The sequence below is a fragment of the Novosphingobium sp. LASN5T genome (assembly GCF_003856955.1).
In the GTDB taxonomy this organism is placed as follows: Bacteria; Pseudomonadota; Alphaproteobacteria; order Sphingomonadales; family Sphingomonadaceae; genus Novosphingobium.
This window is the reverse complement of sequence record NZ_RQSI01000015.1, coordinates 1-114,794: the sequence shown is the minus strand read 5'-3', so window position 1 is coordinate 114,794 and position 114,794 is coordinate 1. Positions and strand designations below refer to the sequence as shown.

Annotated in this window: 96 protein-coding genes and 1 pseudogene (1 of these 97 running past the window's edge); 48 read left to right on the top strand and 49 right to left on the bottom strand. The window is 66.2% G+C overall.

The window, feature by feature from the left end:
• Positions 1-1,238: the 3' portion of a mannitol dehydrogenase family protein gene (locus tag EH199_RS12115; protein ID WP_124809534.1), read on the top strand. 133 nt of this gene lie to the left of the window's left edge; only the last 1,238 of its 1,371 coding nucleotides appear in the window; the start codon falls outside the window, past its left edge; it ends in the stop codon at positions 1,236-1,238.
• 17 nt (positions 1,239-1,255) lie between these two features.
• On the opposite strand, the gene EH199_RS12110 is transcribed toward EH199_RS12115, so the two are convergent.
• The 3 genes from EH199_RS12110 to EH199_RS12100 all read right to left on the bottom strand — a co-directional run bounded on the left by EH199_RS12110 (position 1,256) and on the right by EH199_RS12100 (position 4,279).
• Positions 1,256-2,341 (bottom strand): LLM class flavin-dependent oxidoreductase, encoded by a 1,086-nt coding sequence (locus EH199_RS12110; RefSeq protein WP_124809533.1) that lies wholly within the window; start codon positions 2,339-2,341, stop codon positions 1,256-1,258.
• Between the two features lie 25 nt (positions 2,342-2,366).
• Positions 2,367-3,281: an aldo/keto reductase family oxidoreductase gene (locus EH199_RS12105; protein WP_124809531.1), complete on the bottom strand. Its 915-nt coding sequence runs from the start codon at positions 3,279-3,281 to the stop codon at positions 2,367-2,369.
• A gap of 233 nt (positions 3,282-3,514) precedes the next feature.
• Complete coding sequence (locus tag EH199_RS12100) at positions 3,515-4,279, bottom strand: phytanoyl-CoA dioxygenase family protein (RefSeq protein ID WP_124809529.1); 765 nt, start codon at positions 4,277-4,279, stop codon at positions 3,515-3,517.
• Positions 4,280-4,386: 107 nt separating this feature from the next.
• Between EH199_RS12100 and EH199_RS12095 the strand changes: the two genes are divergently transcribed.
• The 5 genes from EH199_RS12095 to EH199_RS12075 all read left to right on the top strand — a co-directional run bounded on the left by EH199_RS12095 (position 4,387) and on the right by EH199_RS12075 (position 12,779).
• Positions 4,387-5,304: a LysR substrate-binding domain-containing protein gene (locus tag EH199_RS12095; protein WP_158453873.1), complete on the top strand. Its 918-nt coding sequence runs from the start codon at positions 4,387-4,389 to the stop codon at positions 5,302-5,304.
• A gap of 174 nt (positions 5,305-5,478) precedes the next feature.
• Positions 5,479-7,800 carry a TonB-dependent receptor gene (locus tag EH199_RS12090; protein WP_124809525.1) on the top strand — a complete coding sequence of 774 codons (2,322 nt, stop codon included), beginning with the start codon at positions 5,479-5,481 and terminating at the stop codon, positions 7,798-7,800.
• 84 nt (positions 7,801-7,884) lie between these two features.
• The gene (locus tag EH199_RS12085; protein ID WP_124809523.1) at positions 7,885-9,528 is read left to right on the top strand and encodes a long-chain-fatty-acid--CoA ligase; all 1,644 of its coding nucleotides are present in this window, start codon (positions 7,885-7,887) and stop codon (positions 9,526-9,528) included.
• A complete protein-coding gene (locus EH199_RS12080; RefSeq protein ID WP_124809521.1) occupies positions 9,518-11,527 on the top strand; it encodes an alpha-glucosidase in 2,010 nt (669 codons plus the stop codon). The genes EH199_RS12085 and EH199_RS12080 overlap by 11 nt, the downstream gene beginning before the upstream one ends.
• A 694-nt stretch (positions 11,528-12,221) precedes the next feature.
• Entirely contained in the window at positions 12,222-12,779 is a 558-nt protein-coding gene (locus EH199_RS12075; RefSeq protein WP_124809519.1) for a hypothetical protein, read from the top strand.
• Here the strand turns inward: EH199_RS12075 and EH199_RS12070 are convergent.
• Positions 12,770-13,396: a TetR/AcrR family transcriptional regulator gene (locus EH199_RS12070; protein WP_190287245.1), complete on the bottom strand. Its 627-nt coding sequence runs from the start codon at positions 13,394-13,396 to the stop codon at positions 12,770-12,772. The two genes, EH199_RS12075 and EH199_RS12070, sit on opposite strands and share 10 nt — an antisense overlap.
• Before the next feature lie 111 nt (positions 13,397-13,507).
• Here EH199_RS12070 and EH199_RS12065 point away from each other — a divergent pair, with 111 nt between their 5' ends.
• Positions 13,508-14,779 carry a cytochrome P450 gene (locus EH199_RS12065; protein WP_124809515.1) on the top strand — a complete coding sequence of 424 codons (1,272 nt, stop codon included), beginning with the start codon at positions 13,508-13,510 and terminating at the stop codon, positions 14,777-14,779.
• Between the two features lie 15 nt (positions 14,780-14,794).
• Entirely contained in the window at positions 14,795-14,974 is a 180-nt protein-coding gene (locus tag EH199_RS12060; RefSeq protein ID WP_124809513.1) for a rubredoxin, read from the top strand.
• Positions 14,975-15,015: 41 nt separating this feature from the next.
• Here the strand turns inward: EH199_RS12060 and EH199_RS12055 are convergent, their stop codons facing one another.
• Positions 15,016-15,918: a LysR family transcriptional regulator gene (locus EH199_RS12055; protein WP_124809511.1), complete on the bottom strand. Its 903-nt coding sequence runs from the start codon at positions 15,916-15,918 to the stop codon at positions 15,016-15,018.
• Positions 15,919-16,024: 106 nt separating this feature from the next.
• Between EH199_RS12055 and EH199_RS12050 the strand changes: the two genes are divergently transcribed.
• Together EH199_RS12050 and EH199_RS12045 are read left to right on the top strand one after the other, a co-directional pair.
• Positions 16,025-17,044: an alpha/beta fold hydrolase gene (locus EH199_RS12050; protein WP_124809509.1), complete on the top strand. Its 1,020-nt coding sequence runs from the start codon at positions 16,025-16,027 to the stop codon at positions 17,042-17,044.
• A gap of 89 nt (positions 17,045-17,133) precedes the next feature.
• Positions 17,134-17,928: a haloacid dehalogenase type II gene (locus tag EH199_RS12045; protein ID WP_124809508.1), complete on the top strand. Its 795-nt coding sequence runs from the start codon at positions 17,134-17,136 to the stop codon at positions 17,926-17,928.
• 167 nt (positions 17,929-18,095) lie between these two features.
• Here EH199_RS12045 and EH199_RS12040 read toward each other — a convergent pair whose 3' ends face one another.
• Positions 18,096-19,289, bottom strand: coding sequence for a cytochrome P450 (locus tag EH199_RS12040; RefSeq protein WP_206694949.1), 1,194 nt, complete (start codon positions 19,287-19,289; stop codon positions 18,096-18,098).
• A gap of 149 nt (positions 19,290-19,438) precedes the next feature.
• On the opposite strand from EH199_RS12040, the gene EH199_RS12035 reads away from it, so the two are divergent.
• On the top strand, positions 19,439-20,335 hold the full coding sequence (locus EH199_RS12035; RefSeq protein ID WP_124809506.1) for a helix-turn-helix domain-containing protein: 897 nt from the start codon (positions 19,439-19,441) through the stop codon (positions 20,333-20,335).
• Positions 20,336-20,356: 21 nt separating this feature from the next.
• Here EH199_RS12035 and EH199_RS12030 read toward each other — a convergent pair whose 3' ends face one another.
• From EH199_RS12030 to EH199_RS11990, 9 genes are all read right to left on the bottom strand, one after another.
• On the bottom strand, positions 20,357-21,580 hold the full coding sequence (locus tag EH199_RS12030) for a DUF1501 domain-containing protein (RefSeq protein WP_124809505.1): 1,224 nt from the start codon (positions 21,578-21,580) through the stop codon (positions 20,357-20,359).
• Positions 21,581-21,584: 4 nt separating this feature from the next.
• Complete coding sequence (locus EH199_RS12025) at positions 21,585-23,198, bottom strand: DUF1800 domain-containing protein (protein ID WP_124809503.1); 1,614 nt, start codon at positions 23,196-23,198, stop codon at positions 21,585-21,587.
• 196 nt (positions 23,199-23,394) lie between these two features.
• Positions 23,395-24,975, bottom strand: a complete 1,581-nt coding sequence (locus EH199_RS12020) for a serine hydrolase (RefSeq protein WP_124809501.1) — start codon at positions 24,973-24,975, stop codon at positions 23,395-23,397.
• The gene (locus EH199_RS12015) at positions 24,972-26,105 is read right to left on the bottom strand and encodes a hypothetical protein (RefSeq protein WP_124809499.1); all 1,134 of its coding nucleotides are present in this window, start codon (positions 26,103-26,105) and stop codon (positions 24,972-24,974) included. The genes EH199_RS12020 and EH199_RS12015 overlap by 4 nt, the downstream gene beginning before the upstream one ends.
• Positions 26,102-27,166 (bottom strand): DUF1611 domain-containing protein, encoded by a 1,065-nt coding sequence (locus EH199_RS12010; protein ID WP_370449686.1) that lies wholly within the window; start codon positions 27,164-27,166, stop codon positions 26,102-26,104. The genes EH199_RS12015 and EH199_RS12010 overlap by 4 nt, the downstream gene beginning before the upstream one ends.
• The gene (locus EH199_RS12005; protein ID WP_124809497.1) at positions 27,153-29,423 is read right to left on the bottom strand and encodes a TonB-dependent receptor; all 2,271 of its coding nucleotides are present in this window, start codon (positions 29,421-29,423) and stop codon (positions 27,153-27,155) included. Before EH199_RS12005 ends, EH199_RS12010 begins: the two co-directional genes overlap by 14 nt.
• Before the next feature lie 133 nt (positions 29,424-29,556).
• Positions 29,557-30,846, bottom strand: a complete 1,290-nt coding sequence (locus tag EH199_RS12000) for a peptide MFS transporter (protein WP_124809495.1) — start codon at positions 30,844-30,846, stop codon at positions 29,557-29,559.
• Positions 30,843-31,853 (bottom strand): dipeptide epimerase, encoded by a 1,011-nt coding sequence (locus EH199_RS11995; RefSeq protein WP_124809493.1) that lies wholly within the window; start codon positions 31,851-31,853, stop codon positions 30,843-30,845. The genes EH199_RS12000 and EH199_RS11995 overlap by 4 nt, the downstream gene beginning before the upstream one ends.
• Positions 31,853-33,850 carry a serine hydrolase gene (locus tag EH199_RS11990; protein WP_124809491.1) on the bottom strand — a complete coding sequence of 666 codons (1,998 nt, stop codon included), beginning with the start codon at positions 33,848-33,850 and terminating at the stop codon, positions 31,853-31,855. Before EH199_RS11990 ends, EH199_RS11995 begins: the two co-directional genes overlap by 1 nt.
• A gap of 128 nt (positions 33,851-33,978) precedes the next feature.
• On the opposite strand from EH199_RS11990, the gene EH199_RS11985 reads away from it, so the two are divergent.
• A complete protein-coding gene (locus tag EH199_RS11985; RefSeq protein WP_124809489.1) occupies positions 33,979-34,665 on the top strand; it encodes a helix-turn-helix domain-containing protein in 687 nt (228 codons plus the stop codon).
• 227 nt (positions 34,666-34,892) lie between these two features.
• Positions 34,893-35,672: an enoyl-CoA hydratase/isomerase family protein gene (locus EH199_RS11980; RefSeq protein WP_124809487.1), complete on the top strand. Its 780-nt coding sequence runs from the start codon at positions 34,893-34,895 to the stop codon at positions 35,670-35,672.
• 48 nt (positions 35,673-35,720) lie between these two features.
• Here EH199_RS11980 and EH199_RS11975 read toward each other — a convergent pair whose 3' ends face one another.
• From EH199_RS11975 to EH199_RS11955, 5 genes are all read right to left on the bottom strand, one after another.
• Entirely contained in the window at positions 35,721-37,145 is a 1,425-nt protein-coding gene (locus EH199_RS11975) for an efflux transporter outer membrane subunit (protein WP_124809545.1), read from the bottom strand.
• Between the two features lie 12 nt (positions 37,146-37,157).
• Positions 37,158-40,346 (bottom strand): efflux RND transporter permease subunit, encoded by a 3,189-nt coding sequence (locus EH199_RS11970; protein WP_124809486.1) that lies wholly within the window; start codon positions 40,344-40,346, stop codon positions 37,158-37,160.
• A 40-nt stretch (positions 40,347-40,386) separates the two neighbouring features.
• On the bottom strand, positions 40,387-41,670 hold the full coding sequence (locus EH199_RS11965; RefSeq protein WP_124809485.1) for an efflux RND transporter periplasmic adaptor subunit: 1,284 nt from the start codon (positions 41,668-41,670) through the stop codon (positions 40,387-40,389).
• Positions 41,671-42,149: 479 nt separating this feature from the next.
• Positions 42,150-42,758 carry a TetR/AcrR family transcriptional regulator gene (locus EH199_RS11960; RefSeq protein WP_124809484.1) on the bottom strand — a complete coding sequence of 203 codons (609 nt, stop codon included), beginning with the start codon at positions 42,756-42,758 and terminating at the stop codon, positions 42,150-42,152.
• Positions 42,759-42,811: 53 nt separating this feature from the next.
• Positions 42,812-43,312 (bottom strand): DUF159 family protein, encoded by a 501-nt coding sequence (locus EH199_RS11955; protein ID WP_124809483.1) that lies wholly within the window; start codon positions 43,310-43,312, stop codon positions 42,812-42,814.
• 168 nt (positions 43,313-43,480) lie between these two features.
• Here EH199_RS11955 and EH199_RS11950 point away from each other — a divergent pair, with 168 nt between their 5' ends.
• Complete coding sequence (locus EH199_RS11950) at positions 43,481-45,088, top strand: hypothetical protein (RefSeq protein ID WP_124809482.1); 1,608 nt, start codon at positions 43,481-43,483, stop codon at positions 45,086-45,088.
• Here the strand turns inward: EH199_RS11950 and EH199_RS11945 are convergent.
• The 3 genes from EH199_RS11945 to EH199_RS11935 are packed head-to-tail and all read right to left on the bottom strand — an operon-like array spanning position 45,063 to position 49,287.
• A complete protein-coding gene (locus tag EH199_RS11945) occupies positions 45,063-46,469 on the bottom strand; it encodes an efflux transporter outer membrane subunit (RefSeq protein WP_124809481.1) in 1,407 nt (468 codons plus the stop codon). The genes EH199_RS11950 and EH199_RS11945 overlap by 26 nt on opposite strands.
• Positions 46,469-47,590: an HlyD family secretion protein gene (locus EH199_RS11940; protein WP_124809480.1), complete on the bottom strand. Its 1,122-nt coding sequence runs from the start codon at positions 47,588-47,590 to the stop codon at positions 46,469-46,471. The genes EH199_RS11945 and EH199_RS11940 overlap by 1 nt, the downstream gene beginning before the upstream one ends.
• A complete protein-coding gene (locus EH199_RS11935) occupies positions 47,587-49,287 on the bottom strand; it encodes an MFS transporter (RefSeq protein ID WP_223806633.1) in 1,701 nt (566 codons plus the stop codon). Before EH199_RS11935 ends, EH199_RS11940 begins: the two co-directional genes overlap by 4 nt.
• A gap of 200 nt (positions 49,288-49,487) precedes the next feature.
• On the opposite strand from EH199_RS11935, the pseudogene EH199_RS11930 reads away from it, so the two are divergent.
• The 9 genes and pseudogenes from EH199_RS11930 to alr all read left to right on the top strand — a co-directional run.
• Positions 49,488-49,640, top strand: a pseudogene (locus EH199_RS11930) (DUF1427 family protein); the annotation flags it as partial.
• 77 nt (positions 49,641-49,717) lie between these two features.
• Entirely contained in the window at positions 49,718-51,565 is a 1,848-nt protein-coding gene (locus EH199_RS11925) for an amidohydrolase (RefSeq protein WP_124809478.1), read from the top strand.
• A gap of 24 nt (positions 51,566-51,589) precedes the next feature.
• Positions 51,590-52,486, top strand: a complete 897-nt coding sequence (locus EH199_RS11920; protein WP_124809477.1) for a glyoxalase — start codon at positions 51,590-51,592, stop codon at positions 52,484-52,486.
• A gap of 1 nt (position 52,487) precedes the next feature.
• Complete coding sequence (locus tag EH199_RS11915; RefSeq protein WP_124809476.1) at positions 52,488-52,907, top strand: DoxX family protein; 420 nt, start codon at positions 52,488-52,490, stop codon at positions 52,905-52,907.
• Position 52,908: 1 nt separating this feature from the next.
• Entirely contained in the window at positions 52,909-54,279 is a 1,371-nt protein-coding gene (locus EH199_RS11910) for an alginate export family protein (RefSeq protein WP_124809475.1), read from the top strand.
• Positions 54,280-54,298: 19 nt separating this feature from the next.
• Complete coding sequence (locus EH199_RS11905) at positions 54,299-55,006, top strand: YoaK family protein (RefSeq protein WP_124809474.1); 708 nt, start codon at positions 54,299-54,301, stop codon at positions 55,004-55,006.
• Positions 55,007-55,149: 143 nt separating this feature from the next.
• Positions 55,150-56,418, top strand: a complete 1,269-nt coding sequence (locus tag EH199_RS11900; protein ID WP_124809473.1) for an MFS transporter — start codon at positions 55,150-55,152, stop codon at positions 56,416-56,418.
• A 137-nt stretch (positions 56,419-56,555) separates the two neighbouring features.
• Positions 56,556-58,094 (top strand): amidohydrolase family protein, encoded by a 1,539-nt coding sequence (locus tag EH199_RS11895; RefSeq protein WP_124809472.1) that lies wholly within the window; start codon positions 56,556-56,558, stop codon positions 58,092-58,094.
• Positions 58,094-59,368: an alanine racemase gene (alr, locus tag EH199_RS11890; protein WP_124809471.1), complete on the top strand. Its 1,275-nt coding sequence runs from the start codon at positions 58,094-58,096 to the stop codon at positions 59,366-59,368. Before EH199_RS11895 ends, alr begins: the two co-directional genes overlap by 1 nt.
• 2 nt (positions 59,369-59,370) lie before the next feature.
• On the opposite strand, the gene EH199_RS11885 is transcribed toward alr, so the two are convergent.
• Positions 59,371-59,955, bottom strand: coding sequence for a TetR/AcrR family transcriptional regulator (locus EH199_RS11885; RefSeq protein ID WP_124809470.1), 585 nt, complete (start codon positions 59,953-59,955; stop codon positions 59,371-59,373).
• Between the two features lie 29 nt (positions 59,956-59,984).
• A complete protein-coding gene (locus EH199_RS11880) occupies positions 59,985-61,127 on the bottom strand; it encodes a sterol desaturase family protein (protein ID WP_124809469.1) in 1,143 nt (380 codons plus the stop codon).
• Between the two features lie 136 nt (positions 61,128-61,263).
• Between EH199_RS11880 and EH199_RS11875 the strand changes: the two genes are divergently transcribed.
• Positions 61,264-64,620: a DUF2339 domain-containing protein gene (locus EH199_RS11875; RefSeq protein WP_124809468.1), complete on the top strand. Its 3,357-nt coding sequence runs from the start codon at positions 61,264-61,266 to the stop codon at positions 64,618-64,620.
• A 2-nt stretch (positions 64,621-64,622) separates the two neighbouring features.
• On the opposite strand, the gene EH199_RS11870 is transcribed toward EH199_RS11875, so the two are convergent.
• Both EH199_RS11870 and gabT read right to left on the bottom strand, forming a co-directional pair.
• Entirely contained in the window at positions 64,623-66,104 is a 1,482-nt protein-coding gene (locus tag EH199_RS11870) for an NAD-dependent succinate-semialdehyde dehydrogenase (RefSeq protein ID WP_124809467.1), read from the bottom strand.
• A complete protein-coding gene (gene gabT / locus EH199_RS11865; protein ID WP_124809466.1) occupies positions 66,104-67,387 on the bottom strand; it encodes a 4-aminobutyrate--2-oxoglutarate transaminase in 1,284 nt (427 codons plus the stop codon). Before gabT ends, EH199_RS11870 begins: the two co-directional genes overlap by 1 nt.
• A 137-nt stretch (positions 67,388-67,524) precedes the next feature.
• On the opposite strand from gabT, the gene EH199_RS11860 reads away from it, so the two are divergent.
• The 3 genes from EH199_RS11860 to EH199_RS11850 all read left to right on the top strand — a co-directional run bounded on the left by EH199_RS11860 (position 67,525) and on the right by EH199_RS11850 (position 69,503).
• Complete coding sequence (locus EH199_RS11860; RefSeq protein WP_124809465.1) at positions 67,525-68,481, top strand: LysR substrate-binding domain-containing protein; 957 nt, start codon at positions 67,525-67,527, stop codon at positions 68,479-68,481.
• Between the two features lie 133 nt (positions 68,482-68,614).
• A complete protein-coding gene (locus EH199_RS11855) occupies positions 68,615-69,067 on the top strand; it encodes a MarR family winged helix-turn-helix transcriptional regulator (protein ID WP_124809464.1) in 453 nt (150 codons plus the stop codon).
• Positions 69,068-69,101: 34 nt separating this feature from the next.
• A complete protein-coding gene (locus tag EH199_RS11850; protein ID WP_124809463.1) occupies positions 69,102-69,503 on the top strand; it encodes a DUF1398 domain-containing protein in 402 nt (133 codons plus the stop codon).
• Positions 69,504-69,593: 90 nt separating this feature from the next.
• On the opposite strand, the gene EH199_RS11845 is transcribed toward EH199_RS11850, so the two are convergent.
• Genes EH199_RS11845 through EH199_RS11830 form a run of 4 tightly spaced genes read right to left on the bottom strand, consistent with a single transcriptional unit; the run spans position 69,594 to position 74,179 of the window.
• The gene (locus EH199_RS11845) at positions 69,594-70,865 is read right to left on the bottom strand and encodes an MFS transporter (protein ID WP_124809462.1); all 1,272 of its coding nucleotides are present in this window, start codon (positions 70,863-70,865) and stop codon (positions 69,594-69,596) included.
• Entirely contained in the window at positions 70,862-71,908 is a 1,047-nt protein-coding gene (locus EH199_RS11840) for an amidohydrolase family protein (protein ID WP_124809461.1), read from the bottom strand. Before EH199_RS11840 ends, EH199_RS11845 begins: the two co-directional genes overlap by 4 nt.
• Positions 71,905-73,206 (bottom strand): fumarylacetoacetate hydrolase family protein, encoded by a 1,302-nt coding sequence (locus EH199_RS11835; protein ID WP_124809460.1) that lies wholly within the window; start codon positions 73,204-73,206, stop codon positions 71,905-71,907. The genes EH199_RS11840 and EH199_RS11835 overlap by 4 nt, the downstream gene beginning before the upstream one ends.
• The gene (locus EH199_RS11830) at positions 73,196-74,179 is read right to left on the bottom strand and encodes an MBL fold metallo-hydrolase (protein WP_124809459.1); all 984 of its coding nucleotides are present in this window, start codon (positions 74,177-74,179) and stop codon (positions 73,196-73,198) included. The genes EH199_RS11835 and EH199_RS11830 overlap by 11 nt, the downstream gene beginning before the upstream one ends.
• A 79-nt stretch (positions 74,180-74,258) precedes the next feature.
• Between EH199_RS11830 and EH199_RS11825 the strand changes: the two genes are divergently transcribed.
• On the top strand, positions 74,259-74,900 hold the full coding sequence (locus tag EH199_RS11825; protein ID WP_124809458.1) for a TetR/AcrR family transcriptional regulator: 642 nt from the start codon (positions 74,259-74,261) through the stop codon (positions 74,898-74,900).
• Here the strand turns inward: EH199_RS11825 and EH199_RS11820 are convergent.
• The 4 genes from EH199_RS11820 to EH199_RS11805 are packed head-to-tail and all read right to left on the bottom strand — an operon-like array spanning position 74,897 to position 80,395.
• Positions 74,897-75,865, bottom strand: a complete 969-nt coding sequence (locus EH199_RS11820) for a fumarylacetoacetate hydrolase family protein (RefSeq protein ID WP_124809457.1) — start codon at positions 75,863-75,865, stop codon at positions 74,897-74,899. The two genes, EH199_RS11825 and EH199_RS11820, sit on opposite strands and share 4 nt — an antisense overlap.
• A 34-nt stretch (positions 75,866-75,899) precedes the next feature.
• Positions 75,900-77,015 (bottom strand): FAD-dependent oxidoreductase, encoded by a 1,116-nt coding sequence (locus EH199_RS11815; RefSeq protein WP_124809456.1) that lies wholly within the window; start codon positions 77,013-77,015, stop codon positions 75,900-75,902.
• Positions 77,012-77,920 carry a VOC family protein gene (locus EH199_RS11810; RefSeq protein WP_124809455.1) on the bottom strand — a complete coding sequence of 303 codons (909 nt, stop codon included), beginning with the start codon at positions 77,918-77,920 and terminating at the stop codon, positions 77,012-77,014. Before EH199_RS11810 ends, EH199_RS11815 begins: the two co-directional genes overlap by 4 nt.
• A 36-nt stretch (positions 77,921-77,956) precedes the next feature.
• Positions 77,957-80,395, bottom strand: a complete 2,439-nt coding sequence (locus EH199_RS11805) for a TonB-dependent receptor (protein ID WP_124809454.1) — start codon at positions 80,393-80,395, stop codon at positions 77,957-77,959.
• A 214-nt stretch (positions 80,396-80,609) separates the two neighbouring features.
• Between EH199_RS11805 and EH199_RS11800 the strand changes: the two genes are divergently transcribed.
• Positions 80,610-81,881, top strand: a complete 1,272-nt coding sequence (locus EH199_RS11800) for a Rieske 2Fe-2S domain-containing protein (RefSeq protein WP_190287244.1) — start codon at positions 80,610-80,612, stop codon at positions 81,879-81,881.
• Positions 81,882-81,991: 110 nt separating this feature from the next.
• On the opposite strand, the gene EH199_RS11795 is transcribed toward EH199_RS11800, so the two are convergent.
• Together EH199_RS11795 and EH199_RS11790 are read right to left on the bottom strand one after the other, a co-directional pair.
• On the bottom strand, positions 81,992-82,438 hold the full coding sequence (locus EH199_RS11795; RefSeq protein WP_124809452.1) for a DoxX family protein: 447 nt from the start codon (positions 82,436-82,438) through the stop codon (positions 81,992-81,994).
• A 74-nt stretch (positions 82,439-82,512) separates the two neighbouring features.
• Positions 82,513-82,776, bottom strand: a complete 264-nt coding sequence (locus EH199_RS11790; RefSeq protein ID WP_124809451.1) for a DUF2282 domain-containing protein — start codon at positions 82,774-82,776, stop codon at positions 82,513-82,515.
• Between the two features lie 175 nt (positions 82,777-82,951).
• On the opposite strand from EH199_RS11790, the gene EH199_RS11785 reads away from it, so the two are divergent.
• The 6 genes from EH199_RS11785 (at position 82,952) to EH199_RS11760 (ending at position 87,587) form a co-directional block, all read left to right on the top strand.
• Positions 82,952-83,491: a sigma-70 family RNA polymerase sigma factor gene (locus EH199_RS11785; protein WP_124809450.1), complete on the top strand. Its 540-nt coding sequence runs from the start codon at positions 82,952-82,954 to the stop codon at positions 83,489-83,491.
• A complete protein-coding gene (locus EH199_RS11780; protein WP_124809449.1) occupies positions 83,488-84,129 on the top strand; it encodes a DUF1109 domain-containing protein in 642 nt (213 codons plus the stop codon). Before EH199_RS11785 ends, EH199_RS11780 begins: the two co-directional genes overlap by 4 nt.
• 77 nt (positions 84,130-84,206) lie before the next feature.
• Positions 84,207-84,476: a hypothetical protein gene (locus tag EH199_RS11775; protein ID WP_124809448.1), complete on the top strand. Its 270-nt coding sequence runs from the start codon at positions 84,207-84,209 to the stop codon at positions 84,474-84,476.
• Between the two features lie 72 nt (positions 84,477-84,548).
• A complete protein-coding gene (locus EH199_RS11770; RefSeq protein WP_124809447.1) occupies positions 84,549-85,385 on the top strand; it encodes a DUF692 domain-containing protein in 837 nt (278 codons plus the stop codon).
• On the top strand, positions 85,376-86,155 hold the full coding sequence (locus EH199_RS11765; RefSeq protein WP_124809446.1) for a DNA-binding domain-containing protein: 780 nt from the start codon (positions 85,376-85,378) through the stop codon (positions 86,153-86,155). The genes EH199_RS11770 and EH199_RS11765 overlap by 10 nt, the downstream gene beginning before the upstream one ends.
• 133 nt (positions 86,156-86,288) lie before the next feature.
• On the top strand, positions 86,289-87,587 hold the full coding sequence (locus tag EH199_RS11760; protein WP_370449685.1) for a chloride channel protein: 1,299 nt from the start codon (positions 86,289-86,291) through the stop codon (positions 87,585-87,587).
• Here the strand turns inward: EH199_RS11760 and EH199_RS11755 are convergent.
• The 3 genes from EH199_RS11755 to EH199_RS11745 are packed head-to-tail and all read right to left on the bottom strand — an operon-like array spanning position 87,584 to position 90,251.
• Positions 87,584-87,901 (bottom strand): 2Fe-2S iron-sulfur cluster-binding protein, encoded by a 318-nt coding sequence (locus EH199_RS11755; RefSeq protein WP_124809444.1) that lies wholly within the window; start codon positions 87,899-87,901, stop codon positions 87,584-87,586. The genes EH199_RS11760 and EH199_RS11755 overlap by 4 nt on opposite strands.
• A gap of 27 nt (positions 87,902-87,928) precedes the next feature.
• Positions 87,929-89,353, bottom strand: coding sequence for an aldehyde dehydrogenase family protein (locus EH199_RS11750; protein ID WP_124809443.1), 1,425 nt, complete (start codon positions 89,351-89,353; stop codon positions 87,929-87,931).
• A 7-nt stretch (positions 89,354-89,360) separates the two neighbouring features.
• Complete coding sequence (locus EH199_RS11745; RefSeq protein WP_124809442.1) at positions 89,361-90,251, bottom strand: fumarylacetoacetate hydrolase family protein; 891 nt, start codon at positions 90,249-90,251, stop codon at positions 89,361-89,363.
• Between the two features lie 123 nt (positions 90,252-90,374).
• On the opposite strand from EH199_RS11745, the gene EH199_RS11740 reads away from it, so the two are divergent.
• The 7 genes from EH199_RS11740 (at position 90,375) to EH199_RS11710 (ending at position 100,507) form a co-directional block, all read left to right on the top strand.
• On the top strand, positions 90,375-91,178 hold the full coding sequence (locus tag EH199_RS11740) for an acetoacetate decarboxylase family protein (RefSeq protein WP_124809441.1): 804 nt from the start codon (positions 90,375-90,377) through the stop codon (positions 91,176-91,178).
• 456 nt (positions 91,179-91,634) lie between these two features.
• Complete coding sequence (locus EH199_RS11735; protein ID WP_124809440.1) at positions 91,635-94,448, top strand: TonB-dependent receptor domain-containing protein; 2,814 nt, start codon at positions 91,635-91,637, stop codon at positions 94,446-94,448.
• Entirely contained in the window at positions 94,435-95,973 is a 1,539-nt protein-coding gene (locus tag EH199_RS11730) for an MmgE/PrpD family protein (RefSeq protein ID WP_190287243.1), read from the top strand. The genes EH199_RS11735 and EH199_RS11730 overlap by 14 nt, the downstream gene beginning before the upstream one ends.
• 67 nt (positions 95,974-96,040) lie before the next feature.
• A complete protein-coding gene (locus EH199_RS11725) occupies positions 96,041-97,501 on the top strand; it encodes a carotenoid oxygenase family protein (protein ID WP_124809438.1) in 1,461 nt (486 codons plus the stop codon).
• Positions 97,491-98,819 carry an MFS transporter gene (locus EH199_RS11720; RefSeq protein WP_190287242.1) on the top strand — a complete coding sequence of 443 codons (1,329 nt, stop codon included), beginning with the start codon at positions 97,491-97,493 and terminating at the stop codon, positions 98,817-98,819. Before EH199_RS11725 ends, EH199_RS11720 begins: the two co-directional genes overlap by 11 nt.
• A complete protein-coding gene (locus EH199_RS11715) occupies positions 98,816-99,673 on the top strand; it encodes a hypothetical protein (RefSeq protein WP_124809436.1) in 858 nt (285 codons plus the stop codon). The genes EH199_RS11720 and EH199_RS11715 overlap by 4 nt, the downstream gene beginning before the upstream one ends.
• Before the next feature lie 27 nt (positions 99,674-99,700).
• Complete coding sequence (locus EH199_RS11710; protein ID WP_124809435.1) at positions 99,701-100,507, top strand: alpha/beta fold hydrolase; 807 nt, start codon at positions 99,701-99,703, stop codon at positions 100,505-100,507.
• On the opposite strand, the gene EH199_RS11705 is transcribed toward EH199_RS11710, so the two are convergent.
• On the bottom strand, positions 100,492-101,010 hold the full coding sequence (locus EH199_RS11705; protein WP_124809434.1) for a MarR family winged helix-turn-helix transcriptional regulator: 519 nt from the start codon (positions 101,008-101,010) through the stop codon (positions 100,492-100,494). The genes EH199_RS11710 and EH199_RS11705 overlap by 16 nt on opposite strands.
• A gap of 112 nt (positions 101,011-101,122) precedes the next feature.
• On the opposite strand from EH199_RS11705, the gene EH199_RS11700 reads away from it, so the two are divergent.
• Together EH199_RS11700 and EH199_RS11695 are read left to right on the top strand one after the other, a co-directional pair.
• Positions 101,123-101,671, top strand: coding sequence for a DUF3237 domain-containing protein (locus EH199_RS11700; RefSeq protein ID WP_190287241.1), 549 nt, complete (start codon positions 101,123-101,125; stop codon positions 101,669-101,671).
• Positions 101,671-102,123, top strand: coding sequence for a DUF3237 family protein (locus EH199_RS11695; protein ID WP_124809432.1), 453 nt, complete (start codon positions 101,671-101,673; stop codon positions 102,121-102,123). Before EH199_RS11700 ends, EH199_RS11695 begins: the two co-directional genes overlap by 1 nt.
• Positions 102,124-102,155: 32 nt before the next feature.
• Here EH199_RS11695 and EH199_RS11690 read toward each other — a convergent pair whose 3' ends face one another.
• The 3 genes from EH199_RS11690 to EH199_RS11680 are packed head-to-tail and all read right to left on the bottom strand — an operon-like array spanning position 102,156 to position 106,235.
• On the bottom strand, positions 102,156-103,613 hold the full coding sequence (locus tag EH199_RS11690; RefSeq protein WP_124809431.1) for an aldehyde dehydrogenase: 1,458 nt from the start codon (positions 103,611-103,613) through the stop codon (positions 102,156-102,158).
• A gap of 14 nt (positions 103,614-103,627) precedes the next feature.
• A complete protein-coding gene (locus EH199_RS11685; RefSeq protein WP_124809430.1) occupies positions 103,628-104,923 on the bottom strand; it encodes a glutamine synthetase family protein in 1,296 nt (431 codons plus the stop codon).
• 43 nt (positions 104,924-104,966) lie between these two features.
• Complete coding sequence (locus tag EH199_RS11680) at positions 104,967-106,235, bottom strand: cytochrome P450 (RefSeq protein ID WP_124809429.1); 1,269 nt, start codon at positions 106,233-106,235, stop codon at positions 104,967-104,969.
• 131 nt (positions 106,236-106,366) lie between these two features.
• Here EH199_RS11680 and EH199_RS11675 point away from each other — a divergent pair, with 131 nt between their 5' ends.
• Entirely contained in the window at positions 106,367-107,224 is an 858-nt protein-coding gene (locus EH199_RS11675) for a catechol 1,2-dioxygenase (protein WP_124809428.1), read from the top strand.
• A gap of 66 nt (positions 107,225-107,290) precedes the next feature.
• On the opposite strand, the gene EH199_RS11670 is transcribed toward EH199_RS11675, so the two are convergent.
• Positions 107,291-107,602 (bottom strand): hypothetical protein, encoded by a 312-nt coding sequence (locus EH199_RS11670; RefSeq protein ID WP_223806632.1) that lies wholly within the window; start codon positions 107,600-107,602, stop codon positions 107,291-107,293.
• Between the two features lie 103 nt (positions 107,603-107,705).
• Entirely contained in the window at positions 107,706-108,212 is a 507-nt protein-coding gene (locus tag EH199_RS11665; protein WP_124809427.1) for a MarR family winged helix-turn-helix transcriptional regulator, read from the bottom strand.
• A gap of 114 nt (positions 108,213-108,326) precedes the next feature.
• Between EH199_RS11665 and EH199_RS24400 the strand changes: the two genes are divergently transcribed.
• A complete protein-coding gene (locus EH199_RS24400; protein WP_190287240.1) occupies positions 108,327-108,500 on the top strand; it encodes a hypothetical protein in 174 nt (57 codons plus the stop codon).
• 2 nt (positions 108,501-108,502) lie between these two features.
• Complete coding sequence (locus EH199_RS11660) at positions 108,503-110,176, top strand: CocE/NonD family hydrolase (RefSeq protein ID WP_124809426.1); 1,674 nt, start codon at positions 108,503-108,505, stop codon at positions 110,174-110,176.
• A 156-nt stretch (positions 110,177-110,332) separates the two neighbouring features.
• On the opposite strand, the gene EH199_RS11655 is transcribed toward EH199_RS11660, so the two are convergent.
• Both EH199_RS11655 and EH199_RS11650 read right to left on the bottom strand, forming a co-directional pair.
• Positions 110,333-112,702 (bottom strand): TonB-dependent receptor, encoded by a 2,370-nt coding sequence (locus EH199_RS11655; protein WP_124809425.1) that lies wholly within the window; start codon positions 112,700-112,702, stop codon positions 110,333-110,335.
• A gap of 246 nt (positions 112,703-112,948) precedes the next feature.
• On the bottom strand, positions 112,949-113,452 hold the full coding sequence (locus EH199_RS11650) for a MarR family winged helix-turn-helix transcriptional regulator (protein ID WP_190287239.1): 504 nt from the start codon (positions 113,450-113,452) through the stop codon (positions 112,949-112,951).
• A gap of 180 nt (positions 113,453-113,632) precedes the next feature.
• Between EH199_RS11650 and EH199_RS11645 the strand changes: the two genes are divergently transcribed.
• Positions 113,633-114,739 (top strand): cytochrome P450, encoded by a 1,107-nt coding sequence (locus EH199_RS11645; protein WP_190287238.1) that lies wholly within the window; start codon positions 113,633-113,635, stop codon positions 114,737-114,739.
• On the opposite strand, the gene EH199_RS25060 is transcribed toward EH199_RS11645, so the two are convergent.
• Positions 114,696-114,794, bottom strand: a 99-nt coding sequence (locus tag EH199_RS25060; RefSeq protein ID WP_143560298.1) for a Tn3 family transposase, incomplete at its 5' end; no start/stop codon positions are given. The genes EH199_RS11645 and EH199_RS25060 overlap by 44 nt on opposite strands.

The window sequence follows — 114,794 nt, the reverse complement described above, 5'->3', positions numbered from 1 at the left end:
ACACCGACCGTGCCATGGGGCAGGGCGATCGCGACTGGATGATCACCGGTGTTTCGCTGCGTTCGGCCGATGTCGCCACGCAGATGAATCCGCAGGATGGCCTTTACACGCTGAGCGAACGGTCCGCCGCAGGCATCGGGGTGCGACTGGTCGGATCGGTGCGGCGCGTGCTGGTGGCCAGCGAGCAGCCGGAGGCGGTGATTGCCGAACTGGCCGCGCCGTCCACGCGGATCGCCAGCTTCACCGTGACGGAGAAGGGCTATTGCCGCGCGGCGGACGGGTCGCTCGACTTCAACCTCGCCCATTCGCAGAGCCTCTATTACTTCGTGACGCAGGGGCTGCGCCGCCGCCGCGATGCCGGATTGCCGGGGCTGACGCTTCTTTCCTGCGACAATCTTGCCGACAACGGGCGTCAGCTGGAGGCGCTCATGCAAGCCTATATCGCGCGGCACGAACCGGACATGGCCGCCTGGTTCGCGGACAACTGCACCTGCCCGGCGACGATGATCGACCGGATCGTGCCCGCCACGACCGACGCCGACCGCAAGGCGGTGGCGGGGGTGTCTGGGCTCGACGATGCCGCCGCCGTCGTCACCGAGCCGTTCAGCCAGTGGGTGATCGAAGACCGCTTCGCCGGGGCGCGTCCGCGCTGGCACGTGGTGGGCGCGGAACTGGTGGCCGATGTCGCCCCCTACGAAACGGCCAAGCTGCGTATGCTCAACGGCGCGCATTCGGCCCTCGCCTATCGCGGGCTTATGGCGGGTTACAGCTATGTCCACGAGGCGATCGGCGATCCCGACCTGCGCGCCATGGTCACGCGCCTGATGCTGGAGGAAGCCGCGCCCACGATCGCCGCAGCGCCGGGGCAGGATTTGTCCGCCTATGCCGCCGCCCTGATCGAGCGCTTCGCCAATCCGGCGCTCAACCACCGGCTGATCCAGATCGCGATGGATGGCAGCCAGAAGATTCCGCAACGCTGGCTGGAAACGCTGGCCGCGAACCAGCGGCAGGGCCGGTCCTGCCCGGCGATCCTGTCCGCGATCAACGCCTGGATGAACCATGTGCGCGGCGACAATGTCGCCGCCTGGGGGCCGGTGGACGATCCGATGGCCGATCGCCTGCGCGCCGTGTGGCAGGCAGGCGATCGCTCCGCTGTCGCGCGGGCGCTGTTCGGCGCGGGCGGACTGTTCGCGCAGACCTGGACCGCCACCGACAACGATCTCGCGGCCCTTTCGTAGACGATCCCTTCCCGACTTCAGATCGCCAGCGGGCCGTGTGCGATATGCGGCAGGACATGGCGCGCGAACAGGTCGGCTTCCTGCGCGTGCGGATAGCCCGAAAGGATGAAGGCCTCGATCCCTTCGGCCTGATAGGCGCGCAGCTTGGCCAGCACCTGATCGGGCGTGCCGACGATGGCCGCGCCGCAACCCGATCGCGCCCGGCCGATCCCGGTCCACAGGTTGTCTTCCACGAAGCCATCGCCGCCGGCCGCGCCGCGCAGCTCGCTTTGGCGCTGGACGCCGTAGTTCGCGGCATCAAGCGACTTTTCACGGATCGCCTTGCCGGCATCGTCATCCAGCTTCGAGAGCAGGCGATCGGCATAGGCGCGCGCCTCTTCCTCCGTCTCGCGCACGACCACATGCGCGCGATAGCCGAAGCGCAGAGTGCGCCCGAAACGGGTTGCGCGCGTCTTCATGTCGGCAATGGTTTCGCGCACCTTGTCCATGGTATCGGGCCACATCAGGTAGACGTCGCAGCCTTCGGCCGCGCATTCGCGCGCGTCTTCGCTCAGTCCGCCGAAATAGAAGGCTGGGCAGCGGCCGGAAAGCGTCGCGATGCGCGGTGGATCGAGCTTGAGCTTGTAGAACTCGCCGTCGAAATCCAGATGCTCCCCGTTCAGCAGGGTGCGGACGATCTTCATCACCTCGGTCGCGCGGCGATAGCGCGGACCCGACGCCAGCGTTTCGCCGGGCATGTCGGACGAGATGATATTGACGTTCAGCCGTCCGCCCGTGCCGGCCGCGTTGGGGCCGAGGATGCGATCGAGCGTGGCGATGCGGCGCGCAAGCTGCGGCGGCCAGTCTTCGCCGATACGGGTCGCCCAGAGCAGCTTGATCTTGCGGACTTGCGTGGCCACCGCGGCGGCAAAGGCGGTCGTGTCCAGCCCGAGCTGATAGCCGGAGGGCAGGAGGATGTTGTCGAAGCCGCCTTCCTCCGCCCGCAACACGATGTTGCGGCAGTGTTCCCAGCTCGATTGCAGATAGGGATCGGGAACGCCCAGGAACTCGTAGTCATCATCGCAAAGGGCGGAAAACCAGGCGATTTCGCATTGCTGGGTCATTGTCTTGCCTCCTCAGCGCTGCCCTTCAGGGCAGTCTCTCTCCACGCGCGGCAACCAGCACCGCGTACCATTCCTCGCGCGTCCAGCGCACATGCGCCGCCTGCGCGGCTTCCCTGATCCGGTCGGCCTGCTGCGATCCCACGATCGGCACGATTCCGGCGGGATGGGCCATCAACCAGGCAAAGGCCGCGACCGTGCGCGACACGCCTTGCGCCTTGGCGACCTTGTCGAGTGCGGCGGCGACGGCGTGCGCGCGTTCGTCGGCCGGCGCGGCCAGGCGTCCCCCGCCCAGTGGCGACCAGGCGAGCGGCACCAGCCCCATCGTCATCGCCTGATCCAGCTCGCCGTTCTCGAAGCAGGCGATGCGCAGGGGGCTGATTTCGGGCTGGGTCGCGACCAGCTTGTGGCCGAGGAAGTGCTGCAGCGCGGCGATCTGGTGGATGGTGAAATTCGATACGCCCAGCGTCCGGATCTTGCCCGCGGCCACGGCGTCGTCCAGCACGCGCGCCACTTCCAGCGGATGGGCGAGGATGTCGGGCCGGTGGACCTGCCACAGATCGATCACATCGGTGCGCAGGCGGCGCAGCGAGGCATCGATCGCCGCGTTCAGGTAGGCCGCGCTCTGGTCATAGGGCAGCGGCGGCAGGATTCCGCCCTTGGTGGCGAGCACCATCCGCGCGCGCAGGCCGGGTTCGGCCGCAAGCACTTCGCCCAGCAGCGCTTCGGCATCGCCGAAACCGCCGGTCCCGTCGAAGCCATAGATGTCCGCCGTGTCCAGCAGGGTGATGCCGGCATCGAGCGCGGCATGGACCAGCCGGGCGGCGTCGGCCGCAGTGCGGCCATCCTCGGCCAGCCGCCACATGCCCCATGCCAGTGGAGAGATGGAAAGGCCGCTATCGCCCAGCGGGCGTGATGCGGCGGGAAGGGGAAGCTGGCTCATGCAGATGTCCTGGGTGCTGCTGCGTCAGGGATGCCGGGACCGGGCCGCGCCCGATCCTCCTCTCGGTATCGATTATTCGATATGACAACGTGAGCCATATACGGACGAATGCGATCGCGCAAGGGGCAGGCTGCCGGATGCCGTGATCGCTCGAACGTTAGACATGCGATTCCGGTTCAAGGTGGCGCCAGACCTAATCGATCTGGCGCCTTGAGCGTCGGTGCGTCGGCGGCTCAGTTGAAAGTGACCTGACGCCCGCCGCGCAGGAACGCGATGGCGTTGCGGCGCAGATGGTTGGAGCCGGGATTGATGATCGGCTCGGGCGAATATTGCGCCAGATAGACGCGGCGCATGTTCGGCGTGGAGTTGGAGCCCGTCGCATGAAGCGCCAGACTGGAGAACGCCACGACGCTGCCCGCCGGCACTTCCAGGGTCACGCCTTCGGCATCGCCGGCGTAGCCAACCAAGTCGTTGCTGCCTTCCTGGCGGATATGCGGCACGATGCCGTCGCGCGTTTCCGGCGCCTGCGAGAACGGCAGGATGCGTACAGTGCCGTTGGCGACGGTGGTGTCGTCCAGCGTGCACCAGCAGGTGAGGTACGGCTTGTGGTCCGCCGGGCCGCCGTTGCCGACGACATAGCCCGAATCCTGGTGCCAGCTGAACGGCATGCCCTTGGAAGCGCCCTTCACGACATACTGGTCATAGAAGAAGTAGGCATCGTCACCCAGCGTCGCGCGACAGATGTCGGCCATGGTTTCGCTGAACAGCATGTCGCGCAGTTCGGGCTGCACGCGCTGGCATTCGCCGGCGAAATAGCGTTTGCCCTTGTGGCTGATGCCATCGACTTCGACGCCAAGCGCATCGAGCCGGGCATCCTCGCGTTCGATCACGCGGGCGCATTCGTTGCGCAGCAGGTCCAGCAGCGGTCCTTCCAGAACCCGCTCGAACACGGCGTATCCCTCGCGCTCGAATTGGGCGCGTTGCTCGGCAAACCTCATTGGACTCTCCCGGTGTCGTGTGGTTGACCCGTTCGTAGAGCGCGATCGGCCATCGCATCCAATCAAATTGCGCTAGCTAATCATACGCCTATACTATGACCATGCGTATGCGACAGGTTGAGGCGTTCCGCGCCGTGATGATGAGCGGGGGCATTACAGCCGCCGCGCAGATGCTCAATGTCAGCCAGCCGTCGGTTAGCCGGCTGATCGCCGATCTGGAGCGGGCGGTGGGATTCCGCCTGTTTGACCGGCGCGGCGCGCGCGTACACCCCACCGAGCAGGCGCAGATGCTGTTCGAGGCGGTGCGGCGCAGCTACACCGGTCTCGACCTGCTGGATCAGGCGGCGCGGCGCATCCGCGCGCATCCCGTCGGCACGGTGCGGATTGCCGCGCTGGCAGCGATCGCGATGTCGATTCTGCCGGCGGTGATCCAGCGCTTTCGTATCCTTTATCCCGACATCAAGGTCACGGTGGAGTCGCTGGGGCAGCGCGGCATCGAGGAACGCGTGTTTCTGGGGCAGGCCGACCTCGGCGTGGGCGTGGACATTCCCCCGCGCGAAGGCATCCGCACGACCAGCGTGGCGCGGGCGGAATATGTCTGCATCCTGCCTTCGGGGCATCCGCTGGCGCAGCGCGGCAGCCTGGCTGTGGCGGATCTTGCCGGCGAGGAATTCATCGGCCCGATGCATGAGGCTGATGCCTTGTGGAATGGCATCGACGCGGCGCTCGCCTCTTCGGGCGTCGCGGTTTCCCGCCGGCTCGAAACGCAGCATTCGCAGATTCTCTATGCCTTTGTCGAAGCGGGCCTGGGCATCTCCATCGCCGAGCCGTTCAGCGCACCCCTGTTTCACCGGGTGGGGGTGGCGATCCGCCCGATCACGCCGCCGGTCTATCTCGATTTCGCCTTGCTCGAGCCGGATATCGGGCCGACACCCGAGATCGTGAGCTGGCTGCATGTTGAAATCATGCGCGAAACGGCGGCCTGTCTCGATCATGTCCACAAGCTCATCGCCACAAGGCCATAGCATTTGGACATAGCATACCGATTTTTCTCGATTGGACTGCAATGACCAAATTGCGCACTCCATGACGTAGACGGTCGACATGCACGCCATCCGACAACGGAGCGGGTGTCGATCTCCAGCCTGCGTCGCTTAATCGGGCGCGGTCCGCTGGATGACTGTTGGGGAGGATTGAGTATGCAAACGAAAGCGAAGCTGTGCCTTGCGTTGTCGACCGCGCTGGGCATGTCCTTGTTCGCCGCGCCGGCTATTGCCGCCGAGGCGCAGTCGCCGGCCGGTGAAGAGAACGGCGGCATCGGCACTGGCGAAATCATCGTTACCGCGCAGAAGCGCGCGCAGAACCTGCAGGATGTGCCGCTGGCGATCTCGGTGGTTTCGGGCGCGCAGCTCGAACGCGCCAACGTCAATTCTGCGGAGCAGCTGTTCCAGCGCGTGCCGACGCTCACCTTCCGCAAGGGCAACACCAACAAGGATTCGGCGCTGTCGATCCGCGGCGTTGGCACCATCTCGTTCGCTTCGGGCGTCGAGCCTTCGGTTTCGACCGTGATCGACGGCGTGGTTTTCGCGCGTACCGGCCAGCAGACCTCTGACTTCCTCGACGTCGAACGCATCGAAGTGCTGCGCGGCCCGCAGGGCAGCCTGTTCGGCAAGAACGCTTCGGCCGGCGTCATCAACATCATCACGCGTGATCCGCCGAAGGCGTTCGGCGGCTATCTGGATGCGGCCTGGTACGAAGGTAACGAATTCCGCGTGCGCGGCAGCGTCGGCGGGGCGCTGGGCGAAGGACTGACGGCCTCGCTGACCGGCTTCTACGCCAAGTATGACGGCAACGGCGTGAACGTGTTCAACGGGCACAAGATCAACGGCTACGAACACTGGGGGCTGCGCGGCAAGGTCGTCTATCAGCCCAACGACACGTTCAAGCTGACCGTGATCGGCGACTACGCGCAGAACAACGACAACGGTTATGCCGACAGCATCGGCCAGGTCTTCCCCGGTGCCTACACCACGGGCGTGTTCATTCCGTCGCTGGCGCCGCTGACGCTGAACGACCGCAACAAGAACATCGACAACGATCTCGATCCGCTAACCAGGGACCGCAACAGCGGCGTTTCCGCGCAGATGGACATCGATCTGGGCAGTGCCACGCTGACCTCGATCACCGCCTACCGCCACTGGTACAACTATCAGCAGCGTGACGGCGATTTCCGTTCGGATGCGCCGAAGTATGTGGCCGCCGGCGCCGCCGCGAGCGACGTGTTGTCGCACGACCGCGGCGATCTGAAGTTCGACCAGTTCACGCAGGAACTGCGCGTCGCCTCGTCGGGCAAGCAGTTCCTCGAATACGTGGCCGGGCTCTATTACTACCACACCAAGGAAGTCGATTTCTTCAATCGCACGGTCAAGGCCTGCACGGCCTCGACACTGGCGCCGGTGAACGGCCTGACGCCATGCGATGCAAGTTCGACCTACCTGACGCAGCAGGGCAACGCGGATTTCACCACCAAGCTGACCAGCTATTCGGCCTTCGGCCAGGCGACCGCCAACTTCACGCCCACGTTCCGCGGCATCATCGGATCGCGCTATACGCATGACAAGGTGGCGTTCGACTTCAGCCGCCGTTCCACTTCCGCCACGGCCTTCCCCGGCGTGAACCCAGCCTTTGCCTCGACCGGGGCCACCGCAAAGGATGGCTGGTCGGGCAATGTCGGCCTGCAGTACGACGTGGACAAGGATGTCATGGCCTATGGCACCTATACCCGAGGGTACAAGGGGCCGGCGATCAACGTGTTCTTCAACATGCTGGCGCGCGATACCGGGCCGATCGCTCCGGAAAAGTCAGACGCCTATGAAATCGGCCTCAAGACGCGGCTGTTCGACCGCCGCCTGACGTTCAACATCGCGGCGTTCTACGCCAAGTACAACAACTACCAGGCGAACTTCCTCGATCTGGTGGCGGGCCAGGTGGTTACGCGCCTGACCAATGCGGGCAGCGTTTCGACGCGCGGTGTGGAAGTCGATTTCAATGCCTCGCTGACCGACAACTTCTCGCTCAACGGTGGTTTCAATTATACCGACGCGCACATCAACAAGTTCAACTGCCCGACTGGCGCGGCAGTGACGTGCGCCGATGCCATCAACGGCAAGCCGCTGCCCTTCGCGCCGAAGTACAAGGGCACCGTCACCGCCGACTGGCGCCTGCCGCTGGGCCTGGAAGCGTTCAACGTCGATCTGAACACGTCGGTGGTCTATCAGAGCAAGACCAGCTTCGACATCAACCAGAACCCCTATGCCATCCAGACCGCCTATGCGCTGTGGGACTTGGGCGTGACGGTGCGGACCAAGGACGACAAGTACAGCGTCTCGTTCATCGCCAAGAACCTGACCGACAAGCACTTTGTCATCCAGCGCATTCCGAACGGCACGGCGTTCATGCGCCAGATCACGCCGCGCGATGCGCAGCGCTATTTCGGCGTCTCGGCGCGCATGAACTTCTGATCGGGTCGCAGAGCCGCCCCGGTTTCGCGCCGGGGCGGCACACCCGTTACGCAAAAGACCGCAACCTCGCGAAAGGCCCATGCGATGCGCGGGTTGATGCAGGACTGGCCGTTGACGGTCGACCGGATCGTCGACCATGCTGCCGACTGGGACGGGGATCGCCCCGTCGTCAGCCGCCAGGCCGACGGCTCTCTCGAACGTACCGACTATGCCGCGATCCGCGCGCGGGCACGGCGCTTGTCCGCCGCGCTCACCGCCCTGGGCATCGGGCGCGGCGACCGGGTCGCCACCATGGCCTGGAACAATGCGCGCCATCTCGAAGCGTGGTTCGCGATCATGGGCATGGGCGCGGTGTGCCACACGCTCAATCCGCGCCTGTTCGCCGACCAGCTCCGCTATATCGTCGACCATGCGGATGACCGTGCGATTCTGGTCGATCCCTGTTTTCAGCCGCTTCTGGCCGAGTTCCTGAACGGAACGGCCTTCAACGGCGCGGTCATCGTGCTGGGCGATGCCGCTGCCGTCGATGCCGGGGTGCTGCCCGGTGCGGTCCCGGTCGAAGCCCTGATCGCGGAAACCCCGGACGACGGGCGCTGGGGCGATTTCGACGAAGAGACCGCCTGCGCGCTCTGCTACACCAGTGGCACCACGGGCAACCCGAAAGGCGTGCTCTATTCGCACCGTTCAACGGTGCTGCACATGCTGCTGACCCTGCAGCCGGACGTGTTCGGCCTTTCGATCAACGACGTGGCCATGCCGATCGTGCCGATGTACCACGCCAATGCCTGGGGCATGCCGCTGTCGACGGCGGCCGTCGGCTGCAAGCTGGTGCTGCCCGGCGCGCAGCTTGATGGCGCGTCGCTTCACGCCCTGATCGAAAGCGAGGGCGTGACGTTCTCCGCCGCCGTGCCGACCGTGTGGCAAGGCCTGCTCCACCATCTCGATACCACCGGCGGCCGTCTGACCAGCCTGCGCCGGGTCATTATCGGTGGCGCCGCGCTACCCGAAAGCCTGGTCCGCCGCCTGCGCGAACACGGGGTGGAGACGGCGCAGGGCTGGGGCATGACCGAAACCTCGCCCATCGGCACGCATGGCAAGCTGACGCCCGAAGTCGCGGCCCTTCCGTTCGAGGAGCAGCTGCCGATCCGGCTCAGGCAGGGCCGCCCGCCCTTCGGCATCGAACTGAAGATCGTGGACGATGCCGGCGCGCACCTGCCGCACGATGGGGTGACGCCGGGCAGGCTGCATGTGCGCGGCCCGACGGTGGCGTCCGGCTATCTCGGCGGCGCGGCGGGCGAGATCCTGGACGGCGAGGGCTTCTTCGATACTGGCGATATCGCGACGATCGACGCGCAAGGCTACATGGCCATCGTCGACCGCGCCAAGGACGTCATCAAGTCCGGCGGCGAATGGATCAGCTCGATCGAGATCGAGAACATTGCGGCCGGCCACCCCAAGGTGGCGCTTTGTGCGGTAATCGGCGTTCCGCATCCGCGCTGGGATGAACGTCCGCTGCTGGTCGCGGCGTTGCATCCCGGCGAAGAGGCGACGGCGGAAGAGCTGCTCGCTACGCTCGAAGGCCGTATCGCCCGCTGGTGGATGCCGGATACGGTGGCCTTCATCGACGCGATGCCGCTGGGGGCGACGGGCAAGATCGACAAGAAGGCATTGCGCGCGCGCTTTGCCGCGATGACAGATAGCAAAAGGACTGCAAACCATGGCGCCTGACGCGCTCGATACCGGCTTCGCGATCCGCCTCGGCGGAACCACCATCCTGTCGCACGCGGCGGGGGCGCCCTGCATCGCGGTGGGGCGGGGGCATGCGCATGTTGCCGCGCGCCGGGGGCATTTCGATGTTTCGCAGAGCGATGTCGAACGGATCGCGCTGACCCACGCCGAGGCCGATGGCGACTGCATCCGGTTGGCGGAGCACGCGGGTGGCCCGTGGCTGCTCGAACTTACCGTTTCCATCACCGGCGACGATGCGGTGATCATGCCCAGGGCGCTCGATCCCACGCTCAACCGGCTGTGGCTGCGCGTGCCGGCCGAAGCGGACGAGCACGTGTGGGGCGGTGGCGAGCAGTTTTCCTATTTCGACCTGCGCGGCCGCCATTTTCCGCTGTGGAGTTCCGAACCCGGCGTCGGCCGCGACCCCGAAGCGACGCTGTTCCAGCAGGTGGAGGTGCTCGCCAAGGGTGGCGGCGGTACCTCTGCCCACACCAACTATCCGCAGCCGACTTACATCAGCTCGCGCCGCTATGCGCTGCACATCGACAGCTATGCCTATGCTGCGTTCGATTTTCGCGATGCTGCCTTCCACGAGGTCGAGGTCTGGGAGATTCCGGCCCGGATCGAACTGTGGGCGCGCCCGCGCTTTGCGGACATAGTAACCGCACTGGCGGATCGCTTCGGCAAGCAGCCGCCCTTGCCCGAATGGCTCTACAAGGGCGCGGTGATCGGGCTGAAGGACGGCGCGGAAAGTTTCACGCGGCTCAAGCGCTATGAGGAGGCCGGCGTCGCCGTCTCGGGCCTGTGGTGCGAGGACTGGGTGGGGCTGCGCATCACCAGCTTCGGCAACCGACTGTTCTGGGACTGGAAGTGGAACACCGAACGCCATCCCGATCTGCCTCGCCATATCGCGGAACTCCGGGAACGTGGCATCCGCTTCCTGGGCTACGTAAATCCTTATCTGGCGGTCGACGGTGAACTTTACGCTCACGCGGCGGAGCACGGCTATCTCGTCATGCGGCCCGATGCGGACGAACCCTATGTCATCGACTTCGGCGAGTTCGATTGCGGCCATGTCGATTTCACCAACCCGGCGGCGGCCGACTGGTTCGCCGAGGCCGTGATCGGCCGCAACATGCTCGATTTCGGGCTGTCGGGCTGGATGGCCGATTTCGGCGAATACCTGCCCGTCGACGTCCGTCTGGCCAATGGCGAAAGCGGGATGACCGCGCACAACCGCTGGCCCGCGCTGTGGGGCGAAGTCAACGCCAAGGGCGTCGCCGGGCGCGGCAGGACCGGCGATGTGATGTTCTTCATGCGATCGGGCGCGGCGGGCGTGCAAAGGCATTGCCCGATGCTGTGGGCCGGGGACCAGGCGGTGGACTTCAGCCGGCATGACGGGATCGGCACGGTGATCTGCGCCGCACTCTCGGCCGGTCTGCTGGGCAACGCGCACCATCACAGCGACACCGGCGGCTATACCAGCCTGTTCGATACCACGCGTTCGCCGGAACTGGCGATGCGCTGGGCGGAAATGGCGGCCTTCACATCGATGATCCGCACGCACGAAGGCAACCGGCCGCGCGCCAATACGCAATACGACGACAGCCCCGAACTGCTCGCCCATTTCGCGCGGATGACGCGCATCTACGCGCATCTCGCGCCCTATCTGCGCACGTTATCGCACGAGGCGGCGGACACGGGCCTGCCAATCCAGCGCCCGCTGTTCCTGCATTTCGAGGACGATCCGAAAACCTATGCCATCCAGACGGCCTATCTGCTCGGCCCCGACCTGCTGGTCGCGCCGGTGATCGAGCAGGGGAGGATGGACTGGACCACCTATCTGCCCGCCGGCACCCGCTGGGTGCATGTGTGGAGCGGCGAACAGTATGAAGGGGGAAGGGACGTGACCGTGCCCGCGCCTTTCGGCCAGCCGCCGGTATTCTATCGTGCGGGCGCGGCAGAGGCCGATCTGTTCGGGGCTCTGGCCGGGCTCTGACTTCACGGAGCTATAGAGAGCATAGGGGTGCGGATTGCCAAATCCCATCCGTTCGTCCTTCGACAGGCTCAGGACGAACGGGGTTTCCGTAAGCTCAACGTTCGCAATCGCATCGTGTCCGGAAAGGCGCGTTCGGCCGGAATGGTGGATTTCCAAACCTTGCAAATCCTCCTCGCCCATCTAAGCTTCTCGGGTGTCACTCTACCGCAGATCGTGGCTATTCATGCTGTGGACCGTGCTGGTCTTCTTCACCTCAGGTTGGTGGCTTTTCGGTCCTTTCATCAAGTGGGGGCCGTTGGCCGCACTGCCCGGCATGGCCTTTTGGCTTGCCCATGGTGTTGCGACTGTATGGGTCTCCGCTGTCCCGAATGCGGATGTTCCGCATTTGCGAGCGGCAAGGGTTGGTTCGCAGTCTACACACCCTGGCCGCACAAGACGTGCCATAACTGCGGCTTAGATCTCCGCGAGGCAAACGTCCGCTAGATTGTCGAATCCGGAAAGACCGTTCTTCAAAAAAGCGTCGGATAGCGGCCGGGCCGTCCGAGCCGAAGTCTGTCCAAGCCGCTAAAGTACCAACAATGTCACTTTACCAAGGTGCTTCGGTAAAGTGACACAGATGGAAAAAGTGCAGTTGTTACAAGGCGCCTGCACTTTCACGATTCACACGGAGTCCGCTTTGTGCTTGATTCGTTCCATGTTGGAATTGCCTTTCAGTTCGGTGCCCAAACCCGTTGCCGTCGCCAGCGAGCGGCCGCTTGACCTGCCCGGCATCATGCGCGCCATCGCCGATCATTCGGCGCGGCCACGTTATACCTTCATGGTGCTCGACTTGATCGCCCGCGCCGCCGGGCGGGGTGGCGCGGCTGGCCCTTATGTGCGCGAAGGGGAGCAGCTCGTGCCGATCCGCGAATGGCTGTCCGCCGCGATCGCACCCACCGCCGCGCGGCACCACTATCGCCGCGTCACGGTGGGCAAGGTGCGCCAGGCGCTGGAGGAGCAGGGGCAGTTGCCCGATGACGCGGCCGCATGCGAGCGCGTGGTGGAGGAGGAAATCGCCAACCGCCTGCGCGCGTCAGGCATGACGGCGGTCAGCCGCGCGGTGTCGGAACTGGTCAAGGCCGGCCTCGTCAAGCGCCACTATCAGGGGTATCGCGTCGATCACGAAAACCGGGGCGCGCAGCGGCTAGCGGTCTATACCGTGCCGCCGTTCGTCCGCGCCGTCCTCGACCGTGGCTATGCTGTTCAGCCCTGATCGCGCGCAACGCCCAGCGCGCCCTTGAGCATTACCGCCAGGTGCGTGCGGATCGGACCGCTCTCCATCTCGGTACCCATCGCCGCCTCGATCGCCAGCCCGGCCTGAAGGCTGCCCACCACATAGGCCGCCGTCAGCGGGTCCAGTGCTGCACTTATTTCGCCGGCCGCCTGGCCTTCGGCGATCATGGCCTGAAGCCTCTCGGCATAGCGGTCCTGCACCTCCTGAAACACCACCCGCGTTTCCAGCCGGTTGGCCAGCATGGCGCTGAACAGTACGAAATAGGCGCGGACGGAGATGTCGGTGGACATCAGGTCGGTGAACCGGTCGATCATCGTCAGCAGTCGGTCGAGCGGGCGGGAGACATCGGCCACGGCCAGATCGAGCTGGGCATGAACATGATCGGACACGCGCCGGATAACGGCTTCGATCAGGCCATCCTTCGATCCGTACTTGCGGCTGGCGAGCGCGCGGCTGAAGCCGGCCCGATCGCCCACGCGCTCCAGCGTGGCGGCCGTATAGCCATCCTCGGCGATGATCGCCGCCGCCGCTGCCAGCAGGCGGTTTTCCGAATCCTCGCTGCGTTCGCGCTGCGTCCGGCGCGCGGGACGTTCCACGTCGTGACTCTCCAATTTATTTGTTGACCAACAACCAACATAAAAATAGCTTCCCGGTCAAGATATACGAGTCTCCGCCCCGACGCGGAAAGGCAAGAGGAGAGGATAGCCATGGCGCTGGAACAGACGCTCGCGGAAACGGTCATCAACGCGCAGGCCTATGCCGACGGAGACAGGGTGGATGCCGCGTTCCGGCGTATCCGCGCCGAAGCGCCGCTCGACGTGGCGGAACTGGAAGGCTTCGATCCGTTCTGGGTGGTCAGCCGCCATGCCGACATCAAGGATATCGAGCGCCAGCCCGACCTGTTCCACAACGGCGATCGGTCAACTTTCATGTCCAGCCGGGAGAACGAGGCCAAGGTCAAGGCGCTGACCGGTGGCGATCCCAACCTGATCCGCAGCCTCGTTTCGCTGGACGGGCAGGAACACAAGGACCTGCGCGGCATCCTGTTTCCGCACCTGACGCCCCGCGCGATCCGCCCGCTGGAGGAACAGGTCCGCAAGATCGCGCGCGAATTCGTCGATCACATGCTGGCGAAGGGCAGCGAATGCGACTTCGCGATGGATGTCGCCTTCCTTTATCCGTTGCGCGTGATCATGACGGTGCTGGGCGTGCCGCAGGAAGACGAACCGTTCATGCTCAAGCTGACGCAGGAGCTGTTCTCGAACGCCGATCCCGAACTGAACCGTTCCGGCAAGGAGCAGACGCCGGAGGAAATCCTCAAGTCGCTGTGGGAAACCACGATGGAGCTGGAAGCCTATTTCGGCGCCGTGACCAAGCGGTTCCGCGAAAGCCCCAGCACGGAAGTGAACAGCCTGATCGCCAACGCGAAAGTGAACGGCGAATACCTCAACCACCGGCAGATCATGGGCTATTACATCATCGCCGCCACGGCGGGGCACGACACCACCTCCAACACCACGGCGGGGGCGATGTGGGCGCTGGCCGAACGGCCGGAACTGCTTGGGCAGATGCAGGCGGATCCCTCGCTCATTCCCGCGTTCGTCGAGGAATCGATCCGCTGGGTCGTCCCGGTAAAGCACTTCATGCGGTCGGCCGTGGCGGATTGCGAGATCGGCGGGAAGCGGATCGCCAAGGGCGACTGGCTGATGCTGTGCTACCAGTCCGGCAACCGCGACGAGACGGTGTTCGACGATCCCTTCGATTTCCGGCTGGACCGCGGCACCAACCCGCAGATCGCCTTCGGTTATGGCGTCCACGTCTGCCTTGGCCAACACCTCGCGCGGATGGAAATGCGCATCCTGTGGGAAGAGCTGTTCACGCGGCTCAAGGCCGTGGAAATGGCCGGCACGCCCTCGCGCACGATTTCCAATTTCGTGTGCGGGCCAAAGCACGTGCCGATCCGCTTCACCGCGCAGTAAGGGAAGGGCAGGCGCATGGGCACCCCTTCACGCCGCTGGCGCTGCCGGAGCTGCGGCTACATCTACGACGAAGCGCTGGGCCTTCCCGAACAGGACATCGCGCCCGGCACGCGGTTCGAGGACGTGCCGGAGGATGCGTTCTACTGCCCCGACTGCGGCACCGAGAAGCAGGACTTCGAACTGATGGATTACTGAGGCGGGCACGCCTCCCCGCTCGGGCCTGCCGAGGATTATCCTTACGTATCCTGCGGTATCCTTGCCCGCAGGCGTGGCGCGGCGAAATCCCAGAACGCGCGCAGCTTCAAGGGCAGGATCGCCTGACCGGTGTGGACCAGGTGAACCGGCGAAGGTTCCGGCTCGAACGCGCCCAGCAGGCGTACCAGCTGCCCGGCCTCTATCGCCTCGCGCACCTGATAGCTCAGCAGCCGGATGATCCCCAGCGCGCCGCACGCCGACGCGATCGCCGCTTCGGCCGAATTGACCGAGAGGCGGGGCTTTACCGTCACGGTCTGAGCATCCTTGCCCCGGCCAAAGCGCCACACGTTCGTTCCATATATGCCGTCAAACAGCACGCAATCGTGCTGTGATACATCCTCGGGCGCGACAGGCGCGCCCCGCGCGGCAATGCAGGCAGGGCTGGCGCAGACCCGCCAGACCACCTCGCCCAGCCGCGTCGCCACCATCGTGCTGTCGGGCAGCGCGCCGATGCGCACGGCGGCATCGACGCGATCATCAATCAGGTTCACCACATAGTCGGCCAGCACCAGCCGCACGTCGATTTCGGGATAGGCCTGCAGGAATTCGCGCACCACGGGTTCGACATGGAGCCGTCCGAACATCAGCGGGGCGGTGATGGTCAGGTGCCCGCGCGGCGCGCGGTATTCGCCCATGGCCAGGCGCTCCGCTTCCTCGACGTCATCGAGAATGCGGCGGGCGCTGGCGACGTAATGCGCCCCGGCCTCGGTAAGCTGCAACCGCCGCGTCGTGCGTACCACCAGGCGCGTGCCGAGATGGCTTTCCAGATCGGAAATCTTGCGGCTGACCGTGGCCAGCGGCATGCCGAGGGCGCGGGACGCGGCGGTCAGGCTCCCGCCTTCGATGGCGGCCAGCAGCGTTCGCATGGCATCGAACCGGTCCATCAAACTCTTCCATAATTTAGAACAATGCTTCCTGAATTGGCAGGATACTCCATCATATCGGGATTACATAGATCATTCCCATCGCCCCTAGCCGATGAGGAATTCCATGTCTGATACTTCCCCGACAGCGTCCCGGATCGCCGGACGCATCGCTGGCGTCGCACTGACCGGCGCGGTTGCCGTGGCCGGCCTTGCCGCGCCCGCGCTGGCCGCCGGAACGCTCGAACACCCGATTACCACCGTCGCCGATCCGGCACAGGTACGCTACGGCACGGTCCCCGTGGACGGGCTGAACATCGCTTACCGCGAAGCCGGAGACGCCAGCCTTCCCAATCTGGTTCTGCTGCATGGCTGGCCGTCGTCCTCGCACCAGTTCCGCGATATGATCCCGCTGCTTGCACGCCGCTTCCATGTAATCGCTCCCGACTACCAGGGCTTCGGCAACAGCGACGCCCCCGATCCCGTGAGCTATGCCTACTCGTTCGAGGGCATTTCCCGCACGATCGAAAAGTTCCTGGCGGCCAAGGGCTTCGACCACTACGGCCTGTTCGTGCAGGATTATGGCGGCCCGGTGGGCTTCCGCATCGTTTCGCGCAATCCGGCGGCGCTGGACTGGCTCGTGGTCCAGAATTCAAACGCTTACGAGGAAGGCTTCTCGCCCGCGTGGGACGGCTTCCGCAATGCGCTGTGGGTCAACCGCAATGCCGAAACAGAAAAGCCGCTCGCCGCGTTCAACACGCCGGAGGGGATCAAGGGCGTCTATCTCGCTGGCGCGGGCCACCCGGAGCTGGTCAGTCCCGATGCCTGGCTCAGTGACAGCGCCTTCGTCGCCCGCCCCAACAACCTGCGTATCCAGCTCGACCTGTTCTACGATTACCGGACGAACCCGCCGCTCTACCCGGCGTGGCAGAAGCTGCTGCGCGACCGCCAGCCGAAGACGGTGATCTTCTGGGGCCAGCACGATCCGTTCTTCCTGCCTGCCGGCGGCGAAGCCTTCCTGCGCGATTTGCCCAAGGCGGAAATGCACCGGCTGAACGCGGGGCATTTCGCGACCGAGGACAACCTCCCCTACATCGCGGGGCACATGATCGATTTCTACGATCGGCAGGTCGCCAAGGCCCGCTGAGGCATCGTCCGGCCTTCGGGCCGGTGGCAGCCGGTGCTCCCCCTCCGCACCGGCTGCCCTGTACCATGCGGAGCGGAGCAGGTCCCGAGATGAGCGATTTCCAACGGTTTCCGAAGCGCCGCCATTTCCTGAGCCTTGCGCTTGGCGGCATGGCCGCCTTTTCCGCCGTGCGCAGGGCCGTCGCGTCTCCCTTGCGAGGCGCGCCCAATGGGGAGGCGCGACCGATCCGTGCCCTTGCATTCGATGGTTTCACGATATTCGACCCGCGCGCCGTCTCCGCGGCGGTGGTGTCGGCCGTGCCGGACCGGGGCGCGGCTTTGGCTGCGGCATGGACGAACAAGCTGTTCGCGCTGTCATGGCTGGAAACGGCGGCAGGCCGCTACAGCGGGTTCGGTCGGTTGGCCGATGCCGCGCTGGATTTCAGCGCGCAAGCCATGGGCATCCCGCTGACGCCAGCGATCCGGCGCGATCTGGTGGCGGTGTTCGGGCAGCTTCCGGCCTGGCCCGATGCGGCAGCCGCGCTTGAACGGTGGCGCAGCGCCGGCATCCGTCTTGCCTTCCTGTCCAATCTCGAAGCCGAAGTGCTGATCGCGAACACGCGCCGGAACGGATTGGGCGGTCTGTTCGAGACGCCATTGAGCACCGACCGGGTCCGGGCATTCAAGCCATCGCCCTGCGCCTATGCGATGGGGCCGGCGCATTTCGGCCTGACGGCGCAGGAGATCGGCTTCGTCGCGTTCGGAGGGTGGGATGCCTTGGGCGCGAGCTGGTTCGGCTACCGTACCGCCTGGATCAACCGCCTGAGCGTGCCGGAAGAAACGCTCTCGCCGCATCCCGACAGCGCCGGACCGGATCTTGAGGCTGTCGACCGGCTCGTCCGATAGCCGAAGTTATCGCTTGCGAAAAAAGAAAGGCCAGCACGAAGGCTGGCCTTGGAAAGTTTGGGAGAGGATGCCTGAAAGGCCCGTTCTCTAAAGCGGTCTGACCACCTTCCTGCAAGTGCGAAGAACGGGGTTCGGCTTGCATGAATTGCAAGTTGCTGACAACGGCGTCAGCCGCGCGTCAGCGGCAGGGCCTTGGGGCTGCGGAAATTGGACGAGGGCACCCAGTCCAGCACGGCTTGCGTCCGGGCAAATTCCGGTATCCGCGCCAGCAGTTCCTCGTAGGCGATCTGCGTCGCCAGGCGGCCGATCATCGAGCCGAGGCAGGCGTGAACGCCGCCGCCGAAACCCAGATGCCGCTTTGCGCGCCGGGCGATGTCATAGACATCGGGGTTATCGAACATGCGTTCGTCGCGGTTGGCGGCGCCATAGGCCAGGATTACGAAATCTCCGGCCTTCATCGTCTGGCCATGCAGATCCACATCGCGCGTCAGGCACCGCTTGAACCGCTGGGCCGATGTATTGAACCGCAGCGATTCCTCGATCGCATCGGGGATCAGCGCCGGATCGGCGACCAGCGCGCGCCGCGCTTCGGGATAGTCCGCCAGGTTCAGCCCGAACATCGCCATGAAGCCGGAAAGGCTTTCGATCCCGGCCATGATCAGCGTCGTCACCGTCAACTGCACTTCCCGGTCGAGCAGCTTCTCGCCGTCGATTTCGGCGGTGATGAAGTTCGACAGCAGATCCTCGCCCGGTGCCTTCTTGCGCGCCTGCACCAGCCGTTCGGCATAGTCGGCCATCCAGCGGAACGCCGAGAGGTGCGCCTCGGTCTTCTGCCGGGTGACGGGATCGGTCTGCACCATCAGCACCGCATTGTCGCGGACCTGGTCCGCCCCTTCGGCCGGAAGCGCGAAAAGGTGGAACAGGAGATCGACCGTTACCTTCCCGGTATAATCGTTGACCAGATCGAACACCGGCCTGCCTTCCAGCGCGGCTAGGTGCTTGCGGCACGAGGCGCGCGTCGGTTCGATGATGTGCTCAAGCGCCCGTTTCGTCACGGCGGACTGGATCAGCGCGCGCAGCCGGTCATGGCGCGGCGGATCGCTGCTGCCCAGCGTGGCCCCGGCACGGCCGGGAAACTCGTTGACCAGGTTTCCCTTGGCCGAACTGTAGGTGCGCCAGTCCTGCAGGGCGTTCAAGACGTCCTGATAGCGCGACAGCACCCACATTCCCGCCTCTTCCGACCAGAAGCAGGGGTATTCGTCGCGCAGCGTCTTGTAGGCGGGAAATGGATCGGCATCGATCGCGGGAGAATAAGGGTCGAAACGGAACGCCGCGCGCTCCATCACCGGGGCATCGTTCATCGCGCTATCCTCTCTCGGCAACTTCTCTCGTGCCTTGTGGCACAGGCCCGCATCATGCCCCGCGCGGATCGCCGCTGCCACGCAGCTTTACGGCAATTTCTTGCACTTTTCGCGCACTCTGGCCATCTTGGTGAAGGAAGGGGCCTGTCATGCGCGGCAAGGAAGTGAAGCGGTTTACGCTCTATGGCGAGGATGGCCGCACCATCGGTCCGGAGTTTGTCCATATCGAGAGGATTGCCGATCGCTCCAGCCTGCACGATTGGACTATCGCGCCGCACAGCCATCCCGGCATGGCGCAAGTGCTGATGATCGAAACCGGAACTGTCGATGTCGCCAGCGATGGTTCGGCGCGCAAGATCGCGGCGCCGGCCTGCATGATCGTGCCCAGCGGCTGTGTTCACGCCTTTCGCTTTGCTGTCGCGGCTGAAGGCTGGGTCCTTTCCATGGCCATCGCGCTTTTGCACGATCCGCGCATCGCCGGTCTGCTGGAAGGACTGGGGCTCGATGGCGGCGGCCTGCGCGTGATCCCGCTGGAGACGGAAGACCGGCAACGCGCCCGGCTGAGCTGGCTGCTCGCGGATATGGCAGATCGGCTGGAGCAGGGGCTTCGCGCCACCCCGGCGCTGATCGCGCAGCTTGGCCTTGTGCTGGCCACGCTGGGCGAAACGCTGGCCGCATCCCTGCCACAGGATGCCGGAAAGGACCGCCGCGCGGTTCTGGTGGCCCGCTATCGTGGAATGATCGAAGCGCAGTATCGCGATCACTGGCCGATCGAGCGGTACGCCCACGCCCTTGGCGTCACCTCATCGACCCTGACGCGAGCGTGCAGGGCTGTCGTGGACAAGTCCCCGGGCGATATCCTGCACGATCGCCTGGCATTGGAAGCGATGCGCTTTCTGGCCTTTACCGGAATGGGCATGGCGCAGATCGCGCATCGTCTGGGCTTCGAAGATCCCGCCTATTTCGCCCGGTTCTTCAAGAATCGCACCGGCGAAACGGCCAGCGCATTCCGCGCGCAACGGGCGTGGGAAGGGTTGGAACGGTGATGGAATGGCACGGAATGTCGGTCAAACGAGGCCCAGGTCCACCGGCGGCATTTCCGGAAAAACCGCTGCCACCTGCCGGGCGCTGAGACCATAGAGCCGCGCGAAAATGCCGCCGAGCATCGCCCGGTAATCCGTCAGGACGGGGAAATCGCGCTGCTGGTTGAGCGTGTCGGCCGAAACGCGCACTTGCGGGCCGACCATGCGTCCGCCCCGCACATTGCCGCCCAGCACCCAATAGGTGCTGCCATGCCCGTGATCGGTGCCCTTGTTGCCGTTTTCGCGAAAGGTGCGGCCGAATTCGGAAATGACGATCACCGTGGTATTGGTCCATTGCGGCCCGCTGGCCTCAGCGAAAGCGGCCAGGCCCCGCCCCAGATCGCCGATCCGGTTGGCCAGTGCGCCATCGGCCGCGCCCTGGTTGGTGTGCGTGTCCCACCCGCCGACATCGAGGAACGCGAGGTTGAAGCGGTCCAGCATTAGCGCGGCGATGCGCCGGGCCTGCGCCTCGAAGCCGCGCGGGTTGATCGCTCCGCGACTGGCCTTGGCCATTTCGTCCTGCAACGCGCCATAGGCGTCTTCGCGCACGCTGAACCCTTCGGTCACCGCGACTTGCGGGGCCAGGGCCTGTGCCGTTGGCGTGGCATACATCGCCTCGATCAGCTTTTGCTGCCGCGCGTCGAAGCTGGGCTTGGTGACGGTGTTCACCGCCAGGTTCGGCACTTGGAGACTGGCCGAGTGGAACGCGATGGGCACCTGGTTGCTAAACGCGATCGGATGGCATCCTGCTACCGTGGCCGCAAGCCGCCCGAGAAAGCCCGAACGATAGTCCCGGCTGCCCGCAAGGGGCTGGCCAAGCTCGATGGTATCCTGCGTCTCGAAGTGGCTGCGGCTCATGTCGTCGGTGCCGGCGAAGGGTACGAACGCCAGCTGGCGCTTCTGCCAGAGCGGGTAGAGGCTCTCCGCCAGTGCGGGATGCAGGCCCCAGTCGCCATCGAGCGGCAGTGCGGCCTTGGGATTGGCCGGATCGGGACGGGCGATCGCGATCGTGGGTCGCGCGGCGTAGTAGAAATCGCTCGACACGGGAACGACGATATTGGCGGCATCGTAAGCGCCGCGCAGAAACACCACGAGCAGGCGTTGCGATCCCAGCGCGGGCACCGCCAGAACGCGCGAACTGGCTGCGAGCGCTCCGCCGGCCAGACCGGCAGCGAGCAACGCGCGGCGGGAGAACGGGAATGCGGTCATGGTGCTATCTCCCCATGAAGTCGGGCGAGGCAAGGAACAGGATATTCCATTCCTGCGGGCTGGCGGCCTGATCCAGCGCGGTACGCGTGGCTGGCGACAACTGCTTGTCCAGCCCGCCGTAATAAAGCGCGCCCTGCAGCACCGGAAAGGCCTGGCGCGGGGCGCTCGACGGCGCCTCGCCCTTGAACAGCCCGGCGGAGCCGTTGCCGATCGCCTGCGCGATCTCGAACCGTTGTTCGATCTGCCCCGGGCCGTTCCACGCGGTACGTTCCAGCGGATAGCCGTCCGGGGTGAGATGACCGTAGAAGGGTTGGCCCAGCCGGTTCAGCCAGTTCACGATCGGCTGCGTATTGGCGATCAACCGGTCGTCGTAGGCCATCCGCACCGCCGAGAGCACGAAGTGCTGCGGGTCCTTTAGCAGCGGTCGGGATAGCGAGGCCTGAAATTCGGGGCTGTGGAACAGCAGGTCCAGCACCGCCGCGATGTCGCCCCCGCTTTGCGCCCAGCGCGCCGCCATCCGCTCGATCAGCGCCGGGGGAGGGTTGTCGGCGACGAAATACTGCGCCAGCTGGCGCGAGACATGCCGGGCGGTGGCGGGCTGGGCGCACAGGATATCGAGCGCCTGGCGCACCTCGTCATAGCCCGATCCCTTGATGACATGGCCGAGGAAGACCTTGTCGCCCATGTCGTGGCGGCCGGGATAGAAGGCGAACATTCCATCGCGGATCGCCGCGGGGTTGGTGGGGCTCGGTCGCTCCGGCCGTTCGGGGTTGACGATGCCCACCCCGGTCAGAATGCGCGCGAGTTCCTGCACGTCCTTCTGGGTATAGCCCGAGCCCACGCCCATGGTGTGCAGTTCCATGATTTCGCGCGCGTAGTTCTCGTTGATGCGGCCCTTGGCGTTCTGGGCGTTGTCGAGATATTGCAGCATGGCCGGGGAGCGCAGCGTCGCCTCCAGCAGATCGCGGAAGCGCCCAAGGGCGTGCGGGCGGATGGCCTGATCCTCGTAATCCCGCACGAACAGCCGGATTTCAGCCTTGTCGGTATAGACGTTGAAGTGGTTGAGCCAGAACGCGGTGAGCTGCTCGCGCAGCTGATTGGGCGAATAGAGCGCTCGCAGAATCAGCCTAGTCTGGTCCTGCTTTAAGGCCTCGCCGAGAAAGTCGCGGCGTACGTCCTGCGGGGTGGGCGCAGGCGGTGTCGCCGCGGCACCCAATGGCCCGGCCTGCATCGGGTTCGGAGCGGCCGGACCGTCGGAGGCAACGCCTTGACCCGGCGGCGACATTGTCGCCTGCGCCGCCTTCGCCGCTGTTACCTGTTCGCGGAAATCGCGCACCAGAGCGACGGTGCTTTGGCCGCGCATCGGCAAGGCATCGACCATGGCCTGGGCTGCGGGGGGCAATCGTTCTGAAGCGGGTGGATGCAGCTCCGCCTGCAACCAGGCTTCCGCACCCATCGCCCGCATGCGCTGCACTTCGGCTGAGGTTGCCCCCCAGGTCAGCCGGTTGACCAGGGCCAGGTCGAAATCGGGGGACGGCTTGTCCTCGGCGAGCGCCGGTCTTGCGACCAGCGCCAGGGCAAGGGCGGCCAAATTCTGTCCGAGCAGCGAGCGACGCATCGGGTGGCTCCGTTCCGTATCGTCACGGTTCCATGATCCGTGCGCCCTTGCGCGGAGATGAATAGTGCGGAACGGTCATACCGATGACCGATATTTCATCAAATAGATAATATATTACAATTTGTTACCGCAGCATCTTGAGGTCCGGTCGCCGGTGGGCTAACCGGCTCCGCAGCGACGGAACCGGCTTGTCCGATCACTTGCGCGGTTCGGGCGCGGGGGTGAACAGCAGGTCTTTGTAGTCGAAGCTGAAATCGGCAATCGGCGAGACTGGCTTCGCGGAAATGGACGATACCTTGCCGTCGGCATCGAGCTGGAAGGTGAGATAGGCCTTTTCGATCCCCGGATCGTCGAACTGGGCGATGAACGTATCGTACTGGTAGTGGACGAGGCGCCCGCTCATACCGGCCGTGGGCACGAAGCTGACCGTCAGCCCCTTGGCGTCCGAACCCACCGCGAGCTTGCCATACCAGGGATCGCTGTAGGTCCCGGCATAGCGATCGAGCGGCAGCGAAGGGCCAACCTGCGCCGGCGTGGCCGCCGCCTGCTTCATCGCCGCAACGGCATCGACGATGCGCTTGGCGCGATAGTCGTGGAAGCGCTGCGGCCAGTCCTGCCGGGGCAGGCCCAGGTAATGATCGATCAGTTCGTACATCAGCCCGTGGCGCGGCTCGCTCTCCTCGGCATTCACCTCGATGGCAAAGCCGACGTTCTTTTCGGGAATGAGGCACACGATCGAGGTGAAGCCGAGCAGCCCGCCGGCGTGCCAGACGATGCGCGTGCCGTGGTAGTCACGCACTTCCCAGCCCAGCGCATAGGCATCGAACGTCGGCGTGGTCGCCGCGATCGGTTGGGGCGCCGGGGTGATCGGGATCGGCGTGACCGGCGACCACATCTCCTTGCCGGCCGCCGCGCTGAACAGGCGGCCGCCTTCGGGCAGCGCGCCGCCGGCGAGCTGGATCTGCAACCAGCGCGCCATGTCGTTGGCGCTCATCGCGATCAGGCCCGCCGGGGCCATCGCCCGACCCAGCTGGTCGCGCTCGTCGAGCACCACTTGCGGGCCATCGCCGCGCACCATGCCGACCCGGCCATGCGGCTGCGCGCGATTGGGCGCGGAGGTCTGCGTCCTGAAGTCGGCCGCCGCATCGCGCATCCCGGCCGGCGCGAAGATATGCGCCTTCATGTAATCTTCCCAGGTCTGCCCACTGACGCGCTCGATCAGCAGCCCCGCCACGCCGTAGAGGATGTTGTCGTAGGCATAGCCGCTGCGAAAGCTCGTTGCCGGCTTGATGTAGCGCAGCCGGCGCATCAGGTCGTCGCGCGAGATCGCGCCGCGCGGCACGGTGAGCAGGTCTCCCGCTCCCAGCCCCAGCCCGCTGCGATGCACCAGAAGGTCGCGGATCGTCATCTCGCGCGTGACCCAGGCGTCAAACATCTGGAAATCGGGGATGTGGTCGATGACCTTGTCGTCCCAGCCGATCTTGCCGGCATCGACCAGCGTGGCGAGCGCGGCGGCGGTCAGGGCCTTGCCGGTCGAACCGATCATGAAAATCGTGTCCGCGTCCACTTTCGCGGGCGCGCCAAGCCGGCGTTCGCCATAACCCCTGGCGAGCACGACCTTGCCGTTCTCGACGATGGCGACGGCCATGCCCGGCGTGCCCGAGGACTGGCGGATTGCCTCGATCCGCGCGTCGATGTCTGCCGGTGGCGCGGCAAGGGCAGCGTGGGGAACGGAAGCGGCAAGGCAAAGCCCTGCCAGCAGGGACAGACGTTTCATCGGGCTTCTCCTGGGGCGAGCTGGCCATTGCGGAACCGCCAGAGACCGATCGTCAGCAGCGGCAGGATGTAAAGGGCAAGGAGCACGAAGGCGAGCGCGCGATAGCCGTTGGCAATCAGCGCGATCAGTCCGACGCGGTCGGCCACCACCATGCACAGGACCAGCAGCGCGATCGTGATCGCGGCCCGCCACGGCACCGTCGGCGGGGCGCCGCGGTTGTGCCGCCAGGCTGCGGCGATGCGCTCGTTGATCGCATGGACGGCACCCGTGCCGCTTTCGAGCAGCGCGGAGAAGATCATCAGCTGGAACAGCACATGGAACAGGGGCTGGCCAAGCTGGCGCAGCAGAAAGTCCGAAGGCAGCGCCTCGCCGGCGATGCCGGGCAGGAAGGCGGCCATGCACACGAAGAACATCAACGCGGGCAGCATCGCCAGCGGCCCGGCGATCGCCCCGGCAATCACCGCGTCGCGGTTGCTGGCGAGGTGGCGGGTGACCGGCAGGATCACGATCGCGCCGATGATGTTGTAGCTGGCATATGTCAGCCCGCCCCCGAACCAATCGGCAAACCAGCCGTGACCGGCCGGCGCGCCTTGGGCAAAGGCGGCGGCGATGCGGTCTCCGAAGCTCGACAGCGCGAGGACGAGGAACACCGCATAGACGCCGTAGAGCAGCACCGAAACCCAGGTGAACAGCCGCTCGACCGCCGTGTTGCCGAAGGCGGCGAAGCCGGCGATGCCGGCCATCAGCGCAACCGTGCCGGCCATCGGCGGTAGGCCGGTGGTGTGAACGATCTCGCCCGCCGCCGCGCCGAACACAGCGAGCAGCAGCATCACGAACAGCGCATAGGCGATCTCGAACAGGATCCAGCCACGGCCCAGCAGCACTTTGAAGAAGGCGCGATAATCGCGCGCCCGCGCCGCACGGGCGACAAGGAAGGTCGCCACGCAGACCGCGCTCCAGATCGCCGTTGCCAGCGCGATCGCGGCGATCCCGCCCCAGGCGCCGGCCGGCAGGAAGAACTCGGCGATCTCGCGCCCGGTGGCATAGCCGCCGCCGATCACGACGGCCTTGAACGATAGCCCCGGCAGGAGGAGCCGCTTGAACCAGCTCTCCGGAGCGGCTTGGCTCATCCGGTGCAGGCGTCGAGCAGGCGCTCGAACGCCATGCCGCCGCGGATCGGATCGGCAACGGGCAGGCCTAGACGCGCGGCCACGGCGGCGATTTCCGCTGCCGCCGCGTCCTCGCTCATGCCCGCAGTGTTGAGGCTGACACCGGCGCAGCGGATCGCCGGATTGGTCAGCCGGCCCAGCGCGATCGTCTGCGCGATGACATCCTCGATCGCCGGAACGGCATAGTCGGGCATGCCGAGGATGCGTTCGCGACCAGGCTGGTGGCAGACGACGAAGAGATCGGGTTGGCTGCCGTGAAGCAGGCCGAGCGATACTGCCGCATAGGCGGGGTGATAGAGCGAACCCTGGCCCTCGATGACGTCGATATGCGCCGGATCGGCCGCGGGAGTCAGCGCCTCGGCGGCACCGGCGACGAAATCGGCCACGACCGCGTCGATCGGGATACCCGATCCCGCGATCATGATCCCGGTCTGCCCGGTCGCCCGGAACGTGGCATCCAGCCCGCGCTCCTGCAGCCCCCGGGCGATGGCCAGCGCCGTGTATTTCTTGCCGAGCGCGCAATCAGTGCCAACGGTCAGCAGGCGCCTGCCCGAACGCTTGCGGCCGGTCGCCACACTAACGCCCTCTGGCGGGGTGCGGACATCGACGAGCCGGCGGCCGTTGTTTTCGGCCAGGCTGCGCAGTTCGGGAATGGCGTTCAGCTTCACATGCATGCCGGCGACGATGTCGAGCCCGGCATCCAGCGCGGCGAGCAAGCTCGGCACCCAGTGCGGCGGGATTGCCCCGCCGGGACTGGCGACGCCGATCAGCAATGCACGGGCGCCACGGGCATAGGCCTGCTCCAGCTCGAGCCGTGGAAGGCCGGTGGATACTGCCGCACCCGGCAGCACGAATTCCCCGACGCAGCGGTCTGGCGCCCAGTCACGCAATCCGAACGCGGTCTTGGCAAATCCCGGTTCGGTCGTGTCACCGAGAAAGAGCAGGTAAGGGCCGGGCAGCGTCAGGCTGCCCGACGCCTTGGCGGCCGGTTCGGCGGCCAGTGGAAAATCAGTATTGAGCACTGAGCGAAAGTCCGAATGTGCGCGGGCGGATAACGCCGGTGATGATCGCCCCGCCCGGGTTCAATGGCAAGCCATTCGCGGTCAGCGCGCCGGTCGAGGTCTTGCCTTCCGCATCGGTCAGGTTGCGGACGTAGGCCTCGATGCCGAACTTACCGAAATCCAGGCCCGCGCGCAGATCGACGGTGGCGTAGGAAGGAAGCTGGCGCTGCCGGCCGTTGGCGGCGCGGAAGGCGGCGTCGAAGCTGCCGCTCTGCTTGGAGAGATAGCGCAGCGAACCGCCGATGAAGGCCTTGGTGGTTCCGCCCAGATCCCAGTCGTAATCGCTGTTGAGCGAGATGGCATACTTCGGCGTGAACGGCAGTTGATCGCCCTTGCGGCCGCCCACCAGCGCCGGCGCGTCCGCCTTCAGCTTGGCGTCGGTATAGGCGCCGTTGAACGAAACCACGAAGCCCTTGGTTGGCCGCATGGTCAGGGTGAATTCGGCGCCCTGACTCTTTGCGCCGGCGCCATTGATGTTCACGCCGAAGCCGTTGACCACCGTCAGGAGCTGGATCTTGTCCCAGTCGATATGGAACACCGCCAGGTCCAGCCCGAGGCTGCGATCTGCCGTCTCTCCCTTGAAGCCTGCTTCGTAGCTGACGGCCGTGTCCGGATCGAAGCTGGACGGGGTTCCCGCCGGGGCGTTCGGCGCGATCACGTTGGGGCCGCCCGGACGATAGCCCTTGGCGACGCGGGCATAGAGCGTCGCGCGGTCGCTGATCTTGAACTTGGGCGCCACCGAATAGGTGAAGACGTTGTCGGACGAGCGCAGGTTGCTGTTGACCGGCACATTGCCGGCAAGGACGCCGCTCGCCGCCTGGCTGGCGACCTGCTTGTTGTGGCTATAGCGCCCGCCGAAATCGATATCGAACATGGTGCCGAGATGCAGGGTCAGGTTGGCGAAGCCCGCATATTCCTTGTACTTGGATTGCAGGTCGACATGGCCCAGCACGAAGGGGAAGACGATCGGCGTCGTCGTGCCCGGCGTATAGGCGGCGTAGTCCTGCAGCAGCAGGCCCTTTTCATCGTTGTAATAGCCGCCGATCAACCAATCGAGGCTGTTCCCGACCGCACCGGCGAGCCGCAATTCCTGCGTCCACTTGCGCGTGTTGACCTTCTGGTTGAGCACGAAATCGTTGGCCGGCGCGCCCAGCAATGCCTGCACGATGCCGCTGAGATTGAACGTCGCGTCGTCGCGGAAGGTCTGCTTCTGCGTCGCGTAGCTGGTTGCGCTGGTCAGGGTGGCGAAACCGAGGTCGGCAGTGATCGTGCCGCTGTAGACCCGATAATTGACATTGGTGAATTCGGGCGAGAACTGCGACTGGGTGGGGCGGCCATAGAGCGTGCGCAGCGTGGCCGGATCGCTCTCCACCGAAGAATCGGCATTGGCGCGGATGTTCTGGAGATAGGCTGTCAGACGGACGTCGAACATCTCGTTCGGCTTGAACAGCAGCGAAGCGCGGCCGCCATAGACCTTGGAATCGTTGATGTTGCTGGCGACGTCTGAGGTGACCGGGCTGGCGAACGACGTGCCCGATGTGCCGATGGAATCGATCCAGCCGCCGTTCTTGTGGTAGAAGCCCGATGCGCGGAACGCGAGCGTCTCGCCCAGTGGCAGGTTGATCATGGCGTTGCCGTGGTACGACATCGCGCCGCCCTTGGTCGCCTCAGCCGCGCCGCGCACCGCGCCTTCGGTGGCGCCGAGCTTGGGCGCGTTGGTGACGTACTTGATCAGGCCGCCCAGCGTGGAGGCGCCATAGAGCGTGCCCTGCGGCCCGCGCAGCACTTCGACGCGCGCGATGTCGAAAGTATCGAAATCGCCGGCCAGCACCGCGCCGTTGGCGAGGGCCGTCGACGAGCCGAACGGCGTTTCGTCGACATAGACACCCACCGTCGAGGCGACGCCGCCGGTGTTGAGGCCACGCAGCACCAGACGGCCCGCGCCGGGTGTGGCCTGATTGAGCTGAAGGCCCGGGACGTGGTTGAGAAAGTCCTGGAAGTTGTTGGCCTGCGATCGTTCGAGAAGATCGCCAGAAACGACCGAGATCGATTGCGGCACGTCGATCAAGGTCTGTTCTCGCTTCTGCGCGGTCACGACGATTTCATCGTCGCCGAACGTGCCCTTGTCGGAATCGGTCGCCGACTGTGCCAGGGCTGGGCCGGATGCGATGGCCGCCAGGCAAGCGGTCATCAGCAAGGTGGTGCGAGCTCGTCTCATGGTATTCCTCCCGAATTCGGGTCCGTTGGGACAAGGCGTGCCGGAAGGGCCCTATGTGAACCCCAAACCCGTCCAGAACGCCGCGTGACATTATTATCCTGATAAGGACGTTATTGTCTCAATAAGAAAACTGTCAATCCATTTCGGCCGATTTGCGCACATTCTGCGCTGTCCGTTGTTCGATCGTCTCTGTCGGGGCGCTCAGAAGGCGGAGGAGCAGAGCGGACAGGCAGGCCAGCCCGGCAAGGACGAGAAAGAACGGCGCGGGAGCGAGGCGGCTCCACAACGTGCCGACCACGCCGGCGCTGAGGCTGCCGGTGAAGGTGATGAAAAACCACGCCGCGACGGTGGTCGCGCCAAGGCTCAGGGGCGCCAGGCGCGCGAACAGGCCCAGACCGGTCGGCAGGATGAACAGTTCGCCGAAGGTGAAAATCAGGAAGAACGCGGCAAGCCACATCCAGTTGGCCCGCGCCGGTCCGGTCGTCCAGGCGATGGTGGCAAGCATCGCGTAGGCACCGGCGACGATCAATGCGCCCATCGCCATGCGGTGCAGCGGCGCGGTATCGCCCGCGGTTTCCGCCCGGCGGCGCCAGAAGTGGAGAAGGGGCGGGGTCAGCAGCATGACGAACAGCGGATTGAGCGACTGGAACCACGTCATCGGTATGGCAAGGCTGCCCGCGCTCCGATCGATCCCGCTATCGGCCCACAGGGCCACGGTATTGCCCACCTGTTCGTAGGCGGAGCGAAACAGCGTTACCGCCAGACCGATGCCGAGCAGGACGGCGGCCACTTTCGGATCGAATGCGAGCGGCCGTGTCTCGGTGGCGCGGGCGGGCTTGTGTTCGGGGGGCAGGTGGCGCTGGCCGGACAGGTAGATCACCAGCCCCAGACCCATCCCGATCCCGGCCACGCCGAAACCGTAATGCCAGCCATAGACCTCGCCCAGCGTGCCGCAGATCAGCGGCGCCAGGAAGCCGCCGATGTTGATGCCCACGTAATAGACGTTGTACGCCCAGCCACGGCGTTGATCGTCGGGCTTGTAGAGATCGCCAACCTGGCTTGGCAGGCAGGGCAGAAACAGGCCGTTGCCGATCGCGATCGTGGCGAGCGCGGCATAGAACAGCGGCTCGAAGGTCATCATGAAGTGCCCGGCGCACATGATCGCGCCGCCCAGCACGATGGCCCGTCGCTTGCCGAGCACACGGTCGGCGATCAACCCGCCAAGGATCGGGGTGAAATAGGCGCCCGCCGTATAGGCGCCGTAGATGAACGACGCGTGCGCCTGGCCCAGCAGGAGCTGCTTGGTCATGTAATAGACCAGCAGCGCCCGCATCCCGTAGTACGAGAACTGCTCCCACATGTTGGTCAGGAACAAGACTGTCAGCCCGCGCGGCTGCCCGAACCAGGTCTGTTCCGGCATCATGCGGCGACGGGCGCGCCCGATCCCCACACGGCCGGGTCGGCGAAGATATCGCCGTTGGCATAGGTGACGCCCGGCACCCGGTCGCGGGCGAGGAAGGTCGGTCCGTCGAGGTCGACGACATCGCAAAGCTGGCCCAGGACGAAGCCCGGCGCCATCGCCAGGCTGGTGCCGACCATGTTGCCCACCATCACGTCGAGACCGAGGGCGCGCGCCTTTTCGGCCATGAGCAGGCCTTCGGTAAGCCCGCCGCACTTGTCGAGCTTGATGTTCACGACCTGATAGCGCCCGACGGCGCCCGGGATGTCCTCGAGCGAGAGGATGCTCTCGTCGCCAGCGATGGGAACCGGCGAGGCGAGCCCCTCCAGATCGCGCTCGTATCCGCGCGCCACCGGCTGTTCGAGCAGCGAAACCCCTTCGGCGACCAGCACTTCGATCAGCGGTCCGAGATCGGCCGCCGCAAAGCCCTGGTTCCCGTCCACTCCCAGCCAGACATCAGGCCGCGCGGCGCGGATGGCCCGTACCCGCGCGCTATCGAGGTCCAGATCGCCGGTGAGCTTGACCTTGATCGCGCGCGCTTCCGCATAGTTCACCGCGCCTTGCGCCATGACCGCGGGCGTATCCGCGCCGAGCGTGAAGGTCGTCCGCAAGGCCCGCGGGCTGGACTGCCCGGCAAGCTGCCACACCGGCACGCCCGCCCGGTTCGCTTCGAGTTCCCACAGCGCGCAATCCACCGCGTTGCGCGCGCCGCCCGGTGGCATGATCGTGCGCAGTTCCTCGCGCCCGATCCCGCTTTCGATAGCGGACCGCGCCGCCGCGATTCCGGCAAGCATATGAGGAACGTCATCGCCCAGGAAGAACACGCCGCCGCCTTCGCCGCGCCCGGTGTGATCGCCATCGTCCAGGGTTACGACAATCACCTCGGAACATTCGAACACGTGGCCCGCAATGCGGAAAGGTTGCGCCAGCCGCAGCGTCTCCGTCGCGACCGTGAGTGTGAGGGCGGCCATCAGTAGGCCACCGTCATCGCCACCAGCCCGAAGGTGACCGCGAAGTAGAGCACCATCAGCGAGGCCAGCAGCAGCAGCACCGCCCACAGCCTGCTGAACCAGCCGCGTTTGCCCTTCCACGCTTGCCAGGCATTCCAGGCGGCGATCGGCACCGCGCCGAAGAACGCGATCAGGCCAAGGATCTGCAATACCCACAGCCAGGGATCGAGCCCGCCCGCCAGGAAACTGGCGCTTTCCAGCAGGAGCGAGAAGGCCACGACCCAGCCGATCAGCACGGCAACGGATATGGCACTGACGACGCGCACCGCCCGGTATGCCTTGAGAGCACCGCGTTCGAGGCCAAAGGCCGCCTTGTAGCGCCGCCGCGTGAACCAGCCCCATGGCCAGGCGATCAGCGTCAGCACAAGTACGCCAAGGCTGGCGTAGAGCGCCGGCAAGACCCACGTGGCCGACCGGCTGGCGGGCACGCGATCGAACACTTCGAACGGGGAAAAGAAGTCCATCGACCAGCGGACGACCTTGCCGTCCACCACCTTGGCGGCCAGACGATCATGGCCGAACTTGTCGCGCCACAGGAAGGGCGCGATCTCGACCCATTCGCGCGGGCGGCCGTTCGGCCCTTTCAGGCCGGGGATGACCAGCTCGCCCTTGTCATCGGTGGCGACCTTGAACTGGCCGAGCAGGTTCACCACGGAGAAATAGTTGGTCTGCCACCGGCGGCTCGCATCCCAGCTGCCCGTCATCATCTTCGCGTGTTCTTTCGCCGTTGCGGCATCGACGCGTCCGTCGGCCGGGCCGGCATAGGGCAGGTAGCGATCGGCGAAATCCATGAACAGCGCGTTGCGCAGGTCGCCCGAAGCGCCCTGCCGCCCGCCGCTGTTGAACGAGACGTAGAAGCCGATCCCGTCCTTCATGAACAGGTGCAGCGAGGTGTGGAAGGCCTCGGTATCGCCCAGATGCCCGATGACCTCGCGCCCGTTGACGTTGGTTTCGAAGAACCCGAGTTCCATGCGGTTGAGCGGCGGGACCAGCGAGAAGGGGTCCACCTTGGCGAGCGGGCTGTTGTGCATCATGTCCGCCGTTTCCGGTTTCAGGACGCGCTGGCCGTCGATCTCGCCACGCTGCAGGTGGGCGATCATGAAGCGGCCCATGTCGGTGCCCGATGCGGACAGGGAACCCGCCGGCCACGGCCCCAGAATCTCGAAGCCCTCGGTCGGTTTGCCGTCCTTGTACCCGACCGACATGTCGGGCACGAGCCGCTGGGGCAGGGGCTGGCGCATCGACGACTGGCGCATCCCGATCGGACCCAGCACATGCTTTTCTGTATAGGCGAAGAAGTCCTCGCCCGAGGTGCGCTGCACGATATAGCCGGCAAGGGCGGTGCCCCAGTTGGAATAGGCCGGCGTCGAACCGGGCGCGAAGATGCGCACGGGGATGGCGCGCTTCAGGTAATCCCCCAGCGGCATGTCCCACTTCTTGTCGTAGAAGATGATGCCCTTGCCGGTTTCCTCGAAGCCGCCGGTGTGGGTCATCAGCTGGCGCATCGTCACCGGCTTGCCCTGGTACGGCGGAATCCGGAAATCGAGATAGGCGTTGACGTCGCGATCCAGGTCGATCTTGCCCTGTTCGACCTGCTGCATCACCGCGGTCCAGGTCACCAGCTTCGATACCGAGCCGGGCCGGAACAGCGTGCGTTTGGGATCGACCGGCTTGCGCGTGGCGACATCGGCATAGCCGAACCCGCGCGCGGTCAGGATTTTGCCGTCCTTGACCACGGTGACCACCGCGCCGGGAATATCCCCGCTGCGCAGCGCTTGCGGCATATAGCCATCGAGCCAGGTATCCACATCCGATTTGGTGAGCACGGCCGGCGCCGGCTGCGCCGTGGGTTGGGGTGCCGCGCCAGCGACAGTGGGAGAGGGGGCCTGTCCCTGGATCAACCCACCGCCGCACAGCAACAAAAGTCCGCCGACGATGGCCTTGCGCCATGTTCGCATGATCCTGAACTCCCTTGATGCTCACCGGGATTGCTCTGGCCACGCCAGACCAGTACAGTGTGCAAATGCTCCAATTGGGATTACTTTATCCTGATTGGAAAATCAGTCAACGAATAAGGATCGTCCGGATGTCCGCAGCTACTCCCACACTCGGCGCGCTGGTACGCGGATTGCGCAGCCGTAACGGGTGGACGCTCAAGCAAATGAGCGAGAAGGCGGGCATTCCGGTCTCCACCTTGTCGAAGGTCGAACACGATCGGCTTACGCTGACCTACGACAAGCTGCAGCAGATCAGCCAGCGGCTTGGCTTGCGGATGTCCGAACTGTTCGCCGAAAGCAGCCGCGAGGAAACGCCGGCCGCGCAGGTCACCGCCCGGCGCAGCAAAGGTCTCCTGAACGAAGCGCTGCGCGTCGAAACGCCCAATTACGACTATTACTACCTCTGCACCGAACTGCGGCGGAAGCGCATGATTCCGGCGATCACCAAGATCCGCGCCAAGACGCTGGAACAGTTCGGCGATCTCGTGCGCCACGCGGGCGAAGAGTTCGTCTATGTGGTCCGTGGCAGCGTGGTGGTCGTGACGGAGTTCTATGACGCGATGGTGCTTAATGAGGGGGAATCGCTCTACATCGATTCCAGCATGGGCCATGCCTATCTCGCCGCGGAAGGCTGTGATGAGGCCGAGGTGCTTGGCGTGATGTCGAGCAGCGATGCCGAGCTGCTGGATTCCCTGCTCGACATTCACGAGGAACAGCTCGGTGGCGCGCCCGAGAAGCGGCAATCCCGCAAGGCCATGGCTTTGCCGCGCCTCTAGAGGTTTCGGCTGGATGGAAACGGGCCTTGGCGCCGGTCCCGGACGGCGTCCATTACGGTGATAATAGAGATTATGTAAAATCTCCATCCGCGCGAGTGCGTGCCTGTCATTGCGCGATACGCTTGTATCCGCCATCGTTGCCGGCAACGGACGAAGGCCGCGCGGTTTGCGGTGGCCAGGATCCGCAGAAGTCCGGCCACCACGCCTGGAAAGCGAGAGGAAAACGCATGAAGACCGTGTTCGATGGCGTCACCATCACCAGGCAGGATGCCGTCGCGATCGTCAGCTTTTCGCGCCCGCCGCTCAACTATTTCGATGTCGATCTGATCAATGCGCTGGCCGATGCGCTGGAAGAAATCGATCGTACCGACGATCTGCGCGCGGTCCTGCTGCGTTCCGAAGGCAAGGTCTTCTGCGCCGGCGCGAGCTTTTCCGGCCGCGAAGGGTCTGGCCAGGGCGAACTGGCCGATCCGGGCGACCTCTATCGTCAGGCGGTCCGCTTGTTCCGGACGCGCAAACCCATCGTTGTCGCGGTTCAGGGCGCCGCCATTGGCGGAGGGCTTGGCCTCGCCATGGTGGGTGACTTCCGGATCGCCGCGGAAGACGCCCGGTTCGCGGGGAATTTCGTCAAGATCGGCATCCATCCCGGCTTCGGGCTGACCCATATCCTGCCGCGCGTGATCGGCCATCAGAACACCGCGAAGCTGTTCTACACCGGCCGCCGATACACCGGAGCCGAAGCCGCGGCCATGGGCCTGGTGGACGAGGTGGTGCCCGCCGAGCACCTGGCGCAAGCCGCCCTCGCCTTTGCCACCGAGATCGCCGAAGGCGCGCCTCTCGCGGTCGAAGCCACGCGCGCCACGCTGCGCCACGGGCTTGCCGATGCGGTGGCCGCGCAGACGGAACGGGAATGCCGCGAACAGATCGCGCTGTTCGCCAGCGCGGACTTCAAGGAAGGCGTACAGGCGGTCGCCGAACGCCGGCCGGGGCGCTGGCAGCGGCGTTAGGGGCCTGACCCCAAAGCCGCAGTGTCGGCGCTGTCCGGATTGCCTGTCTCAAGCGCGGGGCGGTGAAGCCGCTTCCCAGCCACCGCCCAGAGCGCGGAACACGTCCACTTGCGCGAAGGCCACAGCGCGCTTGGCCGCTGCGAGATCGGCGTCGGCGCTTGCGAGTGTGCGCTGCGCATCGAGCAGCGTCAGGAAATCGATCCGCCCTTCCCGCTGCCGCGCGACGCTGATCGCCGCCGCGCGGGCCGCCGCATCGCGCGCCGCTGTCAGGGTTTGTTCGCGTTCCAGCGCGTGGCTGTAGGATGCCAGCGCCCGCTCGGTTTCCTCCAGCGCGCGCAGCACGGTGCCATCGAATTGCGCCAGCGAGGCCGCGCTGTCGGCCTTGGCCGCCGCGATCCGCGCCCGCACCGGTTCCTGGTTGGGGAACGACCAGTTGATCAGCGGCCCCAGCAGCCAGCGGAACGGTCCGCCGGTGAACGGGTTCGCGCTGCCCAGCGCCGTCGCGCCGATCGATCCGCCCAGCGTGATCCGGGGATAGAGGTCGGCGGTGGCTACGCCCACACGCGCCGCATCGGCCGACAACCGCCGTTCCGCCGCCTTGACGTCGGGCCGGCGCGCCAGCAGCGCCGCGCCGTCGCCCACCGGGATCGGCTGCGCCAATGCAGGCGTGACCGTGCCGGCATTGGCGATCTCGGTCGGCAGCGCCTGCGGCGTCCGGCCGGTCAGCGTCGCCAGCCGGAACAGCGCGGCATCGCGGTCCGCCTGAAGCGCAGGAATCTGCGCCTGCTGCTGATCGCGCAGCGCGGTCACGCGGATCACGTCGAGCCGGTCCGACCGGCCCACCTCGAACCGTGCGGAGGTGATGCGGATCGACCGATCGAGCAGCGCGACGGTCTGCTGCGCCACGGCCAGCCGCTCGGCGGACGTGGTCACATCGAAATAGGCGCGCACCGTATCCGCGATCACCGCCACGCGCACGGCGGCGGCATCCGCTTCGGCGGCTTCCAGATCGCCGCGCGCGGCGGTGATCCCGCTTTTCACGCGGCCGAAGAGATCGACTTCGTAGGAGACATCGAGACCGCCATCGAACGTCCAGCTTTCGCGGTCCACGCCAACGGGCGTCTGCGCGGCGGCCGAGCGGCCATAGTCGGCCGAGGTGGTGACGCCGGTTTGCGGCAGCCTTTGCGAGCGCGCGCCGCGCAGCTGCGCCCGCGCCCGCTCGATCCGTGCCACGGCCACGCGCACGTCGGTATTCTGCGCCAGCGTATCCTCGACCAGGCGATCCAGCCGGGCATCATGATACAGCGTCCACCAGCGGTCCGCCGTCGCCGTCGTGCTGACGGTTGGCGAGGCGCTGCCCAGGAACGGCCCGGCGGCCGCCTGCGGCGCGGCGGGGGGCGTGTAGGCCGGCACCGTGGCGCAGGCGCTGAGCGCCGTGGCGCCCAGCAACAGGGGGAGAAGTTTCCGGATCATCATCGCAGTTCCTTATTCGGCCGGCTGCGGCGCATAGGCGGCAGCGGCGCGGCGGCCACGGCCCAGGCGTTCGCCCAGGCCCCGGCAGACCACGTAGAAAGTGGGCGTGAACAGCAGCCCGAACGCGGTGACCCCGGTCATGCCGAAGAATACCGCCGTGCCCAGCGCCTGCCGCAGTTCCGCCCCTGCCCCGCTCGCCACCACCAGCGGCACCGCGCCGAGGATGAAGGCGAAGCTCGTCATCAGGATCGGGCGCAGCCGCGCGCGGGCGGCGTGGACCGCCGCTTCCACGGGCGACAAGCCGCGTTCCTCTTCCGCCTGCTTGGCGAACTCGACCACCAGGATCGCGTTCTTGGCGGCCAGCGCGATCAGCACGACAAGGCCGATCTGGGTCAGGATGTTGTTGTCCATCCCCCGCAGGTTCACGCCCAGCATCGCCGCGAACAGGCACATCGGCACGATCAGGATGATCGCCAGCGGCAGCGTCAGGCTTTCATACTGCGCCGCGAGCACGAGGAAGACAAAGAACACGGCCATGGCGAAGACCACGCCGGCGGTATTCCCGGCGGTCTTCTGCTGAAAGGCGATGTCGGTCCATTCGCCGCCATAGCCGGCGGGCACGGTCGATGCGGCGAGCTTCTCCATCGTCGTCAGCGATTGCCCGGTCGAATAGCCCGGCGCGGTGCTGCCGTCGATTTCGACCGCCGGCATCAGGTTGTAACGGACCACGCGATAGGGTCCGGTCTTGTCGCGGAAGGTGGAGACCGATCCGATCGGCACCATCTGCCCGGAGTTCGAACGGGTCTTGAGGTTGGCGATGTCCGCCACCGAGCCGCGATGGTCCGCATCAGCCTGAGCCGTTACGCGATAAGTCCGCCCCAGAAGATTGAAATCGTTGACGAATGCGGAGCCGAGATAGACCTGCATCGCTTCGAACACCCGTTCGGGCGGCACGCCCAGCAGATCGGCCTTGCGGCGGTCGACATCCGCGAACACGCGCGGGGTGCCGACATCGAACAGCGTATAGACCTCGCTGAGGCCGGGCTTCTGATTGGCCTTGGCGATCACGTCGCCGGCCACCTTGTTCAGCGCGTCGTAGCCCCGGCCTTCGCGATCCTGCAGCATGTAGCGATAGCCGCCGGCCGCGCCGATGCCCTGGATGACCGGCGGCGGCACCAGCAGGATGCGCGCCTTGTCATAGCCTTCGACGGCCTTGCCCGCCTGCTCCATGATGCCGGCATAAGTCACGCCTTCCGCGCCGCGTTCGGCAAAGCTCTTGAACGGGAAGTAGATCGCGGCCGAATTGGGAGCGGACGTCTGCGACGGGCCGTGGAAGCCGGCGAACATCACCGCGCCGCGCAGGCCCTTGATCGGCAGGATCTTGGCCGCGACCTCGCGCGTCACCGCGTCGGTGCGCTCCAGCGAGGCTCCGGGGGGCAGTTGCACCACCGCCAGGAAGTAGCCCTGATCCTGCGCCGGAATGAACCCGCCGGGCGTCGCCCAGAACAGGCCGATCGTGGCGACGATCAGCGCGGCATAGGTCGCGAGCACCTTCTTGCGGCGGGCCAGCAGCCAGCGCGTGAGGCGGCCATAGCGATCGGACAGGCGATCGAAGCCGGCGTTGAAGCGATCGCCGGCTTGGGCCAGCACGCGCTTCCACTTGGGGGCGGTGGGATCGTCGGCGGCAGACCCGTGCTTGGGGCGCAGCAGCAGCGCGGCGGCGGCCGGAGACAGGGTCAGCGACAGCAGCAGCGAGATCACCGTCGCGGTAGAGATCGTCACGGCGAACTGCTGGTAGAACGCGCCCGAAATGCCGGTGATGAACAGCGTCGGCACGAACACGGCGCACAGCACCAGCACGATCGCGACCAGCGCGGCCGCGACCTCGTCCATCGAGGTGCGCGCGGCCTCCAGCGGGCTCATGCCGTGCTCGATGTTGCGTTCCACGTTCTCCACCACGACGATGGCATCGTCGACGACGATGCCGATCGCCAGGACGAGCCCGAACAGCGAGAGGGAATTGAGCGAATAGCCCACGGCGGCCAGCATCGTTGCCGTGCCGATCAGCGAGACCGGGATGGCGATGATCGGGATGACCGCCGCGCGCCAGTTCTGCAGGAACACCAGGATGACGATGACGACCAGGATCACCGCTTCGAACAGCGTGTGATAGACCGCGTCGATCGACTGGCTGATGAACTCGGTGGGGTTGTAGATCACGCTGTATTCCAGCCCCTTGGGGAACTGCTTGGACAGCGTGTCCATCTCCGCCTTGACCTTGTTGGCGGCATCCAGCGCGTTGGAGCCGGGGCGCTGCATCACCGCCACAACGACGGTGGGCTTGTTCGACAGGTAGGTGTTGATGCCATAGTCCTGCGCGCCAAGCTCCACGCGCGCCACATCACGCACGCGGACCTGATGGCCATCGGCGTCGCTGCGGATGACGACATCGGCGAACTGCTGCGGATCGGTGAGCCGGCCCTGCATCTCCACGCCGATCTGGAAGGCTTCACCACGATTGTAGGGCGGCTGGCCGATAGAACCGGAGGAAACCTGCACGTTCTGCGCGCGCAGCGCCGCGACGATCTCGCCAGCCGTCAGATTGAGTTCGGCCGCGCGACCGGGATCGATCCAGATCCGCATGGCATAGTCGCGCGCGCCGAAAAGCTGCACGTCGCCCACGCCGTCCAGCCGGGCCAGCCGGTCGCGCACTTGAGTCAGCGCATAGTTCGACAGGTAATCGCGGTCGAACGTGCCGTCGGGCGACTGAAGGTTGACCACCATCAGGAAGTTCGGCGTGGTCTTGCGCGTCACCACGCCCAGCCGCTGCACTTCCTCGGGCAGGCGCGGCGTCGCCACGGCGACGCGGTTCTGCACGAGCACCTGCGCGGCATCGAGATCGGTGCCGATCTTGAACGTGACGGTGATCGTAACCTTGCCGTCGCCGGTCGACTGGCTGCTCATGTAGAGCATGTTGTCGACGCCGTTGATCTCCTGCTCGATTGGCGCGGCCACGGTCTGGGCGACGGTTTCGGCGGAGGCGCCGGGGTACTGCGCCGCGACGGTCACCGTCGGCGGCACGATGTCGGGATACTGGCTGACGGGCAGGCCGATGAAAGCCAGCGCGCCGACGACCGAGATGATCACCGCGATCACCGCCGCGAAGATCGGCCGGTCGATGAAGAAGCGCGAGAAACGCATGGAATGGGATTCCTGGGAAAGGAGAAACGGGGCGCGCGGATCAGCGGGCGAACGTCGCCTGCGACGCGGCCGGCGGCGGCGAGCCCCCGGCCTGTGCGGCGGGCGCTTTCGCGGCCTTGATCGGCGCGGCACGGGTCAGGACCTTGGTGCCCGTCGCGGCCGCCTGGGTGTTGGAAACGATCACCCGGTCGGTAGGCGCCAAGCCGGAACGGATCACGCGCAGGCCATCGACCACGGGGCCGAGTTCCACCGGCTTGGCCGCCACGACGCCGTCGGTTCCAGCCACCAGCACGACCTTGCGCGCCTGATCGGACTGGATCGCCTCGTCGGGGACCAGCAGGGCATCGACCTCACCCCCGTTCGACAGGCGCATGTTGCCGAACATGCCGGCGGTCAGGAACAGGTCCGGGTTGGACAGCACGGCGCGGCCGCGAATGGTGCCGGAGCGCGGATCGAGGCCGTTGTCGGTGAAATCGAGCCGGCCCTTCCAGCGGAAATCGCCTTCGTCCTGAAGGCGGATCTCCACCTCGCCGCCGCCCTTGCCTTCAGCGCGATCGCGCTGGGTCTTCAGGAACAGCGCTTCCGAGGCATCAAAGGTGAAGTAAATCGGATCGAGCGCGTTGATCGTGGTCAGCAGCGTGGCATTGGCCGCGTCCGCTCCCGAAACCAGGTTGCCGACATCGATCCGGCGGTCCGAAACCCGCCCGGTGATCGGTGCGCGCACCACGGTGAATTCCACGTTGAGCGCCAGCTGCCGCACCCGCGCGTCGGCGGCGGCCAGCGCGGCCTGCGCGGCCTGCAGCCGGGCGCGCAGCGAATCGACTTCGGCGGCGGAGACGGCCTCGTCGCCACTCAGGCGGCTGACGCGCCCGTAGTCGGCCTGCGCCAGCCGCAGGGCGCTGCGCGCGCTGGCGGCGTTGGCGCGCGCTTCGGCCAGCGCGGCCAGGAACGGGCGCTGGTCGATGGTGAACAGCGGCTGCCCCTTGCGCACGATATCGCCGTCATGGAAATGCAGCGCCACGATCTGCCCGGACACGCGCGGGCGGACTTCCACCGCCTGGCTGGGCGCGAAACGGCCGACGTAATCGTCCCACAGCACCACCTTGCGCACCAGCGGCACGGCAACGCCGACGGTCGGCTGCGGCATCACGGCGGCCTCGGCCTGAGGCCGGTCGAACGCCTTCCAGCCGGCACCACCCGCCAGCGCCAGCCCGATCGCGACCAGCGCAGCCGTCCGCCAGCGGCGGCGGGGGCGGCGTTCCTTGCCGGGCGCTTCCACGGGGATGGTCGGCATTTCGGCCTGGATGCGTGAGACCATGTTCATTGCAAGACTCCGTCATTGGCAGACGCGCCCGCGCAACGCCGGATGCGCCCTGCACCGGCTTGACGGACACGAAAATGGGAACGCCGTTCGCACGCGGGCGAAGCGGACGGGGCTGCGCGGCTCGCGCCACGCAAAGGATGCAGCCGGCTCCGGCACGTGGGCGGCATGCGCACGCGCTCGCGACGCCGGAACCGGCTGCGGGAGGAGCGGAAGGGCACGCCGACCGGGGTGAGATTCGGCGGGCGTCTTCCGCAGGGGCTGATGGGCACGCCCCGCCCCAGAGAGCGAAGTGTGCGGCTATTCTAGAAAATCGGGCTCAACAGATCGGTTGGACACAACCCCCTCCCGGATGCCTCTGCTTTATTCCATACCATGCGGTATATAATATGGAGCGATGGGGCGTCAACCGGAATTTTGTACCGATTAGTAGATTAAATGAGGGAATGCAAAAAGATTTGCTTTTCCAGCGGGTTGATCACCTATCGACCGGGCCACACAGCCAGCGTCATATCCACCAGTTGCGCCAGTTGCTCGGGCGTGGCGCCCGCGCCCGCCTGGACGCCCATGCCCTGCATCACGGCATTGAGATAGGCTGCCAGAGCTGCCGGATCGATGCTTTCGGGAAAGTCCCCTTCCGTCTTCGCGCGCTCCAACCGTTCCACCAACGCCTGTTCCGACGAGGCGCGGCGCGCGATCACTTCTTCCTTGATCGTATCGGCGTGAGTCGTGCAGGCCACCATGCTGATCACGCCGAGGCAAGCGCGCGGATCGGGCTCGCCCGTCTGCAGGGCCAGCGCGCCGCGCAGCAGCTTTTCCGCCACTGCCTTTGCCGTAGGCTCCTGAAGCGCGGATTTCACGTAGCAGAGCTTGTCCCGCTCGTAGAGATCGAGCGCCTTGCGGAACAACGCCTCCTTGTTGCCGAAGCAGGCGTAGAGGCTGGGCTTGGTAATGCCCATCGCCTCGGTCAGCTCGGCCATGGACGCGCCTTCGTATCCGCGCAGCCAGAACACCTGGAGCGCGGCGGCCAGCGCTTCTTCGGGATCGAACTCCCGGGGGCGGCCCCTGCCGGATTGAACTGCCATTTCCATACCGGGCGGTATATAGATACGGGAAGCGGTCTCGTCCAGAGGCCGGCCGAGATTCAGCGCAGAGACTCCTCGATCAGGAGACGGGCAATCTTGATGTCGGCCCGCAGCCAGACGTCGTATGTTTCGGGCCGCAGGATGACGGGCAGCGGGGCGGGCGTGCCCGAAGTCAGGATGGCAAAGCTTGGAATTTCGGAATCCCGCCATATGCCGGCCACGGCAAGCAGCGGCGCCGCGGGATCGGTGAACCAGCTATCGCCCTGGCGATAATGCGTCATGGGAACAAGGCAGCGAAACTGCGTGTGCCGCAGCGTGCCTATCCAGAACGGGCTGTCCAGGTTGCGGACGAAAGGGATCAGGTGTTCGCCGCGTGGAGGAGGCGGGACACCCCACTGACGCGGGACGAGGTGGCGCCCTTTCTCCCGGGTGGTCACGATCACCGGCGCGTAGCCGCCGGGTTCGACCATACCACCCTGCCAAACGTCTCCGTCGATATCGGCACCCAGATCCTTTGCGATCTGCTGCGCCGAAGCATCGATACGATAGGCCGGCGCCATCGCGGCTAGCCCAGCCTCAGTCCGAGTTCGGCAATCAGTTGCCCGGCCGTCAGTGCGACTATATCGACGCGCGCCAGCCTTACTCGATCAGCCGTCCCGACGGGGTCTGTGTTGGAAATCATCATTCCTGATAGGACTTTGTTCCGATCTTGGTAAAGACGCCGCACCATGACAATGACGCACCGATGGCAGGCTTGGCGGAGATTTTCCGAGCGTAGAAGCAGCCATGCCGACGGTCGTTCCACCGCCAAGTGGTTCGGCACCTGGCTCGACTGGCTCCTGATCCCGGTCTTCCTCCTGTTCTTCACGACCCGTCTCGTGCCCGAACCCGTGGCGGACCGGTCGCTCTATCAGTCCGTTGCCGAGCGGATGCTGGCCGGCGATCGGCTCTATGTCGATGTGATCGATAACAAGGACCCGCTGTTCTACTACGCCATCGCGGTGCAGCGCCTGATCGGTCCTCTTGCGGAATACGGCTTCGAGCTGGCTTGCGTGGGCGGGGCCGCGCTGATCGCTGCGGCCCTGGCGCGGCGTTTCCATCCCGGATGCGTTCTGGGCCAGCGACTGGTCCTCGTGGCATCGGCCTTCATGCTGACCGGGCCGATGTACGATCGGGGCGGCAGCATTCCGCCGGGAATCGTGCTGACGCTGGCGACCATCGGCCTTGCCACGTCAGGACGCAGCATCGCCACCGGCGTGGCGCTGGCGGCCCTGCTGCTCACCAAGCTGATCTACGCGCCGATCGCGCTGGCGTTTGTGCTGGTTCACGCGATTGCCCGATACACCCCGCGCGAACCGGCCGCCGGGTTCCTGTGGCGATGCGGATCGGCCTGCGCGCTCGCTTCGGCCATCGTTCTGGCGGGTCTGGCCATGCGCGGGGAACTGCACGGCTATCTGGCAGCCCAGCAGGCGAATCTGTTCTATTCGCAAAGCAACGTCTTTTCCGCGCCGACGCTGATCGGCAACATCGGGAATCACGCGCTTACCGCGCTGTATTTCGGCAAGGCGATACTGGCGCTGTCGCTCGCGGCGTTCCTGTTCCTGCTGGTCCGGTTCCTGCGCGCGCCGGCAGGTGACGCGCTGCGCCCGTTTCTGGCGGGATGCCTCGCGATCTACCCCGTTTCGCTTGCCGTGATCGGCCTGACGGCCATCTGGGGGCCGCACCTCGCCGTGCTCCATGTCTTTCTGGCGCTGGCGGCGGCAGTGGCGATCCCGGACCTGCTGGCCAGCTACGGCCCGCTCATCGCCTTGCCGGTGATCCTCGGGGCGGCAGGGGTGCTGTCCTTTGCCGGCGCGGAGACTTGGACAGACGACAGCCCGCTGGACTTCTTCGACCGCCTGGAGGAACTCGATGCCGACCCGCCCGAAGCCATCGCGCTTCACCAGGTGGCGGGGCCGGCTCCGGTCCGCTACGCGCGGCTGGGCTCCGACAATGATCTACATCATGCTTCGGGCACGCGGTCGGACCGGCTCGTCTGCCCGCGCTTCTTCCAGTACCGGTTCACCGACGCCAAGGTGCTCGATGGCATATTGGCCTGCGCCGTGAAGGCGGATTACCTCATCGTGGATTTTCCCGAGGATCAGCCGCTGGTACCGGGCACTTTCGTGACGCCCGTTGCCGATTTTGCCGAACTCAACCGGCGCTGGCAGGGCTTCACCGCGGCCGCCGAAGCGATGCTGCAACGCGGGTTCCACTGCGTGAGCGCAGGCGATACCATCCGGATATGCCGGCGCACGAACCGTCCTGCGGTCACTTCCGGTTCTGGGGATCGGTAGCCGCTCTTTCGGGCATCCATCCCCCACCCAGTGCCTGGAACAAGGCCACGCGCGCCGTCAGCGCGTCGGATTGGGACTGGATCAAGGCCAGTTCCGCGGCGAGCAGGCCGCGCTGGGCATCGAGCTGTTCGAGATAGGGCGAATAGCCGGACGCATAGCGCGCGCTGGCATGCCGGTATGCCCGTGCCAGCGCATCGCGTTGCGCGGTCAGGATGGCGGCCTGCTCGTCGGTGCGAACAACGGTAACCAGCGCATCGTTGACTTCGCGGAAGGCGTTGAGCGCGACCTTGCGATAGGCGAACGCGGCCGCATCGCGCTGCGCCGCCGCACTTTCCGCGCCGGCGCGCAGGCGGCCGCCTTCGAACAGCGGCGCCAGCACGCTGCCCCCTGCCGCCCAGATCGTGATCGGATCGGCGAGCAGTGTCGACAACGCCGCTCCCGCCGAAGCCGAAAGCCGCACTTGTGGCAGGAAGCGCTTGCGCGCCGCCGCCAGAGCATGATCGGCCCCGGCCAGCTGCCATTCCGCCTGTGCGACATCGGGACGGCGGCGCAGCAGGTCGGACGGCAGCGCCTCGGGGATTGCCGGCTCGTGCAGCGCGGCCAGCGTGGTGCCGCGCGCGACATCGCCGGGAAGATCGCCCGCCAGCACGCGCAATCCGTTTTCCTGCCGGGCAATGCCCTGTTCGATCGCCGGGATGATCTGCGCGGCAGACTGGTATTCGGCTTCGGCCTGCGCCAGTTCCAGCCGCGAGGCATAGCCGGCGTCGGTCCGGCGCCGGATCAGGCCCAGCGCCTGTTCGCGCGCGGCGAGCGTCGCCCGCGCAACCTCAAGCCGGGCATCCAGCGCGCGCAGCGTGATATACCCGCTCGCCACCGCCGACGCGATCGACAGATGCACGGCATCACGCGCCGCCTCGCTGGCGAACCACGCGGACCGGGCCGCCGACGCCTGATCGGACAGGCGGCCGAACAGATCGACTTCCCATGCCACCTGCAGCTGCGGTTGCGCGGCGGTCTGCTCGGCCGGCTTGCCGAAGGCATTGACGCTGCGCGATTGGGCCGCCGCGCCGGTGGCGTCCAGGGTGGGCAGCAAGGCGGCGCGCGCCGCCATCTCCTGCGCCTTCGCATCGCGCACGCGCGCGGCGGCGATGGCGATATCGGGATTGCCGGCCAGGGCATGATCGATCAGCCCCGTCATCACCGGGTCCCCGAATGCCTGCCACCAGGCCGGTTCGACCAGGCCGGACTGCGCGGTATCGACCCGCCATTCCGCCGGCGGCACCACGGGCGCCACCTGAGCCGTCTCGATACGCGGGCCGGCGCAGGCTGCCAGCGCGGCACAGAGCGCCACGGGAAGCGGATGGATCGCGGTGCGGCGCATCAGTGCCTCGTCGCCACGCGCACTTCGACCGACATGCCCGGCCGCAGGTGGGCCGCCGCTGCCTGCCCGGGATCGATGCGGATGCGCACCGCGATCCGCTGGGGAATCTTGACGAAGTTGCCGGTGGCGTTGTCGGGCTTGAGCACCGCGAATTCGGACCCCGCCGCCGGCGAGAGGTTCTCCACCTTGCCCGTCAGCTTCGTTCCGTTCAGCGCGTCGACACGGAACGTCACCGGCTGGCCGATCCGCATCCCGCTGGTCTGCGCCTCCTTGAAATTGGCGATGATCCAGAAGTCGTTGGGCACCAGGAACATGAGCTGCGTGCCCGCCGTGACAAAGGCCCCGTTGCGCACCCCGATCTCCGAAAGCTGGCCGTCCGACGGCGCGCGGATCACGGTGTTGTCGAGATCGACCTGCGCCAGCCGGAGCTGCGCCTTCGCCCCTTCCACCGCCGCTTCCAGCCCGCCCCGGCCGACCAGCACCGAACGGACGTCCTGCTGGCCGACCTGCTGCGTTGCCGATGCCTGCCGCACGCCCGCCTGCGCCGCCAGCAACGCGGCGCGCGTCTGGTCGCGCTCGCGTTCGGAAATCGATCCATCGGCCACCAGCGCGTTCGCGCGCTTCATGTCAGCCTCGGCCCGCACGAGCTGCGCTTGCGCATTGGCGATCCCGGCTTCCTGCCCGGTCAGCGCCGCTTCGCGCGCGCGCTGGCTCTGCTGCGAATTGGCGAGCGCGGCCAGTTGCGCGGCTAGGTTCGCCTTGGCCTGTTCGACCCGCGCCGCATAGATGCGGTCATCGATCGTGGCCAGCACCTGCCCGGCCTTCACCTGCGCGAAGTCGCGAACCGGCACGGACGTCACATAGCCGCTCACCTGCGGGCTGATCACGGTGACCCTGCCCCGCACATAGGCGTTGTCCGTGCCCTCGCTCCAGCCCGCGAACGGGGGCAATTGCCAAGCGTAAAGGATCGCCAGCGCCGCCGCCACGGCGATCGTGGCGATGACGATCACGGTCAGGCGGCTCTTGGCCGGCGGCCTCCAGCCGTTGGGCACGGGGTTGACCTGTGGATCGGCCGGGGCCGGTTCCGCCCTGATCGTTTCGCTTGGCCCCTGATCCGTCATGCGCTTTCCCCGTTTCGCCCCGTGGCGGGACTCGTCATCGCGGCCGCCTGCTCGGCCATCTTCTGTTGCAGGAGAATCACCGGCGAAATCTCGTGCCGTCGCAGGATCGCGCGGCGGATCGCCACGCCCCACAGGGCCGCTGCCACGGCCAGCACGCAGACCACCAGAAAGAGATCGTTGAAGGCAAGAATATGCGCCTCGCGCGTGGTCTGCTGCGAAAGCAGGGCAACGCCTTCCGCGCTCCGCAGCGCCGGATCGCCGATCACCGGCGCGACCGCGCCCGAACCTGCCCGCACGCGCAAGGCCACCTGCGGATCGGTCATGACCACGTCCTGCACCAGTTCGTGCGAATGGTACTTCTCTCGCACCGTCTCGAACGTGCCGAGGGCGGCGGTGCCGACAAGACCGCCGATGCTCTGGCTCAGGCTGAACAGAACCACGAAGCTGATGAAATTGCGCGGTCCGGCCAGCAGCGTCCGGGCCATGCCGATGACCATCGCCTGCGCCATGAACAGCAGCGAGGCGAACCCGATCAGCGCCTGGCTGAAATAGAACATCTCCGGCCGGCTGAGGTTGGTCGATCCCGCATCGATGAAAGCCCCGATCGCGATAAGCACGGCCGACAGCGTGATCGGGCGCGTAAGATTCTCGGGATTGAAGGTCAGCACCGCCACGGTCATGCCTGCGATCGAGGCCAGCACGATCACGAGGTTCAACGTGACCATCTGGTCGTTGATCATGCCCACCACGTTGAGCAGGCCTACCGACCCGAACGCCTGTTCCGACAGCAGAATGCGCACGGAGGCCGCCACGGCCATCAGCCGCAGCATCTCGCGCGTGCCCAGCCAGCGCGTGTTGATCAGTGGGTTCTCGCGGAAATGCTCGATCAGCAGCGCCCCCGCAATCATCACCATGCTGCCGGCCAGCGCCCATCCGATCCACGTACGGTCGGTCCACCATTCGATGCGGCCCTGCGTCAGCGCCGCAATCAGCAGCCACAGGCCCGGCCCGAGCAACGCAAAGGTGAGGAAATCGGAGCGCTCGAACACCTTGAACCGCTCGCTCGGCGGCAGGGGCAGCATCATGATCGCCGCCAGCATGGCCAGCGCCAGCCCCAGCTCGAACCAATAGAGCATGTGCCAGTCGCCCCATTCCAGCAGGCCTGGCGAAAGCACGCGCGCCAGCGGCGTCGCCAGCTGCGGAATGGAGATGCCCAGCATCACCCCGACCAGCCGCTTTGGCGCGGGCATGGCCTGCATCAGATAGAGGATGGTCAGCGACGTGAGCGCCGCCGCCGCCATGCCGCTGGCCGCGCGCACCAGCACCGACGACCAGAAGCCGTGGACGAACAGGTGCAGCAGCGTCGCCAGCGCATAGGCGCCCAGCATGTACCGGACGAAACTCTGCAGGCCGAACTGTTGCCGGAACTTCACCAGCAGCAGGTTCGCCGTGGTGTTGGTCATGAGATAGGCCGCCGTCAGCCAGGCCGCCTCGTTGGAATAGAGGCCGAGCGTGCCCTGCGCGAAGTTGAGATTGACCGCCACCAGCGCATTGCCCAAGCCTGCGGTCACGCCAATCAGCACGCCGACCGCGAAATAACCCACGCGCCGCCGCGCGGGATGATCGGGATTGGCGGGCGACCCTGGCAGGGTGGGCCGTTCATGCGGTTTGAACTGATAGACGTCCTGTCCGTCCACGCCGCCCCCAGCCGCCAGAATGGCAACGATCCGAACACTATAGGGCGCGTCGCAGGGACAGGCAACGCGGTCTGCGGCTTTTTCAAACTTTTCTATTTTTCGGAAAAGCTTGAACCAATTTATCCTGATTTTCGGAAAATCCCCGCCGCGTATTCTGCCGCTCGAAATCACGGAAACCTTCCAGGCACGGGGAAGCCGCCATGAAGAACCACCTGCTCTCGCTGGGCGCCGGCACATTGATCGGCATCCTTTATGCCCTGCTGGGCGTACATTCGCCAGCGCCTCCGGTCATCGCCCTGGTCGGCTTGCTGGGGATGCTGGCCGGAGAACGGGCCGGGTCCTTCGCCCGGCGGACCGCGCTCCACCGCGATCTTCCAACCGACTGAACCGCATCCGGGCCGGCACGTCGGCCCACCCGAGGGGAAAGCCCATGTCCGATCTTATTCTCGTGAACGCGCAGGTAACGACGCTTGATCGCGCCAATCCGGTGGCGGAGGCTGTTGCGGTGCGCGATGGGAGGTTTCTGGTGGTGGGGAGCGAGGCGGAAGTCCGCGCCGCGGCCTTGCCCGATGCGCGGGTGATCGATGCCGGGGGCCGCCGCGTCATTCCGGGGCTGATCGACAGCCACATGCACATCATCCGCGGTGGCCTGAACTTCAACATGGAACTGCGCTGGGACGGCGTGCCCTCGCTGGCCGAGGCGATGGCCATGCTGAAGCAGCAGGTCGATCGCACCCCCGCGCCGCAATGGGTGCGCGTGGTCGGCGGCTTCACCGAGCACCAGTTCGCCGAGAAGCGCCTGCCGACGATCGCCGAGCTCAACGCCGTTGCGCCCGATACGCCGGTGTTCATCCTGCACCTCTACGACCGCGCGCTGCTCAACGCCGCCGCGCTGCGGGTGGTGGGCTACACGAAGGACACGCCCAATCCGCCCGGTGGCGAGATCGTGCGCGATGCGGCCGGCAACCCGACCGGCCTGCTGCTGGCCCAGCCCAACGCCACGATCCTCTATTCGACGCTGGCCAAGGGGCCCAAACTTCCCGAGGACTATCAGATCAATTCCACCCGTCACTTCATGCGCGATGTGAACAGTCTGGGCGTGACCGGCGTGATCGATGCCGGCGGCGGCTTCCAGAACTATCCCGACGACTACCGGATCATCGAGAAGCTGCACCAGGACGGCGAACTGACCGTGCGCGTCAGCTACAACCTGTTCACGCAGAAGCCCAAGGAGGAACTCGCCGACTTCAGCGGCTGGGTGAAGCAGGTCAGCCCGGGCCAGGGCGACGACAGCTACCGCCACAACGGCGCGGGCGAGATGCTGGTCTATTCGGCCGCCGACTTCGAGGACTTCCGCGTCGCCCGGCCCGACATGCCGCCGAGCATGGAAGGCGATCTCGAACCGGTGATCCGCCTGCTGGCCGAACACCGCTGGCCCTGGCGCCTCCACGCCACCTACGACCAGACCATCGGCCGCGCGCTCGACGTGTTCGAGAAGGTCCACCGCGATATCCCGCTGACCGGGATCAACTGGTTCTTCGACCATGCCGAGACGATCAGCGACCGCAACATCGACCGCATCGCCGCGCTGGGCGGCGGCATCGCCGTGCAGCACCGCATGGCCTATCAGGGCGAATACTTCGTCGAACGCTATGGCGCCAGGGCGGCCGAGCGCACCCCGCCGATCACGAGGATGATCGCCGCGGGCATCCCGGTGGGCGCGGGCACGGATGCCACGCGCGTCGCCAGCTACAACCCGTGGGTGTCGCTGGCCTGGCTGGTCACCGGGCGCACGGTGGGCGGGCTCGCGCTCTATCCCGGCGCCAACCGCGTCAGCCGGGAAAAGGCCCTGGCGATGTGGACCTACGAGAATACGTGGTTTTCCAACGAAGTGGGGAAGAAAGGTCAGATCAAGGCGGAGCAGCTTGCCGATCTGGCGGTGCTGTCGGACGATTACTTCAGCGTGCCCGAGCACGCGATCGTCCACATCCGCTCGGTCCTGACGCTGCTGGGCGGCAAGGTCGTCCATGGCGAGGGGGACTATGCGCCGCTCGCCCCGGCCCTGCCGCGCCCGATGCCCGACTGGTCGCCGGTCGCGACCTTCGGCGGCTACCACAAGACGCCCGAGGCGCGGGCCAGGCTCGCTTCGGCCTGCGGTTGCCACTCCGCCTGCGGCGTCCATGGCCACGATCACGCCGCCGCGCTGGGCGCGTCCGTGCCGGCGGCCGACGTGCAGACCTTCTGGGGCGCGCTCGGCTGCGGCTGCTGGGCGGTCTGATCCCGGGAACACAGGAGAAATCACATGAGAAAGCTTGCCTATCTTGCTGCTGTCAGTCTGGTTCTGTCCGCACCGGCAGCGTTCGCGCGCGATGCCGCCGCCGCCGCCGCCGACTACGCCGTGGGGCCGCAGTACGACACGACCCATGTCTACGTGCCCGAAGACGCCTTCGACACCTTCGTCGCCAGCTTCGTCGCCACCTTCGGCGGCAGCACCAGCAAGCAGGGCGAATTCCAGGTCACGCCCACCAGGAGCCTGACCAAGTCGCAGCTTGCGCTGACGCCCGCCGGCACGGTGTCCGCCTTCGGCTTCAAGACGCCGATCCCCTACCCCTTCGGCGACGAGCGCACCGGCTATCTGGTGACCGACATGGACGCCGCCATCGCTTCCGCGGTGAAGCATGGCGCGGTGCGCCGGCTCGATGCCTTTCCCGATCCGATCGGGCGCGACGTGGTGATCCAGTGGCCGGGCGGCGTGAACATGCAGCTCTACTGGCACACCGCCAAGCCGAGCTACGCGCCGCTCGCCACCGTGCCCGAGAACCGCATCTACCTGACGGCCGATGCCGCCGACCGCTTCATCGCGAGCTGGACCGGCTTCGCGCACGGCCGGGTCACGGCGGACAACCGCGCCGCATCGGGGGCCGAGGTGGGCCAGCCCGGCAAGACGATCCGCCGCGTCGCCATCGACAGCGGCTATGGCCGGATGGTCGTCTTCGTCACCGACGGGCAGCTTCCCTGGCCCTATGGCCGCGACATGACCGGCTACGAGACGGCGGATCTGGCCGCCACGCTGACGCGGGCCAAGGCCGCCGGTGTCGAGACGCTGGTCGCCCCGTTCACCGCCAACGCCCGCCAGAGCGCGATCGTGCGCTTCCCCGGCGGCTATATCGCCGAAATCCACGCCGCGGCGGCGCAGTGACATGGCCGCCGATGCCCCGCCCCGCTTCGTGGACCAGCTGCTCGGCTGGACGCCGACGTGGTTCGCCGCCCGCCTGCTACTGGTCAGCGCCTACCTTCTGGGCGGCGTGACCAAGCTGGCGGACTGGCCGGGCGCGCTGGCGGAGCAGGCGCATTTTGGATTGCATCCCGCTGGCTTATGGGCCGCTCTTACCATTCTTGTCGAGATCACCGGTCCGCTGCTGATCCTTGCCGGCCGCCTCGTCTGGCTGGGCGCCGGCATGCTCGGCGTGTTCACGCTTCTGGCGGCCACGCTGGCCAACGCCTTCTGGACCCTGCCCGCCGGCGCGGACCGGTTCATGGCGACCAACGCCTTCTTCGAGCACCTCGGGCTGGCGGGCGGCTTCGTGCTGGTGGCGCTGGTGGCGCGACAGGCGCGGTGACATGGCGCGCCGTGTCCTCCTCGCGCTGCTGCTCGCCGTGCCGTCCTCGCTACGGCCCGCCCCGGCGGCCGCCCAGACCGCCGAAGCCTGGCAGGCGCCGACGCTGAGCATCACGCGCTATGACGAGGACTGGTCGGACCTGGCCGACGCGGCAAAGCGCGCCCACCACTGGACCGGCCCCTTCAAGTACATGCCGCTGGGCGATGATGCCTGGCTGTCCACGGGCATCGAGGTGCGCCTGCGCAACGAGAACAACCGCAACGCGCTGTGGGGCGGCGCGCAGGCGCCCGACGACAGCTTCCTGTGGGTGCGCGCGCTGCCCTATGCCGATCTCCATGCCGGGCCGGTGCGCCTGTTCGCCCAGCCCATCGTCGCCTATGCCGCCGGCGTCGCCCCCGCCCCCGGGCCGGTCGACCGCACCGGGATCGACCTGCTGCAAGGCTTCGCCGAAGTGGGCACGGGGCCGGTCACCCTGCGCGCCGGGCGCCAGATGCTCTCGCTCGGCACCGAACGGCTCGTCGGCACGCGCTATGGCCCGAACGTGCCGCTGGCCTTCGACGGCGTGCGCGCCATCGTTACCCACGGGCCGGCGCAGCTCAGCCTGCTGGCGGTGAAGCCGGTGGTCTCGGGCCCCGGCAACTTCGACGATCGCACGTCCCCCACGAAAGCGCTGTGGGGCGCTTACGCCACGGTGCCGGGCCTCGACCTCTACTATCTCGGCTATCGCAACCGCGATGCCCGCTTCGGCGGGGCATCCGGCCAGGAACGGCGCCACACGATCGGCGCGCGGCTCCACGGCGCGCGCGCCGACTGGCACTGGAACGTCGAGGGTGTCTACCAGTTCGGGAATTTTGCGGGGCGGCCGATCGCCGCCTGGACGCTGGGCAGCGAGGTGGGCCGCGCCGTGCCGCTGGGCCACCTCTCGCCCGACGTGACCGTGCGCTTCAACGTGGTCAGCGGCGACCGCAATCCGCGCGATAATCATCTCGGCACGTTCAACGCGCTGTTCCCCAAGGGCAAGTACTTCGGCGAGCTTTCTCCCGTGGGGCCGACCAACATCGTCAGCCTCAATCCCCGGATCAGCGCGCCGCTGGGCCAGGGCTGGTCCGCCAGCATCGCCGCCATGGCCTATTGGCGCTACACGGCGGGCGACGGCGTCTATGACATTCCCGGCAACCTGATCCGCGCGCCCGGCACCAGCCGCGCCCGCTTCATCGGCAAGGAAGCCGAAGCCACGCTGGCCTGGCAAACCACGGCCGAACTGGAACTGTCCGGCTCCCTCTCGGTCTTCACACCAGGCACCTTCATCCGCGAAACCGGCCCCGCACACACCATCACCATGATCGGCTTCGAAAGCAATTTCCGTTTTTAGGACCAAGGAAGAACAAGCAATGTCTGAATCCGGCAAACCGTCGACCTCGCCCCTTCCGGGCCTGCTGCTGCTGTTGTCGGTCACCACCGGGCTGGTCGATGCGGTCAGCGTGCTGGGGCTTGGCAAGGTGTTCACCGCCAACATGACCGGGAACATCGTCTTCCTGGGCTTCGCCGCCGCCGGCACCCCCGGCTTCCGCATTGCGCCCTATCTCGTCGCGCTGCTCGCCTTCTTCGGCGGTGCGCTGTTGGCGGGCCGGGTCGGCCAGCGGTTCGGCCGCGAGCCGCTGCGCCGCTGGCTGACCATCTCCGCCCTGATCGAGACCATCGCCTTGTGGCTGGCGGCGGCGGTGGCGCTGACCTTCCGCGTGCCGGCACAGGAGCCGGAGGCCGCATTGTTCGCGATCATCGCGTTGACCGCCATCGCCATGGGTTTCCGCAACGCCACCGTCCGCCAGCTCAAGGTGCCGGACCTCACTACTACCGTCCTGACGCTCACCATCACCGGCATCGCCGCCGATTCCCATCTGGCGGGGGGCGGCAACCCCAATCTTTCCCGCAGGCTCGGCGCGATCCTGGCCATTTTCGCGGGCGCGGCCGGGGGCGCGTTGATGGTCATCCATGCCGGTCTTGTCCTGCCGTTGTGCGTGGCGGGAGCGATCATCATGAGCGGTACGCTCGCCTGCGTGCGCCATCCCGCCGCCGCCATGCCTCATACGGGCGGATAACGCCCGAAATGCCAACCCATCGATGGCGCAAATAGAGAATTCATTGGCGCAAATTCAAAAGAAACTATTCTGGGCCTGAACTAGGAAGAACACAGCGGCATCATGCCGGCCAGATTATCAGCCCCAACGGTGGAATGTTCTGAATGGCGCACGCGGCCGTCGCGATCGATCAGCCCGGCCCGGAGCGGACGAGCGCCTATGGCTGGATCGTGTTCGCGCTGAGCTTCGGGCTGCTGATGTCCGATCACATGGCCCGGCAGGTGCTCAACGCGGTCAACCCTCTGCTCAAGGCCGAATGGAACCTGGGCGATGCCGAGGTCGCCTCGCTGTCCAGCGTGGTCGCGCTGGCGGTGGGCCTGCTCACCTTCCCGCTGTCGCTGGCGGCCGACCGGTTCGGTCGCGTGCGCAGCCTGTTCGCGATGGCAACGCTGTGGAGCCTCGCCACGCTGGGCGGCGCGCTGGCGCAGAGCTATCACCAGATGCTGTTCGCCCGGCTGCTCGTGGGCGTGGGCGAGGCGGCCTATGGCAGCGTGGGCATCGCCGTGGTGCTGGCGGTGTTTCCGGTGGGCCTGCGTTCGACGCTGTCTTCCTCGTTTCTCGCCGGCTCGGTCGTCGGGCAGATGGTCGGCGTGGCGGTCGGCGGCCAGATCGCGGCCGCGCACGGCTGGCGCAGCGCGTTCGAGGCGATCGGCGGAGCCGGCCTGGTGCTGGCGGCGCTCTATCTGCTGATCGTGCGCGAAAGCCGCCTCGGCCCCGCCCCGTCGCGCGAGAAGCTGGATTGGCGCGTGCTGGGGCGCCAGCTGTTCGGACGACGCCTGCTGTGGCTGACCTATTTCGCCAGCGGCAGCCAGTTGTTCTGCGCCGGCGCGCTTTCCGTGTTCCTGCCGCTGCTGCTGACCCGGTACTATGCCATGCCGATCGATCGCGCGGGCCGGACGACCGCGCTGTTCCTGCTGGTCTGCGCGATCGGCATGGTTGCCTGCGGCGTGGTGGGCGATCGCCTCGCCCGGCGCGATCCGGCGATCAAGCCGCGTATCGCGCTGGTTTATGCGCTGATGGCAGCCGCGTTCTTTGCCGGTGCCTTTCTTTCGCCGCCCGGCACGGTGCAACTCATGCTGATCGGGTGCGCGCTGCTGGTCGTTGCCGGCGTGGCGGGGATTGCCGGGGCGATGGCGGCGAACCTCACGCCGCGCGCGATCCATGGCACGGTGATGGCCGTCCTGGCGCTCAGCAACAACCTGCTCGGCCTGGCGCCGGGGCCGTTCGTGACCGGGCTGATCGCCGACCGGATCGGGCTGGACAAGGCGCTGCTGATCCTGCCGGTGCCCTGCCTGCTGTGCGCGCTCAGCCTTGTCCTCGCCCGCGGGGACTATGCGCTGGAGATGGGGAGCGGGGCTTCCCGGGCGGCATAGCGCACACCTTTGTTCGCATCGCCGTTCCTAAGGGCGTGACAAGCGCAAACCGGCGCGAATAGGATCACCACGGGGGTTTGTCGGGTGTCTTGCGGCCGCATCGCGGGCACCGCGCACCCCCGGCAGCAGGGGGTGATATGGGCGGACTGATTTCAAGGCAATCCCGGACGGTCGTTCTGGCGCTGGCGAGCGCGCTGGCTTTCGCCGGACCGGCCGGCGCTTCGACGCTGATTACCGGGGCGACGGTTTACGACGGGTCCGGCGCGGCGGGGCAGAAGGTCTCCGTCCGCGTGGATGGCGACAGGATCGTGGCGGTCGGCGATCTGCCGGCCACGCCCGCCGACACGGTGATCCGGGGCGATGGCCTGGCGCTGGCGCCCGGCTTCATCGACAGCCACAGCCATCATGACCGGGGCGACTATGCCGATCGCGCGATGCCGGTGTTGTTGGCGCAGGGCGTGACCACCGTGGTCGTCGGGCAGGACGGGGGCAGCGACGGCCCCTTCGCCGAAACCGCCGCCCGCTTCGCCGCGCGGCCCGCCGCGGTCAACGTCACCGCCTATACCGGGCACGGCTACTTGCGCGAAAAGGTGATGGGCGAGGACTACAAGCGCATCGCCACGCCCGCCGAAGTTACCCAGATGCAGGCGCTGCTCGACGCCGATCTCAAGGCCGGATCGCTGGGCCTGTCCACCGGACTCGAATACGATCCCGGCATCTATTCGGACCATGGCGAACTGCTCGCGCTCGCCCGCACCACGCAGGCGGATCACGGGCGCTACATCAGCCACATGCGCAACGAGGACCTGACGTTCGACGCCGCGCTCGACGAACTGCTCGACCTGGGCGAGAAGACCGGTGTTCCCGTGCAGATCTCGCACCTCAAGCTGGGCCTCGTTGATCGCTGGGGCGATGCCGGAAAGGTGCTGGCCAAGCTCGATGCCGCGCGGGCGCGCGGGATCAAGGTCACGGCGGATGTCTATCCTTACGAATACTGGCAATCGACGCTGACCGTGCTGTTCCCCAAGCGCGATTTCACCGATATCGCCGCCGCGCGCTTCGCGCTGACGCACCTGACCACGCCCGCCGGCATGCTGCTCGGCTTCTATGCGCCCAACCCGGCCTATGTCGGCCACACCATCGCCGACATCGCCGCCGAACGGCACGAGGAACCGGCCGCGACCTATCTCTGGCTGATCCAGACGGCCCAGGCCTGGCGCAAGGCCCATCCCGATGCCGAGCGCGTGGAAGCGGTGATCGGCACCGCGATGTCGCCCGCCGACGTCGCCGATTTCATCGCCTGGCCCAACAGCAACATCTGTTCGGACGGCATGGTCGGATCGCGGCACCCGCGCGGAGCCGGCGCTTTCGCCAAGGTGCTGCGGCTCTACGTGCGCGAACAGCACCGGCTGACGCTGCCGGAAGCGATCCACAAGATGACCGCGCTTTCGGCCGAGCACATCGGGCTGGAAGGGCGCGGCCTGATCAAGCCCGGCTACAAGGCCGATCTGGTGCTGTTCAACCCCGATACTATCGCCGATCACGCCACGGTGGAGAACCCCGGCGCGCTGGCCACGGGCGTTTCCGACGTGATGGTCAACGGCGTGATGGTCTATCGCGAGGGCAAGCCGACCGGCAGCTATCCGGGCCAGTTCCTCAAGCGGGGTAGCCTCTGATGCAGCGGCGCGGCTTTCTGAAGGCCGGCGCCGGACTGGCCGCCTTCGGGGCTGGCCGCGCCTTTGCCGCGCCGATTCTGTCGGCCGGCAATTTCGGCCTGACCGCGGCGCGCGCCGCGCGGCGCAATGGCTGGATCGAAGTGGATGCCGGCGCGTTCGAGGCCAATATCGACGCGGTGCGCCAATGGACCGGCGGCACGCGCTTGTGCGCGGTGATGAAGGCCGATGCCTATGGCAACGGCATCGCGCTGCTGATCCCCTCTATCCTGCGCAAGCGCGTGGCCGACGTGGCGATCACCTCGAACGACGAGGCCCGCGTGGCGCGCCAGCTCGGCTTTCGCGGCCGGCTGATCCGCATCCGCACCGCCACGCCCGAGGAGATGGAGGACGGCTTCGCCCATGGCATCACCGAACTGATCGCCAATCCGATCGCGGCCGAGCGGCTGCAAACGCTGTGGCACGCGCGCAAGCCGAAGGGGGCGCTTGCGGTCCACCTCGCGCTCAATGCCGGGGGCATGAGCCGCAACGGCGTGGAGCTTTCAAGCCTCTATGGCCAGGCCGATGCGCGCGCGCTGCTCGCGCTCAAGAGCCTGCGCATTACGGGCGCGATGACGCACTATCCCAGCGAGGAAGCCGCCGACATCCTCGGCCAGTTCGCGCGCTTTCAGGACGACGTCCGCTGGCTGGCCTCGGCGGGCCTCGATACCCGCCCGCTGCTGCGCCACACCGCCAACACCTTCGCCACGCTGGAGCATCCCGAAACCCGGCTCGACATGGTGCGCGTGGGCGGCGCGATCTATGGCGATCCGGGCAGCACAAAGACCGATAAATTCCAGCCGACGATGGCGATCAAGTCGCGCGTGGCGGCGGTGAACCATTATCCCGCCGGGCAGACCGTCAATTACGACCGCACCTATCGGCTCGACCGCGAAAGCTGGCTCGCCAACATTCCGATCGGCTATTCCGATGGCTACCGGCGCGGGTTCAGCCACGCCAACCGGCCGGAGTTCGAGGCGGAAAGCCGCAACCGCACCGAAGTGCTGATCGGCGGCCGGCGCTTCCCCGTGGTCGGCCGGGTGACGATGAACACGATGATGGCGGACGTCACTGGCTGGCAGGACAAGGTCCGGCTCGATGACGAGGTCGTGCTGTTCGGCGCGCAAGGGGCGGAACGGATCACGCAGGCGGAATTCGAACGCAACGGCAGCGTGTATGGACCCGAAGCGCTCACCGTAATGGGCGCGACATTGCCGCGCGTGCTGAAGGCTCGCTGAGCCTATCCCCTCACCGCTTCGCGCACGCGGGCGAGCGCCGCGGCCAGCGGATCGGTTTCGCCCAGAATGCGGAACGTGCCGTTCATGGTGAAGAAGCAGTGCCCGTGGACGGTCGCCAGCAGCGATCGCGCCAGCGCCGGCGCTTCCCCGCCGCGCTCCGGCGGCAGCACCGCGACGAGTTCGGCCACCACGATCTCGAAGATCGCCGTCACCTGCCGGGCATAGCTTTCCGGCGGTTCCATGTCGTCGGGCAGGCGAAAGTCATAGAGCGCCGCCCAGGCATGGCGGTTGACGACGGCGAATTCGAAATAGGCATCGACCGCCCGCTTCAGCCGGTCGCCATGCTCGCCCGCCAGCCGGGTCTCCAGATAGTCGCGCCACAGGTCCAGCGTGCGGCCGTTGATCGCCAGGATCAGCCCTTCATAGGTGCCGAATACGTTGTAGATCGTGCCGATCGAATAGCCGATCCGTTTCGCGACCTCCCGCGCCGAGAAGCGGGCGAAGCCCACTTCCAGCATCTGGCGATGCCCTTCCGCGACGATCATTTCGCGCAGTTCGGGGCGGGAGTGGTCGGATCGGCGGCCCATGTCAGTTTTGCGTGCTCATTTCTGCCTGCTCATCCCCGTTGACGGACGAACGGATACTTCATCTGCGCCAGATAGCCGTTGGGCACGCGCTCGGGAACGCCGTATCCGGTGGGCCACTCGCTGTCGGGGAAATAATGCGTGCCGAACAGCCGGTCGAGGATGGGGAAGTGGATGGCGAAGTTCTTGTCCACGCCTTCCGCCTCGATCGCGTGGTGCCAGTGGTGGAAGCGCGGCACCACCACGAACTTGCCCAGCACGTTGAAATCGCCGCGCAGGTTGGCGTGGACCAGCGAGGCATAGACATAGACCATCCCGACATAGGCCTGCATCACCGACGGCGCGAACCCCAGCGTCAGCAGCGGCAGCGACGTCACCCCGCGCAGCAGCACGATCTCCACGAAATGCATCCGCGCGCCGGCCAGCCATTCCATCGCCTTCGCGCTGTGGTGCACGGCGTGGAAGCCCCACAGGAACGGCACGCGGTGGAACAGGCGATGGAACCAGTACTGCGCCAGATCGGTCAGGATCATGGCTAGCAGGAACTGCACCGGCCATGGCAGGCTGCCCACGGCCGAACGGGTATGGTCGAGCCAGCCGACATGCGTGTTGACATAGCTCGACGGGGCCAGCGCTAGGAAGGTGATGAACTGCACCAGCATCGAGCTGACAAGGTAGTAGAACAGGTCTTCGCGCCATTCCGTGCGGAACAGGCGCTGTTTGGAAAGGTGCGGGAAGATGCGCTCGATCGGCGCGAACATCAGGCCGGTGGCGATCATGTTGACCGCGAAGAAATCGACGCCGAAGAACACGCCCCAGTCATGCGTTTCGCGCGGCTGAACCGCCGCCCCGCCCAGGATCGAGGCGGCCAGCGCCAGCACCAGCGCGGTGCCGCCCAGCGCCTTGCGCGGGCGCAGCAGCAGGCTGAGCAAGGCCAGCGCATAGGCGCTCAGCAGGGTCAGGTGCACGAATGGACGGAAGCCCTCCATGTCGCGCAGCTTCGCCAGCTCGGGCATGGCGAACCATTCGGGCCAGCGCAGCGCCGCCACGAAGCACAGGCCGGCCACCGCCAGCACGATCGCGAAAAACCCCGCGAACCAGCCCGTGCCGAACCGGCGCGCCTCGATCGGCGCTTCCAGATCGCGTTTCAGGCTTTTCCAGTACCCTCTGCTCATCGCAGGCATCCCTCTTGCGGACGCGCCGATTCCATGCGGCGCAGACGATACGATAGCACTGAATTATACACTGTCTATTATTAAATTGAACAATGATAATTTTTAGGGTAGCATCCGGTCCCAAGGAGAACCGGTGATGGGATTGATCCTCGCGCTGATCGTGTTCGCGGGCGGGGCGCTGCTGCTGGGCGCCCGGTCGCGGATTACCGAGCTTGAGCGCCGCCTGCGGCTGGTGGAGGACGAACTGCGCCGGCGCATCGCGGCAGGCACGATGCCGCGTATCGAATCGGTCGCGCCGCCCGTGGAAGCGCCCGCGCCGATGGTGGCCGAGGTCCTTGCGCCGCAGCCGGAAGCACCGGCGGAAGCGGCACCCGAACCCGAAATCGAAACGGCCCCTCCCTCTCCCGAACCGGCAGTCGAAACGCTACCGGCGATGGCCTGGGAAATGCCGGCCGAACCCGCGGTGGAATCGCCGGACGAGCCTGAGGCTGCTCCGGAGCCGGAACCCGCCCCGGCCATGCGCCGCGCGGCGATCAACTTCGAGGAACTGTTCGGGCGCAAGCTGCCGATCTGGGCCGGCGGGATCACGCTCGCCATCGCCGGCGTGCTGATCGTCAAATACGCCATCGACCAAGGCTTTTTCGGACGGATATTCACGCCGGGCGTGCAGGCAGTCTGCGGTATGCTGTTCGGCTTCGGCCTGATCGGTGCGGCCGAATGGGCGTGGCGCGCGCGCGAAAGGGTGGCCGATCCGCGCGTCAGCCAGGCGCTGTCGGGCGCCGGGATTTCCACGCTCTATGCGGCGCTGCTGGTGGCCGCCAACCTCTATCACCTGATCCCTCCGCTCGCGGCGTTCGCCGGCCTCGCGCTGGTGACAGGCGGAGCCTTGTGGCTCTCGCTGCGCCACGGGATGCCCAGCGCCGTGCTGGGGCTGGCCGGCGGCCTCGCCGCGCCGGCCCTCACGGTGGGGCTGGACGCCAACGTGCCGATGCTCGCCGTCTATCTCGGCTTCACCATCGCCGGCCTTGCAGGCGTGGCGCGGGCGCAGCGCTGGCCGTGGCTAGCCCTTCTTGCCCTGCTCGGTGGCGCGGGGTGGAGCTTGTGGCTGATCCTGGCCGGCAAGGCGCTGGAAACGGTCGGGGCGCTGTCGATCGGCGGCTTCGTGGTGCTGCTGGCGCTTGTCCTGCCGCTGTTCGCCTTCGCCGGCGCGGCGCAACGCCTGCTGCGGTCCGCCGCCGCCGTAATCGGCGCCGCGCAGCTTGGCCTGCTGGTCGCGCTCGGCGGGTTCATGCCGCTGCACTGGGGCCTGTTCGCGCTGATCGCCGCCGCCGGCCAGTTCCTTGCCTGGCGCGAACGCGAACTGGCGATCGTGCCCACGCTGAGCGCGGCGCTGTCGTTCCTCCTGCTGATGCTCTGGCCGCATCCGGCAACCGGCTGGCTGCTGACCATGGGGCTGGCGCTCGCCGCGATTCACGCGGGGCCGCTGCTGGCAAGGCTGTGGCAAGCGCCGGCACGCCTGCAACGCGCGGTCGAGCTGGCGGGTATCGCCGTGGCCGCGCCGCTGCTCGGGCTGCGCCATGCGGAGCATGTGTGGACGGGCTACAGCCTTCCCGTAGCCTTGTGCGCGCTCGGCGGAGCGCTGCTGACGCTGGGCGCGGACGCGTTCGGTTGGCGTGCGCCCGACCGGCGCGGAGACCGGCGCTTCGCCCTGTTGCTGGCAACCGGTGGCGGCCTGCTCATCATCGCCGCGTGGTTCGCATTCGCCCATTGGCAGGCTCCGTTGTGGACGATGCTGGTGGCGCTGGCCGTGCTGGGCCTTTCCGCGAGAGCCGACGACCGCCGGCTAGAGCCGATCGCCGCCACGTTGGGGGGGCTGGCGCTGGTGCAGCTTGCAGCCACTTTCGTCCCCGCCCCACTGGCCGAACCGAACGCGCTGGTCGAAGGCCTCGGCGCGGGAGCGGGCCTGACCTCGCTGCTGCGCTGGGCCGGGCTGGCGCTGGGTTTCGCCCTGTTCGCGTGGAAGGCGGGGAGCGGCAACCTGCGGCGGTGCGCCTGGTTGCTCACGGGCCTGTTCGCCTATGGTGCGCTGGCGCAGCGCGTGCCGGGCTGGACCCTGCCGATCATCGCCTCGGCCGTCGCTGTTGCCCTGTTCGCGGCGCTCAGCCGGCGGGAACAGGCGCGTGACGAGGCGCTGATGCTGCCGTTCGCGGCAGCGGCGGTGCTGCTGCTGGGGATGACCGGAACGCGCCCGCTCGACGAATGGGGGCGGCTGACCGGAGGTAGCGAGGCCGCCGCCAGCGTGCTTGCCCTGATGCGCTGGGGCGCGCTGCTGGCGCCCGGGCTCCTGCTCGCGCTGCGCGCACGGATCGGGGCCTTGCGCTGGACCGGAGAGGTCGCGGCGGTGCTAGCCGGATATGGCGCGCTGGCGCAGGTCGTGCCGTCGATTGCTCTGCCTCTGGTGCCATCGCTGGGCCTGATCGCCCTTGCCGGATCGAGCCGTGCGCTCCCTTGGCCGGCCTTGCGCGCGGCAGGCGTTACGCTGGTCGGCCTTGTTCTCGGCTGGGCTTTCCTGCCGCTGGTGCAGTGGTCGGACCACGCGCTCCGTTCGCTGGCCGGCTTTCCGATGCGGCTCGATCACCCCGATCTTGCAACGCTGGCGCTCGTCCGGCGGCTCGCCATCCCCGCGCTGCTGTTGGGTGGCGCGGCCTGGCTGCAGCGCACGCGCCTGCCCCGCATCCCGCTGGTCAATCTGACTGTGATCGGCGGCGTCATCGGAGGCGTGGCGTTGCACGGGCTCTATCGCCACCTGTTTGCGGCGCTGTTTGGGTCGGACTTCATTGCAACCGGCCTCCTCGAACGGCTGGTCTGGTCTGGCATGCTGCTCGGCGCTGGCGGGCTCCTGCTACGCGGCCGGCGCGATCCGGCCGAGCAGGCCGTGCCGGCCGCCGTGTTGACGGTCGCCGCCGGCCTGCATGGCCTGTGGTACAGCCTGCTGCTCCACAACCCGCTGTGGAGCGCGCAGCACGTTGGCGCGCTTCCCGCGCTCAACCTGCTGATCCCGCTGTTCGTCCTTCTGCCGCTGGCGCTCTACCAGCTCGCGCAGGCCCTGCCCGCCGCCGTCAGGATCATCGACCGCGCGATGCAGCCCGTGCTGATGCTGACAGTGGCCGGCTTCGCCTGGGCGAGCCTGCGGCAGGCGTTCCACGGCACTTCGCTGGTCGAACCCGGAGTCAGCCCGGCGGAGGACATCCTCCGCTCGATCCTCGGCATCGCGCTCGCCATCGGCTTCCTGCTGTGGGGCATCCGCCGCAAGCGGCACGACTGGCGGATCGCCTCCCTGGTGCTGATGCTGGCCGCCGTGGTGAAGGTCTTCCTGTTCGATGCCTCGGGCCTCGAAGGGCTGCTCCGCATTGCCAGCTTCGTCGCGCTCGGCTTCAGCCTGATCGGGATTGGTTGGCTCTACAGCCGCCAGCTGCGCCGGGGGGATGGCTGAACTCAAATCCCCAGGCAGGTCAGCTTGATGTCGAGATAGTCGTCCATCCCGAACGACGATCCTTCGCGCCCGATGCCGGATTCCTTGACCCCGCCGAACGGGGCGGCCTCGGTGGAGATGAGGCCCGTGTTCAGCCCCACCATGCCATAGGCCAGCGCCTCGGGAACGCGCCAGCTCCGGCCAAGATCGCGCGTGAACACGTAGGCCGCCAGCCCCGCGTCGGTGTCGTTGGCGAGCGCGATGGCCTCTTCCTCGGTTTCGAACCGCACCAGCCCGGCCACCGGGCCGAACGTTTCCTCGCGGCACAGCAGCGCCCCGGCGGGAACGTCCGCAATCACCGTCGGCGCGAAGAACGTGCCGCCCGCGTGGGCGTCGTCGGTCAGCGGAGCGCCCCCCGTCAGAATCCGGCCGCCGCGCGATACCGCGTCCTCGACATGCGCCTGCGCCTTGGCAACGGCGCGTGCATCGATCAGCGGCCCCTGATCGGTGCGCCCGGCCAGACCGGGGCCGACCACGAACGTCGCCACCCGCTCCGCCAGCCGCGCGGCAAAGGCATCGTAGATGCCGGACTGGACCAGCAGCCGGTTGGCGCAAACGCAGGTCTGCCCGGCGTTGCGGAACTTCGACGCCAGCGCGCCTTCTACTGCTGCCTCAAGATCGGCATCGTCGAACACGATGAACGGCGCGTTGCCGCCCAGTTCCAGCGAAACGCGCTTCACCGTGTTCATGCAGCGCGCGGCCAGCATCTTGCCCACTGCCGTGCTGCCCGTGAAGGTGAACTTGCGCACCCGCTTGTCGCCGGTCAGCACTTCGCCGATGGCGACGGCATCGCCCATCACCACGTTGAACACGCCTGCGGGAACGCCGGCCAGCTCCGCCAGCCGTGCCAGCGCGAGCGCCGACAGCGGCGTGAGCTCCGATGGCTTGAGCACGAACGTGCAGCCGGCGGCGAGCGCCGGCCCGGCCTTGCGCGTGATCATCGCCAGCGGGAAGTTCCAGGGCGTCACCGCGGCGACCACGCCGACCGGTTCCTTGCGGACGATCAGGCGCCGGTCCGTGGCGTGGGGCGTCAGGAGCGCGCCGTTGACGCGCCGCGCTTCCTCCGCGAACCATTCGAGAAAGCTGGCCGCATAGGCCACCTCGCCCGCCGCTTCCGCCAGCGGCTTGCCCTGCTCGGCCGTCATCAGGCGCGCCAGCGCGTCCCTGTTCTCCAGCATCAGGCCGGCCCAGCGCCGCAGGATTGCGCCCCGCGCCTGTCCGGTCAGCCGCGCCCACGCCGGGTGCGCGCGCGCGGCCGCGTCGACCGCCAGCGTCGCTTCAGCCGCGCCCAGCGACGGCACCGTACCGACGAGCGAGCCATCGGCGGGGTTCGTCACGTCGAACGTGCGTTCGCCCGTCACCCAGGCGCCATCGATGAACGCCGCATCGCGCAGCAGTCCACGTTCGTCGCTTGCGAGCACCGGCGCGACCTTGTCGGCGAGCATCACGCGGCTTCCTTCGCGGCGACGAGCGCGTCGGTCAGCACGGCCAGCCCTTCGTCGAGCACGGCATCGCTGGCGGTCAGCGGCACCAGGATGCGGATGGTCTGGCCCAGCGTGCCGCAGGTCAGCACCACCAGCCCGCGTTCGAGTGCGGCGCCGGTCACCCGCTTGGCGGCCGCGCCGTCCGGGTTGCCGTCCTGGTCCATCACATCGAAGGCGATCATCGCGCCGGGGCCGCGCAAATTGGCGATCCGGACGGTATCGTTGCGCGTTGCCGCCACGGTGATCGCCGCGCGGATGCGTTCGCCGATGGCGTTGGCGCGGTCGTTGAGCTTTTCCTCCTCGATCACGTCAAGCACGGCGAGCGCGGCCGCCACCGCCACCGGTGAGCCGGCATAGGTGCCGCCCAGCCCGCCGGGGCCGATTGCGTCCATCACCTCGGCACGGCCGATCACGCCGGAAAGCGGGAAACCGCCGGCAAGCGACTTGGCCACGGTCAGCAGATCGGGTTTTACAGGCTGGTGTTCGATGCCGAACATCTTGCCCGTGCGCGCGAAACCGGTCTGCACCTCGTCCGCGATGATGAGAATGCCGTAGGTCTGGCGCAGCTTGTCCAGCGCCTCGAACAGGCCGGGATCGGCCATGTGGAACCCGCCCTCGCCCTGCACCGGCTCGATGATGAAGGCCGCGATGCGTTCCGGCTCGATGTCCGCCGCGAACAGGAAGTCCAGCGCCTTGAGCGTCTGGTCCAGCGTGACGCCGCTCGATTCCGAGGGCAGCGGGATATGGTAGATTTCGGCGGGGAAAGGACCGAGACCCTTCTTGTAGGGATTGACCTTGCCCGTCATCGCCGAAGACAGCAGGGTGCGGCCATGGAAGCCGCCGGCAAAGGCGATGATGCCGGGCCGCCCCGTCGCAGCGCGCGCGATCTTCACCGCGTTCTCGGTCGCTTCCGCGCCGGTGGTGAAGAAGATGGTCTTGGCTTCGCCTTCCACCGGGGCGATCGCGTTCAGCTTCTCGGCCAGCTCGACGTAAGGTTCATAGGCCATGACCTGAAACGCCGTGTGCGTATAGGCATCAAGCTGTTCGGCAACGGCCGCCATCACGCGGGGATGGCGGTGCCCCACGTTGAGCACCGCTATGCCGCCCGCGAAATCGACGTAGCGCTTGCCCTCGACGTCCCAGATCTCGGCATTCTCGGCACGGGCCGCGAAGACCGGCGTGGCCGTGGCAACGCCACGCGGCACAGCGCGTTCGCGGCGTTCGAGAATGGACTGGTTCGTCATGAGGCAACTCCTGCTGCGCGGGTGGGATACGCGCGCGGGAAAGCCGGCGCGGATCACGATAGCGACCGGCCTAAGGCCCTCCACCAACGCGCGGAAGGCGCCTTGTGTGGTTGCAGTGGTAACGCTAGGTTACCACCATGAGCACCGGAACCCTTCCGCCGTTTGCCGTGCTGCGCGCGTTCGACAGGGTCGGTCGCCTGGGTGGCATCCGCAAGGCGGCCCTTTCGTTGCAGATCAGCCACGCCATCGTCAGCCGCCACATGGCCGCGCTGGAAACCTTCCTGGGCGTCACGCTCTACAATCGCCGGACGGGCGAACTGACCGAAGCCGGGCGCCGGTATCACGCGCGAATCTCTGCCGCTATTTCCGACATGGAAGCGGCGACGAGCGCGGTGAAGGGAGCGCACGCGCGTCCGCTTACCATCTGGTGTTCCGCAGGCTTTTCGCTGCACTGGCTGGCGCAACGCCTCCCGGACTTTCGCACCGGCGCGCGCGACCGCAGCGGACCGCTGGTCGATCTTCACTCCACCGACACGGAACCATCGTTCCGGCACGATGAAGCGGACGGCGATATCCGCTATCTGTTCGACGAAGATGCCAAGACCTTGCCCGATGACATGCGCGCGGAGGAAATTGCCCGGCCTGTGGTGTTTCCTGTCGCCGCGCCGTCTTTCAGGATCGGCCGGCACGGCGCCTTGCGAAAACGCGAGGACATTCTGGACCTGCCGATGATTCAGGAACGGTCCGATGCGGAATGGGCCAGCTGGCTTTCGCTACAAGGCCTTAGCCCCAAAGTAAGCCAGCCCGTCGCGCGGTACGGGCAGGCGCACCTGGCGCTCGTCGCGGCGCGATCGGGGCAAGGCGTGGCGCTGGCCAACCATTACCTGGTTGCCGACGATCTGGCCAGCGGCAGACTGGTCAAGCTGACGCCCGATGACGGCCCGTGGGAACCTGTTCGGCTGGGAGCCTACTATTTCCGGTGTAGCCGGCCACGCTGGAACGAGCCGCTTGTCGCCCGCTTCCGGCGCTGGCTGCACAAGGCCGTGGCGCAAGACGAACAGGCGCGGTCCGTGCCGGACGGCAGCGCAACCTGAAGTGGACGCCGTCGCAAAGACGCCCTTGCCATAGCCACTGTTCGCGCTCTCGATCATGCTCGATACCCATAATTCATGCATGTTGACTAGGAAACATTTTCGCATAGTTTCCTAGTCAACAAACTGGATTGACATGGCTGCTGTTTCCGACCTTACCGCCCATACCGGCTATCTTTTACGCATGGTGTCGAACGCGGTCTCGCAGGAGTTCGCGCGCAAGATGGCGGGCGAAGGTGTGACGGTGGCTGAATGGGTGATGCTCCGCTCACTCTATGGTGGCGAAGCTGTCGCACCGTCGGCTCTGGCCGGCAGGATGGGTATGACCAGGGGGGCCATAAGCAAGCTCGCCGACCGGTTAGAGGCGAAAGGACTGATCGAGCGTGCCGGCAACCCGGATGACAAGCGCGCGCAACGCCTTTCACTGTCTACCGTCGGGGCGGAGAAGGTGCCGGCGCTTGCTCACCTTGCCGATGAGAACGACGCCGTCTTTCTCGCTGCCCTGACCGGTAAGGAGCAGGAAAGCCTGCGCGCACTGCTGCACACCCTGATCGACAAGCACAAGCTGTCGGCCATGCCCGTCGATTGACCGACTTCCATATCATCGAAGAAAGGAACTGCGCATGGACGCGGAACGGATTGCTGTGGCCAAAGCCTGCCTCGATGCGGCCTGTGATGGCAGCCTGAGCTTCCCGGAAATCATCCACAGGCTGATCGATGCCGGGTTCGAAGGCTATGCGGTCGACTATCGTCGCAACAGCCAGACCTGCTATCTGCCCGATGGCGATTGCATAGCACTCGATCTGCCGCATTCGGCGGGCGCCGTCGCTGCCACGTTCGACAACGCGGGCGTGGAAGCGCTGGTGCGCTGGGCTCAGGCCGCCGGTCCCGATTATAGCTATGCCGCCTTCAGCGAAAAGGTGAAAGACAAGGGCTGCGCCGGCTATATCGTTTCGTTCCTGGGGCGCCGCGTCGTTTACTACGGCCGAACCGCTGAAACCCATGTCGAGTTATTCCCGCAATGATCCCTGCGGCATCGTAAGCAGCGAGGGCGAGGACAGGAGGCGACGTCGGGGAAGGCCAACTTCCGCAGCAGGCCGGCAATCGGGCGCGGTTCAGATCCTGACGTCGCCCGTTCTCAGCACGGACGCGATGATCCACCCGGCGATGATCGGGGAAACCAGCATTGCCGCCAGCCCGTAGCGGAGCGCCTGCGCGCCGTGTTCGGCCTGCCACCCGTCGCTGATCGCGCCGACGACAGCGGGGCCGAGCGCGCCCCCGACGAGGCCCATCAGGATGATCACGACGGTCGCGGTGATCCCGCGCTCGCGCGGTCCGACCAGCCCGATCGCGTAGTTCATGATCGGGGGGATGGCCGCGCTGAGCAGAAGGTTCATGACGCCGGCGCACACCAGGGCAAGCTGGATTTCCCGCACGAAGACGAAGCCGGCCATGAACGGCAGCGAGAGCAGGACCGCCACCAGCGAAACCCGCAGCATGGCATCGCGCCGCCCGGTGCGGCGCACCACGCCGTCGGCGAGAAAACCCGACGCGACGGTCCCGACGATGCCGCCAAGTCCTACCGGCGGACCGATCAAAATCCCCACCTGCCCCAGTTCGATCCCGTGCAGCCGGATCAGGAAAGCCGGCCCCCATGCTCCCAGCACGGAACCCATCATGGCGGTGAAGCCAAGGCCCACCGAAAGGTACAATACCTCCCTTATGCGCAGCACCGCGCGAAAGCCGGTCACGAGATCGGTCCAGTAGGCCACGGGGGACTCGTCGTCGGCGCGAGCGCGGGCGGGTTCCCGCACGGTGAGGGCCAGAAGCGCGGCCACCGCCAGGCCCGCTGCGCCGCACACGATGAACATGCTGCGCCACCCCATCAGGGCGGCAAGAACCCCGGCCAGTATCGTGCCGCCGACGATTCCGGCGAAATTGCTCGACTGATAGATCGATACGGCCCGGCCGCGCGCTTCGGTCCGGAAAAGATCGGGGATCATCGACATGGCCACCGGAAAAGCCGTCGCCTCGCCAATGCCGACGAGAATCCGGGCCAGAGACAGGGTGAGGTAGCCGTGGGCAAGCCCGGTCCAGGCTGTCGCCAACGACCACAGCACGATGCCCGCCGCCAGTATCCTGACGCGGTTGCCCCGGTCCACGTGCCGGGCGATGAACACGCCCCCGAGCAGGCTGAAAAGCACGAAGAACAGACCGCTGACCAGAGCAAGCTGCGTATCGCTCAATCCAAGGTCGTTGCGTAGCGGTTCGGCCACCACACCGAACAGCATCCTGTCGCCCTGGTTGAGAACGTTGGTCAGGAAAAGGACGGCGAGCGCCCAGTACGACGACAGGCCCTGCCGCGGCGCCGGCTCGACCGGCGTCATGCGCGTTTCAGGCCCAGCAGATCGGCGGCATTGAGGCCAAGGATGCGCGCCTTGTCCTCCTCCGCCAACCGCGCGTGGAAACCGACGGGATCGGGCTCCGCCATGTCGAAGGGGTAATCGGTGCCCAGGCACAGCCGATCCGCGCCATGCGTGCGGACCAAGCTTTCGAGCTGATCCTGATCGAACACAAGCGTATCGAGCCAGAGCTTGCGCAGATAGCTTGAGGGCGCGTGCTGGCAATGCTCGCTGCAATCCCCCCTTGCCCGCCAGCCATGGTCCATGCGGCCCCAATAGCCAGGCAGATAGCCGCCGCCGTGCGCCACGCAGATTTTCAGTCCCGGGTGCCGGTCCAGCGTGCCGCTGAAAATCAGGTGTCCGATCGCAAGGGTGGACTCCAGTGGATTGCCGATCAGGTTGTTGAAGTAATACTCGCTCATCCGCTGTCCCTGCGTGAAACCCAGGGGGTGCAGGAAGATCAGCACGCCCAGCTCCTCGGCCGCCGCCCAGAACGGGCGCAGCCGTTCGGCGTGAAGGTCTTCGCCGTTGACATTCGAACTGATCTCGATGCCGCGCAGATCAAGCTCGGCCACGCAGCGGCGCATCTCGGCAATCGCCATTTCCGCGTTCTGCAGCGGAACCGTGCCCATGCCCACGAACCGGTCGGGCTGGCTGGCGACCGCCGCCGCCATCCCGTCGTTCACCGCCCGCGCGGCATCCCGGCCGGTCTCCGCATCGGCATAGTAGAAGTATTGTCCGGGGCTGGGCGACAGCGCCTGCACATCGATGCCCAGCCGGTCCATGTCGGCAAGGCGCGTATCGAGCGTGTTGAGCGTGCGGCCCATCGCCGCGAACATCGCGCGGTTGACCTCGCCGGTCTTGGCGCTGGTGAAATCGTTGATGCCCGGCGGCGGCCCGGGATAGCGCGCCTGTACGATGGCATCGGCAGCCGGAATGCCGAGATGGCAGTGGATGTCGACAACCAGATGCTGGCCGCGTGCGCGAACCGGGATCGGCGCACGATCGCCGCAGGTAAACAGGCTCATGCAAGGCTCCGCGCAGGTTGGATGGCCCCGGCGCATTCGCCGAAGCCGATCGGGACGAAGCCATCGCGCGTGGCGCGGCCGCGTATGGTCAGAATGTCGCCGTCCTCCAGCATCGTGCGCGTGCTGCCATCGGGCAGCGTGATCGGCACGCCGCTGCCCAGCGTGATTTCGGCAAGGCAGGCCCGGCTTTCGTCTTCTGGACCGGAAACGGTCCCGGTGGCGATAAGATCGCCGGTATCGATCGGCGTGCCGTTGGAGGTCTGGTGGGCAACCATCTGCGCCAGCGTCCAGTACAGGTCGCGCGTGTTGGTGCGTACGATCCGCTGGGGGGAAAGGCCGGGCGCGGCGAGCTCTGCGGTCAGCTCGATGGCAAGCCCTCCCCCGGCGATGTCGGCGGGATCGCTAAGATGTGCGGCAAGCGCGGGCTCGCCTTCGTCGCGGCCCCGCGCCGCGACGCGGAACGGCGCCAGCGCTTCCATCGTGACGATCCATGGGCTGACCGTCGTCAGGAACGATTTGCCCAGATACGGCCCGAGCACGGATTCGAAGAACTGGATGGCCCGCGCCGACCAGTCGTTGACAAGGCAGCATCCGAACAGGGCCTGCTCTGCTTCCGCCATGGTCAGCGGCTCGCCCGGAGGGTTTCCGCCGCGCAGCCAGGCGCCGAACTCCAGTTCGAAATCGAGCATCGGTTCCGCGCCGAAGCGCACTTCGCCGCTGCCGGGCGCGGTTTCGAACTGCCCTAGCGGCCGCTGCACCGGCGTTCCGCTCACCGCCACCGAGCTCGCCCGGCCATTGTAGGCGACGGGCAGCGACAGGGCCGCAAGGCCGGGCGTCTTCCGGCCCATCCGCGCGATGTGATCGTAAGACGTGCAGAAATCGGTGAACGCCGGCGGACGGACCGGCAGGCGCATCGTCACGTCCGACAGCGGCACGAGCATCGGCTCCAGCACCGATCGGTCGGCTCCGCCACCCTCGCGGAACAGCTGCGAAAGCTCCGCGCGCAAGGCGCTTACGTCGGCCGGCGCGCAGGCCAGCAGCGGCGCCAGCGTTTCCCCGCTGGCCGCCTTTGCGGCCGCAAGCGCCCCGTCGCCACAGAGCAATCCGCTGGCGCCGAGCGCTGCCAGATCGATCACGCAATCGCCAAGCGCCACCCCGCCCCGCACCCGGCCGCCGTGTTCGAACAGCCCGAACGGCAGGTTCTGGATGGGGAAGTCCGTCTCGGGCAGGTTGGCCGAAGCGAGCCACGACCGCGCGACGGGATCGTGCGTGGCGTTGAGCGGCGCATCAATGGTCATGGCCACACCCTTCGTGCGCTGCCAGTTCGCTGGCATAGCGGCCCATTTCGCCGAACAGGTCGGCCCCGTCCTCCGGCGCGAGCGGCGCGCCCCACTGCCGGTACAGCGCGAAGACGTTGGCCACGATGCGCTCCGGGTCGGTCCAGCCGCGATACTCGGCCATGTTGATGTCGCGCCCAGCCTCCTTCCAGCCCATCCCGGCTTCGAACCGCCGGCGCGCTTCGTCCCGGACATAGCCGAAGTAGTCGCGCAGGTTGGCGACTGCCACGGTATCCGTGATCGGGCCGTGGCCGGGCACGACCACTTCGGGATCGAGCGCGATGATGTGTTCGCAGGCGGCGATCCAGTTTTCGATCGGGCCATCCCACATGATCGGATGCCCTTCGTTGAACAGCAGATCCCCGGTGAAAACCACGCGCTGCTGCGGCAGCCAGGCAATCGTGTCGGAGGCGGTGTGCGCGGGGCCAAGGTCGATCAGCTCGACCGCGGTATCGCCGACGCTCAGCTGCAACGACTGTTCGAAGGTACGGTTGGGCATGGCGACGGAATCGAGGTCGCTCCAGTCGAACTTGCGGCCCATGGTTTCGTAGAGAAAGGCGCCGGCATCGCCCATCGCCTGCCAGTTATCGGCCAGGCTGGCGAAGCGCACCGGATCGAACCCGCCCATCTCTCGCGCGGTTTCGACCGTGGCGATGATCTCGGCCCCTTCGACCAGCCCGTTGCCCACGAAATGATCGGGGTTCGCGTGCGTGTTCACGAGACGATCGATATGATCGCCGCCATCGACGCGCGCAAAGTCCGCCAGCATCGTTCTGGTCAGGCTCCGGCTCATCAGCGTATCGACCAGCAGGGTTTCTCCCCGCGATACGATCAGCCCGGCGTTCGACCATCCCCATGTGCCATCAGGCTGAACGTAACCGTAAACGCCATTGCCGATATCGTGGACGCCCTGCGTGAAGGCCCAATTCGCCATTCCCGTCTCCTTCTCCCGCCACAACCCTAACGCTTTTATTCCTGTTCTCAAGAATTAAGTCGCGCGCTAAGGGTGAAAAATGAGCAGCAGCAAACAGCCGCGCAGGGGCAAGGGACGACCGGTCGGTTCGGGGGATGGCGTCGGCAAGGAAACGCTGATTGCCGCGGCCAAGAAGCTGCTGCAGGAATTGACTCCGGCGCAAGTGACGATCGCCGCCATCGCGCGCGAGGCCGGGGCCGACCCTGCCCTTGTTCGGTACTATTTTGGTTCGCGCGAGGCCCTGCTGCTGGAAGTCACGCAACAGATCGCGCTTCAGGCCGAGGTCGAAAGCCGTTCGGAAGACCTTACGCCCGAGGCGGGGCTGGAAGACCTGATCCACCGCACGTTCCGCTTCACCCGCTCGGCCCGATACATGCAACGGCTGATGGCGGAGGAATTGAGCAGCGTCCGCTCGCCCGAAGTGCGCGAGAAGCTGCGCAAGTGGCAGAGCATGCCGGTCGAGGCCTACCAGGCCTTGCTCGATGCCGATCACGACAAGCAACTGACCGATTTCTCTCCTCTGTTCGTTCATCTGGCCGTGATCGGGATCAGCGATTTCTTCCACTCCGGCGAGGAAGTGGTGAAGATGCTCGTGCCCGAAGGAACCGATCTTGCCGCGCTGGAGCAGGAATACGAGGCGTTCGTCCCGAAACTCCTGCTGGACGGGCTTCGCCGGCGTTAACCGGCGACGCTTTCCTTCACGCAAGGATTGCGCTGCTGCCCCAGGCCGGTGATTTCTCCTTCCATCACATCGCCATCCTGCAGGTAAACCCCGAAGGCCGATCCGTTGCCGTAGGGCGAACCGGTGCAGATCAAGTCGCCGGGCTGCAGCTCCACGATGCTCGACAGGAACGCGATCTGCCGTTCGATGCCGATCATCATGTCGGACGTGGATTCGTCCTGATAAACCTTGCCGTTCACCGAAAGCCGGATATTCAGCGCATAGGGATCGGCCACGTTCTGGCGCGGCACCAGCAAGGGGCCGAACGGCAGGAACGTGGGAAAACTCTTGCCCGCCAGCCAGTCCGGCCCCACAGCCGAGCCGTCCTTGCGAAATATCAGTTCGCGCGCGGTCACGTCGTTCACCACGGCGTAGGCGGCGACGTGATCCATGGCCTGTTCGGGCGACACATGGCGGCAGCGCTTGCCGATGACGACGCCCAGTTCCAGTTCCCAATCGGGCTTTTCGACCTGCCGCGGCAGGACAACCGTGTCGTTCGGCCCGATCACGGCGGACGGCAGCTTGATGAAGCAGAAGGGGGGCGATGTCTTCGCCTTCTCGTCCATCACGCGTTCGGCATGGGCGCGCAGTTCCTCGGGCGACTTGCCTTCCATGTCGGCGGTGCGCATCGACGGATCGCCCATCATCAGGCCGATCACGTGCTTGCGATAGTTCGCCCCCGTGCAGAACACCTGCCGGGGCACGTAAGGAATCAGCGCGGCCGCCATGTCGAACGGCACGGCCTGCGCCCAGGCATCCTCGCCGAGCCCGGCGATGGCCGTGCACGTTTCTTCCCACGCCTCAACAAGCCGCAAGGCATCGTTCGCCAGGCCAACCCGCGCGAGTGGCAAGGCCTTGCCCGCGCGCACGGCCACCGCCGCAGGCGCGCCATCGACCTTGATCGTTGCGATACCGGTAAAGTCCACGTTCGGTTGCCCCTTCTTCAACAGGCTTCTGGCTTCAATAGGGCTTCTGGAGGGCCGCCAGCGTGCCGCCCAGCATACGATTGGCTTCCACCTGGTCCCCCCCGGTCATCTCGATCGTGCCGATCCGCACCGAGTTCTCCACCACGATCCGCGCGCGTTCGAAGCGGTGCGCCATGAACGAGGCCAGCGCGGCATCGACGCTGTCATGCGCGGCAAGCTCGCGCCCCAGCACGAGCGCGTCCTCGATCGCCATGCCCGCGCCCGACGCCATGTGGGGTGTGGTGGCGTGGGCGGCATCGCCGACCAGCACGACGCGCCCCTTGTACCAGGGATCGGCCAGCAGTTGCCATTCCAGCGGCCGGTAGTTCACCAGCGAATGATCGCCCAGGCCATCGCGCACATCGGCGACATAACTTCCGAAGCCCGCCAGCAGGTCCTTGAGGCGGCCGACCATGTCCTCCGACGCATAGCGTGGATTGTCGGGCACGTGCTCCAGCGCGAACAGGTACATGTGCGTGGGCGAAACGGGATTGAAGCCCAGCTTCACCGGCCCGCCGAAGAACATCTCCGTCCCGGTCATGCCCTCTGGCCGCGGTGCTATCGCTCTCCAGCAGCCCTGCCCGGTGAAAACCGGGGCGGGGGCATCGGGGAATAGAGCGCCGCGGGTCTGCGAATAGATGCCGTCCGCTCCGATCACCAGATCGAAGCGCCCCCGTGATCCATCCGAGAATGCGACGTCGACGCCATCGCCCGTATCATCGAGCGCGGCGACCGTCGTGCCGAGCCGCACGGTCGCCGGCGAGGCCTTGACCCGCGCGGAAAGGATCTCGTGCAGTTCGGGCCGCATGATGCCGCCGCTGCAGTTGATCGGGGCGGCATCCGGCACCGGCGGCGCTTCGAACAGGATGCCGCCATCGGGCGAGCGCCCCTTGAAGCCCGAGCCGACGTGCCCGCGCCGGCGCACTTCATCGAGCAAGCCGAGATCGTCGAGCGCGCGCAGCGAGGTGCCGGTCACGCTGATGCCCGCGCCATAGGTGCGCCATTCGGGATCGGCATCGATCAGATCGACCGTCACGCCCTGCCCGCTTAGCACGAGCGCGGCGCTCATCCCCGCGATGCCGCCACCGATCACCAGTGCCGAGGCGATCATGCCGGCACCTGCCACAGCGCCGGATCGGGCGCCATTTCGGCATGAGGCTTGTTTCCGGGAATGATCCGCCCGGTGCCCCACTGGTCCATCGTCTCGAGCCCCGGCGTGTGGACCTTCGGCTGCCATGTCGCCTCGTCAACTTCCTCGAGGTCCGACGTGTATTCCACCGTGTTGCCGTTGGGCGTGGTGTAATAGGTGAACGTGTTGTTGCCCGCCGTATGGCGCCCTGGCCCCCATTGCAGTTCGATCCCCGCGCCGTTCATCCGGGCCAGGCCGCGCATCAGGGCATCGATCGAGGCGACGTCGAACGCGATGTGGTTGAGCGCGGGCGGTCCCGGCAGGATCGCCAGGCGGTGGTGGGCCGGATTGCAGCGCAGGAACACCATGAAATCGCCCAGCCAGTCCGAAAGCCGGAAGCCCAGGACGTCGCGATACCATTGCTCCAGCGCCTTGTGCGCCGGCGAATGGAGCACGACGTGGCTGATGCGCAAGGGAGCCGCCAGCGCGGGCGGCAGGTCGCCCACCGTGCGCTGTGCGCTGCCGGTGACCACTTCGAAGGCGTGACCGTCCGGATCGAAGGCCCGGAAGCCGTAGCCCCCCGCTGGGCCGTCCAGTTCGACGGGCTCGCTGATGATCTTCGCGCCCGAACCCCGCACTTGCGCGAACAGGGCATCGACATCGGACCGGCTCGCCGCCGAATAGCCGATCAGATCGGTCTTGCGGACCTCGTCCTGGCGCAGGCGGATCACGTAAGGGTGCGAAGACCCTACCGCAGCGAGGTACACCATCCCGTTCTGCTCGAACCCGGGTTCGAGCTTCCAGACATCGCGGAAGAAATCGCTTTCCGCCGCAATGTCGGGAACCGCGAGGGCGACGTACTGAAGGTCGGTAACCGAAACTGTCATGTTGATATGGCTCCAGTTCGCTGGTGCTGGCTCGTGCTAGAACTTGAATGCCGCCCGGACGCCATAGGTGCGGGGCTGCTCCGCGTTGGCGACGATCAGGTTGGCGCTGTTGGTAAAGGGGTTCACGATGCGCTGGTTGTTTTCCACGTTGAAGACATAGCCCGTGATCGACCAGCGATCGCTTTCCTCCGCCAGTGTCACCGAAAGCGTGGTGACGAAATTGGCCGGAGCCTTCAGGTACGAAAGGTAATCGGCGCTGACGAAGCTGGAACTGCGGAACCGGGTATTGGCCTGGAGCACCAGCTTGAGCGTATCGACGTGGAACGTTTGCTGCCCGTTGAGCGTGACGGACCACTTCGGGGCGTTGAATGCGGGCCGGCCCGAACAGTCGATCGCGAAGACGTTGATCGTGCCGCCCGGCGTCGTCTGCGTGGTCGGCGCGAAGGGGCAGGCCGTGTTGGGCGGCAGTCCCTGGTTCGGCACGTAATAGACGAAGCTGTCATAGCTCGTGTCGAGATACTGCACCGAGCCGGACAGCAGGGTATCCGTCGCGGCAAGGAGTTCGACATCGAGATCGAAGCCCTTGATCGTGCTGTTGCCGATGTTGCGCGTCAGGAACACCGTCGATGGCGGATTGCCGAGGTCATAGCCGAACTGGCTGAACTGCTGGTTGCGATACTTCCAGATAAAGCCTTCGAGATTGACCTGCAGCTTGTTGCCGAAGAACCGGTTCTTTGAACCGATAGTGTAGGCATCGAGCGTTTCCGGCGCATAGGATTCCAGTCCGCGGGCAAACGTGAAGCCCCCCGCGTGGTATCCCGTTTCAAAGCTGGCATAGACCATGTTGCGCGGCGAAAAATCGTACTGCGCGGCAAGGCGATAGGTAAACTTGTTGTTCCGCAGGCCGGAATTGACCGGGATCGGCGAGCGCAGCACGAACGGCGCCGTGGTCGAACCGCCAGCAACCGGCGGCAGGGCGAACAGCGGCACGTTGGTGATGGGCACACCGTTGGCGGTGTAGAACGCTTCCACATCGGCGGCGGTCTGCACGCGGGGGATAAGCGGCGTGTTCGGACAGACATTGCCTATTCCGGGCTGGCCGCAGAACAGCAGATAGACCTGCGACGTGCCGTTGAAGGTCTTGCGGTCCGACGTGTAGCGCCCGGCTGCCGTCAGGCTCAGCTTCTCCACCGGCTTGAAGGTAACCTTGCCGAAGCCCGCCCACGATTCCGTGCTGGTCTTGAAGTTCTGGAATGGCGAAAGCGTCCACTGGTTGTACCACGCGCTCGCCGAAATCCGCTCGTCGTAATAGATGCCGCCGATCAGGTAATCCAGCTGCTTGCCCAAGCTGCCTGCCCACCGCGCCTCGACGCTGGCCTGCCGGTCCTTTTCCTTCGACCCGGATTCACGGAAGATGTTGGTGAAGACGTAATCGAGGTTTGCCTCGCGCCAGGCCGGCTGGATCGTCAGCGTCCCGGCATCGGTCTTGTAGTTCAGTTCGGCGGTGACGCCCCAGTAGCTGTTGTCGTTGGAAGGACGGCCGTCCTGCACCGCGCCGGCACGCCCCGCCTGCGTCAGAAAGCGCGAGGCCAGCAAGCCCTGCGACGCGGGATCGCCGGTTCCCTGCTGCGTGGAAAAGCCCGAGGGCACGAAGTTGTATCCGGCGAAACCCGTCGGGCCGAAGGTCGGGTTCACCGCGCCAACGTAATACCCAGAGGCACTGGCGCCGCCCTGGTGGGCGTAGTCGAACGCCAGCCGCAGATCGAGCGCTGCGCTCGGCTCCGCATAGATCTGGACCCTGGCGCCGGCTTCCCGCTGGTTCCCGGTGCCATCGCTGAGAAAGGCATCATGGCGGGAGAGATTGCCCGCCGCGCGGATCGCCACGTTCTCGCCCAGAGGCAGGTTCACCGCCCCCTGCAGCGTCAACCAGTTGTAGTTGCCATAGCCGGCGCTGACCTCGCCCGCGGTGCTGTTCAGTTTCGGACGGTTGGGAATGACGTTGATCGCGCCGCCCGTGGCATTGCGCCCGTAGAGCGTGCCTTGCGGCCCCTTGAGCACTTCCACGCGGGCCAGGTCATAGAACATGCCGGAGGTTGAGGTGGGGCGCCCGATGTAAACCCCATCGAAATTGAAGGCGATGGCGGGGTCGGAATAGGCGTTGACCGTATTGTTGCCCACGCCGCGCAGATAGAACGTGGTCGTGCCACCGGAGCCACCGATGGTCGCTAGCGCGGGGGAGGTGCGGGAAAGGTCTTCCGCGCGCGTGACGCGCTGTATCGCCAGATCATCCGCCGTTACCACGTCGATCGCCAGGGGTGTCTTTTGCTGGCTCTGGCTCACCCTTTCGGCGGTCACAATGATCTCGCCCAACTGCCCTGCCTGCGGGTCGGCATCACCAGCTTCGGCATAGGCCGTGGCCGGCAACGTTCCGAGCGCGATGGCCATCACACACGCATTGCCATGGAATCGCTTCATGGTCCCTCTCCCGTTAAGCGCCCATTATTCTTGGGCGGCTGAATTATTAATTCCGGCTATCATGAAATATAGGGCTCCGCAAGCGGGTGCGTGGGCCTCGCGCCCCTCCCGCATGAATTATTTCTTGCCAACAGGAATTATCGTCCTAGCCTTGGGGGAAATCCGCAAGGCGGCCTTTGCGGCCGACCTTGGCACCGCGATTGGGAGATCGAACATGCTGAACGCCGCCGACAACACCCTGCTTACCCGGATCGGGCCAGGCACGCCGATGGGCACCATGCTTCGGGAATACTGGGTGCCGGCGTGCCGCTCGGCCAAGCTGGAAGCCGATGGCGCGCCGGAGAAGGTCCGCCTTTTCGGCGAGAACTTCGTCGCCTTCCGCGCGACCGACGGACGAGTCGGCTTTCTGCAGGAAGCGTGCCCGCATCGTTGCGCGAGCCTGCGCCTGGCGCGCAACGAAGGGAACGGCCTGCGCTGCATTTTCCATGGCTGGAAGTTCAGCGTCGACGGCGAATGCGTCGATGCCCCCACGGAACCGCGCGGCCAGCGGGAACGGTTTGCGCAAAGCGTGCCCGTCCGCAGCCATCCCACGCGCGAGGCCGGCGGGCTCGTGTGGGTCTACATGGGCGCGCAAGAGACGCCCCCGCCCTTCCCCGACTTCGAGTTCACGCAACTGCCCGATGCGCACGTGTTCCCCTTGCGCGGGATCATCAAGACCAACTGGCTGCAGGGTCTCGAAGCCCTGCTCGACAGCGCGCACGTGACATTCCTGCACGCCACCAATCTCGACAGCGCGGTCGGCCGGTCGCTCTTTCTGGAAGAGAGCGACATGATGCTGGGTGACGGCGCGCCGGTGTTCGAGTTCGACGAAAAGCCCTATGGCTTCACCGAAGGAGCGATCCGCACGGAACTGGGCGATCAGGACTATGCCCGGGTGCGCGAGGTCGCCCTGCCCTTCTTCAGCTTCATCCCCGCCGCCCCCACCGGCGCGCGGATCGTGTGCTGCTCGATTCCGATCGACGACGAAACCACCGCGCAATGGTACATATCCTATGACGCCGACGCGCCCGTCGATGGCAGCAACCTGACGCTGATGGGCAACTGGAGCGGTGATCCCGACCATTTCAATTCGGACATGGGCGATGAATCCAACCTCTGGCATCAGAACCGCGAAGCGATGAAGGCCGGCCACTGGTCCGGCATCGTCAACCGCGGCAACCCCTACGAGGATTTCGCCGTGCAGGAATCGATGGGGACCATCGTGGACCGCAGCCGCGAATACCTCGGCACGTGCGACCGCGTAATCTACCGTGCGCGCCGCATGTTGCTCGATGCGGTCCGGTCTTATGAATCGACGTCGACCGTACCGTTCACCGGTCCCCAGGCGGAACTGCGAACCATCCGCGCGCTAAGCTTCGCCTACCCCAAGACAGAAAACTGGCGCGATGTCCGGCAAGCCCTGCTCGCCGGACACGAAAGCGCTTAGGGCGGAACCCGTCGCTCTGCGCCCCCGATCTGGCGCCCCACAAATTTGCGCGTGGATCGGCGCAAAATGTTCTGACGACAGGCACCGCGCGAAACGGCGAGCGGTGCCTTTTAGCGTGCGGCCCGCGATCTGGTGAGCACGGCATCAAGCGAGAAGCGGCCACCGCCACGCAGCACCAGCGGCAGCAGCAGCGCGGCCCAGGTCAGGTGCGTGGGCCAGGCGTCGGGATAGACGAAGATCTCGATCACCGCCGTCATGCCCAGCAGGCCGAATGCGGCGATGCGCGTGCCGAGGCCAAGGACGAGCATGGTCGAGAACAGGTGTTCGGCGATCGTGGCCATCCACGCCGCCAGCACCGGCGGCAGCAATGGCAGCGCATATTCGCTGCGGAACAGCTCGAACGTGCCGTCGGTGATCGTGAACAGGCCTTCCACTTTCGATCGGCCCGACAGGAAGAAGACCGGCGCGATGGCGATCCGGTCGAGCAGGAGCAGCACGTCGTCGCTGCCGATCCGCGCGACAAGGACGCCTAAACCGGATTTGCGTTCAGGGTTCATGAGCCGTCTCCCAGGCAAAAGGAAGGGCCCGGCCGGTGAGGAACGGGGGCAAGTCAACCGGCCGGGCAGGAGCTTCAGGTACGGGGGGTTAGCGACCCGAAGCCCTTTGGCGTGCGGATGTGCGTGCAGGTGCCGGCCTTCACCAGCTTCCAGGCATCGCCCTGGTAGTCGACGCGCGAGGTTCCGGCGCAGCTGGTGCCGGCGCCGGCCTTGCAGTCGTTCTTGCCGGCCTTGGCCACGCCGTAGCACTTTTCCATTTGCGGCGCGTCCGCCGCGCTGACAGCGGTGCTGGCGCCGATGGCGATGGCGGCAGCCAGCGCCGCGTGCGTGATTTTCATGATCCATTCTCCTTTGCGGGTTTCGTTGATCCACCGGCCGTATCAGGTCCGACCACCGCATTTCGATCAGGGGCGCGGTCCGGTTACGGACATCGACCGGTAAAATTTTTGCCGGATTGCCTGTCCGGCTGTAACCATCGGCCCTTCGGCCCCGAAACGGCTTCGGGAAATGCACATGCAGGCAAGCGAAGATCAACTGAAGGCGTGGATGACACGCGGGCTGGACGGCGATGCGGCCGCGCACCAGTTGCTGTTGCGCGGGCTGCTGCCGGTGCTGCGCCAGTTCTATCGCCGCCGGATGAGCGGGCGCGAGGACGATGTGGAAGACCTTGTCCAGGAAACACTGATCGCGGTTCACCAGCGGCGCATCACATACGATCCCGCGCGGCCGCTGATGGCCTGGGTTTTCGCGATCGCGCGCTACAAGATGATCGACAGCTTCAGGCGTACTGGGCGGACGTGCGCGATCGAGGGATTGGAGGACATTCTCGTCGTCGAAGGCTTCGAGGACGCCAGCAACGCCCGTTCGGACGTCTCCCGCCTGCTCGATACGATCCCGGCCAAACAGGCGGCCGCCATCCGGGCCACGCGGATAGACGGACTCAGCACGGCCGAAGCCGCCGCTCGGCACGCCATGGGCGAATCCGACGTTAAAGTATCCGTGCATCGCGGGCTGAAAGCGCTCGCCGCACGGGTCAGGGACACATTGAAATGAACACCGACGACCTCATCGACAGCCTGACGAAGGACGTCAAACCCATGCCGCGCCATGCCTTGCGCCGGAGGCTGATCGCCGGCTTGATCCTTGGGGGCGGAGGGACTCTGCTTGCCGTCGGCGTATGGCTGGGCTTCCGGCCCGATCTGTGGATCGCCATGCATGGTGGCGCGTTCTGGATGAAGTGGCTCTACACCGCGTCCCTGGCCCTCTGCGCGACACTGGCGACCGCGCGGCTCGGCAGGCCCGATGGCGGCGCGCTCGGCTGGCTGTGGATCATGGCCTTGCCGGTGGCTGGCCTTGCGGCGATCAGCATCGCGGAAATGGCCAAGACGCCCTCGTCCGAATGGATGGCGATGTGGCTGGGCGCGAGCTGGAAGATCTGTTCGCGCAACGTATTCCTGCTGGCGATCCCGATTTTCGGAGGGCTGCTGTGGTCGTTCCGGCGGCTGGCCCCCACGCGGCTGCGCGCCGCGGGCGCCACCGCCGGCCTCACGGCGGGCGCCTGGGCGGCCACGCTCTATTGCCTGCATTGCCCGGAAGTCTCGGCGATTTTCGTGTTGACGTGGTATTCGCTCGGCATCGCGCTGGCAGCGTTGACGGGCGCGATGCTGGGGCCGAAATTACTGCGGTGGTGACTCGCAAAAATCTGTAACCGTCGCAGCCGGTCGCCCGAAGTACCAATGCCACTCAGGCAAGTCTTCAGGAGAATACCATGAAAGCGTCCACCAAGAGCATCAGCTTCGCCGCCACCGCCGCCCTGATCGCCGCCGCTTCGATGGCCGGCAGCACGCCCGCGCTGGCCAAGCATCACGAAGCGCCCAAGGTCGCCTGCTATGGCATCAACGCCTGCAAGGGCCAGTCCGATTGCAAGTCGGGCAACCATGACTGCAAGGGCATGAACGACTGCAAGGGTCAGGGTTTCAAGGACACGACCGCGGCCGAATGCACCAAGGCCGGCGGCAGCCTGACCGCTCCGCGCTGATTTGCGGCCTGTGCCGGTCGCGCGTCCGCGCGCGGCCGGCGGGTCCGCACCAACCCTGCCGGAGCGCCCCTCATGACATCTCCCCTCGCTCCCCGTTTCGGGCTGGGTTTGCGCAAGCCGCACTACCATGACTTTCTGGAAGGCGACGTTCCGGTCGATTTTGTCGAGGTCATCTCCGAAAACTTCATGGTCCCTGGCGGGCGCCCGCGCGACGTGCTGCGCCGGGTGCGCGAAAAGCATCCCGTGGCGCTGCACGGCGTCTCGATGTCGATCGGTTCCGCCGACGGCATCGATCGCGACTATCTGCTGCGGCTCAGGGCGCTGGCGGACGAGGTGGAGCCGATGCTTGTTTCGGATCACCTGTGCTGGACGCGCACCGGCGGGTTCAATTCGCACGACCTGCTGCCCCTGCCCTATACGGAAGAGGCGCTGGACGTGGTGTGCCGCAACGTCGATCGGGCGCAGGACATTCTGCGGCGGGCGCTGGTGATCGAGAACCCGTCCAGCTACCTCGCCTTTACCGGCGCGGAGATGACCGAGTGGGAATTCATCGCCGCGCTGTGCCAGCGTACCGGCTGCGGCCTGCTGCTCGATGTGAACAACATTCACGTCAGTGCGGTGAACCACGGCTTCGATGCGCACGCCTATGTCGCCGGTGTGCCGCTGGAGCAGGTCCGCCAGATCCATCTCGCCGGCCACACGCAGGGCCGCGAACTGCTGATCGACACGCACGACCAGCCCGTGCCCGATCCGGTCTGGGCCTTGTTCGGCACGGTGATGCGCAAGCTCGGCACCGACGTCGCCGTGATGATCGAGCGCGACGACAACATCCCGCCGCTGGCCGATCTGCTCGACGAACTGGACGTCGCTCGCTCGATTGCGCGCAACGGAAGCCCGGCATGGGCCTGAACACGACCAAGCCGCACGCGAACAGCCTCGGCGCGATGCAAGCCGACTTCCGCCGGTGGCTGGCCGAAGCGGACGAAAGCGCGGCCGAGCGCCTGCCGCTCGCCGACCGGCGCGGTCTTTCGGTTTACCAGAACAATTATCGCGCGCAGTTGATGGACTGCCTGGAAGCGAGCTATCCTCAGACGCTGGCCCTGATCGGCGCAGACGCTTTCCGCAGCGCCGCCGCCCATCATGTCGATGCCGTGCCGCCGCACAGCTGGACACTTGACGAATATGCCGAAGGCCTGCCGGGGACGCTGGCGGCGCTGTTTCCGGACCAGCCCGAAGCGGCGGACCTCGCCCGGCTGGAACTGGCGCTGGCCGAAGCCTTCGTCGCGCCCGACGCCCCTGCCCTGTCGCTGGCCGACATTCCCGACGTGGCCTGGGATACCGCCACGCTGCGGCTCGTCCCCTCGGCAACCTTCCTCGCTCTTTCCACCAACGCTGCCGACATATGGGCCGCGTTGAACCGCGAGGAAACACCACCCGCCGCCGATCATGACGGCGGGGTGCGCGCGCTGATCCTGTGGCGGCACGATTTCACCTGCTGCTTTCAGCTGATGGACGCGCAGGAAGCGGCCCTGCTGCCCCGCCTCGCCACCGGCTTGCGTTTCGAGACGATGTGCGAGGAACTGGTCGAGGCGCTGGGGCCAGACCACGGCATCGCGCTGGCGGGTGAACTGCTCGCGCGTTGGAGTCAGGCGGGCCTGCTGCGGCACCCCGATCGCTGAAGCCAAAGCCCTGTAGAATCACGCCATGCCAACCTGCCGGGTGGACATTCCCCCGCCATCGCCCGCATAGAGCGATGCGAATGCAAGGCGGCTCCACCAGTTGATGGCCGCCGGCACCGGAAAGGCCCTTGTCGTGAATCCCCTCCAGCGCTTTCTTCCCCGGCGGGTCCGCATTCTGCTGCGCCGCCACGGGCCGGAAGCGTTCATCTGGCGGCGGCGCGTGGCGCTGCTGGGCGGCGGCACCCTCATCGGGCTGGTCGCGCTGCTGTTCGCCACCCTGGCCGACAGGGCGAACGAGGGCTTTCAGGACATCGTCGCGCACTGGTGGTGGATGCCGCTGGTGCTGACGCCCGCCGGGTTCGTCGCCTTCGCCTGGCTGACCCTGCGCCTTGCACCGGCGGCCAAGGGATCGGGCATTCCGCAGGTGATGGCCGCGACCAAAGACCCCGGAGCGGCGCTCGGCGGTCTCGTGTCGGGGCGGACCGCGATCGTGAAATTCTTCCTGACCATTGGGGCGCTGCTGTTCGGGGCTTCCGTGGGACGCGAAGGGCCGACCGTACAGATCGCCGCCGCGATCATGGGCTATTCCCACCGGCTGATGCGGGTGCCGCTGCGCGCTTCGGTCTATATTGCCGGCGGTGCGGCGGGCGTGGCCGCGGCTTTCAACACGCCACTGGCGGGCGTGGCCTTCGCCATCGAGGAACTCGCCGCCGCCTATGAACAGCGCACCACGCTGCTGGTCATGGCGACCGTGCTGATCGCGGGCATGGTTAGCCTGGGCCTTGCCGGCGACTACGTCTATTTCGGCGAGATGCGCCAGACGCTGAACGTCACGCAAGCGCTCGTCGCGACGCCGGTGGCGGGCGTGCTGGGCGGCCTTGCCGGCGGCTGCTTCTCGCACCTGATGCTGTCGGCCGGCACGACGCGCTTCGCGCCGATGGCCTGGTTACGGGCACGGCCGCTGCTGCTGGCGCTCGGCTGCGGGCTGGTCGTCGCCGGTCTCGGCGTCGCGACCGGCCTGACGTGGGGCACCGGCTATCAGGCGGCGCGCAGCGTGATCGAGGGGCGCGATGTGCCGCTGTGGTTCGGCGCGGCCAAATTTGCGGCAACGCTGGCCACGGTCGTTTCCGGCCTGCCCGGCGGCATCTTCGCGCCCTCGCTCTCGATCGGGGCGGGGATCGGCGACATGCTGCGCAGCCTGCTACCCGGCTATCCGGCAGGCGCGGTGGTGCTGCTGGGCATGGTCGCCTATTTCAGCGGCGTGGTGCGCGCCCCGCTGACGTCGGTGATCATCATTTCGGAGACGACCGCCAGCCGGGGCCTGATGATGCCGCTGCTGGCCGCCGCGCTGATCGGCGATTTCGCGGCCAGCACGATCAGCCACGAAAAGCTCTACCACGGCCTGTCGCTGCGCTTCCTGCCCAGGGACTAGCCTTCCGGAACAAGCCTCACGCGGATGCCGTCGAGCGCTGGCACCAGCGGAATCTGGCACGAAAGGCGCGACCCGGAAGCGCGGTCGTCCACGCTGTCGAGCAGGTCGTTCTCGTCAGGCGACAGGGTGGGCAACAACCCCACGTAGGCATCGTCGATCACGACATGGCACGTTGCGCAGGAACAGCACCCGCCACACAGCGCCATGACCTCGTCGAAACCGTTTTCGCGCAGGGCCTCCATTAGCGACAGGCCTTCGCCCGCGTCGATGGTCCGGACCTCGCCGGCGAGGTTTTCCACGATCACTCCAATCATATCCCGCTCTTCCCGTATCGGTTCCGATCAGGCCGCTCCGCCATAGACCGATTTGACTTCCAGAAATTCGCGCAGTCCGTAAACGCCCCATTCGCGGCCATTGCCGGACATCTTGTACCCGCCGAACGGGGCTGCGCTGTCGAGCGAAGCGCCGTTGAGGTGGACCATGCCCGTGCGCAGTCGCGCGACGACGTCGCGGCACGCGTCGAGGTCGGCGCCCCAGACGTAGCCGGACAGGCCATAGGGCGTGTCGTTGGCGATCTGCACCGCCTGCTCCACCGTATCGTAGGCGATGATCGACAGGACTGGGCCGAACACTTCCTCGCGCGCGACGGTCATCGCGGGCGTGACATCGCCCAGCACGGTCGGCCGCACGAACAGACCCGGCTTCAGCGCCTCCGGGCATTCCGGGCCACCCGCAAGCAGCGTCGCACCTTCCGCGACCGCCTGCTCGATCATGCCCACCACGCGGCGGTACTGCGGCGCGTTGGCGATCGGCCCCATGAACGGGTCATCGGCGGGCAACCCGACGCTGAGCGCATCGGCCGCCTGTGCCGCCAGCGCGTGTACCTCCGCAAGGCGCGCACGCGGGACCAGCAGGCGCGTCGGCGCGTTGCAGCTCTGCCCGCTGTTGCCCATGCAGCCGCGCACGCTGGCCGGGATGGCCTTCGCCAGATCGGCATCGGGCAGCACGATATTGGCGGATTTTCCGCCCAGTTCCAGCGCCACGCGCTTGACCGTGGGGGCGGCATTCACCGAAATCGCCACGCCCGCGCGCGTCGATCCGGTGAACGAGACCATGTCCACGTCCGGGTGCCGCGTCAGCGCGTCGCCAATGCCCGGCCCGGTGCCATGGACGAGGTTGAACACGCCGGGTGGCACGCCCACGCTGTCGATCACTTCGGCCAGGATCGCGGCGTCGATCGGCGCGAGTTCGCTGGGCTTGAGCACCATCGTACAGCCGGCGGCCAGCGCCGGGGCGACCTTGGTCGCAATCTGGTTCATCGGCCAGTTCCACGGCGTGATCAGCACGCAGACGCCGATCGGTTCGTGCCGTAGCAGCGTGGTGCCGAGCGGCTCCTCGAACGCGAACGTCTCCATCACGCGGATGATCTCGCCGAAGTGCTGCGGTCCCGAAGGGGCCTGCGCCCGCCGGGCAAGACCTTTCGGCGCACCCATTTCGGCCGAGATTGCATCCGCGATCTCGTCGTTGCGGGCGATCAGCGCTTCGTTGATCGCCCGGATCAGCGACAGCCGTTCGGCGGGCCGCACCTGCGACCACGAGGAAAACGCCGCGCGGGCCGCCGCGATCGCGGCTTCGGCATCGTCGGCATCGCCCAGCGCGACTTCGGCGACGGTGGAAAGGTCCGCCGGGTTTATGACGGGCGCGCGGTCCGCCCCGTGCGGCGCGATCCAGCGGCCGCCGATGTAGAACCGGGTGGTATCGGCCATCGCGCGCCTACTTCTTCTCGTCCAGACGGGATTCGTAGAACTGCGCGCCCTGTCCGCCGGCCGCGCGCTTGCCCCGGAACTCCCAGTCGCCGCCCATCGCGGTGGAGATGACTTCCTCGGATTCGGTCGGCTGCGCGCCGCAATCGTCGCGGATCGGCGTGGGGCCATGGACGATGCGGTTGGCCAGCCGCCCCAGCCCCTCGACTTCGACTTCCACCAGATCGCCGGGCTGCACAGGCCGGCTGTTGGCCGGCGTGCCCGAAAGCAGCACGTCGCCCGGCTCCAGCGTGATCGTCCGCGCGATATCGGCGACCAGATAGTGCATGTCCCATTCCATGTTGGCGGTGGTATCGTCCTGGCGCAGCTCGCCGTTGACGTAAGTGCGGATGCGCTTGTTGCGGAAATCCCATCCGGTCACGAGGCCGGGGCCGATCGGGCAAAGCGTGTCCGATCCCTTCACGCGCAGCATCGAGCCAGCGTCGGTATCGCGGAAATCGTGGAGACCGTAGTCGTTCGCCACGCTGTAGCCGGCGATGTAGTCGGCCGCCTCGGACGGCGCGATATTGCGGCAGGTGCGGCCGATGACGATCGCGATCTCGCCTTCGTAGTTCAGCCACTTGCAGCGTTCGGGGCGCACCACATCACCCTTGTGCGTGTTCAGCGCCGTCGGCGGCTTGTGGAAATAGGTGGGCGCGGGCGGCAGCTTGGTGATGAACTCGTCGACCCGGCTGTGGTAGTTCAGGTGGACGCAGACGATCTTGCTGGGGTTGCACGGCGGCAGGTGCACCGCATCGTCCACACCGATCGAGCGGCCATCGCGCGTCACCAGCAGATCGCCTTCGCGGGTGGTGAGGATCGGATAGCCATCCAGAAGGATGCGGCGGTACTCGACGGTCATGAGAAACTCCCTGGCTGTTGCCGCCAGTCCTAGCGGTGCCGCGGCGCACGGGATTGGCCGAGTTGGCCAAGTTGCGTCGGGCGGCACCGCCTAGAACCGCCGCAATTGCCACGGGGAGTCATCATGTCCGATCTCAAGGGTCTGTTCTATCCGCGCACGCCGTCGGGCAAGGCGTCGATCGTGCCGCCGGTGCCCTGGCACTATTCGGGCGAACTGATCACGCTCGAATACCGGACCGACCCCGCCCGGGTTGCGGCGCTGCTGCCCAATGGCTTCGAGCCGGCCGACGAGGACCCCGGCGCCGTCGCCGCGATCTGGGCCGACTGGCAAAGCGTGAGCGAGGAACCCGGCCACCTGCTCGATCCCGTGCGCGTGCAGTACAAGGAGATGTTCTTCGTCGTCCGCTGCAAGTTCGAGGGCAAGCATTATTCGCGCTGCATCTATATCTGGGTGGACAAGGAATTCGCGGTGCTGCGCGGCCAGCACCAGGGCTATCCCAAGAAGCTCGGCTCGATCCACATGAGCCGCCCTGTCGTGGTCGGCAAGGCCGGCCCCCGGCTGGAGCCGGGCGGCACCTTCGGCGTGACGCTGGCGGCCTTCGACCGGCGCCTGGCGGAAGGCCGCTTCACCATCACCGATACGGCGGAGAAGCCCGGGTTCGTCAACGGCCTGCCGATGGCGCACAACCGCTGGATGCCCTCGATCGAGACCGACGGCACCGACAGCCTTGACGAAGTGGTGACGATGGCAAGCTACGACGTCGACTTCGGCCGCTGCTTCAAGGGCGATTTCGACCTGTCGCTGTTCGATTCCCCGGTGGAGGAACTGCTCGATATCGCCCCGCAGGAAAAGATCGCCGGGTACTGGCACGAAGTGGGCGTTTCGTGGAAGGCGGGAACCACGCTGCGCCGGCGCAACCGCGTGTAATGCGCCGCGCCCGCCGCGCGGATTGAACCAGTAGACTTGTTCTTGCCCATGCGGGCTTGCGAAATCGGGCGGTGATCATGCCGTACCTCCCGACCTCCGGTCACGCCGGCATGTCGTCGATATAAATGCCGGCGGTGGGGAGCGCTCACCGCCGAATCGACGCCATGGATCGAAGCGCGCATGCAGGCGACGCTCACCGGCACGGCACCTTCAGAACCAACTCCGAGCACCGCATAGCGGTCATGGCGATCGTATCCGTACCCCCGCTCGTGCGGGCGTCGACGGCTTGCGCCATCACGTCTGTTCGGGCGGTCAATGCTCGCAACGCGTTGAGGCGCTTGCCCCGTCGATTCGGTGCCGCGTTCCGGCCTCGTGCCGCGGCACTTGACAGTCATGCTGAAAACAGAATAGTTCTATGTTCAGAACTAATAATTCCAACGACTGGGGAGAGTGATAATGACGCTTGGATCAGGCGAGCGCCGTCTGCGGGCAGCCTTGTGCGCCGGATGCGCACTGGCGCTGGCGATACCGGCTGGAGCGATGGCGCAGGCCACGCCTCAGAACACCGACACAGCCACAGACGAAGCACCGGACGCCGCCGCCATCGTGGTGACCGCGTCGCGCGCAGCACCCAACGGCGCGGATGCCCCCACGCCGACGACGGTGCTGGGTGCCGGCGCGATCGATGCGCGCCAAGTGTCCAACGTGGCCGCCCTGCTCAACGAGCAGCCGGCCTTCCGCGCCACGACCAGCCCGAGCGCCAACGCCATCCGCACCCAGACCCCGGGCGCGTCGACGGCGGATCTGCGTGGCCTTGGCGCCGCGCGCACGCTCGTCCTCGTCAACGGTGCGCGCGTGCCCCCTCTCGCCCCGGCCAGCAACGGCACGGGCACCACGCCGAGCGCGCCGGACCTCAACACCATCCCCACGCTCATGGTCGAACGCGTCGAAGTCGTGACCGGCGGCGCATCGGCGCAGTGGGGATCGGACGCCGTGGCCGGTGTCGTCAACATCATCCTCAAGAACCGCTTCAAGGGTCTGGAACTGCGCGGCCAGGCCGGCGTGAGCACGTATGGCGATGCCGGCAATTATCGCCTGGCCGCACTGGGCGGTGTCGAATTCGGCGAGGGCGGCCACATCGTCGCTGGTGTCGACTATGTGAAAAACAACGAGGTGGGCGACATCTATTCGCGGCCGTGGGGCGCCAACGAATATGGCCGTGTCGCCAACGCGGCCTTCGCCACCAACGGCCAGCCGGCCAACATCATCGCCAGCAACGTTCACGCGGGCTCCTCGCCCGGCGGGCTGATCACCGGCCCGGCGGGCTTCGCGCTGCGCAACTACGAGTTCACCTCGGCCACCACGGTTGCGCCTTTCGATGGCGGCGGCATCCGCAATGCCTCGCTGCAGGTCGGTGGACAGGGCAAGTCGCTGGCGCAGGGCGTTTCGCTGGCGCCGAGCGTCGAGCGCTTCAATCCCTATCTGCACGCCGAATACGAGTTCAGCGACGCGCTCACCGTCATGGCGGAGGCATCCTACTCGCAGACCACCGCCCATCTCACGGCGCTGCCACCGCGCGATTCGTCCGTCACCATTCTGGCCAGCAATCCCTTCATCCCGGACGTCGTGCGCACGGCGATGGGCGCGTTGCCCAGCTTCACCATTTCGCGCCTCGATTACGATATCGGCCTGTTCAAGGTGAACGTCACCAACAAGACGCCGCGTCTGATGGCCGGCGCCTCGGGCAAGCTGGGCGGCGGGTGGTCGTGGGATGCGCATGTTACCTGGGCGCAGAATGACTACAGGCAGACCGTTCCCAACAACCGCAACCTGACCAAGTTCCGTTTCGCCACCGATGCCGTTCGTTCGGGCAACGATATCGTGTGTCGCGCCACGGTTCCCGGTCCATCCTTCAACGCCGCCGCTGCTGGCTGCGTACCGATCAACCTTTTCGGCAACGGGACGCCGTCGGCCGCAGCGATCAACTACATTCTGGATACCTCGGTCGCGACCGCCAAGTATGAGCAGGTGACGGCAGCGGCGAACCTGCGCGGTTCGCCCTTCTCGACGTGGGCTGGCCCTGTCTCGATCGCGCTCGGCGCCGAATATCGCCGCGAGAAGGAAGTCGTCGGTGCCGATGCCGTGGCCGCCGCCGGTCTCTATGAAACGTCGAACGCCGCGCCTTACAGCGGCCGCTTCAACGTCAAGGAAGGTTATGTGGAGGCGCTCGTCCCGCTCGCCCGCGATCTGCCGGGCCTGCGCTCGCTCGATCTCAACGGCGCCGTGCGCGTGGCCGGCTACAGCACCGCCGGCACGCAGACGACGTGGAAGGGCGGGGCGGTCTGGGAGCCGTTCGACGGCCTGCGCCTGCGCGGCACCCGTTCGCGCGACATCCGGGCGCCCGCCATCTTCGAAACCTCTTCGGCCGGCGCGGTCACCAACCTGTCCGCCACGGTGAACGGGGTAACCGCCGCACTCATCCCGCAGAACGCCACGATCGGCAATGCGGCGCTCCGACCGGAAAAGGCGGACACGCTAACGATCGGCGCCGTCATCAATCCCCGCTTCGCGCCGCGCTTCACGCTGTCGGTCGACTATTACAACATCAACCTGAAGGACGCGGTCACCACCGTTTCCGGCACGGTGGCGGGCAATCTCTGCTCGGCGGGGCAGACCTATTTCTGCTCGCTCTTCACGTTCGCGGGCACCACGCCGACGGCCTACAACGCCCGCTATCTGAACGCCGCCTCGCTGCGCACGAATGGCCTCGACATCGCCGGCAACTACCGCCTGCCGCTCGATACGATCCATGACGGGTGGAAGGGATCGCTGACACTGAGCTTCAGCGGAACCTACGTGTTCCACTACTACAGCAACCTCGGCAACGGATCGGCGACGATCGACTATGTCCGGGACAACAGCCCGGCCGGTTTGCCGCGCTTCCGCTCCAACACGTCTCTTACCTATCAGCGCGGCGGCTTCTCGCTGACCGGGCAGGTCACCACCATCTCGGCGGGCAACATCGACAATACGGCAAACCTGAATGCCGCCACCTCGATCAACACCAACCGCGTGCCCGCCTATCAATACCTGAACCTGCAGATCAGCCAGGAGGTCGGGGAAAGGTTCCGCCTGTTCGCGGGTGTGAACAACGTCTTCAACACCGCCCCGCCGGCGCTGCCTTCGACGACTGTCTTCACGCTGACGAACGGGATCTACTATGACACGATCGGTCGGGCTTTCACGCTGGGCGCCAATGTCCGCTTCTGATCCGCTGGCGGTCGGCCGCCGTTCCGTCCTTGCCGGCGCGGCGCTGGCGATCCCGGCGGCGTCGCTGGCGGCAGCATCGGCTCCGCCTCCGGCGCCCGCCACCACCCGGGCGCCAAGGCAGCGGCCCGCGCCGAGCGTCGCCGATGGCGGCCTCAGCGGCCTCATCGCCAACCACGTCGCCACCGCCACGTTCGCGCAGTTGGACGCGGGCGCGTTGGAGCGCGCCAAGCTTCGCCTGCTCGACGTGATCGGCTGCACCATCGGTGGCGTGCGCGGCGAAGGGCAGGCGGCCGTGTCGGGGATGCTCGCCAGCGCCAGCGGCGGCGAGGCGAGCGTCTTCGGCACCGGCCGCAAGGCTTCGGTGGCGGACGCGGCGATGGCCAATGCCATGCTCGCCCGCGCCTTCGACTTCGAGGTGATGACGGTGAAGGTGCGCGACGTGATCTCGCCTTCGCACAACGCCCCGACCTCGGTGATGACGGCGCTGGCGCTGGCCGAAGCCGCGCATTCTGACGGGCGCAAGTTCATCACCACGATGGCGATCGGGGATGATTTCTCGGCCCGTTCGATCGCGGCGTCGGGGCTCGATTTCAACGATGGCTGGGATGGCGTGCCGCTGCATGTCACCATGGCTGCCGCCGCGATCGCGGCCAATGCGCGCGGGCTTTCGCCGGAAAAGACTCGGCAGGCGCTGGGCATTGCCGCGGATCAGATCGGCGGAACGGTCCAGAACGTCTGGGACGGTGCCAACAGCTGGAAGATCCTCCAGGGCACGGCTGCCCGGAACGGCATCGTCGCCGCGCATTTCGCCGAGATAGGCTGGAGCGGCATGACCGACCCGTTGCTGTCCCCGTGCGGCTTCTACGCCCAGTTCACCGCGGGCTGCGCGCGGCCCGATCTGCTGACCGGCGGATTGGGGCAGGAATGGAATGGCGAGATCTATTTCAAGCCCTGGCCATCCTGCGCGGCCAACCATCCGGCGATCGAAAGCGCGCTCACCCTGCGCGCGCGCGAAAAACTCGATCCCCAGGCGATCGACTCCGTCACGATCCAGGTCGAGCCGCGCATCCTGGGCCTGTTCATCGCCAAGCCGCTGCTGCCGGGGCCGTCGCTGCATTCGCAGGCCAATTTCAACCTGCGTTTCGCCTGCTCCGTCGCGCTGCTGCGCGGCGATCTGCGGCAGGAAGACTATGCACCTTCCGCCATCGCCGATCCGGCACTGACCAGCCTGATCGAGCGCACGACGCTCGCCGCGTTGCCGGCCGGTGAGAAGGGAATCGTCCTGACCGTGCGCCGCCGCGATGGCAAGGTGTTGACGGAAACGCTTCGCGGGCGTCCGCGCCACTATGCGGGCAGCACGGCACAGGAAGTCGAAGCCAAGTTCCATCAACAGGTCGCCTTCGCCGGCAACGTGCCGGAATCCGTCGCCAACGAGCTGCGGCAGCGGATCGGCGCGATCGAGAAGGAAACCGACATGGCGTCCTTCGCGGCGCTGCTCGCCAACGCCACGCGGTTCCCTGCCTGAACCGCCATCCCGACAACGCTTTTGAACCTCGCCCACACGTCTACCGGATCAGAGAGTCCCTTTCTCCATGTCACAAACATCAGACTTTTTTGCGCCGCAGTCGTTCGAGGCGGAGGTTCCCGATTGCCAGATAGAAGGGACCATCCCTGACGGGCTGAACGGCGCCTTCATTCGCGTAGGCGGCGATGGCGCCTATCCCCTGCTCCACAAGGACGATACGCCGTTCAACACGGACGGCTACGTCAGCCGGTTCCGGTTCCGCAACGGCAAGGTCGATTACAAGGGGCGGTGGATCAGGACCGAGCGCTACCTGAACAACCAGGCGGCGGGACGGCAGCTCTATGGCTACTACCGCAATCCCTTCGACACCGACCCCTCGGTCAGCCATGTCGACGAGCCCTGGCGCAACACCGTTGCCAACACCAGCCCGGAAGTCCACGCTGGCAGGCTGTTCGCGCTGAAGGAGGACGCGCCGCCGACCGAGATCGACCCGGTCACGCTCGACACCAAGGGCTTTCACGATTTTGGCGGCGAATACCGCAGCCAGACCTTCACCGCGCACCCGAAGATCGATCCGGTCACGGGCGAGATGGTGACGTTCGGCTACGAGGCCACCGGTCTCGCGACCAATGACGTGTTTCTCTACACGATCGCCCGCGATGGCACGGTAACCCGCGAAACGCGGCTCAAAATGCCCTATGTCAGCATGATCCATGACTTTGCGATCACCGAACGGCACGTAATCTTCCCGGTGTTCGGCTATGTCACCGACATGGAGCGGCTGAAGGCAGGCAAGGTGCACTGGCATTGGGATGGGACGAAGCCCACCTGGTACGGGATCATGCCGCGCGATGGCGAGGCCGGCGATCTGCGCTGGTTCCAAGGCCCGACGCGCGCCGTCATCCACACGTTCAATGCCTGGGCCGACGGCGACAAGGTGATCCTCGACGCGCCGATGTTCGAGGACAACCCCTTCCCCTTCTTCCCCTTCGCGGACGGTTCCCAATGGGATCCGGTCAAGAGCCGTGCGCTGATCCGCCGGCTGACCTTCGATCTCGGTTCGAAGGATGATCGCGTACAAGAGGACGTGCTGTTCCCCGACCTGCCCGTGATCGATCTGGGCCGGGTCGACGAACGGTTCATGGGGCGCGAGACGCGCTATGCCTACACCTCGTTCAACGACGCGACCAAGCCGCTCGACCGCGACCGGATCGGCACCGGCGCGCGCCGAGTGACGAACAGCTATGGCGTGTTCGACATGAGAGACCGCACCATGCGCTCGTTCTTCGCCGGCCCCACCCACGCCTTGCAGGAAGTGACGTTCGTGCCCCGCCATAAAGGCGCCGAGGAGGGCGATGGCTGGCTGATCGGAACGGCCAGCAACTATGCCGAGATGCGCACCGAACTGGTGGTGGCGGATGCCCTTCATCCCGAGGACGGCGCCGTCGGCAGGGTGATCCTGCCGTTCCGTTCCAACGTGCAGGTCCATGGCCGCTGGTACAGCGACGAGCAGCTCCATGTCTGGTGAGCCCGCCCGGCCATCCGCCCCCGACGGCTCCGGCGCTGGCAGCGACTGGACGCCAATGTCCGTCTACACGCTCGCCGTCGTCACCGTGATCTATGCGCTGAGCTTCCTCGATCGCAGCATCCTCAGCATCGTTCTGCCGCTGATCAAGAAGGAGCTGCACATCTCCGACACGATGCTGGGCCTGATCACCGGCTTTGCATTCGTGCTGCTCTATTCCGGCCTCGGCGTGCCCATCGCGCGCTTCGCCGATCGCGGCAACCGGCGGAACATCCTCGCGCTCGGCTGCGCGGCCTGGAGCCTGATGACGGTGCTGACCGGCGCCGTGGCCAATGTCGTGCAACTGGCGCTGACCCGCTTCCTGATGGGCGCGGCGGAAGCGGCCGGGATTGCGCCGACCACGGCCCTGCTGTCGGACCGCTTCGGCCCGAAGGGGCGGCCGCTGGCCTTGTCGATCATGACCTCCGGCTCCGGCCTCGCCGCGCTGCTCATGCTGCCCGCCGCCGGCTTCATCGCCCAGCATTACGGATGGCGCTCCGCCTATTTCGTGGCCGGCGCGTTCGGCATGGGCATGGCCACGCTGCTTTTCCTGACCGTTCCCGAGCCGGTGCGGCAGGACAAGGCCGGCAAGGCGGAAGCGCCTTCGTTCGCGACGGTGTGGACATGGCTGCGCACGCGCCGCAGCTTCGGCCTGATGTGCGCCGCCGGGGCCTTCCTTGCCGTCACCACCTATGCGACCATCACCTGGACGCCGACGTTCCTGATGAGGGTCCACGGCCTAACGCCGGGCGAGGCGGCGACCGCCTACGGCCCCATTCGCGGGCTTTCGAGCATCATCGGCGTGATCGGCGGGGGCGCGCTCGCGGGTTGGGCGGCACGGCGCGATCCGCGCTGGCTGCTGCTGCTGCCGGCGATCGGCGCGGCGATCTCGGTGCCGGCCGAACTGCTGTTCCTGCTCTCCGACAATCTGCCGCTCGCGCTTTCCGGCCTCGCCTTGGCGTCGCTTGCCGGGGCCATGCATTTCGGCCCCAGCTATGCCGCGATGGCCGCGATCGTGCCGCCCTCCATGCGCGCGACCACCGCGGCGATTTTCCTGTTCTGCGTCAACATGGTCGGCCAGATCGTGGGGCCGCTGGCGATCGGCTGGCTGAACGATCGCTGGGCCGGCCTCTATGGCGACGAAGCGGTGCGCTATTCCATGATTCTCGCCACCTTCTGCGTCGCGATCGCCGCCGTCCTGATGGTCCTGGCGTCGCTCCGCCTGCGCGAGGATCTCGACGCTGCGAAAACGTTTGCTCCCCAGGAAGGACCCACGCCATGACCGATACCGTCGAAGCGGGTCTGCGCCGCATTGCCGACCAGTATCGCGCGGCCTACGCCGCCCGCAATCCGTCGCTGGCGCCGATCTCCACGCGCGTGCGCTTCAGCGAGAACAGCGTTGCCCTGCCGTTTCCGGACGGCACATGGGACAGCATCGCCGAGGAACTTGGCCCGGCGTTGACGCTGGTGGATACGGTGCAGAACAGCATCGGCATCTTCACCGCGATCCGCACGCTCGACGTGACCGGCTTCCTCGCCATCCGCCTGCGCGTGGAGGCGGGCGAGATCGTTGAGGCGGAGCATGTCTTTTCGACCCCGCGCAACCTCTCCGGCCCGCCCACGCCGATCGGCCCGGTCGAGGAGTTCGATCACGATCCTGACCTGACCGCCCTGGTCACGCCGGACGAGCGCATGGACCGGGCCACGCTGATTTCCATCGCGAACGGCTATTTCGAGACGCTGGAGAACAATACCGGCGAAATCCGCAACACCGCCTTCACCGAGGATTGCGTCCGCTACGAAAACGGCAAGGCCTATGCCGATGTCGAGAAGCTGTTCCGCCTGGGCCGCTACCGGTTCAACGAGCGGGTACGGGATCGCGATTACGTGGTGGTCGACGAAGCCAGGGGCCTCGTGATGGCGCGCGGCTTTATCGACCACAAGGGCGTGCTGGACACCTATGAACTGACCGACGGCACGGAGATGAAGGCGATCTTCCGCGAACCGCACAGCTGGCACCTGCTGGAGCTGTTCAAGATCAAGGCCGGCAGAATCACCGGGGTCGAAGCCACCTTCATCGCCGTGCCCTATTACATGGAAACCCCGTGGGCGCCCGCCGCGCGCTGGGGCCACTGACTCTCACCGGACCAGGAGCTGCTTCCCATGCCCTTCATCGCCAGCGGCGATTGCCGCCTCAACGTGCTTGTCGAAGGCCCCGAGGATGGCCTGCCGGTCATCCTCTCCCATCACCTTGGCGGCAACATCGCCTGTTTCGACGCGCAGATGCCGGCGCTGGCCCATCGCCGCGTGGTACGGTTCGATACGCGCGGACACGGGGCTAGCGATGCGCCGGAAGGCAGCTATTCCGTCGAAACGCTGGGTCAGGATGTCCTCGCGATTCTGGATGCGCTGGGCATGGAGCGCGCCGATTACGTCGGCGTCTCGCAAGGGGGAATGACCGGTATGTGGCTGGCCGCGAACCATCCCGGCCGCATCCGCCGCCTCGTGCTCGCCAATTCGACGCCGTTCATCCCGAACAAGCCTGTGTGGGACGAACTGGCCGCAAAGGCACGGGCCGAAGGCATGGCCGGAATAGCACGCAGCACCATCGAGAGCTGGCTGAGCGATGGCTTCCGCGCCGGGCACAAGGATGCGGTCGAACGGCTGATCGCGGCGATGGCGGGCATGGCGCCGGTCGGCTATGCCGGCAATACCAGCGTGCTGCGCGACGTCGATCTGCGCGCGGCGCTGGCTTCCATTTCGGCGCCGACGCTCGTGATCGGCGGTGCCGAGGACGGCCCGCGTGGCGCCTCGGTGCCGGTGATGACGCAGGGCGTCCAGAACGGCCGCAGCGTGATCCTGCCGAATGCGGCCCATCTCGGCTACGTGGAGAATCCGGCGGCCTTCAACGATGCGCTGCTTGCGCATCTGGACGCCCCCGCGTCCGCTGCCGATCAGCCGCCGCAGTAAAGCGTCAGCAAACGGAGAAATTCCGCGACTTGCCCATGCCCCATGCGTTCTTCCAACTTGGCCTGGATGGCTTCATGCCGTGCCACCAGCGCGGCGCAGAGTTCCTGTCCGCGCGGGGTGAGCCGCAGGTGCCGGACACGCCGGTCGGTGGTGCTCAGCGTGCGGCGGATATAACCCCGCGCCGTGAGGCTATCGAGCAGGGGTACGAGATTGTTGGGCGTGATGCCGAGCAGGCTTCCCGCCGTCGACGTGCGACAACCCGGATTGTGACGCACCACCATCAGGATCGCATACTGGGCAGCGGTGATTTCCATCTCGCCGAACGTTTCGGAAAACAGCGCATCCGCCACGCCCGTGGCACGCCGGATCTGGAATCCCACCGCGCTGCCAAGCTCGGGCGGGAGACTGACGTCGCTACGCGGCGCCGCGGTCGACCGGTCGGCGCGCTCGGGCTGGCTGCTGTCGTCAATCGCACGAATGCTGGTCGGTCTCGCGTTGGCCATGGCCTGTGCATGGTCTGTTGATCGATGCATGTCGAGTGCCACTTTCGCAAAAAATGGCGGTCCGGCAACGGATAGATACAATCCCGATCCACTCTCAAGAGGATGTCATGCAATGACGGAACACCTTTCTTCACCGGCGGAGCCACCCGTCCAGACAATGGGCGGCATATCCTATCGCTGGGCCTTTTCGGTGAGCGTGTTCTTCCGCGAGCGCGTGATGATCGAAGCGCCCTATCGCCGCGCGTTCGTGCCCACGATCGGCGGAGATATCTGGGGCCCCCGCCTGCAAGGCACGGTCGTTCCTTATGGCGGAGCCGACTTCGGCGGCGGCGGCGGTCCGCTGGATGCGCATTACATGTTCGAAGCGAGCGACGGCCACCAGATCTACATCAACAACCGCGGCTATATGCGCCGGGTCGGCTGGGATCCCGCCGCGGCGCTGGACCGCCGCCTGCCGCCGCGCGCGCCCGGCGAGGCCATCAACCAGGACTTCGTCGCGCCGCCGGACAACGAAGTGCCGCTGCGCATGCGCACGTCGCCCTTCTTCGACGCGCCCCGGAACAGCCCGCACGACTGGCTGAACCACACGCTGATCATCGGTCATGGCCTGCGCCGGACCGATCCCGACCGTACCGTATTCACCTATTACGAGGTGCTGTGATGACCGAACTGTCCATTCCGCTTGATCGCGAACCTCGTTTCGTGGCCCCTATCGGCTTCGAGCCCGCGTTCGAAGTCCGGCTGGATTTCGAGCCCGTGCGCAGCGAGCAGACACCGCACGGGGAACGCCGGATGCGCAAGATCATCGGCGGCAGCATCACCGGAAAGATCGCGGGCAGCGTCTATCCCAACGGCGGCGGGGATTACTCGCTCGGCCGCAGCGATGGCGTAACCGACCTGCACACGCATATCGTCCTTCGGGATGACAAGGGCGAATGGCTCTACATCCGCAATATCGGCTATGCGCGGATGGACGGGTACCAGCGCGTGACGAGCTGGGTCGATGCCGATGTGCGCAGCGATCACAACTGGGTGCTGGGCCTGTTCTTCGTCGGCGTGATCGAACCGCTGGGCGAGGACTCCGTTCTTATCCGCTATGCCGAAGTTCTCTAAACCGGGAACGCCGCGACCAGACCGCCTGGGCCTCAGACGCTGCCCTCCAGGATCTGCAGCGTCTTGAGGTCGGAGTGGAAATCGAGCGCGTAGTCGCCGCCTTCGCGTCCCAGGCCCGATATGCCGATGCCGCCGAACGGCGCGGTCAGATCGCGCACCAGGAAGGTGTTGACCCAGACCGTGCCGCCGCGCACCGCGCGGCCGACGCGTTCGGCGCGGGCAGCATCGCCGGTATAGACGATGCCGGACAGGCCATAGGCGGTGGAATTGGCCAGCGCGACGCCTTCCTCCTCGGTCTTGAAGGTCTGGAATGTCAGCACCGGGCCGAACACTTCGTTCTGCACCACTTCGCTATCGTTGGAACGCGGCACGATCAGCGTCGGTTCGATGAAGTTCGCGCCTTCGCGCCACAGCTTGCCGCCGCGCACGATTGTATCGCCGGCCGCGCGCGCACGGTCGATAAAGCCCATCACCCGCGCGACATGATCGGGGTGGATCAGCGCCGACATCGTCGTCGTCGGATCGCGGCTGTCGCCGAGGACATGAGCGTCGGCATAGGCGTGGAAGCGTTCTAGGAACTCCTCGCGCACGCTCTCCTCCACGATGATGCGTGTGCCGGCCATGCAGACTTGGCCGCTGTCATCGTATTGTCCCGCCGCCTTCTTCGCCGCCGCGTCAATGTCGGCGTCGGCGAACACCAGCAGCGGCGACTTGCCGCCAAGCTCGGCGGTGAACGGCACGATGTTGTCCGCCGCCGCGCGGCCGATCACCCGCGCGGTGGGAACCGAGCCGGTAAAGCTGATGCGCTTGACGCGCGGATCGCTGACCAGCGCCATGCCCAGATCGCGGCCGAAGCCCTGCACGATGTTGAACACGCCCGGCGGAAAGCCCGCCTGCTCGATCAGGTCCGCAAGTACCGATGCCGAAAGCGGCGACCATTCGGCGGGTTTCAGGATCACCGTGTTGCCCGCCGCCAGCGCCGGCGCGCACTTCCACGTGGACAGCATGAACGGCGCGTTCCACGGCGTGATGATCACCGAAGGGCCGGACGGCATCCGGATCACCCGGTTGGCCGTGCCGCGCGAGGACCACACGCGCTCGCGATAATCGCTGGCGAGATCGGCGTAGTTGCGGAAATTGAGCGCGCCGCGCGCGATCACGCGCAGGCGCAGACTTTCGTGGAGCATGGCCATGTCCATGCATTCCACGATCGCCAGCCGTTCGATGTTGGCGTCGATCAGATCGGCCAGGCGATGCAGGATCGCCCCGCGCTCCGCCGCCGCCATCGCTGACCAGACCGGAAAGGCGCGCGTCGCGGCCTCGACCGCCAAGGCGGCGGTTCCGGCATCGCCGCGCGATACGTCCGCCAGCTTGCGGTCCCAGTCGAACGGGCAGCGCGTTTCGAAGGTTTCGGCCGACGCAACCCGGCGGCCATCGATAAAGTGATCGGGCGAGACATCCACGCCCTCGATCGAAACGCGCTCACGCATGGTCGGCAGGACCCTCAGATGAAGTGCAGGTAGTAGGCGATCTGTTCGGCTTCGGACTTGCCTTCGAGTTCGAGCACTTCCTGCCGCTTGATCGCGATGAAATTGGCTACGAGTTCGGTCCCGAGCGTTTCGGTCAGAACCGTATCGGCTTCCAGCGCATCGAGCGCTTCGGGCAGCGAATGCGGCGTGTGCCGGTCGGTGACCGTGGTTTCCAGCCCGTCGTTGGTCTCGCGCGCCGGCAGTTCATAGCCCTTCTCGTAGCCCAGCAACGCCGCCTGGAGGGCCGCTGCCAGCGCGAAATAGGGACTGGCCGCGCAATCGGCCAGGCGATGCTCGATCCGCGCCGCCGCGCCGGTTTCCGCCGAAACGCGCACGGTGACCGAGCGGTGATCAATGCCCCAGTTCGCCCAGTAGCCCGAAAGGCTGGCCGGTTGCAGCCGCGCATAGCTGTTGGTGAGCGGCGCCATGATCGCCGCCAGCGCCTCGTGGTGCTGCAACATGCCCGCGATGCAGCCGGCCATCAGCTTCGAAGGCGCCCCGTTGGCGACATCGTCGGCAAAGGCGTTGCGGCCCGAATGCTCGGTGAAGCTGATGTTGAAGTGCAGTCCGCTGCCGCTCTTTTCGGCGAAGGGCTTGGGCAGGAACGACAACAGGTAGCCGCGCCGGATCAGCAGTTCGCGCGCCATCTGGCGGAACAGGAACACGTCATCCGCGGCGCGCAGCGCGTCGGCATAGCGCAGCGTCAGTTCGAACTGCGGCGCATCGAATTCGGCGTTGATCGATTCGATCGGCAACCCGCAGCGCGCGGCCATGGCCCAGATATCGTCGATCAGCCCGGCGGGATCGGTGAACGGGCCGGTGCCATAGACGAAGGCGCCCGGCGTTTCATAGGGCACCCATTCGCCGTTCGGGCCGCGCTGGAAGATATAGGCTTCCAGTTCCATGCCGACCATCGGCTCCAGCCCGTGCTGACGCCAGCCGTCGATCGCGCGCTTGAGCGCGCTGCGCCCGCACAGCGGGAACGGTTCCCCCTGGAAATGGAGGTCGGCCAGCGCGATCTGCGTGCCGGCTTCCCAGCCCGGGCGCAGATCGTTGGCATCGAACCGCGCTTCCATGTCGGGCAGCCCATCGAGCAGGCCGCCGCCGGGCGCTGGTACAAGAGCCTTACTATATGTAACCGCATAGGTTCCAACACACAGGCGCGCGTGGCCCTTGCGCGCCTCGCTGGAAGGAACGTACTTGCCGCGCGCCAGGTTGAGCTGGTCGGCGAACAGGATTCTTACGCGATCGCCGGCGGCGAGTTCGGTCATGGCTGCAATCTCCCCAGGCACTATTCTGTTCACGCAGGTGCCCTCATTTTCTTTCGACCCTGACCGGCAGGTATTTGATTCCGTGAATGAAGTTGGACCGCAGATAGCGGTGATCGGCGGTCTGCCCGATCACCTTCACCCGCCGCGCCAGTTCCTGCAGCACGATCTTCACTTCCAGCTTGGCCAGCCACATGCCGAGGCAGATGTGCGGCCCGCCCTGCCCGAACGAAAGGAACGGGTTACGCGGCCGGGTCAGATCGAGCCGGTAGGGATCGGGGATCGCGGTCTCGTCGCGGTTGCCCGAAAGGAACCACATAATCACCTTGTCCCCGGCTTTCACCGGCTTGCCGTGGAAATCGAAATCACGCGTGGCGGTGCGGCGGAAGTGCGAGGTGGGCGAGGCCCAGCGGATCATCTCGTCGGTCGCTTCGTCCCACAGCGCGAAATCGGGCTGCTGGATCTGCGCCAGCAAGACCGGATTGTTCGCCAGCGCATGCAGCGTCGCCGCGATCGAATAGCGGGTGGTGTCGTTCCCCGCCGCGACCAGCAGGCAGAAGAAGTTGCGGAACTCGTCGCGCGGCATCCGCGTGCCGTGGCTGGTTTCCTCGCGCACCAGGTTCAGCACACCGATCTGTTCGCCCGCGTCCATCCGGTCGAGCAGATCGTTGGCGTAGTCGAACAGTTCCACCGCCGCCGGCGAACGGAACGGCAGCAGCCGGTATTCGTCGGTATCGACCTTGTCGATCACGAAGTCGGTATAGTCGGGGTCCGAATTGGAAATGAGCGCATCGCCCTTTTCCACCAGCCAGGCGGCATCGTCGGCGGGTACGCCCATGATCTGCGCCAGCATCTGCATCGGCAGTCGCCGGGCGATGGAATCGACCGCGTCGAATTCGCCGGCTTCCAGCGCCTCGTCGAGCAGTTCGGTCACGATGCGGCGGATCGCTTCCTCGTACCCTGCCACGGTCGAGCGCGAAAAGGCCTTGGAAACCAGCGCGCGGAAAGCGCGATGCTGCGGCGGATCGGTTTCCTGGAAGGTCTTGCGCGCTTCGTATTCCTCGGGCGACTGATCCTCCATGCGGATGCCGCTGGCCGACGAAAGGAGATCGGGCTGCCGGTTCAGTTCCAGCAGATCGGCGTGGCGCACCACGTTCCAGAAGCCCTTCCCGCCATCGGACATGTCCGTCCACGCGAACGGGTCTTCCCGGCGCAGCCGGTCGAAGGTGGCGAAAGGCGCGCCTTCGTTGAAGGCATCCTGCGATGACAGGTCGACGAAGGCATCTTGCGAGCGGGAGAACGGATAAGTTTCCATGCTCCTGACGATAGGAACGGTCCCCCGCCCCGACTTGGCCAAAACGGCCAAGCTGCGCGGGCCTGATTGCCGGAAAGAAGCATGGTGATTTGACGCGCGGAACGGCGCGTTCATACGGAAAGGATTGCCCCATGGGAGAAATCGTCGGTGCCGCGCTGCTGGCCCACGCCCCCACCATCATGTTGTCGCAGGAAGACCGCTACGAACTGAACGAGGGCAAGGAGATCAGCCTCGTTCCCGGCCTGCACCGCTTCCGCAGCGAAGTGATGGACGCGATCCGGCCGGACACGGTGATCGTGCTCGATTCCCACTGGTTCACCACCGTGGAATTCTGCGTCAGCGGGCAGGAGCACCGCACCGGCCTGTTTACCTCGGACGAACTGCCGCGCGGGATGAGCCAGGTGCCCTATGACCTGAAAGGCAATCCCGCTCTCGCCGGTGCCATCGCGGAACGCGCCACCGCCTGCGGCGTGCGCACCAACGCGATCGCCGATCCCTGCCTGCCGATCCATTATCCCACGGTGAACCTCGCCCACTATCTGCACGCGGGCGAGGAATGGCTTTCGGTAAGCTGCGCGCAGACCGGCGAAACGCCCGATTTCCTTGCCGTCGGCCAGGGCATCGGCCAGGCCATCGCCGCGTCGGACCGCCGCGTGCTGCTGCTGGCCAGCGGATCGATGAGCCACCGCTTCTGGCCGCTGTCCGTACTCCATCTCCACGAGGCCTCCGACCCGATCCACATCAGCCGCCCGGAAGCGCGCGAGGCCGATCTCGAACGGCTGGAATGGTTCTACAGGGGCGATCACGCCTCGGTCATCGACACCATGCCCGAATTCCTCAAGCACGTGCCCGAAGCGCGCTTTGGCCATTACCTGATGATGGCGGGCGCCTGTGGCGGCCGCGAATGGACCTGGCCGGGCGTGCGTTATTCCGACTACGAGAACGCCACCGGCACCAGCCAGGTCCACGTGTGGTTCGCCCGACCGTGATGCGTGCGGTTCGAAAGAGACGGCATCAGGCGATCACGGATCAGCGCCAGGGCAGAATCGGGGGCCTCAGACGACCTGGATGCTGAAGGCGAACCACGCGCCTGCCGAATGGTCGTACAGTTGCACCACCTGATCCGTGACCGTCAGCGAATAATGGCTGGATGACGCGCGATCAAAGCCACGCGCGTTCCGGCCGTCGATCTCCAGCGACACGAACGCGTTGTCGGCGGCATCATGGATTTCGGACCGCGTCCCGCCGAACGTCGACGATCGATCGCCATCCCTGCCCTGAATTCTATCGCCCCGCACTTCCGCAGCGATACGCAGATCCTGTCCGGATTCGTTGTCATGCACGCCTGCAACCTTGTGGCCGAACATGAAGGCGTGGGCCGTTGCGGCGACGATTGCTCGTGTGTGGGGAAGCATCCCGCCTTGTGCCACCGACGGCCGGAAAGCACCAGACCGTGGCGCCTTGTTCGCGTCAGAGAATATCCGGGTTGGCGAGAACGACCCGGCGCATGACCTTGCGCAGCTCGATATCGAGCTGTCGGCGCTCGTCGGCCGAAAGATCGCCAAGCCAGTCCTCGTACATGCCGCTGCGCTCCTCGCGCACGGAGGCGTAGATTCGCTTGCCTTCCTCGGTCAGCGAAATCAGGCTGCTCTTGCGGTTGCGCGGGTGGGGTTCGCGCTGGATCAGGCCCCGCCCTTCCAGCACGCCCACGGCCCGGCTGACCTCGGCCCGGTCGACGAAAGCGGCGTCAGCAATTTCGCTGGCGCTGCACTGGCCCATCAGTTCGACGTGCGAAATCACGCGCCATTCGGCCAGCGACATCGCCGCCCTTTCGCGCACGTGCTGCGAGGTGACCCGGTCGATCATCTTGGCCAGCAACAGGATGCGATAGGGAAGATGGCTTTGCCCGAACAGCTTCCATCGCCGTTCGGAAGCGCGAAGCGTCGGATCGTCATCCGGCGGAGTGGCCCTGTCCATGACACGACCAATACCCGACTGAAACCGTCTTGTCACGCGCAGGTTGTAGATATATCAACAACTGTCAGCGGTGATTAATCAATAACTTAATGTAGCCCGCAGGAGAGGACGAGCGTGACCGCCCCACACCAATGTGCGCCGCAGTGCGAATATGCCTTCACCATCTCGATTGAACTGGACCGGCTGCGCGGGATCGCACCTTCCGTGCCGGGCGACACCCGGGCGGTGATCTACGAGCAGAACCCCGTCTATCGCTGGGCCCGCAGCCAAGACATCGTGGCGCTGTGATCGTGACCGGCACCGGTTTCGCCCCGATCATGCGCCCCGGAGTCGATCCGCACACCGCGCCGAACAAGCCGCCGCTGCCGCCGATCGATTATGCGCTGCGCCACGAGGCGGGTCTGGTGATCGAGCGCAATGTCGCCATCCCGTTGCGCGATGGCGTGCGCATCTACGCCGATGTCTATCGGCCGGAAGGTCCGCGCGGCGAAGCCGACCTGCCGGTGCTGCTGTCATGGAGCCCCTATGGCAAGCACGCCCAGTCCAACCAGGTGTTCTGGCCGCGGTCGGGCGTCAATCCGGAATGGCTTTCGCCGCTGACGCCGTTCGAAGGCGCGGACCCGGTCAAATGGGGCGCGCTGGGCTATGCCGTGGTCGTGGTCGATCCGCGCGGGGCGTGGCTTTCGGAAGGCGACTTCCATCACAACGGCGCGGTCGAGGCTCAGGATTGCGCCGATACGATCAACTGGCTGGCAGACCAGCCCTGGTCGAACGGCAAGGTCGGCATGACCGGCGTTTCCTATCTGGCGGCGATCCAGTTCTGGGTCGCGGCGCTGAACCCGCCCGCGCTGGCGGCGATCAACCCGTGGGAAGGCTTCACCGACTGGTATCGCGAATTCGCCTATCACGGCGGCATTCTCGAAACCGGCTTTCTGCCGCGCGCGTCCGACAACATCCGCTTCTCGCTGAACCAGACCGAAGATACGTGGGAAAACGCGCAGGCCCATCCGCTGATGGATGCCTTCTGGCATTCGAAGGAGATCGACCTGGCCGCGATCCGCACGCCGGCGTGGGTTGTCGCCAGCTGGTCGGACCAGGGGCTGCACACGCGCGGCACGCTGGAAGCGTTCAAGGCGATGTCCAGTCCGCGAAAATGGCTCGACGTGCATGGTCAGAAGAAGTGGGCGCACTATTATCTGGCGCAGAGCCAGGCCCGGCGCGAAGCGTTCTTCGATCACTTCCTGAAGGACCGGCAGACCGCCTTGGCCGCGTGGCCGCCGGTCCGCATCGAAGTGCGCGAACGGCACGGCGAGGCGGTGGAGCGCGCCGAACGGGAATGGCCCCTCGCCCGAACGGTGCCCACGCCGCTGTGGCTGCATGCCGACGGCACACTGGACGCGGATCGCCCAGATAGTCCTGCCGCGATCGCTTATGATGCCACAGAAGGCGAAGCCGTGTTCGACCATCGTTTCGAACAGGACACGGAACTTACCGGCCACGCCAGCCTGCGCCTGTGGGTGGAGGCCGAAGGGTCCGACGACATGGACCTGTTCGTGGCGTTGCAGAAACTCGATCGCGATGGCCAGCCGCTTGGCCAGACCTTCTATGCGTTCTTCGAAGATGGACCGGTCGCGCTCGGCTGGCTTCGGGCCAGCCACCGCGAAACCGACCCGGTCCGAAGCACGCCGCTGCAACCGTTCCACACCCACGTTCGCGAACAGCGGCTGGCGCCGGGCGAAATCGTGCCGGTGGACATCGAAATCTGGCCATCCTCCACGCTTTTTCACGCAGGAGAAACTCTAAGGATCGTGATCAAGGGCGCGGATATCTACGCCGAAGGCGCGCCGTTCCTGCCGTTTGCGCGCCACGAGGCGACGCGCAACGCCGGTCGCCACATCATCCACATCGGGCCGGAGCACAACTCGCACCTGCTGCTGCCGGTAATCCCGAAGGCGGAGGGCTGACCGACAACCTGTCGGCAACCGCCAGCCAAAGGCCGCAGGGCCGAAAAGGCACTGGCATAGCGGGCATCCGGCCATCGCGGGACTACTGAAACCTGGCGATGGGGTACGTCTTGATTTTTTGCAGGGCGGTGCCTTTCCAGCACCGCCCTGTCCTGTTCAGAAATTGCGACGAACGCTGACTTTCCATTCGCGCGGCAGGGCCGGCTGCCCCACGACGATGCCAATCGGGTAACGGATCTTGTTCAGGTAATAGAACTTGTTGAACATGTTGGTGACCGAAACCGAAAACTGCCAGTCGCGCGATGCGTCCTCGAAGGTCAAACGGCCGTTGGCGACCGCATAGCCATCGACCTTGGCCAGCGGATTGTTGTCGATATTGGAGAAGAACGAGGACTGGTAATTCACGTCCACGCGCGGAGTGATCGTCCCCGCATCTCCCACTGCGAAGGCGTACTGGACGCCGGCGCCGAATTTCCATTCCGGCGCATAGGGTGCCTTGTTGCCAAGCGTGATGCCGCGGATGGTTGCCCCGGTGGCGCCAATCCGGGTCAGCTGGAAGTCGAGCCAGCTGCCCGAAGCGTCGATGGTCAACCCTTCGACCGGGCGGGCGGTCACTTCGACCTCGACGCCCTTCATGTCCGCGTCACCCGCATTGACCGGCGTGGCGTTGGTCACGCTGTTGACCGTGGGGGAAACGTTGGTGAAAACGATGTCCTTGTATTTGTTGATGAACGCGGAAATGTTCACGCGGAGCGCGCGGTCGAAGAAATCGGTCTTGGCGCCGATTTCCCAGGCCGTGAGCGTTTCGGGATTGAACGAGACGGCCTGTTCCGGCGCGAACGGACGCGGATTGACGCCGCCACCCTTGTAGCCGGTGGAGAACTGCGCGTAGGTCATCACGTTATGCGACCAGCGGTAATCCACGTTGGCGCGGTAATCCCAGCGGGTCTTGGCAAACCGGCCGGTGACGCCATTGATCGCGCCAGCCACGGTATAGGCGGGCTGAGACACGTCGTAGGGATTGAGGCGGCCGTAGGTATAGGTCTTCTTGTCGTCGGTATAGCGGATGCCGCCCGTCACCGTCAGCGCGTCGGTCAGCTTGTACGAAGCATGCGCGAAGGCCGAAACGCTACGGGCGGGAATGCGGTCGCGCGTAACATAGAAGTTCTGGGTCGCCGTGCCGGGCGCGATGAACGTCACACCGCCAAATTTGCTCGTCGCCTTGTAGTAGAAGCCGCCAACGGTCCATTCCAGTTTGTCCTGGAAAGACGATCCGCTGAGGCGCAACTCCTGGGTGAACTGCTCGTGATCGTAGATGTAGTTGGCGGAATTGGTGGAGTATGGCGTGAGATCGAGGTCGGAACCATAGCTGCCCTTGTAGCGCTGGTAGGCCGAGATCGCCTTGAGCGCGAGACCATCGCCGAACTTGTAATCGATCGTGCCATAGACTTCGCGGCCGCTGACCTTGCTGACCGGCGGGATGTAGGTGGCGCCGTGGCTGCCGGTGGCATCGGTGAAGGGCAGATTCAGATAGGTGGCGTAGTTGGTATAGGAATTGGGGCCGGTGATGAACTGGGCGGGATTCGTGCCCGCAGGCATCGAGGCGGTGGTGGTCAGCGACAGCAGCTTGCTGGCACCGATTTCCGAATGGTCTTCGGTTACCATGCCCACCAGGTTCACCTCGAGCTTATCGGTGGCGAGCCAGCGCAGGGCGAGACGCCCCGCCTGCATGTTCTGGCCCCCTTCCTTGCCGAGCTTGCAATCCGCGCCGGTGGTCGCCGCCGGAACGCCGCTGGCCGGGTTGAGGCAGCCGTAGTCCAGACGGGTCAGATAGCCGTCCCGCGTCTTCGAAACGCCCGATACGCGGACGAACAGCTTGTCGGGCACCAGCGCGAAATCGGCGCTGCCCTTCAGTTCGATGCGGTTGAAGGCCCCGTATCCCGCCTCGACATAGCCGGTGCCGCTGCCGGTGGGCTTTGCCGAATAGAGTTTTACCGCGCCGCCGATCGAATTCTTGCCCGCCAGTGTACCCTGCGGGCCGCGCAGGATTTCCACACGGTCAAGGTCGAGCAGGTCGAAGATCGAACCCAGCAAGGTGCCGTGGAACACGTCATCGACGTACATGCCCACGCCCGGTTCGAACGCGAAGCTGCTGTCGTACTGGCCGATACCGCGAATATAGACTTGCGCGGCCGGGCCAAAGGCGGAGCCGCCGGGGCGGATGTTCACGTTGGGCGCTGCCGCTGCCACGTCCACGACGCTGCCAAGGTTACGGTTCTGGATCGAAGCGGCATCCACGGCCGTGATAGCCAGTGGAGTGTCCTGGAGATTCTGGGCGCGGAACTGCGCCGTCACCACGATTTCACCCGTCGTTTCGGGCGAGGTGGACGGATCGGCAGTGCCTTGTTGTTCGGCGGCTTCCTGGGCCGAAGCCGCTGGCGTCCAGCCGACAAGAGCGACCGCCGCGAGGCTGGCATTTGCCAAAACATGCGCGCGCCGCGCACGCGAGCTGAAATTGCGAAACATTGATGTTCTCCCTGGACTTGCGGAGCATGCGGCGTCGCCGTCGGACACGCCGATCCGCCGGCACCCGAGCGGCGCCGTTGTTTGAACCGGATCATGAGATGGATGGAGCGGAGGCGCCTGCCGGCGAGCTCCGGAATGTGGTCAGTCTATCGATCACGCATACATGCAATTCCCCTCCACATCGCTCTCATGGCGAATTGTCGGGAGTGCTATTGGTTTATATAGCAACCTATGTCAAGGCGATTGTCATGCTGTCGGGCGGATCTCTCGCTCGACTTCCAGGGGGTCGATGGCGTTGGCCAGCTCCATGTTGTTGAACATGCGCGCGAGATAGCCCAGCACGATGGTTTTCTCGTTCGGAGAGAAGCCGTCGAGCATCAGTTTCTCACGAGCCAGCGAAACCGCGACAATCCGGTCGTGAAGGGCATAGCCCTCGTCCGTCAGCTGGATCGGCCGCGATCGCTTCGAATCGCCGATGCTAACCAGTCCCTTGCCTTCGAGAACTTGCATGGATCGGCTCGTAATAGACTTGTTCATCACGAGAATTTCAGAAATCTCCGCAGCGGTGAGCGGGCCGCTGTGCGCGATGACGGTGATGATTCGCGCTTCGTTGATGCCGATTCCGAAATGCTTCAGATAGATGCGCGACTGTCCGCGTTCCATGCCGTTGGCCAGAACAACGAGGTAGTGCGGAACATAAAGATGACGGTCGATTACCTTGCGCGAGGAAGGTTTGGAGGACTGGTTCATGCCATCTCTTTTGGGGGCTTCCGCCGCTGAGCACAAGCCGGTCCGCATCCGACGCGATTGACAATCATAAGTTGCTATGTAAACTAAATGGGAAGAGGATGTCGTGTCGGAGCCGTTTGCGCACTGTGCTCGCAGGCCATCGGCATGGCATCCGGCCACGAAACTCTCGACAGGATGTCCATGACCGACGCCTCCAGCGCGCCGACGCTCGATTTCGACTTGTTCTCCGCCGACGCGATGGCGGCGCCCGATCAATACGACGATCTGGTTCGGGAAACGGCGCCCGCCGTCTATCTTGCGCGGCACGGCGTGTGGGCCGTGGGCCGACACGCCGATGTTCACGCGGTGTTTTCGGATTGGGAGACGTTCTCCTCGGCTTCGGGCACCGGTTTCACCAACATCCGGAAACAGGGCAACTGGAGGCAACCGAGCCTCATTCTCGAGAACGATCCGCCGGAGCACGGCAAATATCGCCGGTTGCTGAGCCGTATTCTGTCCCCCGCCGTACTCCGCAAACTCAAGGCGGACTTCGTGGCGACGGCCGAAAGCATTGTGGATGCGGCGCTCGATCGCGGCGAGGTCGACCTCGTCGCCGATCTGGCGGAAGCCTTCCCATTCGCGGCGCTGCCCGACGCGGTGGGCTTCCGCAAGGAAAACCGCCGCAATCTGCTCATCTATTCCGAGCTCAACTTCAATGCGATGGGTGAGAAGAACGACCTGTATCGCGCCGCGCTGGAGCGGGCGACACCGATCCTCGATTGGGTTGTCGAGAATTGCCGGCGCGATGCCGTCGCCCCGGATACGCTGGGATCCGCGATCTTCGATGCGGTCGATACGGGCGAAATCACCGAGGAAGAAGCCGGCCTGCTCGTCCGCATTTTCATCTCGGCCGGCATGGACACCACGATCAACGGGATCGGCTTTACGCTGGAGGCGCTCGCCCGCCACCCCGAGGCGTGGGCGCAATTGCGCGCCGACCCGACCCGCGCGCGCGCGGCATTCGACGAGGGCCTGCGCTACCGGGCACCCAGCCCCTATATCGGCCGCACGACCACGCGAGAGGTGGATATAGGCGGCGTGCGGATCGGAGCGGAAGAAAAGGTGATCCTGTTCCTTTCCGCCGCCAATCGCGATCCCCGTCAGTGGTCGGACCCCGAACGCTTCGATATCGAACGCAAGACATCGGGGCATCTGGCCTTCGGGTTTGGCATTCATGGGGGCGTTTGCGGGAGGGGGCGGAATCCTACGCTAAGGATTTGGGCCAGCGATATTCCCCGGTTAGATTGATGTGTTCCCATCCCAACGGCGAGACGTGGGCGAGTAGATCAGGCGCGATATGGGT

Bases quoted from the DNA above. Each gene is read 5' to 3' on its own strand.
- EH199_RS11990 (WP_124809491.1), bottom strand. From the start codon at position 33,850: ATGCGAACATGGCGCAAGGCCATCGTCGGCGGACTTTTGTTGCTGTGC.
- EH199_RS11840 (WP_124809461.1), bottom strand. From the start codon at position 71,908: ATGAGCCTGTTTACCTGCGGCGATCGTGCGCCGATCCCGGTTCGCGCA.
- EH199_RS11705 (WP_124809434.1), bottom strand. From the start codon at position 101,010: ATGGCCAACGCGAGACCGACCAGCATTCGTGCGATTGACGACAGCAGC.
- EH199_RS12050 (WP_124809509.1), top strand. From the start codon at position 16,025: ATGTCTGATACTTCCCCGACAGCGTCCCGGATCGCCGGACGCATCGCT.
- EH199_RS12005 (WP_124809497.1), bottom strand. From the start codon at position 29,423: ATGAGACGAGCTCGCACCACCTTGCTGATGACCGCTTGCCTGGCGGCC.
- EH199_RS11755 (WP_124809444.1), bottom strand. From the start codon at position 87,901: ATGATTGGAGTGATCGTGGAAAACCTCGCCGGCGAGGTCCGGACCATC.
- EH199_RS12100 (WP_124809529.1), bottom strand. From the start codon at position 4,279: ATGAGGTTTGCCGAGCAACGCGCCCAATTCGAGCGCGAGGGATACGCC.
- EH199_RS11700 (WP_190287241.1), top strand. From the start codon at position 101,123: ATGACGGAACACCTTTCTTCACCGGCGGAGCCACCCGTCCAGACAATG.
- EH199_RS11980 (WP_124809487.1), top strand. From the start codon at position 34,893: ATGAAGACCGTGTTCGATGGCGTCACCATCACCAGGCAGGATGCCGTC.
- EH199_RS12020 (WP_124809501.1), bottom strand. From the start codon at position 24,975: ATGAAACGTCTGTCCCTGCTGGCAGGGCTTTGCCTTGCCGCTTCCGTT.
- EH199_RS11680 (WP_124809429.1), bottom strand. From the start codon at position 106,235: ATGGAAACTTATCCGTTCTCCCGCTCGCAAGATGCCTTCGTCGACCTG.
- EH199_RS12085 (WP_124809523.1), top strand. From the start codon at position 7,885: ATGCGCGGGTTGATGCAGGACTGGCCGTTGACGGTCGACCGGATCGTC.
- EH199_RS11825 (WP_124809458.1), top strand. From the start codon at position 74,259: ATGAGCAGCAGCAAACAGCCGCGCAGGGGCAAGGGACGACCGGTCGGT.
- EH199_RS11670 (WP_223806632.1), bottom strand. From the start codon at position 107,602: ATGTTCGGCCACAAGGTTGCAGGCGTGCATGACAACGAATCCGGACAG.
- EH199_RS12000 (WP_124809495.1), bottom strand. From the start codon at position 30,846: ATGATGCCGGAACAGACCTGGTTCGGGCAGCCGCGCGGGCTGACAGTC.
- EH199_RS11955 (WP_124809483.1), bottom strand. From the start codon at position 43,312: ATGGCGCCGGCCTATCGTATCGATGCTTCGGCGCAGCAGATCGCAAAG.
- EH199_RS11970 (WP_124809486.1), bottom strand. From the start codon at position 40,346: ATGCGTTTCTCGCGCTTCTTCATCGACCGGCCGATCTTCGCGGCGGTG.
- EH199_RS12065 (WP_124809515.1), top strand. From the start codon at position 13,508: ATGGCGCTGGAACAGACGCTCGCGGAAACGGTCATCAACGCGCAGGCC.
- EH199_RS11695 (WP_124809432.1), top strand. From the start codon at position 101,671: ATGACCGAACTGTCCATTCCGCTTGATCGCGAACCTCGTTTCGTGGCC.
- EH199_RS12015 (WP_124809499.1), bottom strand. From the start codon at position 26,105: ATGAGCCAAGCCGCTCCGGAGAGCTGGTTCAAGCGGCTCCTCCTGCCG.
- EH199_RS11650 (WP_190287239.1), bottom strand. From the start codon at position 113,452: ATGAACCAGTCCTCCAAACCTTCCTCGCGCAAGGTAATCGACCGTCAT.
- EH199_RS11800 (WP_190287244.1), top strand. From the start codon at position 80,610: ATGCTGAACGCCGCCGACAACACCCTGCTTACCCGGATCGGGCCAGGC.
- EH199_RS11765 (WP_124809446.1), top strand. From the start codon at position 85,376: ATGGGCCTGAACACGACCAAGCCGCACGCGAACAGCCTCGGCGCGATG.
- EH199_RS11690 (WP_124809431.1), bottom strand. From the start codon at position 103,613: ATGCGTGAGCGCGTTTCGATCGAGGGCGTGGATGTCTCGCCCGATCAC.
- EH199_RS11910 (WP_124809475.1), top strand. From the start codon at position 52,909: ATGGCGCGCCGTGTCCTCCTCGCGCTGCTGCTCGCCGTGCCGTCCTCG.
- EH199_RS11740 (WP_124809441.1), top strand. From the start codon at position 90,375: ATGTCCGATCTCAAGGGTCTGTTCTATCCGCGCACGCCGTCGGGCAAG.
- EH199_RS11880 (WP_124809469.1), bottom strand. From the start codon at position 61,127: ATGAGCAGAGGGTACTGGAAAAGCCTGAAACGCGATCTGGAAGCGCCG.
- EH199_RS11925 (WP_124809478.1), top strand. From the start codon at position 49,718: ATGTCCGATCTTATTCTCGTGAACGCGCAGGTAACGACGCTTGATCGC.
- EH199_RS11725 (WP_124809438.1), top strand. From the start codon at position 96,041: ATGTCACAAACATCAGACTTTTTTGCGCCGCAGTCGTTCGAGGCGGAG.
- EH199_RS11785 (WP_124809450.1), top strand. From the start codon at position 82,952: ATGCAGGCAAGCGAAGATCAACTGAAGGCGTGGATGACACGCGGGCTG.
- EH199_RS11920 (WP_124809477.1), top strand. From the start codon at position 51,590: ATGAGAAAGCTTGCCTATCTTGCTGCTGTCAGTCTGGTTCTGTCCGCA.
- EH199_RS11995 (WP_124809493.1), bottom strand. From the start codon at position 31,853: ATGGCCGCCCTCACACTCACGGTCGCGACGGAGACGCTGCGGCTGGCG.
- EH199_RS11665 (WP_124809427.1), bottom strand. From the start codon at position 108,212: ATGGACAGGGCCACTCCGCCGGATGACGATCCGACGCTTCGCGCTTCC.
- EH199_RS11685 (WP_124809430.1), bottom strand. From the start codon at position 104,923: ATGACCGAACTCGCCGCCGGCGATCGCGTAAGAATCCTGTTCGCCGAC.
- EH199_RS12045 (WP_124809508.1), top strand. From the start codon at position 17,134: ATGAGCGATTTCCAACGGTTTCCGAAGCGCCGCCATTTCCTGAGCCTT.
- EH199_RS11770 (WP_124809447.1), top strand. From the start codon at position 84,549: ATGACATCTCCCCTCGCTCCCCGTTTCGGGCTGGGTTTGCGCAAGCCG.
- EH199_RS11835 (WP_124809460.1), bottom strand. From the start codon at position 73,206: ATGACCATTGATGCGCCGCTCAACGCCACGCACGATCCCGTCGCGCGG.
- EH199_RS11710 (WP_124809435.1), top strand. From the start codon at position 99,701: ATGCCCTTCATCGCCAGCGGCGATTGCCGCCTCAACGTGCTTGTCGAA.
- EH199_RS12030 (WP_124809505.1), bottom strand. From the start codon at position 21,580: ATGACCGCATTCCCGTTCTCCCGCCGCGCGTTGCTCGCTGCCGGTCTG.
- EH199_RS11950 (WP_124809482.1), top strand. From the start codon at position 43,481: ATGACAATGACGCACCGATGGCAGGCTTGGCGGAGATTTTCCGAGCGT.
- EH199_RS11795 (WP_124809452.1), bottom strand. From the start codon at position 82,438: ATGAACCCTGAACGCAAATCCGGTTTAGGCGTCCTTGTCGCGCGGATC.
- EH199_RS11895 (WP_124809472.1), top strand. From the start codon at position 56,556: ATGGGCGGACTGATTTCAAGGCAATCCCGGACGGTCGTTCTGGCGCTG.
- EH199_RS11805 (WP_124809454.1), bottom strand. From the start codon at position 80,395: ATGAAGCGATTCCATGGCAATGCGTGTGTGATGGCCATCGCGCTCGGA.
- EH199_RS12095 (WP_158453873.1), top strand. From the start codon at position 4,387: ATGCGACAGGTTGAGGCGTTCCGCGCCGTGATGATGAGCGGGGGCATT.
- EH199_RS11780 (WP_124809449.1), top strand. From the start codon at position 83,488: ATGAACACCGACGACCTCATCGACAGCCTGACGAAGGACGTCAAACCC.
- EH199_RS11830 (WP_124809459.1), bottom strand. From the start codon at position 74,179: ATGGCGAATTGGGCCTTCACGCAGGGCGTCCACGATATCGGCAATGGC.
- EH199_RS11745 (WP_124809442.1), bottom strand. From the start codon at position 90,251: ATGACCGTCGAGTACCGCCGCATCCTTCTGGATGGCTATCCGATCCTC.
- EH199_RS11965 (WP_124809485.1), bottom strand. From the start codon at position 41,670: ATGAACATGGTCTCACGCATCCAGGCCGAAATGCCGACCATCCCCGTG.
- EH199_RS12110 (WP_124809533.1), bottom strand. From the start codon at position 2,341: ATGACCCAGCAATGCGAAATCGCCTGGTTTTCCGCCCTTTGCGATGAT.
- EH199_RS11900 (WP_124809473.1), top strand. From the start codon at position 55,150: ATGGCGCACGCGGCCGTCGCGATCGATCAGCCCGGCCCGGAGCGGACG.
- EH199_RS11715 (WP_124809436.1), top strand. From the start codon at position 98,816: ATGACCGATACCGTCGAAGCGGGTCTGCGCCGCATTGCCGACCAGTAT.
- EH199_RS12025 (WP_124809503.1), bottom strand. From the start codon at position 23,198: ATGCGTCGCTCGCTGCTCGGACAGAATTTGGCCGCCCTTGCCCTGGCG.
- EH199_RS12055 (WP_124809511.1), bottom strand. From the start codon at position 15,918: ATGGACCGGTTCGATGCCATGCGAACGCTGCTGGCCGCCATCGAAGGC.
- EH199_RS11845 (WP_124809462.1), bottom strand. From the start codon at position 70,865: ATGACGCCGGTCGAGCCGGCGCCGCGGCAGGGCCTGTCGTCGTACTGG.
- EH199_RS11875 (WP_124809468.1), top strand. From the start codon at position 61,264: ATGGGATTGATCCTCGCGCTGATCGTGTTCGCGGGCGGGGCGCTGCTG.
- EH199_RS11730 (WP_190287243.1), top strand. From the start codon at position 94,435: ATGTCCGCTTCTGATCCGCTGGCGGTCGGCCGCCGTTCCGTCCTTGCC.
- EH199_RS11855 (WP_124809464.1), top strand. From the start codon at position 68,615: ATGGCTGCTGTTTCCGACCTTACCGCCCATACCGGCTATCTTTTACGC.
- EH199_RS11940 (WP_124809480.1), bottom strand. From the start codon at position 47,590: ATGACGGATCAGGGGCCAAGCGAAACGATCAGGGCGGAACCGGCCCCG.
- EH199_RS12090 (WP_124809525.1), top strand. From the start codon at position 5,479: ATGCAAACGAAAGCGAAGCTGTGCCTTGCGTTGTCGACCGCGCTGGGC.
- EH199_RS11850 (WP_124809463.1), top strand. From the start codon at position 69,102: ATGGACGCGGAACGGATTGCTGTGGCCAAAGCCTGCCTCGATGCGGCC.
- EH199_RS11915 (WP_124809476.1), top strand. From the start codon at position 52,488: ATGGCCGCCGATGCCCCGCCCCGCTTCGTGGACCAGCTGCTCGGCTGG.
- EH199_RS11810 (WP_124809455.1), bottom strand. From the start codon at position 77,920: ATGACAGTTTCGGTTACCGACCTTCAGTACGTCGCCCTCGCGGTTCCC.
- EH199_RS11945 (WP_124809481.1), bottom strand. From the start codon at position 46,469: ATGCGCCGCACCGCGATCCATCCGCTTCCCGTGGCGCTCTGTGCCGCG.
- EH199_RS11775 (WP_124809448.1), top strand. From the start codon at position 84,207: ATGAAAGCGTCCACCAAGAGCATCAGCTTCGCCGCCACCGCCGCCCTG.
- EH199_RS11790 (WP_124809451.1), bottom strand. From the start codon at position 82,776: ATGAAAATCACGCACGCGGCGCTGGCTGCCGCCATCGCCATCGGCGCC.
- EH199_RS12105 (WP_124809531.1), bottom strand. From the start codon at position 3,281: ATGAGCCAGCTTCCCCTTCCCGCCGCATCACGCCCGCTGGGCGATAGC.
- EH199_RS11975 (WP_124809545.1), bottom strand. From the start codon at position 37,145: ATGATCCGGAAACTTCTCCCCCTGTTGCTGGGCGCCACGGCGCTCAGC.
- EH199_RS11905 (WP_124809474.1), top strand. From the start codon at position 54,299: ATGTCTGAATCCGGCAAACCGTCGACCTCGCCCCTTCCGGGCCTGCTG.
- EH199_RS11885 (WP_124809470.1), bottom strand. From the start codon at position 59,955: ATGGGCCGCCGATCCGACCACTCCCGCCCCGAACTGCGCGAAATGATC.
- EH199_RS12075 (WP_124809519.1), top strand. From the start codon at position 12,222: ATGTTGGAATTGCCTTTCAGTTCGGTGCCCAAACCCGTTGCCGTCGCC.
- EH199_RS12060 (WP_124809513.1), top strand. From the start codon at position 14,795: ATGGGCACCCCTTCACGCCGCTGGCGCTGCCGGAGCTGCGGCTACATC.
- EH199_RS11720 (WP_190287242.1), top strand. From the start codon at position 97,491: ATGTCTGGTGAGCCCGCCCGGCCATCCGCCCCCGACGGCTCCGGCGCT.
- EH199_RS11645 (WP_190287238.1), top strand. From the start codon at position 113,633: ATGACCGACGCCTCCAGCGCGCCGACGCTCGATTTCGACTTGTTCTCC.
- EH199_RS11735 (WP_124809440.1), top strand. From the start codon at position 91,635: ATGACGCTTGGATCAGGCGAGCGCCGTCTGCGGGCAGCCTTGTGCGCC.
- EH199_RS11960 (WP_124809484.1), bottom strand. From the start codon at position 42,758: ATGGAAATGGCAGTTCAATCCGGCAGGGGCCGCCCCCGGGAGTTCGAT.
- EH199_RS11985 (WP_124809489.1), top strand. From the start codon at position 33,979: ATGTCCGCAGCTACTCCCACACTCGGCGCGCTGGTACGCGGATTGCGC.
- EH199_RS11815 (WP_124809456.1), bottom strand. From the start codon at position 77,015: ATGATCGCCTCGGCACTGGTGATCGGTGGCGGCATCGCGGGGATGAGC.
- EH199_RS11870 (WP_124809467.1), bottom strand. From the start codon at position 66,104: ATGCTCGCCGACAAGGTCGCGCCGGTGCTCGCAAGCGACGAACGTGGA.
- EH199_RS12040 (WP_206694949.1), bottom strand. From the start codon at position 19,289: ATGAACGATGCCCCGGTGATGGAGCGCGCGGCGTTCCGTTTCGACCCT.
- alr (WP_124809471.1), top strand. From the start codon at position 58,094: ATGCAGCGGCGCGGCTTTCTGAAGGCCGGCGCCGGACTGGCCGCCTTC.
- EH199_RS11750 (WP_124809443.1), bottom strand. From the start codon at position 89,353: ATGGCCGATACCACCCGGTTCTACATCGGCGGCCGCTGGATCGCGCCG.
- gabT (WP_124809466.1), bottom strand. From the start codon at position 67,387: ATGACGAACCAGTCCATTCTCGAACGCCGCGAACGCGCTGTGCCGCGT.
- EH199_RS11655 (WP_124809425.1), bottom strand. From the start codon at position 112,702: ATGTTTCGCAATTTCAGCTCGCGTGCGCGGCGCGCGCATGTTTTGGCA.
- EH199_RS11675 (WP_124809428.1), top strand. From the start codon at position 106,367: ATGGGAGAAATCGTCGGTGCCGCGCTGCTGGCCCACGCCCCCACCATC.
- EH199_RS12035 (WP_124809506.1), top strand. From the start codon at position 19,439: ATGCGCGGCAAGGAAGTGAAGCGGTTTACGCTCTATGGCGAGGATGGC.
- EH199_RS12080 (WP_124809521.1), top strand. From the start codon at position 9,518: ATGGCGCCTGACGCGCTCGATACCGGCTTCGCGATCCGCCTCGGCGGA.
- EH199_RS11860 (WP_124809465.1), top strand. From the start codon at position 67,525: ATGAGCACCGGAACCCTTCCGCCGTTTGCCGTGCTGCGCGCGTTCGAC.